This is a genomic window from Streptomyces seoulensis, assembly GCF_022846655.1.
GTDB lineage: Bacteria > Actinomycetota > Actinomycetes > Streptomycetales > Streptomycetaceae > Streptomyces.
In genome coordinates this window covers 113,618-225,651 of record NZ_AP025667.1, presented here as the reverse complement: position 1 = coordinate 225,651, position 112,034 = coordinate 113,618, and the positions used below count along the sequence as shown (strand labels likewise).

General features: G+C 71.9%; 106 protein-coding genes, 5 tRNA genes and 1 other RNA gene (2 of these 112 running past the window's edge). 57 read left to right on the top strand and 55 right to left on the bottom strand.

Going from position 1 to position 112,034, the window contains the following annotated elements:
• On the bottom strand, positions 1-1,429 hold the 5' portion of the coding sequence (locus tag HEK131_RS01065) for a DNA polymerase III subunit gamma and tau (protein ID WP_244333288.1). Its footprint begins 872 nt before the window's first position; the window shows 1,429 of its 2,301 coding nt (coding positions 1-1,429); the start codon lies at positions 1,427-1,429; the stop codon falls past the left edge of the window.
• A gap of 103 nt (positions 1,430-1,532) precedes the next feature.
• Positions 1,533-1,629: signal recognition particle sRNA small type (gene ffs / locus HEK131_RS01060), an RNA gene on the bottom strand.
• 119 nt (positions 1,630-1,748) lie between these two features.
• On the opposite strand from ffs, the gene HEK131_RS01055 reads away from it, so the two are divergent.
• Both HEK131_RS01055 and HEK131_RS01050 read left to right on the top strand, forming a co-directional pair.
• Positions 1,749-1,836: transfer RNA gene (locus tag HEK131_RS01055), tRNA-Ser, on the top strand.
• Positions 1,837-2,132: 296 nt separating this feature from the next.
• Complete coding sequence (locus HEK131_RS01050; RefSeq protein WP_244333286.1) at positions 2,133-2,489, top strand: hypothetical protein; 357 nt, start codon at positions 2,133-2,135, stop codon at positions 2,487-2,489.
• 56 nt (positions 2,490-2,545) lie between these two features.
• Here the strand turns inward: HEK131_RS01050 and HEK131_RS01045 are convergent, their stop codons facing one another.
• From HEK131_RS01045 to HEK131_RS01030, 4 genes are all read right to left on the bottom strand, one after another.
• Positions 2,546-3,133: a poly-gamma-glutamate hydrolase family protein gene (locus HEK131_RS01045; RefSeq protein ID WP_244333284.1), complete on the bottom strand. Its 588-nt coding sequence runs from the start codon at positions 3,131-3,133 to the stop codon at positions 2,546-2,548.
• Between the two features lie 5 nt (positions 3,134-3,138).
• On the bottom strand, positions 3,139-4,809 hold the full coding sequence (locus tag HEK131_RS01040; RefSeq protein ID WP_244451921.1) for a copper resistance CopC family protein: 1,671 nt from the start codon (positions 4,807-4,809) through the stop codon (positions 3,139-3,141).
• 117 nt (positions 4,810-4,926) lie between these two features.
• Entirely contained in the window at positions 4,927-5,547 is a 621-nt protein-coding gene (locus HEK131_RS01035) for a GNAT family N-acetyltransferase (protein WP_244333281.1), read from the bottom strand.
• Positions 5,540-7,717, bottom strand: a complete 2,178-nt coding sequence (locus HEK131_RS01030) for a penicillin acylase family protein (protein WP_244333280.1) — start codon at positions 7,715-7,717, stop codon at positions 5,540-5,542. The genes HEK131_RS01035 and HEK131_RS01030 overlap by 8 nt, the downstream gene beginning before the upstream one ends.
• A gap of 82 nt (positions 7,718-7,799) precedes the next feature.
• Here HEK131_RS01030 and HEK131_RS01025 point away from each other — a divergent pair, with 82 nt between their 5' ends.
• The 5 genes from HEK131_RS01025 to HEK131_RS30090 all read left to right on the top strand — a co-directional run bounded on the left by HEK131_RS01025 (position 7,800) and on the right by HEK131_RS30090 (position 10,566).
• On the top strand, positions 7,800-8,516 hold the full coding sequence (locus HEK131_RS01025; protein ID WP_244451920.1) for a siderophore-interacting protein: 717 nt from the start codon (positions 7,800-7,802) through the stop codon (positions 8,514-8,516).
• Between the two features lie 24 nt (positions 8,517-8,540).
• A complete protein-coding gene (locus tag HEK131_RS01020; protein WP_217462379.1) occupies positions 8,541-9,143 on the top strand; it encodes an HhH-GPD-type base excision DNA repair protein in 603 nt (200 codons plus the stop codon).
• A 177-nt stretch (positions 9,144-9,320) separates the two neighbouring features.
• Positions 9,321-9,938 carry an HdeD family acid-resistance protein gene (locus tag HEK131_RS01015; RefSeq protein ID WP_374201444.1) on the top strand — a complete coding sequence of 206 codons (618 nt, stop codon included), beginning with the start codon at positions 9,321-9,323 and terminating at the stop codon, positions 9,936-9,938.
• 118 nt (positions 9,939-10,056) lie between these two features.
• Positions 10,057-10,380, top strand: coding sequence for a hypothetical protein (locus tag HEK131_RS01010; RefSeq protein WP_244333278.1), 324 nt, complete (start codon positions 10,057-10,059; stop codon positions 10,378-10,380).
• Positions 10,381-10,434: 54 nt separating this feature from the next.
• Entirely contained in the window at positions 10,435-10,566 is a 132-nt protein-coding gene (locus tag HEK131_RS30090; RefSeq protein ID WP_279614237.1) for a hypothetical protein, read from the top strand.
• An 18-nt stretch (positions 10,567-10,584) separates the two neighbouring features.
• Here HEK131_RS30090 and HEK131_RS01005 read toward each other — a convergent pair whose 3' ends face one another.
• The gene (locus HEK131_RS01005; RefSeq protein WP_244333276.1) at positions 10,585-12,156 is read right to left on the bottom strand and encodes a helicase HerA-like domain-containing protein; all 1,572 of its coding nucleotides are present in this window, start codon (positions 12,154-12,156) and stop codon (positions 10,585-10,587) included.
• Between the two features lie 130 nt (positions 12,157-12,286).
• On the opposite strand from HEK131_RS01005, the gene HEK131_RS01000 reads away from it, so the two are divergent.
• Together HEK131_RS01000 and HEK131_RS00995 are read left to right on the top strand one after the other, a co-directional pair.
• Positions 12,287-12,583 (top strand): type II toxin-antitoxin system VapB family antitoxin, encoded by a 297-nt coding sequence (locus tag HEK131_RS01000; RefSeq protein WP_003986294.1) that lies wholly within the window; start codon positions 12,287-12,289, stop codon positions 12,581-12,583.
• 119 nt (positions 12,584-12,702) lie between these two features.
• Positions 12,703-13,344: a LytR C-terminal domain-containing protein gene (locus tag HEK131_RS00995; RefSeq protein WP_244333275.1), complete on the top strand. Its 642-nt coding sequence runs from the start codon at positions 12,703-12,705 to the stop codon at positions 13,342-13,344.
• Positions 13,345-13,380: 36 nt separating this feature from the next.
• Here the strand turns inward: HEK131_RS00995 and upp are convergent, their stop codons facing one another.
• Positions 13,381-14,016 (bottom strand): uracil phosphoribosyltransferase, encoded by a 636-nt coding sequence (upp, locus tag HEK131_RS00990; RefSeq protein WP_161146440.1) that lies wholly within the window; start codon positions 14,014-14,016, stop codon positions 13,381-13,383.
• A 105-nt stretch (positions 14,017-14,121) separates the two neighbouring features.
• On the opposite strand from upp, the gene HEK131_RS00985 reads away from it, so the two are divergent.
• The 8 genes from HEK131_RS00985 (at position 14,122) to HEK131_RS00950 (ending at position 18,868) form a co-directional block, all read left to right on the top strand.
• Positions 14,122-14,337, top strand: coding sequence for a hypothetical protein (locus HEK131_RS00985; protein ID WP_432215687.1), 216 nt, complete (start codon positions 14,122-14,124; stop codon positions 14,335-14,337).
• A gap of 354 nt (positions 14,338-14,691) precedes the next feature.
• Positions 14,692-15,225, top strand: a complete 534-nt coding sequence (locus HEK131_RS00980) for a hypothetical protein (protein ID WP_244451918.1) — start codon at positions 14,692-14,694, stop codon at positions 15,223-15,225.
• A 59-nt stretch (positions 15,226-15,284) separates the two neighbouring features.
• A complete protein-coding gene (tadA, locus tag HEK131_RS00975) occupies positions 15,285-15,716 on the top strand; it encodes a tRNA adenosine(34) deaminase TadA (RefSeq protein ID WP_244451917.1) in 432 nt (143 codons plus the stop codon).
• A gap of 92 nt (positions 15,717-15,808) precedes the next feature.
• A tRNA-Ser gene (locus HEK131_RS00970) sits at positions 15,809-15,893 on the top strand.
• Positions 15,894-16,055: 162 nt separating this feature from the next.
• Entirely contained in the window at positions 16,056-16,235 is a 180-nt protein-coding gene (locus HEK131_RS00965; RefSeq protein ID WP_161146439.1) for a hypothetical protein, read from the top strand.
• A gap of 29 nt (positions 16,236-16,264) precedes the next feature.
• Positions 16,265-16,558 carry a Dabb family protein gene (locus HEK131_RS00960; RefSeq protein ID WP_217462375.1) on the top strand — a complete coding sequence of 98 codons (294 nt, stop codon included), beginning with the start codon at positions 16,265-16,267 and terminating at the stop codon, positions 16,556-16,558.
• A 185-nt stretch (positions 16,559-16,743) separates the two neighbouring features.
• Positions 16,744-17,595 (top strand): RNA polymerase sigma factor SigF, encoded by an 852-nt coding sequence (locus HEK131_RS00955; RefSeq protein ID WP_202494712.1) that lies wholly within the window; start codon positions 16,744-16,746, stop codon positions 17,593-17,595.
• Between the two features lie 313 nt (positions 17,596-17,908).
• Positions 17,909-18,868: an RNA polymerase sigma factor SigF gene (locus tag HEK131_RS00950; RefSeq protein ID WP_217462374.1), complete on the top strand. Its 960-nt coding sequence runs from the start codon at positions 17,909-17,911 to the stop codon at positions 18,866-18,868.
• A 143-nt stretch (positions 18,869-19,011) separates the two neighbouring features.
• Here the strand turns inward: HEK131_RS00950 and HEK131_RS00945 are convergent, their stop codons facing one another.
• Complete coding sequence (locus HEK131_RS00945; protein WP_161150299.1) at positions 19,012-19,206, bottom strand: hypothetical protein; 195 nt, start codon at positions 19,204-19,206, stop codon at positions 19,012-19,014.
• Between the two features lie 205 nt (positions 19,207-19,411).
• On the opposite strand from HEK131_RS00945, the gene HEK131_RS00940 reads away from it, so the two are divergent.
• From HEK131_RS00940 to HEK131_RS00925, 4 genes are all read left to right on the top strand, one after another.
• On the top strand, positions 19,412-19,903 hold the full coding sequence (locus HEK131_RS00940) for a MarR family winged helix-turn-helix transcriptional regulator (protein WP_217462373.1): 492 nt from the start codon (positions 19,412-19,414) through the stop codon (positions 19,901-19,903).
• A 13-nt stretch (positions 19,904-19,916) separates the two neighbouring features.
• Positions 19,917-22,439 carry an MFS transporter gene (locus tag HEK131_RS00935; RefSeq protein WP_244333273.1) on the top strand — a complete coding sequence of 841 codons (2,523 nt, stop codon included), beginning with the start codon at positions 19,917-19,919 and terminating at the stop codon, positions 22,437-22,439.
• 91 nt (positions 22,440-22,530) lie between these two features.
• Entirely contained in the window at positions 22,531-23,352 is an 822-nt protein-coding gene (locus HEK131_RS00930) for a YceI family protein (protein WP_244333271.1), read from the top strand.
• A gap of 25 nt (positions 23,353-23,377) precedes the next feature.
• The gene (locus HEK131_RS00925; RefSeq protein ID WP_161189571.1) at positions 23,378-23,848 is read left to right on the top strand and encodes a PPOX class F420-dependent oxidoreductase; all 471 of its coding nucleotides are present in this window, start codon (positions 23,378-23,380) and stop codon (positions 23,846-23,848) included.
• A 40-nt stretch (positions 23,849-23,888) separates the two neighbouring features.
• On the opposite strand, the gene HEK131_RS00920 is transcribed toward HEK131_RS00925, so the two are convergent.
• From HEK131_RS00920 to HEK131_RS00880, 9 genes are all read right to left on the bottom strand, one after another.
• Positions 23,889-24,665 carry a TetR/AcrR family transcriptional regulator gene (locus HEK131_RS00920; RefSeq protein ID WP_244333270.1) on the bottom strand — a complete coding sequence of 259 codons (777 nt, stop codon included), beginning with the start codon at positions 24,663-24,665 and terminating at the stop codon, positions 23,889-23,891.
• A 69-nt stretch (positions 24,666-24,734) separates the two neighbouring features.
• Positions 24,735-26,174: an MFS transporter gene (locus tag HEK131_RS00915; protein WP_244333268.1), complete on the bottom strand. Its 1,440-nt coding sequence runs from the start codon at positions 26,172-26,174 to the stop codon at positions 24,735-24,737.
• Between the two features lie 64 nt (positions 26,175-26,238).
• The gene (locus HEK131_RS00910; protein ID WP_244333266.1) at positions 26,239-28,473 is read right to left on the bottom strand and encodes an ArnT family glycosyltransferase; all 2,235 of its coding nucleotides are present in this window, start codon (positions 28,471-28,473) and stop codon (positions 26,239-26,241) included.
• Positions 28,470-29,783 (bottom strand): bifunctional glycosyltransferase family 2/GtrA family protein, encoded by a 1,314-nt coding sequence (locus HEK131_RS00905; protein WP_244333264.1) that lies wholly within the window; start codon positions 29,781-29,783, stop codon positions 28,470-28,472. Before HEK131_RS00905 ends, HEK131_RS00910 begins: the two co-directional genes overlap by 4 nt.
• A 14-nt stretch (positions 29,784-29,797) precedes the next feature.
• Positions 29,798-31,384, bottom strand: a complete 1,587-nt coding sequence (locus tag HEK131_RS00900) for an ATP-binding protein (RefSeq protein ID WP_432215605.1) — start codon at positions 31,382-31,384, stop codon at positions 29,798-29,800.
• A 5-nt stretch (positions 31,385-31,389) separates the two neighbouring features.
• Entirely contained in the window at positions 31,390-32,130 is a 741-nt protein-coding gene (locus tag HEK131_RS00895; RefSeq protein ID WP_217462365.1) for a response regulator transcription factor, read from the bottom strand.
• Between the two features lie 84 nt (positions 32,131-32,214).
• Positions 32,215-33,087, bottom strand: a complete 873-nt coding sequence (locus HEK131_RS00890) for a DUF2797 domain-containing protein (protein WP_244333262.1) — start codon at positions 33,085-33,087, stop codon at positions 32,215-32,217.
• A 109-nt stretch (positions 33,088-33,196) separates the two neighbouring features.
• The gene (locus HEK131_RS00885) at positions 33,197-34,195 is read right to left on the bottom strand and encodes a BRO-N domain-containing protein (RefSeq protein ID WP_244333261.1); all 999 of its coding nucleotides are present in this window, start codon (positions 34,193-34,195) and stop codon (positions 33,197-33,199) included.
• Between the two features lie 66 nt (positions 34,196-34,261).
• On the bottom strand, positions 34,262-34,612 hold the full coding sequence (locus HEK131_RS00880; RefSeq protein ID WP_244333260.1) for an HGxxPAAW family protein: 351 nt from the start codon (positions 34,610-34,612) through the stop codon (positions 34,262-34,264).
• Between the two features lie 78 nt (positions 34,613-34,690).
• On the opposite strand from HEK131_RS00880, the gene HEK131_RS00875 reads away from it, so the two are divergent.
• Positions 34,691-35,173, top strand: coding sequence for a MarR family transcriptional regulator (locus HEK131_RS00875; protein ID WP_217462361.1), 483 nt, complete (start codon positions 34,691-34,693; stop codon positions 35,171-35,173).
• Positions 35,174-35,262: 89 nt separating this feature from the next.
• On the opposite strand, the gene HEK131_RS00870 is transcribed toward HEK131_RS00875, so the two are convergent.
• The 6 genes from HEK131_RS00870 to HEK131_RS00845 form a co-directional block, all read right to left on the bottom strand.
• Complete coding sequence (locus HEK131_RS00870; RefSeq protein WP_217462360.1) at positions 35,263-36,009, bottom strand: ATP-binding cassette domain-containing protein; 747 nt, start codon at positions 36,007-36,009, stop codon at positions 35,263-35,265.
• Positions 36,006-36,605: a hypothetical protein gene (locus tag HEK131_RS00865; RefSeq protein WP_244333259.1), complete on the bottom strand. Its 600-nt coding sequence runs from the start codon at positions 36,603-36,605 to the stop codon at positions 36,006-36,008. Before HEK131_RS00865 ends, HEK131_RS00870 begins: the two co-directional genes overlap by 4 nt.
• On the bottom strand, positions 36,602-37,882 hold the full coding sequence (locus HEK131_RS00860; protein ID WP_244333258.1) for a hypothetical protein: 1,281 nt from the start codon (positions 37,880-37,882) through the stop codon (positions 36,602-36,604). The genes HEK131_RS00865 and HEK131_RS00860 overlap by 4 nt, the downstream gene beginning before the upstream one ends.
• Before the next feature lie 63 nt (positions 37,883-37,945).
• Complete coding sequence (locus HEK131_RS00855) at positions 37,946-38,362, bottom strand: hypothetical protein (RefSeq protein WP_244333257.1); 417 nt, start codon at positions 38,360-38,362, stop codon at positions 37,946-37,948.
• 319 nt (positions 38,363-38,681) lie between these two features.
• Positions 38,682-38,754: transfer RNA gene (locus HEK131_RS00850), tRNA-Arg, on the bottom strand.
• Between the two features lie 215 nt (positions 38,755-38,969).
• Positions 38,970-39,060, bottom strand: a tRNA-Ser gene (locus HEK131_RS00845).
• Between the two features lie 200 nt (positions 39,061-39,260).
• Here HEK131_RS00845 and HEK131_RS00840 point away from each other — a divergent pair.
• Positions 39,261-39,764 (top strand): SSI family serine proteinase inhibitor, encoded by a 504-nt coding sequence (locus HEK131_RS00840; RefSeq protein WP_244333256.1) that lies wholly within the window; start codon positions 39,261-39,263, stop codon positions 39,762-39,764.
• A 328-nt stretch (positions 39,765-40,092) separates the two neighbouring features.
• Complete coding sequence (locus HEK131_RS00835; protein ID WP_244333255.1) at positions 40,093-44,331, top strand: hybrid sensor histidine kinase/response regulator; 4,239 nt, start codon at positions 40,093-40,095, stop codon at positions 44,329-44,331.
• A gap of 42 nt (positions 44,332-44,373) precedes the next feature.
• On the opposite strand, the gene HEK131_RS00830 is transcribed toward HEK131_RS00835, so the two are convergent.
• Both HEK131_RS00830 and HEK131_RS00825 read right to left on the bottom strand, forming a co-directional pair.
• Positions 44,374-46,029 (bottom strand): long-chain fatty acid--CoA ligase, encoded by a 1,656-nt coding sequence (locus HEK131_RS00830; RefSeq protein ID WP_244333254.1) that lies wholly within the window; start codon positions 46,027-46,029, stop codon positions 44,374-44,376.
• 118 nt (positions 46,030-46,147) lie between these two features.
• Positions 46,148-46,738: a SigE family RNA polymerase sigma factor gene (locus HEK131_RS00825; protein ID WP_217463462.1), complete on the bottom strand. Its 591-nt coding sequence runs from the start codon at positions 46,736-46,738 to the stop codon at positions 46,148-46,150.
• Between the two features lie 549 nt (positions 46,739-47,287).
• Between HEK131_RS00825 and HEK131_RS00820 the strand changes: the two genes are divergently transcribed.
• Positions 47,288-48,148, top strand: coding sequence for a bifunctional DNA primase/polymerase (locus HEK131_RS00820; RefSeq protein ID WP_244333253.1), 861 nt, complete (start codon positions 47,288-47,290; stop codon positions 48,146-48,148).
• Here HEK131_RS00820 and HEK131_RS00815 read toward each other — a convergent pair.
• Positions 48,145-49,035: a LysR family transcriptional regulator gene (locus tag HEK131_RS00815; protein ID WP_244333252.1), complete on the bottom strand. Its 891-nt coding sequence runs from the start codon at positions 49,033-49,035 to the stop codon at positions 48,145-48,147. The two genes, HEK131_RS00820 and HEK131_RS00815, sit on opposite strands and share 4 nt — an antisense overlap.
• Positions 49,036-49,159: 124 nt before the next feature.
• Here HEK131_RS00815 and HEK131_RS00810 point away from each other — a divergent pair, with 124 nt between their 5' ends.
• The gene (locus HEK131_RS00810; RefSeq protein ID WP_244451916.1) at positions 49,160-49,546 is read left to right on the top strand and encodes a VOC family protein; all 387 of its coding nucleotides are present in this window, start codon (positions 49,160-49,162) and stop codon (positions 49,544-49,546) included.
• A gap of 53 nt (positions 49,547-49,599) precedes the next feature.
• On the opposite strand, the gene HEK131_RS00805 is transcribed toward HEK131_RS00810, so the two are convergent.
• Both HEK131_RS00805 and HEK131_RS00800 read right to left on the bottom strand, forming a co-directional pair.
• Positions 49,600-49,686 (bottom strand) — tRNA-Ser (locus tag HEK131_RS00805).
• A gap of 73 nt (positions 49,687-49,759) precedes the next feature.
• Positions 49,760-51,202 (bottom strand): S1C family serine protease, encoded by a 1,443-nt coding sequence (locus HEK131_RS00800; protein WP_244333251.1) that lies wholly within the window; start codon positions 51,200-51,202, stop codon positions 49,760-49,762.
• Between the two features lie 404 nt (positions 51,203-51,606).
• Between HEK131_RS00800 and HEK131_RS00795 the strand changes: the two genes are divergently transcribed.
• From HEK131_RS00795 to HEK131_RS00785, 3 genes are all read left to right on the top strand, one after another.
• Positions 51,607-52,425 carry a glycerophosphodiester phosphodiesterase gene (locus tag HEK131_RS00795; protein ID WP_244333250.1) on the top strand — a complete coding sequence of 273 codons (819 nt, stop codon included), beginning with the start codon at positions 51,607-51,609 and terminating at the stop codon, positions 52,423-52,425.
• Between the two features lie 57 nt (positions 52,426-52,482).
• On the top strand, positions 52,483-53,124 hold the full coding sequence (locus HEK131_RS00790; RefSeq protein ID WP_244333249.1) for an ATP-binding protein: 642 nt from the start codon (positions 52,483-52,485) through the stop codon (positions 53,122-53,124).
• Between the two features lie 138 nt (positions 53,125-53,262).
• On the top strand, positions 53,263-54,234 hold the full coding sequence (locus HEK131_RS00785; protein WP_217463469.1) for a DUF5926 family protein: 972 nt from the start codon (positions 53,263-53,265) through the stop codon (positions 54,232-54,234).
• A 206-nt stretch (positions 54,235-54,440) separates the two neighbouring features.
• On the opposite strand, the gene HEK131_RS00780 is transcribed toward HEK131_RS00785, so the two are convergent.
• Both HEK131_RS00780 and HEK131_RS00775 read right to left on the bottom strand, forming a co-directional pair.
• Positions 54,441-54,992 (bottom strand): hypothetical protein, encoded by a 552-nt coding sequence (locus tag HEK131_RS00780; RefSeq protein WP_244333248.1) that lies wholly within the window; start codon positions 54,990-54,992, stop codon positions 54,441-54,443.
• 55 nt (positions 54,993-55,047) lie between these two features.
• Complete coding sequence (locus tag HEK131_RS00775) at positions 55,048-55,713, bottom strand: bifunctional DNA primase/polymerase (protein WP_217463470.1); 666 nt, start codon at positions 55,711-55,713, stop codon at positions 55,048-55,050.
• Between the two features lie 603 nt (positions 55,714-56,316).
• On the opposite strand from HEK131_RS00775, the gene HEK131_RS00770 reads away from it, so the two are divergent.
• Together HEK131_RS00770 and HEK131_RS00765 are read left to right on the top strand one after the other, a co-directional pair.
• Entirely contained in the window at positions 56,317-57,714 is a 1,398-nt protein-coding gene (locus tag HEK131_RS00770; protein ID WP_244333247.1) for a PP2C family protein-serine/threonine phosphatase, read from the top strand.
• A 132-nt stretch (positions 57,715-57,846) separates the two neighbouring features.
• On the top strand, positions 57,847-59,313 hold the full coding sequence (locus HEK131_RS00765; protein WP_217463472.1) for an aminopeptidase P family protein: 1,467 nt from the start codon (positions 57,847-57,849) through the stop codon (positions 59,311-59,313).
• 58 nt (positions 59,314-59,371) lie between these two features.
• Here the strand turns inward: HEK131_RS00765 and HEK131_RS00760 are convergent, their stop codons facing one another.
• Positions 59,372-59,824 (bottom strand): ATP-binding protein, encoded by a 453-nt coding sequence (locus HEK131_RS00760; RefSeq protein ID WP_217463473.1) that lies wholly within the window; start codon positions 59,822-59,824, stop codon positions 59,372-59,374.
• A gap of 222 nt (positions 59,825-60,046) precedes the next feature.
• Between HEK131_RS00760 and HEK131_RS00755 the strand changes: the two genes are divergently transcribed.
• The 9 genes from HEK131_RS00755 (at position 60,047) to HEK131_RS00715 (ending at position 69,997) form a co-directional block, all read left to right on the top strand.
• Complete coding sequence (locus tag HEK131_RS00755; protein ID WP_244333246.1) at positions 60,047-60,922, top strand: hypothetical protein; 876 nt, start codon at positions 60,047-60,049, stop codon at positions 60,920-60,922.
• Between the two features lie 143 nt (positions 60,923-61,065).
• Positions 61,066-61,815, top strand: a complete 750-nt coding sequence (locus HEK131_RS00750) for a YcnI family copper-binding membrane protein (RefSeq protein ID WP_217463475.1) — start codon at positions 61,066-61,068, stop codon at positions 61,813-61,815.
• Between the two features lie 90 nt (positions 61,816-61,905).
• Entirely contained in the window at positions 61,906-62,568 is a 663-nt protein-coding gene (locus tag HEK131_RS00745) for an SCO family protein (RefSeq protein WP_217463476.1), read from the top strand.
• Positions 62,565-63,017, top strand: a complete 453-nt coding sequence (locus tag HEK131_RS00740; protein ID WP_244333245.1) for a copper chaperone PCu(A)C — start codon at positions 62,565-62,567, stop codon at positions 63,015-63,017. The genes HEK131_RS00745 and HEK131_RS00740 overlap by 4 nt, the downstream gene beginning before the upstream one ends.
• A 13-nt stretch (positions 63,018-63,030) precedes the next feature.
• Positions 63,031-65,106 (top strand): copper resistance CopC/CopD family protein, encoded by a 2,076-nt coding sequence (locus HEK131_RS00735; RefSeq protein ID WP_244333244.1) that lies wholly within the window; start codon positions 63,031-63,033, stop codon positions 65,104-65,106.
• A gap of 8 nt (positions 65,107-65,114) precedes the next feature.
• Positions 65,115-66,398, top strand: a complete 1,284-nt coding sequence (efeB, locus tag HEK131_RS00730) for an iron uptake transporter deferrochelatase/peroxidase subunit (RefSeq protein WP_244333243.1) — start codon at positions 65,115-65,117, stop codon at positions 66,396-66,398.
• A gap of 117 nt (positions 66,399-66,515) precedes the next feature.
• Positions 66,516-67,448 carry a prephenate dehydratase gene (gene pheA, locus HEK131_RS00725; protein WP_161150824.1) on the top strand — a complete coding sequence of 311 codons (933 nt, stop codon included), beginning with the start codon at positions 66,516-66,518 and terminating at the stop codon, positions 67,446-67,448.
• Positions 67,449-67,919: 471 nt separating this feature from the next.
• Positions 67,920-69,197, top strand: a complete 1,278-nt coding sequence (gene serS / locus HEK131_RS00720) for a serine--tRNA ligase (RefSeq protein ID WP_217463480.1) — start codon at positions 67,920-67,922, stop codon at positions 69,195-69,197.
• Positions 69,194-69,997, top strand: coding sequence for an HAD family hydrolase (locus HEK131_RS00715; protein ID WP_244333242.1), 804 nt, complete (start codon positions 69,194-69,196; stop codon positions 69,995-69,997). Before serS ends, HEK131_RS00715 begins: the two co-directional genes overlap by 4 nt.
• Before the next feature lie 325 nt (positions 69,998-70,322).
• On the opposite strand, the gene HEK131_RS00710 is transcribed toward HEK131_RS00715, so the two are convergent.
• Genes HEK131_RS00710 through HEK131_RS00695 form a run of 4 tightly spaced genes read right to left on the bottom strand, consistent with a single transcriptional unit; the run spans position 70,323 to position 73,830 of the window.
• Entirely contained in the window at positions 70,323-71,042 is a 720-nt protein-coding gene (locus HEK131_RS00710) for an ABC transporter permease (protein ID WP_161150821.1), read from the bottom strand.
• Positions 71,043-71,052: 10 nt separating this feature from the next.
• Positions 71,053-71,964: an ABC transporter ATP-binding protein gene (locus HEK131_RS00705; protein WP_161150820.1), complete on the bottom strand. Its 912-nt coding sequence runs from the start codon at positions 71,962-71,964 to the stop codon at positions 71,053-71,055.
• Entirely contained in the window at positions 71,961-72,878 is a 918-nt protein-coding gene (locus tag HEK131_RS00700; protein ID WP_161150819.1) for an ABC transporter permease subunit, read from the bottom strand. Before HEK131_RS00700 ends, HEK131_RS00705 begins: the two co-directional genes overlap by 4 nt.
• Complete coding sequence (locus HEK131_RS00695; protein WP_217463613.1) at positions 72,868-73,830, bottom strand: ABC transporter ATP-binding protein; 963 nt, start codon at positions 73,828-73,830, stop codon at positions 72,868-72,870. Before HEK131_RS00695 ends, HEK131_RS00700 begins: the two co-directional genes overlap by 11 nt.
• A gap of 220 nt (positions 73,831-74,050) precedes the next feature.
• Here HEK131_RS00695 and HEK131_RS00690 point away from each other — a divergent pair, with 220 nt between their 5' ends.
• Together HEK131_RS00690 and HEK131_RS00685 are read left to right on the top strand one after the other, a co-directional pair.
• Positions 74,051-75,805 (top strand): SDR family oxidoreductase, encoded by a 1,755-nt coding sequence (locus HEK131_RS00690; protein WP_244333241.1) that lies wholly within the window; start codon positions 74,051-74,053, stop codon positions 75,803-75,805.
• Positions 75,806-76,070: 265 nt separating this feature from the next.
• Positions 76,071-76,619, top strand: a complete 549-nt coding sequence (locus HEK131_RS00685; RefSeq protein ID WP_161150818.1) for an RNA 2'-phosphotransferase — start codon at positions 76,071-76,073, stop codon at positions 76,617-76,619.
• Positions 76,620-76,634: 15 nt separating this feature from the next.
• Here the strand turns inward: HEK131_RS00685 and HEK131_RS00680 are convergent, their stop codons facing one another.
• Positions 76,635-77,537, bottom strand: a complete 903-nt coding sequence (locus HEK131_RS00680) for an LLM class flavin-dependent oxidoreductase (RefSeq protein WP_244333240.1) — start codon at positions 77,535-77,537, stop codon at positions 76,635-76,637.
• Positions 77,538-77,644: 107 nt separating this feature from the next.
• Between HEK131_RS00680 and HEK131_RS00675 the strand changes: the two genes are divergently transcribed.
• A complete protein-coding gene (locus HEK131_RS00675) occupies positions 77,645-78,571 on the top strand; it encodes an HAD-IIB family hydrolase (protein ID WP_244333239.1) in 927 nt (308 codons plus the stop codon).
• Between the two features lie 12 nt (positions 78,572-78,583).
• Here the strand turns inward: HEK131_RS00675 and cydD are convergent, their stop codons facing one another.
• The 4 genes from cydD to hisC all read right to left on the bottom strand — a co-directional run bounded on the left by cydD (position 78,584) and on the right by hisC (position 86,043).
• On the bottom strand, positions 78,584-82,138 hold the full coding sequence (gene cydD, locus HEK131_RS00670) for a thiol reductant ABC exporter subunit CydD (protein WP_244333238.1): 3,555 nt from the start codon (positions 82,136-82,138) through the stop codon (positions 78,584-78,586).
• Between the two features lie 59 nt (positions 82,139-82,197).
• On the bottom strand, positions 82,198-83,202 hold the full coding sequence (cydB, locus tag HEK131_RS00665) for a cytochrome d ubiquinol oxidase subunit II (protein WP_217463488.1): 1,005 nt from the start codon (positions 83,200-83,202) through the stop codon (positions 82,198-82,200).
• Between the two features lie 16 nt (positions 83,203-83,218).
• Positions 83,219-84,727 (bottom strand): cytochrome ubiquinol oxidase subunit I, encoded by a 1,509-nt coding sequence (locus tag HEK131_RS00660; RefSeq protein WP_244333237.1) that lies wholly within the window; start codon positions 84,725-84,727, stop codon positions 83,219-83,221.
• Between the two features lie 227 nt (positions 84,728-84,954).
• Positions 84,955-86,043, bottom strand: a complete 1,089-nt coding sequence (hisC, locus tag HEK131_RS00655) for a histidinol-phosphate transaminase (protein WP_217463490.1) — start codon at positions 86,041-86,043, stop codon at positions 84,955-84,957.
• A gap of 429 nt (positions 86,044-86,472) precedes the next feature.
• Here hisC and HEK131_RS00650 point away from each other — a divergent pair, with 429 nt between their 5' ends.
• The 3 genes from HEK131_RS00650 (at position 86,473) to HEK131_RS00640 (ending at position 90,027) form a co-directional block, all read left to right on the top strand.
• Positions 86,473-87,585, top strand: coding sequence for a LacI family DNA-binding transcriptional regulator (locus tag HEK131_RS00650; RefSeq protein ID WP_161147332.1), 1,113 nt, complete (start codon positions 86,473-86,475; stop codon positions 87,583-87,585).
• Between the two features lie 310 nt (positions 87,586-87,895).
• The gene (locus tag HEK131_RS00645; RefSeq protein WP_244333236.1) at positions 87,896-88,972 is read left to right on the top strand and encodes a metallophosphoesterase; all 1,077 of its coding nucleotides are present in this window, start codon (positions 87,896-87,898) and stop codon (positions 88,970-88,972) included.
• Between the two features lie 194 nt (positions 88,973-89,166).
• Positions 89,167-90,027, top strand: coding sequence for a hypothetical protein (locus HEK131_RS00640; RefSeq protein WP_244333235.1), 861 nt, complete (start codon positions 89,167-89,169; stop codon positions 90,025-90,027).
• Here the strand turns inward: HEK131_RS00640 and thiC are convergent.
• Positions 90,024-91,829 (bottom strand): phosphomethylpyrimidine synthase ThiC, encoded by a 1,806-nt coding sequence (gene thiC, locus HEK131_RS00635; protein ID WP_217463493.1) that lies wholly within the window; start codon positions 91,827-91,829, stop codon positions 90,024-90,026. The two genes, HEK131_RS00640 and thiC, sit on opposite strands and share 4 nt — an antisense overlap.
• Positions 91,830-92,065: 236 nt before the next feature.
• Here thiC and HEK131_RS00630 point away from each other — a divergent pair, with 236 nt between their 5' ends.
• Complete coding sequence (locus tag HEK131_RS00630; RefSeq protein ID WP_244333234.1) at positions 92,066-93,526, top strand: YibE/F family protein; 1,461 nt, start codon at positions 92,066-92,068, stop codon at positions 93,524-93,526.
• A 109-nt stretch (positions 93,527-93,635) separates the two neighbouring features.
• Here the strand turns inward: HEK131_RS00630 and HEK131_RS00625 are convergent, their stop codons facing one another.
• The 4 genes from HEK131_RS00625 to HEK131_RS00610 all read right to left on the bottom strand — a co-directional run bounded on the left by HEK131_RS00625 (position 93,636) and on the right by HEK131_RS00610 (position 95,891).
• Positions 93,636-94,073 (bottom strand): SsgA family sporulation/cell division regulator, encoded by a 438-nt coding sequence (locus tag HEK131_RS00625; RefSeq protein ID WP_161147327.1) that lies wholly within the window; start codon positions 94,071-94,073, stop codon positions 93,636-93,638.
• A gap of 97 nt (positions 94,074-94,170) precedes the next feature.
• Positions 94,171-95,028 (bottom strand): IclR family transcriptional regulator, encoded by an 858-nt coding sequence (locus HEK131_RS00620; protein WP_244333233.1) that lies wholly within the window; start codon positions 95,026-95,028, stop codon positions 94,171-94,173.
• A 203-nt stretch (positions 95,029-95,231) separates the two neighbouring features.
• The gene (locus HEK131_RS00615; RefSeq protein ID WP_217463496.1) at positions 95,232-95,444 is read right to left on the bottom strand and encodes a DUF5326 family protein; all 213 of its coding nucleotides are present in this window, start codon (positions 95,442-95,444) and stop codon (positions 95,232-95,234) included.
• 129 nt (positions 95,445-95,573) lie between these two features.
• Entirely contained in the window at positions 95,574-95,891 is a 318-nt protein-coding gene (locus HEK131_RS00610) for a cupin domain-containing protein (protein WP_161147325.1), read from the bottom strand.
• Between the two features lie 60 nt (positions 95,892-95,951).
• Between HEK131_RS00610 and HEK131_RS00605 the strand changes: the two genes are divergently transcribed.
• The 5 genes from HEK131_RS00605 to HEK131_RS00585 all read left to right on the top strand — a co-directional run bounded on the left by HEK131_RS00605 (position 95,952) and on the right by HEK131_RS00585 (position 99,653).
• Positions 95,952-96,329, top strand: a complete 378-nt coding sequence (locus HEK131_RS00605; RefSeq protein WP_161147324.1) for a phage holin family protein — start codon at positions 95,952-95,954, stop codon at positions 96,327-96,329.
• A 7-nt stretch (positions 96,330-96,336) separates the two neighbouring features.
• Entirely contained in the window at positions 96,337-96,828 is a 492-nt protein-coding gene (locus HEK131_RS00600) for a low molecular weight protein-tyrosine-phosphatase (RefSeq protein ID WP_244333232.1), read from the top strand.
• Positions 96,825-97,982: a cystathionine gamma-lyase gene (locus HEK131_RS00595; protein ID WP_244333231.1), complete on the top strand. Its 1,158-nt coding sequence runs from the start codon at positions 96,825-96,827 to the stop codon at positions 97,980-97,982. Before HEK131_RS00600 ends, HEK131_RS00595 begins: the two co-directional genes overlap by 4 nt.
• A 193-nt stretch (positions 97,983-98,175) precedes the next feature.
• Positions 98,176-99,081, top strand: a complete 906-nt coding sequence (locus HEK131_RS00590; RefSeq protein WP_244333230.1) for a LysR family transcriptional regulator — start codon at positions 98,176-98,178, stop codon at positions 99,079-99,081.
• Between the two features lie 89 nt (positions 99,082-99,170).
• Positions 99,171-99,653, top strand: coding sequence for an NUDIX domain-containing protein (locus HEK131_RS00585; RefSeq protein WP_161147320.1), 483 nt, complete (start codon positions 99,171-99,173; stop codon positions 99,651-99,653).
• A gap of 15 nt (positions 99,654-99,668) precedes the next feature.
• On the opposite strand, the gene HEK131_RS00580 is transcribed toward HEK131_RS00585, so the two are convergent.
• A complete protein-coding gene (locus HEK131_RS00580) occupies positions 99,669-100,901 on the bottom strand; it encodes a globin domain-containing protein (RefSeq protein WP_244333229.1) in 1,233 nt (410 codons plus the stop codon).
• 328 nt (positions 100,902-101,229) lie between these two features.
• Here HEK131_RS00580 and HEK131_RS00575 point away from each other — a divergent pair, with 328 nt between their 5' ends.
• Positions 101,230-102,096, top strand: a complete 867-nt coding sequence (locus HEK131_RS00575; RefSeq protein ID WP_217463501.1) for a GNAT family N-acetyltransferase — start codon at positions 101,230-101,232, stop codon at positions 102,094-102,096.
• Between the two features lie 64 nt (positions 102,097-102,160).
• Here HEK131_RS00575 and HEK131_RS00570 read toward each other — a convergent pair whose 3' ends face one another.
• Both HEK131_RS00570 and HEK131_RS00565 read right to left on the bottom strand, forming a co-directional pair.
• Complete coding sequence (locus HEK131_RS00570; protein ID WP_244333228.1) at positions 102,161-102,580, bottom strand: GlcG/HbpS family heme-binding protein; 420 nt, start codon at positions 102,578-102,580, stop codon at positions 102,161-102,163.
• A gap of 88 nt (positions 102,581-102,668) precedes the next feature.
• Complete coding sequence (locus HEK131_RS00565; protein ID WP_217463503.1) at positions 102,669-103,877, bottom strand: MFS transporter; 1,209 nt, start codon at positions 103,875-103,877, stop codon at positions 102,669-102,671.
• 144 nt (positions 103,878-104,021) lie between these two features.
• On the opposite strand from HEK131_RS00565, the gene HEK131_RS00560 reads away from it, so the two are divergent.
• Together HEK131_RS00560 and HEK131_RS00555 are read left to right on the top strand one after the other, a co-directional pair.
• Positions 104,022-104,480: a MarR family winged helix-turn-helix transcriptional regulator gene (locus tag HEK131_RS00560; RefSeq protein WP_217463504.1), complete on the top strand. Its 459-nt coding sequence runs from the start codon at positions 104,022-104,024 to the stop codon at positions 104,478-104,480.
• 10 nt (positions 104,481-104,490) lie between these two features.
• Positions 104,491-104,943, top strand: coding sequence for a GNAT family N-acetyltransferase (locus tag HEK131_RS00555; protein WP_244333227.1), 453 nt, complete (start codon positions 104,491-104,493; stop codon positions 104,941-104,943).
• A 69-nt stretch (positions 104,944-105,012) separates the two neighbouring features.
• Here the strand turns inward: HEK131_RS00555 and HEK131_RS00550 are convergent, their stop codons facing one another.
• A complete protein-coding gene (locus HEK131_RS00550) occupies positions 105,013-106,404 on the bottom strand; it encodes a serine hydrolase domain-containing protein (protein WP_244333226.1) in 1,392 nt (463 codons plus the stop codon).
• Between the two features lie 61 nt (positions 106,405-106,465).
• The gene (gene dnaB, locus HEK131_RS00545) at positions 106,466-107,944 is read right to left on the bottom strand and encodes a replicative DNA helicase (protein ID WP_244333225.1); all 1,479 of its coding nucleotides are present in this window, start codon (positions 107,942-107,944) and stop codon (positions 106,466-106,468) included.
• A 460-nt stretch (positions 107,945-108,404) separates the two neighbouring features.
• Here dnaB and HEK131_RS00540 point away from each other — a divergent pair, with 460 nt between their 5' ends.
• Positions 108,405-109,742, top strand: coding sequence for an MATE family efflux transporter (locus tag HEK131_RS00540; protein ID WP_244333224.1), 1,338 nt, complete (start codon positions 108,405-108,407; stop codon positions 109,740-109,742).
• Positions 109,743-109,868: 126 nt separating this feature from the next.
• On the opposite strand, the gene rplI is transcribed toward HEK131_RS00540, so the two are convergent.
• The 4 genes from rplI to rpsF all read right to left on the bottom strand — a co-directional run bounded on the left by rplI (position 109,869) and on the right by rpsF (position 111,572).
• Positions 109,869-110,315, bottom strand: coding sequence for a 50S ribosomal protein L9 (gene rplI / locus HEK131_RS00535; RefSeq protein WP_130337814.1), 447 nt, complete (start codon positions 110,313-110,315; stop codon positions 109,869-109,871).
• A 17-nt stretch (positions 110,316-110,332) separates the two neighbouring features.
• Positions 110,333-110,569 (bottom strand): 30S ribosomal protein S18, encoded by a 237-nt coding sequence (rpsR, locus tag HEK131_RS00530; RefSeq protein WP_003949403.1) that lies wholly within the window; start codon positions 110,567-110,569, stop codon positions 110,333-110,335.
• 40 nt (positions 110,570-110,609) lie between these two features.
• Complete coding sequence (locus HEK131_RS00525) at positions 110,610-111,203, bottom strand: single-stranded DNA-binding protein (RefSeq protein ID WP_217463508.1); 594 nt, start codon at positions 111,201-111,203, stop codon at positions 110,610-110,612.
• A 78-nt stretch (positions 111,204-111,281) separates the two neighbouring features.
• On the bottom strand, positions 111,282-111,572 hold the full coding sequence (rpsF, locus tag HEK131_RS00520) for a 30S ribosomal protein S6 (protein WP_003975025.1): 291 nt from the start codon (positions 111,570-111,572) through the stop codon (positions 111,282-111,284).
• A gap of 275 nt (positions 111,573-111,847) precedes the next feature.
• Here rpsF and HEK131_RS00515 point away from each other — a divergent pair, with 275 nt between their 5' ends.
• Positions 111,848-112,034, top strand: partial view of a hypothetical protein gene (locus HEK131_RS00515; protein ID WP_217463509.1) — the 5' portion only. Its footprint extends 131 nt past the window's final position; the window shows 187 of its 318 coding nt (coding positions 1-187); its start codon is at positions 111,848-111,850; its stop codon lies off the right edge, out of view.

Sequence of the window (112,034 nt, the reverse complement as noted above, 5' to 3'; positions counted from 1 at the left end):
CGGGGGCCGGAGTCGGTGCCGGGGGCTGCGGGGCGACGGGCCCCGGACCCGCGTTGGCCGTACCCGCGTTGCCCGTACCCGCGTGGGACGGACCCGCGTTGGCCGGCCCGCCGGGATTCCGTACGGCCGCGCGAGCGGCGGCGGGGCCGCCGCCGGGCGGTACGGCGGGCCCGTCCCCCATGGCGGGTGCGGCGGCCGGAGCGGCGCCGGGGTGGGCCTCGGGAGCGGGGACGTACTGCATGGCGGGAGCGGCGGCGCCCGCGGAGAAGTTCACCCCGCGCTCGATGCGGTCGAGGCGGGCCATGACGGAGCGCTCGTCGCCGTACGCGGCGGGCAGCATCACGCGCGCGCAGATGAGTTCGAGCTGGAGGCGGGGCGAGTTGGCGCCGCGCATCTCGGTGAGGCCCTGGTTGACGAGGTCGGCGGCGCGGCTCAGCTCGGCGGCGCCGAAGATCTCGGCCTGGGCCTGCATGCGCTCGATGACGTCGGCGGGGGCGTCGATGAGGCCCTTCTCGGCGGCGTCGGGCACGGCGGCGAGGATCACCAGGTCACGCAGCCGCTCCAGCAGGTCGGCGACGAAGCGGCGGGGGTCGTTGCCGCCCTCGATGACATGGTCCACGACCTCGAAGGCGGCGGCGCCGTCACCGGTGGCGAAGGCCTCGACGACGGAGTCGAGGAGGGAGCCGTCGGTGTAGCCGAGGAGGGAGGTGGCCATGGGGTACGTCACACCGTCCGCACCGGCACCGGCGAGGAGCTGGTCCATGACGGACATGGAGTCACGCACGGAACCCTGGCCCGCGCGCACGACCAGCGGCAGCACGCCCTCCGCGACCGGGATGTCCTCCTTCTGGCACACCTCGCCCAGGTACTCCCTGAGGGTGCCGGGCGGGACGAGCCGGAAGGGGTAGTGGTGCGTACGCGACCGGATGGTCCCGATGACCTTCTCGGGCTCGGTGGTGGCGAAGATGAACTTGAGGTGCTCCGGGGGCTCCTCGACGACCTTCAGCAGCGCGTTGAAGCCGGCCGACGTGACCATGTGGGCCTCGTCGATGATGTAGATCTTGTACCGGCTGCCCGCGGGCCCGAAGAACGCCTTCTCGCGCAGCTCACGGGCGTCGTCCACACCACCGTGGGAGGCGGCGTCGATCTCGATGACGTCGATCGAGCCCGGCCCGTTGCGCGCGAGGTCCTGGCACGACTGGCACTCGCCGCAGGGGGTGGGGGTGGGACCCTGCTCACAGTTCAGACAGCGGGCCAGGATGCGGGCGCTGGTCGTCTTGCCGCAGCCGCGAGGACCACTGAACAGGTACGCGTGATTGACCCGGTTGTTCCGCAGCGCCTGCTGCAGCGGGTCGGTTACGTGCTCCTGCCCGATGACCTCGGCGAAGGTCTCGGGGCGGTAGCGGCGGTACAAGGCGAGAGACGACACGCATACGAGGTTATAGGGGAGCACGGACAACAGGCCGCGCGGCGGAAGCGGGCCCGAGCCCGGTGCAGGTCACAGGCGGGTCCCCGGCCCCCGCCCCCGGAAAAACAAGGGCCCCCCACGCACCTGCCAGAGCCGACCTACCCTTGCTGCCTTCCGGCCCTGGGGGAGTTCAGTCAGATAGCACCGCGTGGGGGGCTGCGGAAAGAGTACCCGATCCGGACCTCCGCGAGATACCTCGCTCGAACCGGTGAGGAGCACCCGTCCGAGCTCGGGGAACGAGGTTCGCGAGCACTCCCCGCGGTCATGTAATGTTTGCCCCGGAGGATTCGCCTAGTGGCCTAGGGCGCACGCTTGGAAAGCGTGTTGGGGGCAACCCCTCACGAGTTCGAATCTCGTATCCTCCGCCAGTGCCTCACCGGGCACTAACGTCGAAGGGCCCCGCTGCTTGCAGCGGGGCCCTTCGACGTTCTGGGGGGCCGGGCGGGAGATCCGTGAAGTCTCGGATCAGCCTGAACGACGGTGGCAGCGTCGGCTGTTGGAGCGCACGCTCCCTCCACGGCCGGCCGCGTGGGCCGTGGCCCGAAAAGTGTTGGCACGGTCGGCGGCTCCGGCTGTAGCTTGCCCGCCATGACAGACGAGCAAAGGGGCAATGCCGCGTAGGCGCCCGTCAGCCCTGCGGGGCGAGCAACGAGGTCGTCGGGATGTGCGGCGGCGGTTTCCGCTCATCGATCGGCTTTCCGGCTCCTGCACGGCCGATCTGCGGCGGCTGGAGCGGGAGCGGGGCTGGACCGAGGCCACGGAAGCGGCGTTCTGGCACTGGACGGTACTGGCCCACGGGCCGCTCCGGCAGCTCGCGGACGCGCTGGAGAAGTCTGACTGCGGCATCCGCGAATGCGGTTGCTACGACGTCGGCTTCCGTGAGCATCTGGATGCCGTACTCCACGCTCTCCCGAAACGGAGCGCTCGGGAGCTACGGGCCGTCGTGCGGCCTCTCGACGAGAAGATGATCGCCAGGGCCGCCGTCCAGTTCTCCGGGAGCGGGCTGATGCCCGGTTCGTAGCGGGTGTCTCGTCAGGTACTCCTCCGCCTCCGCCCGCGTCAGGGCGCCCCGGCAGATCACCAAGCGCCGCCCCTCTCCAGCAACACCCCCACCCCCTCCACGATCCCCTCCACGACCTCCTCCGGCGGGATCTCCGGGTCGGTCGGAGCAGGGTGGGTCGTGCGGGCCAGGACCGGGAGTTCCAGTTGGACTCCGCCGAGTCGGGTCTGGTTGACCGGGTTCTCGGGGTGCAGGCCGCGCAGCGGCGGGGGGATGTCGGCGAGAGAGGTGACCGGGGTGAAGGCCGAGTCGGCCAGGGCGGCTGCCAGGACGCGGGCCGCCGGGCGGTTCGAGCCGCCTACGTAGATGGTGCGGGGGGTCGTCCGGCGGTTGTGGCCGTGGAGGGAGATCGTCAGGGTCGCGTGGGACAGGAAGGTCCGCAGCGGGGCGCAGGCCGACATGCGGATGGACGGGATGTGGGCCGGGGGGCCCGTCGGCTGGGTGAAGGTGAGGAGGGTGGCTCCTGTGCGGGCCGCCACCTCCGTCGCCAGTTCCGCCGTGCCGCCCTCCACGCCGCCGTGCAGGGCCAGGAGGCCGACGGGGGCGCCCAGGGTCAGCGTGGTCAGGAAGTCCGTGCCCTCGATCCGCACGACGTCGGTCCGCATACGGCTCAGCGTGCCACCCGTACCGTGCGCGAGACCGTCACCTGGTCCAGGTCCGACACCCGTACCGTCACCTTCATCGTCCACGTGCCGGGGATCGGCAGGTCGAAGGAGTTCGTGGCCCAGTAGCCGCCGCGGTCGGTGAGCCCGGTGTCCAGGGGGCCCAGGCGCTGGGCCGGGAGCGTCATGGTGATGCGGAGTTCGGGGACGGCCGCCAGGGCGCCGTTCGCGCCGTAGACCACCGCCTGGACGGAGTTCGGGCCCACGCGGCCGGGGTCGAAGGTGATCTGGACCTTGCCGTGGCCGCTGTCGCCCACCGCGAACGGGACCGTCGTGACCGAGGCGGCCGGGATGCCCGTCTCCGCAGTCGCCGCCTCTTCTGCCGCCCGGCCCGGCAGGGTGCTGGTCAGCAGGGTCGTCAGGACCAGGACCACCACACCGACCGCCGCCTCCGCCAGGACCGAGCGGCGCAGGTGGCGGAAGGGGAGTGGTGCGTCGGCCACCGCGGGTGCGGGGAGCGCCGGGCCGCCCGCCGGCTCCAGGATCTTCGCCGCCGGCACCGCCAGCCGCGCCGTCCACCGGCGGGACCACGCCGCCGCCGCCAGCAGCAGCCCCACCGCCGCCAGCTTCGCCAGCAGCACGCGGCCGTACGTCGTCTCCGTGAGCGCCTGCCAGGTGCCCAGGCCACGCCAGGACTGGTAGACGCCGGTCACCACCAGGACGATCACCGAGGTGAGGGCGAGGCGGGAGAAGCGGGTGATCACCTGCGGGGGCACCGTGGAGCGCAGGGTCAGCAGCAGGGCCGCGAGACCGCCCAGCCAGGCAGCCGTCGCCAGCAGGTGGAGGGTGGTGGAGGCGATGGCCAGCGGGACCTGGATGCCGGCGGAGGCGTGTTCGGCTGCCGACCAGGTCAGGGCGAGGGCCAGGGCCAGGGTCGCGCCGGCGGTCAGGGCGGCCGGGCGCGGCACGGCCCCGCCCCAGCGGCGCAGGCACACCGCGCAGACCGCCGCCACCAGCAGCAACGCCAGCCGTGCGAGCAGGAGTTCACCGGGCCGGGTGGTCAGGGTGCGGCCCAGGGACGCGAACGTCGGTGCGGTGCCCTCCTCGTACGGGCCGCGCAGCAGGAGCAGGGCGAGCGTCGAGCCGAGCAGGGTGGCGCCGCCCGCGAGGAACAGCGGGCGCAGGGGCGCGCGGCGGGGCGGCCGGCAGTACGCGAGGAACGCGGCCGCGCCCAGCAGCACGGTCGCGGCGAGGTACGCGAGGTAGCGGGCGATGTTGTAGAGGCTGGTGGTGGTCCGGTTCTCCGTCTGGCCGGGCGCGGTGGCCGTCGTGACCGTGCGCTCGCCCACCGAGAAGGTGAGCGCGCCGGAGACGGGGTGGCTGTCGGCGGACACCACGCGCCACGCCACCACGTACGTGCCCTTCGCCAGCCGCGCCGGAAGCGGCACACGGACCGTGTCCGACCGGCCGGGGGCGTGGTCGGCCTGGCCGGTGCTCAGGCGGTGGTTCTCGGGGTCGTAGACGCGGAACGAGTCGGTGAGCAGGCCCACCGACTCGGTGTACGTCAGGGTCAGCGTGCGCGGGGCCCGCTGGAGGATCGTTCCGTCTTCCGGGTCGGTCGTGCGCAGGGCCGCGTGCGCGGAGGCGGGGGACGCGCTGCCGAGGACGAGCAGGACCATGCTCACGGTGGCCAACAGCACGCGCCTGAGCACTCGTTCACGGTCGCGCACGTCGCCCAGCCTCCGTCTTCGGAACACACTCGTCCCCCGCAGTTACGGATGTTCGCGGCCGCGCGCTCAAACCGTACCGGTGGCCTCCGGGAAGGCGGTCTCGCGGGTGAGGAAGGCGAGCCGGGCGTGCTTCTCGGGCAGGTACACGTCCGGCAGGTCGATCTCGGGGAGGACGACCTCGGGGCCGGGGGCGAAACCCTGGCGCTCGAAGCGGGCGACGGCCTTGGTGTTGCGCACGTCCGGGTCGACCACGATCCGGCTGTTGCCCAGCACCAGCAGGACGTACTGGGCCATCGCGGTCAGCAGGGCGGAGGTCCAGCCGGGGCGGTGTCCGCCGGGGGCGGCGGGGGCGAGCAGGAGGTGGACGCCCATGTCGCCGGGGCGGACCTCGTAGCACTCGCCGACGCGGTCGGCCGCGGGGTCGTACGTCTGGAGGAGGGCGGCCGGTTCGCCGTCCTTGGTGACGAGGAGGGCGTGGTGGGTGTCGAGGGTGGCCATGTGGGTGTAGATCTCGCCGACCTGGGCTTCCGTGAGGCCGGTCATGCCCCAGAAGACGGCTCGTTCCTCGCTGACCCAGGCGTGGACCACCGGGGTGTCCGTCTCCGGGTCCAAGGGGCGGATGCGGACGGTGCCGTAGTCGGGGATGTGCTGTTCGTGGGCGGGGAGTCGGGTCATGGCGTCAGACATGTGTTTCCTCGGAGATCTCGGAGTGTTCGAGCGTGAGCCGGGTCCAGTCGGTGACCACCGGGGCGAGTTCTCCCGCGAGCCACAGGGGGAGTTGGTCGCGATGGTGGCGGCTGCCGGGTACGCCGTCCGCGCCGAAGGGGACGATCCAGCGGCTGTCGGCGCGGTCGGCGAGGTCCCAGACGTAGCGGGCGGCGGGGCCTCGGGCGGCCAGGTCGGTGATGCCGGGGACCGCGGTCGTGCAGTTCACGCAGTCGTGGTCGCCGGCCAAGCCCGGTTCCGCGTACGGGCCTTCGGGGAGCGCCCGCCAGGGGGCCACTCGGTGGGAGTCGGACCAGGGGCCGGCGGGGGGCGCGGCCGCGGTCTCCTCCAGGGCCGCGCGTACGGTCTCGCGGCGGTCGATCCCGTACAACTCCTGTGCCTTGAGCAGGTGTTCGAGGGCGAAGCCGATGCGGGCCGTGAGGGACATCCAGGGGAGGAGGACCTCGGGATAGGCGGGGGGTTCGGTGAGGGCGGCGAAGGCGGGGTGGGCGGCGAGGCGGCGTACGACCGCCGTGCGCAGGGCCGCGTACGTCGCCGCCCCGGTGCTGTCGGCGTCCATGTGGCGGTCCCAGGAGAGCAGGCTCTCGCGGAGGCGGGTCGCTTCGGGGGTGAGGGCGTCGAGTCCGGCGAGGTGGTCCAGGAGGGGGGCGGCGGAGGCCAGGTGGGTGTCGGTGTGGATGGCGGGGAGGTCGGCGGCGGACCAGGTGGGGCGCTGTCCGAGGAGGGTGCGGATGCGCTCGGCCCGGTGCGGTGGGGCGAACTCGACGCCCAGGGGGGTGGCGGGACCGCGCTGGTTCGCCATCACGGCCACGCCGTTCTCCAGGGTGGCGTACGGGGGTGTGTGCCAGCCCTGCCATTCGTGGCCCGCCTCCCAGGCGGGGGCCAGGCGGAGGCTGTTGGTGCGGGAGCGGAGGGGGACGCGGCCGGCGATCCGGTGGAGGACGGCGCCCTCGGTGTCGGCGGCCTGCACGACGTTGACCGGCTCGGCCCACGCGTCCAGGGCCCGGTCCACGTCGGCGACGGTGCGGGCTCTCAGGAGGGGGAGCAGGGCGCTGAAGCCGAGGTCTTCCGTGACGCGGGGCGGGTAGCGCAGGGCGACGGCTGTGGCGGGTTCGCCGTACGGCTCCGGAAACGATGCGTCGCCAGGATCGGCCCCCGGCCCACGCACCCCCGCGGAAGACGTCTCCGCGCCCTCCAGGCCCCCAAGACCCTCCGGGCCGCCCGCTATCACCGGCCCCCGTTCCGTCTCGATCACCTCGATCTCCACGGCCGCCTCCCCCGCGACCTCCACCACCTCCACATGGCGGGCGGCCCGGTGCCAGCCGCCGTCCGGGGACAGGGCCTCGACCCCCGCGCCCGTCCGCCGGAGGCGTTCGCGGTAGAGGTCCTGGTAGTCGGCCATGGCGTTGGTGATGGCCCAGGCGACCGTGCCCGTGTGGGCGAAGTGGGCGATGCCCGGGACGCCGGGGACGGCGAGGCCGGTGACGTCGAACTCGGGGCAGGAGAGGCGGATCTGCTGGTAGACGCCGGGCTCCTCCAGGAAGCGGTGCGGGTCGCCGGCGATCAGGGGCAGGCCGGTGGTGGTGCGGGCGCCGGAGAGGAGCCAGCCGTTGCTGCCCGCGGTGCCGGGGCCGTCCGTGGCGAACAGCCCGACCGCCTCCGGACCCAGGTGCCGTATCGCCTCCTCGCGCCACAGCTTGGCCGGGAACCCGGCGAACAGGATGTGCGTGCCGAGCCAGACACCGAGCGGGGTCCACGGCTCCCAGCGGCCGGGGGCGAGCCCCACCCGCGCGAACTCCGGTGTACGCGCGGCCCCTTCGGGCAGGCCCGCGTTGACGCCGTCGGCGTAGGCGCGGACCCAGTCCGCCGTCTCCGGGTCCCGCCTCTCCAGCGCGGCGAAGCAGCGCCTCGCGGTGTCGTCCAGGCGGGCGCGGCGGACGAGCACGTCCCAGGACAGGGCGGAGGCACCGAGGAAGGACGCCGAGGTGCCCCGGGCGCGATGCCGTTCGACCTCCACCTGCCAGGCGCGGTCGATCGCGGTCACCCGCCCCTGCGCACGGGCGAGTTCACGGGCACTGGTGGCGCGCAGATGGGGGATGCCCCAGGCGTCGCGGTAGGTCTCGGTGGTCACCCTGGAGCACCCTTTCCTTTTAGGTTAGCCTTGCCTAACTTCATAACAGGTGAGGGAATCGTACGCGAGGGGCGGAGAGACGATGGGCCGGGGCTGGGAAGGCGCGGTGCTCAAGCTGCTGCGGGCGAAGGACTTCACGTTCACGGTGACCGGCACCGAGGACGTCACCCCGGACTACCGGCGGCTATGGATGACCGACGGCGGGCTGCTCGCGGCGACCGGGGTGCACCCCACGATGTGGGTCCGCCTGTGGTTCTCCGACGACGGCCGCCCCCACCAGCGCGCGTACACCGTCGTCGACCCCGATCCCGCGACCGGCACCTTCGCCCTGGAGTTCGCCCTGCACGAGGGGTGCGCCTCGGACTGGGCCCGCGCGGCCGGGAAGGGCGACACCGTCGAGGCGACCGTGCAGGGCACCGGCTTCCAGCGCCCCGAACCCGACCCCTCGCACGTCCTCGTGGTCGGTGACACCGCCTCACTGCCCGCGATCAACTCCCTTCTCACGGAACTGGGTTCGGCCCCCGCGACCGTCTGGTTCGAGGGCACCCTCGACGGACTCCCCTCGGGCGCCGACCCGGAGCGGCACGAGATCCGCGAGGTACCGCGCCGGGAGGCGGGCCGGCACCTCGTCGAGCGGGTCCGGGCCGAGCTGCCCGGCGTCCTGTCCGGCACCGAGCACCCGTACGTGTGGATCGCCTGCGACACGGCGACGACCCGCGCCCTCGGCTCGTACGTCCGCAAGGAGCTGAACGTGCCCAAGGCGCGTGTGCACGCGCTGGGGTACTGGCGGGCGGACTGAGTCCCCGCACGGGATCATGGACGCATGGACGTCACCCTGCACCTCGCCCAGGACCCCGACGCGGACGCACTGCTCGGCCGCAGCCCGCTCGCCGCGCTCACCGGGATGCTGCTGGACCAGCAGATCCCGATGGAGTGGGCGTTCAAGGGCCCGGAGACGATCGCGCGCCGCATGGGCACCGACGACCTGGACGCGCACGACATCGCCGCCCGCGACCCGGAGGAGTTCGCGGCCCTGCTCTCCGAGAAGCCGGCCGTGCACCGCTATCCGGGGTCGATGGCCAAGCGGGTGCAGACCATGTGCCAGTACCTGGTCGAGCACTACGACGGTGACGCCGAGGCGGTCTGGCGGGACGCCGGCAGCGGGCCCGAGCTGCTGAAGCGGCTGGAGGCGCTGCCGGGGTTCGGCAAGCAGAAGGCGCAGATCTTCCTCGCCCTGCTCGGCAAGCAGCTCGGCGTGGCACCCGAAGGGTGGCGGGAGGCCGCCGGGGCGTACGGCGAGGCGAAGTCGTACCGCTCCGTCGCCGACATCACCGGCCCGGAGTCGCTGGCCAAGGTGCGGGCGCACAAGCAGGAGATGAAGGCGGCCGCGAAGGCCGCGAAGGCCGCCCCGCCGAAGAAGGGGTAACCGCCGGCCGGGTGCCCCCGAGTGGCGGAATGTCCTCTTTCGGTCCAAGCATGGAACATGACCGAGCCACCCACCGGCGGCCCCACGCAGGGCCACCCGTACGACCCGAACGCCGGCGCGGGCCAGGCCCAGCCCGGCGCACCCGAGGCAGGCCGGGGCGGCCCCGAGCCGCTCCGCATGGAGAAGGACCGCGAGCGCGCCGCAGGCGAGCACCACGAGCCGGACTCGCAGCTCGAGGGCCCCCTGCACGCACTCTCCAAGGCGGCCTGGCAGGTCGTCCTGCTCACCGGCATCGCCTCACTCATCCTGGGCATCCTGGTGCTGATCTGGCCGGGGGTCACGCTGCTCGCGGTAGGCGTGCTGTTCGGCCTCTACCTCCTGGTCAGCGGTGTCTTCCAGTTGGTCTCCGCCTTCGGCACGCACAAGAAGACCTCGCTGCGGGTGCTGGCCTTCCTCAGCGGCGGTCTGTCGATCCTGCTGGGCCTGCTCTGCTTCCGGGGGCCGATGCAGTCGATCCTGCTGCTCGCCCTGTGGATCGGCATCGGCTGGCTGATCCGGGGTGTCACCCAGACCATGGCCGCCATCTCCGACAAGGACATGCCCGCCCGCGGCTGGCACATCTTCCTCGGCATCGTCACCTTCATCGCCGGCATCGTCCTGATCGACTCCCCCTTCGAGTCGGTGGCCGTGCTGACACTGGTCGGCGGCTGGTGGCTGATCGTCGTCGGCATCGTCGAGATCATCACCGCCATCCGGATCAAGAGCCGGGCCAAGGAGATCCCGCAGACGGTCTGACTCCCCACCCGCCCCTCGCTCCCCCTGGTCGTCAACCTCCCGCCGCTCCCGTACGCCGAGCGGGCGGATCTGGGCGGCCAAAGGCGGAGCGGGGGCTTCCGGTGGGGAGATGACCTGCGTGAGCACCGCACGTCCTCGCGTCTCGCGCGTCCGGCTCTGGTACCGGGCGCTCGTGCTGCTGCTCGCCCTGTCGGTGCCCGGCGGTCATGTGGCGGTGGCCCAGGCGGGACCGGTGTCGGTCTCGGTCCAGGAGTGCGAGCACGACGTGCCGGCCACCCCGGCCCGCTCCGGGGCACGCGCCCCGCACCGCGCCGAGGTCCCCGACCGCACCGCTCCCTTCCCCGGCCCGGCCCCCGCCCCACCCGGCGCGAAGGCGGGCCCGGAGCGGACGCGGCCCCCGTCCACCGCACCCCTGCTGCGCACGGTCGTCCTGCGCTGCTGACGGAGCCGAGCAGTCGGCACAGCTCTGTCAGTTCCGAGCAGGAGGACCACACTCATGCCCATCGACCCTTACGCGGTCCTGCGCGCGCTGCTGCGCGCGGAGGCCAGGCGCAACGCGCCGCACCGGCCCGACGGTGAAGCAGCCCAGCGGCAGCGGCAGCGGCCGCCGAAGGAGGAGCGCCGCTGACGCGATGGCGGGGGCGGGTCACCGCCTCCGCCGGGCCGTACCGAAGAGGGAACGGGTGATCTCCCGGCCGAGCTGACTGCCGATCGAGCGGGCCAGCGACCTGAACATGCCGCTGCCGACGACCTGTTCCACCAGCGAGGGGTCTTCGGCCGGGGCCTTCTCCCGCTTCCGGGCGGGTTCGGCGGGGGGCTGCGGGGCCGCCGCTGCCGCCGCCAGCCTCTCGTACGCCGACTCTCGGTCCACAGCCTGTGCATAACGTCCGTGGAGCGGCGAATCCCGTACCGCCCCGTCCAGCTCGCCCGCGTCCACCGGACCCATCAGGGACTCCGGCGCTCGCAGCCGGGTGGCGGCGACGGGGGTCGGGGCGCCGTCCTCGCTGAGCACGGTGATCACCGCCTCGCCGGTACCGAGGCCGGTGAGGAGTTCCTCCAGGTCGTACGGGGAGTCGGGGAAGGTCTTCACGGTCGCCTTCAGCGCCTTCTGGTCGTCCGGGGTGAAGGCGCGCAGGGCGTGCTGGACGCGGTTGCCGAGCTGGCCGAGGACGTCGGAGGGCACGTCCTTCGGGGTCTGGGTCACGAAGAAGACGCCGACCCCCTTGGACCGGATCAGCCGCACGGTCTGGGTGATGGCGTCCAGGAACGCGTCGGAGGCGTCGTGGAAGAGCAGATGCGCCTCGTCGAAGAAGAACACCAGCCTCGGCTTGTCCACGTCGCCCACCTCGGGCAGGTCGTGGAAGAGGTCGGCCAGCAGCCACATCAGGAACGTGGAGAACAGTCGCGGCTTGTCCTGCACCGCGGGCAGCTCCAGCACGGACACCACGCCCCGCCCGTCCGGCGCGAGGCGCAGCAGGTCGGCGGTGTCGAACTCGGGCTCGCCGAAGAAGTCCGCCATGCCCTGCGCCTCGAACGCGGTCAGCGAACGGAGGATCACCCCGGCGGTGGCGGTGGACAGCCCGCCGATGCCCTTCAGTTCGGGCTTGCCCTCGTCGGAGGTGAGGAAGGCGACGACCGCGCGCAGGTCCTTGAGGTCGATCAGCTCCAGGCCCTTGGTGTCGGCGTAGTGGAAGACCAGTCCGAGGGACTGCTCCTGAGTGCGGTTCAGCCCCAGCACCTTGGACAGCAGCACCGGCCCGAAGCTGGTGACCGTGGCCCGCACCGGGATGCCGTGGCCGATCCCGCCGAGCGCCAGGAACTCCACCGGGAACCCCCGCGCCGACCAGCTCTGCCCGGTCTCGGCGGCCCGGGTGCTCACCCGCTCCCCGCCCTGGCCCGGCCGCGCGATGCCGGACAGGTCGCCCTTGACGTCCGCGAGGAACACCGGGACGCCCTGGGCGGAGAGCTGTTCGGCGATCAGTTGGAGCGTCTTGGTCTTCCCGGTGCCGGTGGCGCCCGCGACCAGCCCGTGCCGGTTGAGCATCGGCAGCGGCACCCGCACCTGCGCGTCCGGGCGGCACACCCCGTCCCACAGCAGCGCGCCGAGGTCGAGCGCGGGGCCGGTGAAGGCGTACCCGGCGGCGATCTCGCGGGCCGGGGCGGGCAGTTGCGGCGGGCCGGAGCCGTCGGCGGCGGGCGTGGTCGCGCTGTCGGTCATCTCAAGGCCCCTGTCCCGGTGACCACCACTGCCGGTAGTCCCCGTAATGCCCGCTTTGCCGTGTCATTTTCAGCGTCGCACTCCGCCGCCATGGCTGCGCCCGGAACGTCTGGCCCGGTAGGCTTTCCGTGTGATCTTCAAGCGCATCGGAAACGGCCGGCCGTACCCCGACCACGGCCGGGAGAGCACCCGGCAGTGGGCGGACGTCGCGCCGCGCCCGGTCCGCCTCGATCAGCTCGTGACCACCAAGCAGCAGCTCGACCTGGAGACGCTGCTCGCCGAGGACTCCACGTTCTACGGCGACCTCTTCGCCCATGTCGTGAAGTGGCAGGGCGACCTCTATCTGGAGGACGGACTGCACCGCGCGGTCCGCGCCGCACTCCAGCAGCGCCAGGTGCTGCACGCGCGCGTCCTCGAACTGGGCTGAGCCGTTCCGCGCGCCCGACTGACCCGTACGGCCCGCCGGTTACCCCTTTCGGGTTCCGCTAGGCCGGATGGACTGATCATCTAATAGGCATCGCGGCCCCGGCGCACTACGCTGCGCTCATGAGCATGCTGACTCCCCCCGGCATGGGCGGCAAATACCGGATCACAGGGGACACCTACCCTCGGATGCGCCCGCCCCGGCGACGCGGCAGGCTCGTCGCCGCCGTCGTGGCCTCCGTGGCCGCGCTGGGCGTCGCCGGCTGGGGCACGCTGCAGCTCATCGACGTCTTCACCGGCGGCGACGGCTCGGTGTCCGGCCACGCGGCGGACTGCCGCACCAAGGTCGCCAAGGCGGCTCCGGTCAAGGCCCTGCCCAAGCCCGGCACCATCACCGTGAACGTCTACAACGCCACCACGCGCTCCGGGCTCGCCAAGCAGACGGCGGACGAGCTGAAGAAGCGCGGCTTCAAGATCGGCGACGTGGGCAACGCCGACAAGCAGTTCGACAAGAAGGTCAAGGGCACCGGGATGCTCATCGGTCCCGCGTCCGCGCTCGACAGCACGCTGCCGGTGCTGAGCACCCAGCTCACCGACGCCGAGCGCCGCACCGACGCCGCCCGCAAGGGCGCCGCCCTGGACCTGGTCATCGGGGACGGGTTCAAGACCCTCACCCAGCGGCCGGCGGCCGACAGCGCGGTGACCAAGCTGACCGCGCCCGAGCAGGTCGCGGCGGTCACGACCGCCAAGAAGAAGACCTGCTGAACCGGGGCCGCCCGTCGGGCGGCCCCGTCCACGTCACTACTCGGCGGCGCCGTACAGGCGGTCGCCAGCGTCGCCCAGGCCGGGGACGATGTAGCCCTGCTCGTTCAGGCGCTCGTCCACCGCGGCCGTGACCACGGTGACCGGGGTGCCCGCGAGATCGCGCTCCAGGACCTCGACGCCCTCCGGGGAGGCCAGCAGCACCACGGCGGTCACGTCGTCGGCGCCGCGGGCGATCAGCTCGCGGATGGCCGCGACCAGGGTGCCGCCCGTGGCCAGCATCGGGTCCAGGACGTACACCTGGCGGCCGGAGAGGTCGTCCGGCATACGGGAGGCGTAGGTCTCCGCCTGGAGCGTCTCCTCGTTGCGGATCATGCCCAGGAAGCCCACCTCGGCGGTCGGCAGCAGGCGGACCATGCCGTCCAGCATGCCGAGACCGGCGCGCAGGATCGGCACCACCAGCGGGCGCGGGCGGGCGAGCTTGACGCCGGTCGTCCGCGCGACCGGAGTCTGGACGTCGACGGCCTCGGTGCGCACGTCACGCGTGGCCTCGTAGGCGAGCAGGGTGACCAGCTCGTCGGCGAGACGGCGGAAGGTCGCGGAGTCGGTGCGCTGGTCGCGCAGCGTGGTGAGCTTGTGAGCGACCAGAGGGTGGTCGACGACGTGGAGACGCATGTCTTCAACAGTAACCGTGCCCGCCCCGTGCCTCGTGTCGGCATCAAACCGCCCGTCCGGGGGAATGCGGTGGAGACCGACCTGGGTGGTGAGACCGTGACTGACCTGCCAGACCTGCCGGAGAACGGCCGGGCGACGATCGGGGAGCTCGGGCCCTTCAGGCTCCCGCGACCCGAGACGGACGCCGAACGCAGGCGCAGGCGGGCCCAGTTCCTCCGCGACCTGGCCGAGGCCCGGCAACTGCGCGACCGGGTCCAGCCGCGCCGCGCCAAGGCGGCCCGGCTGCGCCACGCCATGCGCATGCGAACGTTCCGCTGGTAGCCCCCGCCGTCGTACGGTCCTGTCAGCAAGCACCGGGGAAAGCTCCCGGCGAGGATGATCGGCGCCCGTCCCGCGGCCGCGGAGACGGGCGTGCGTGGGCGCCCGCGTCGCCGCGTACGATCCGCAGGTGGCGGCGGCGGGTGTGCTGGTGAGCCCTTCACGGACCCACGGTCGGCCGTTTGACGGCGGACGACCGAAACAGCCGGACACAGGGAGCCGAAGACGTCCCCTGAGCGACTTGTTTCTGCCACGATTCCCAGTGGGCGGACCCCGGAGCGCATCAGCTCCCTCCCGCCCGGACCTCCGCCGGGGGGACCCCCAACCGGCACGCCTATGACCAGTGGGAGAGTCACGGTGTACTTCGCCGCACTGCTCGCGCGCACCGAAGACGGGTGGAAAGCGAGCGACACGGAGCTCGACGATGTGGAGACCCTGTCCGATCTGGCCGACCTCGCCCGCGAGGCGTCGCCGGAGGAGGACACGGTGCTCGTCCTGATCGAGCAGGAGGACTCCTGGTTCGGGGTCGTCCGCGTGGACGGGGAGGAGGACCCCCGTATCTACGTCTCCGACGCGGCCGCGGCCGCCCGGAGCGCCTACGGGGAGCTGCTGCTCACCGATGAGCTGCTGGGCCGCGAGCCCGGCGCCGACGACGGGCCGGACCTGGACTCCCTGGACCTCGACGGCACGGAGGACGGCGAGTCCGACGAGGACGACGGCGAGGAGTCCTCGGACGCCGACGCCGTCCCGCACAGCCCGGTCGGCGACCGCCTGATCCTCGGCGATCTCGGCATCGGCGAGAGGGCGCTGCGTGCCCTGGACGCCGATGACGCCCTGGGCACGATCGCCGAGGCGCTGGGCGCCTCGGAGGTACTGGAGACCGTCCGCTGACCGCTCCGCACGAGACCCGAGGAACCGTGGACCCGGTGCGTGACCCCTGGCGTCCCGCGATGCGGCTCGCCCTGGCCGAGGCCGGGCGGGCCGCGCTCGGCGGCGACGTACCCGTGGGCGCCGTCGTGCTCGGCCCGGACGGCACCACGGTGCTGGGCACCGGGCACAACGAGCGCGAGGCCACCGGCGATCCGACCGCGCACGCCGAGGTGCTGGCGCTGCGCCGGGCCGCATCCGCGCTCGGCGAGTGGCGGCTGACCGGCTGCACGCTCGTGGTGACGCTGGAGCCGTGCACGATGTGCGCGGGCGCGCTGGTCCAGTCCCGCGTCGAGCGGGTGGTCTACGGCGCCCGCGACGACAAGGCGGGCGCGGCCGGCTCGCTCTGGGACGTCGTACGCGACCGGCGGCTCAACCACCGGCCTGAGGTCGTCGAGGGCGTGCTCGCCGAGGAGTGCGCCCGGCCGCTGACCGAGTTCTTCCGGGGCCGCTGAGAAGGCCCCCCGAAGGCCCCTGTCAGGGTCACCGGAAGGGCCGTCGGCCATCGATTTCTGCCGATGGGGCACCTTGCTGTAAGGTCTCCCTCGGTAGCGTGTCCGAGCGGCCGAAGGAGCTCGCCTCGAAAGCGAGTGTGGCGCAAGTCACCGAGGGTTCAAATCCCTCCGCTACCGCTTCAGAAGGGCCCCGTCCACGGACGGGGCCCTTCGTGCGTCCCGACCCCGGCCGCCCCAAGTACCGATCACACGCGCCCTGTTGGGTGCACCGAGGCCCGTGACGGCTACACTCACCGCCGCAGGCAGGTCCGTGGGGCACAGGAGACAGGGGAGGCCGCGGTGGCGGTGAACGCCAAGAAGATCGTCGTGTTCGCGCTCGTCGGCTTCGCCATGTATGTGATCATCACGGACCCGGCCAAGGCCGCCGACTACGTCCAGATAGCCTTCGAGGGCATATCGGACGCCGCCGGGGCCATCGGGGACTTCATGACCTGGGTCGTCGACGGCGGGAAGAGCTGACCCGGCCGAAAGAGCAAGAGGTACGTCGCATGATCCGGCACCTGGTCCTGTTCAAGCTCGACGAGGGTGTCGAGCGCGACGACCCGCGCGTCCAAGCGGGCGTCGAGGCGTTCCGCGCCCTCGGCGGGCAGATCGAGGAGCTGCGCTCCTGGGAGTGCGGCTGGAACGTCACCGACCGCCCCATCGCCTACGACTTCGCCATCAACTCCTCCGTCGAGGACGCCGGCGCCCTCCAGCGCTATCTGGACCACCCCGCCCATCAGGCGGGCGTCGCCCTGTGGCGCCAGTTCGCCACGTGGGTGATCGCGGACTACGAGTTCTGAGCCCGGACCACGGTCCGGACCGCGAGCCCTCCGCCTCCACGGCGGGGGGCTTTTCGCATGCCTCGATCCATCCATTGGCGTCGTTTGAGGCCCAACACGGCGTTATGCGGTGCTTGCACACAGTGCACATGTCTTGTGATGCTATGACCGCTTTTGACGGATGATTGACCGATGAAGAGGTGGCGTTGACCGTGTCGGCCAGTACTGCGCCGCCCCAGGCGGAGGCGCCCGCGACCCTCCCAGAACCCTCCGCCACACCCCCTCCCGAGAAGCGCCGGGGCGCCGACACCCGCGCCCTGACCCAGGTGCTCTTCGGCGAGCTGAAGAACCTGACGCCGGGCACGCCGGAGCACAACCGCGTACGCGGAGCGCTCATCGAGGCCAACCTCCCGCTGGTGCGCTACGCCGCCGCCCGCTTCCGCTCCCGCAACGAGCCGATGGAGGACGTGGTCCAGGTCGGCACCATCGGGCTGATCAACGCCATCGACCGCTTCGACCCCGACCGGGGCGTGCAGTTCCCGACCTTCGCCATGCCGACCGTGGTCGGCGAGATCAAGCGGTACTTCCGGGACAACGTCCGCACCGTGCACGTACCGCGCCGGCTGCACGAGCTGTGGGTGCAGGTGAACGGGGCCACCGAGGACCTCACCACCGCGCTCGGCAGATCCCCGTCCACCGCCGAGATCGCCGAGCGCCTGAGGATCAGCGAGGAGGAGGTGCTGTCCTGCATCGAGGCCGGACGCTCGTACCACGCCACCTCCCTGGAGGCCGCCCAGGAGGGCGACGGGCTGCCCGGACTGCTGGACCGGATCGGGTACGAGGACCCGGCGCTGGACGGCGTGGAACACCGCGACCTGGTCCGGCACCTGCTCGTCCAGCTCCCCGAGCGCGAGCAGCGCATCCTCCTGCTCCGCTACTACAGCAACCTGACCCAGTCGCAGATCAGCGCCGAACTCGGTGTCTCCCAGATGCATGTGTCCCGGCTGCTCGCCCGGAGCTTCCAGAGGCTCCGGTCCGCCAACCGGATCGAGGCATGACCGGCGCACGGGAGCACGGAACGGAAAAGAGCAGGTAGCGCCCGTTCGCATGCGGGATCGAATGATCACCGCCAGGAGCGAATCACGCCGCGCGGTCGGTGTCGGCAATTGTGCGCCGAAAGCCCGTCAGACCCCGTTCTGCCAGGGCTTCTTGGCGTCTCACGTGTCGACATGTCACTACAGCGCGTTGCCGACATGTGACATTCTGCGGGAAGCGCGTTTGCCGAGGCTTCGGCTCCGGTATTCAGGTGAAGGCCGCGCTGTCCGATCAGGGCAGTGCGCCGCGACCGTCCCGCGACCCAAAGGGGGTGGCATGTCCGCAGAACAGGGCAGCTCGAAGGTGCTCACGAAGACCGTGGCAGCGCCGCAGAAGCTCGACGCTCTCGACGTCATCGACGGCTTCGAGGGCGCTCAGGCCCTCGACGCCACGCCCGCCCCCGCCGCCCCGGCACCGGCGCCCGACACGGCTCCGGCCGCCGAGGACACCGCGCAACTGCCGGTGCTCTCCGGGGAGATCGACACCCGCACACTCTCCCGCTCCCTGTTCCTGCGGCTCGCCGCGCTCGGCGAGGACAGCCCCGAGCGGGGCTACGTCCGGGACACCCTGATCGAGCTGAACCTCCCGCTCGTGCGGTACGCGGCGGCCCGGTTCCGCTCGCGCAACGAGCCGATGGAGGACATCGTCCAGGTCGGCACGATCGGCCTGATCAAGGCGATCGACCGCTTCGACTGCGAACGGGGCGTGGAGTTCCCGACCTTCGCCATGCCGACGGTCGTGGGCGAGATCAAGCGCTTCTTCCGCGACACCTCGTGGTCGGTGCGGGTGCCGCGCCGGCTCCAGGAGCTGCGGCTGGCGCTGACCAAGGCCAGCGACGAGCTGTCCCAGCGCCTGGACCGCTCCCCGACCGTGCCGGAGCTCGCGGCCGCGCTCGGGGTCTCCGAGGAGGACGTGGTCGACGGTCTGGCGGTGGGCAACGCCTACACCGCCTCCTCGCTGGACTCCCCGGCCCCCGAGGACGACGGCGGCGAGGGCTCGCTGGCCGACCGCCTCGGCTACGAGGACACGGCGCTCGAGGGCGTGGAGTACCGGGAGTCGCTCAAGCCACTGCTGGCCAAGCTGCCGCCGCGGGAGCGCCGGATCATCATGCTGCGCTTCTTCGCCAACATGACCCAGTCGCAGATCGGCGAGGAGGTCGGCATCTCGCAGATGCACGTCTCCCGGCTGCTGACCCGCACGCTGTCCCAGCTCCGGGAAGGTCTCGTCTCGGACTGACCGGCGGCAGGCCCGCCCGGCCCGTGTCGCGCGCTTCGGCGCGGACGCGGGCCGCGGGCATGCGGGGAGCCGTACGGCTCCCGTGAGCGGCGGGCGTGTTCAGGTACCGCCCGCCGGATGGGGCTCCGGGACGGAGCCGGGGGTCACTTCAGCGCGAGCCAGGCGACAGCGGCGACGACCGCCACGGCCACGATGACGCCGATGATCAGGCCGACTCGGGGACCGGAGGAAGCGGCCTCCTGCTGGCGAACCGGGGGAGTCTCGTCGACGAACGCGCGGAACATCTGGGTGCTGCCTGCGGGGTCGTAATTGCCCTGTGGGCCCTGGGTGTTAGCCATGAGCCGAGACACTAGCGAATCCGGGTGCCGGCCCCAAGTGCGGGGCCATGGGGACAGAGCCGGGCAGGCCGCCCGTGCCCACCTGCGCGTTTACGATCGCAATACTTGCCTTTGCCAAGTTTTTGCGCCGTCGGCCACTGATCTATTTGCCTACAGCAACCAAGTATCTCTATGGTTGCCCGAAGCAACGAATACGGGAGGTGTGATGGCCGAGCGGGCGCAGTTCGAGGAGCTGGCACGTCAGCTCAGTGCCGTCGGCGCCGTGAAGCGCGACATCGGGCGGATCCTCCCGCCCGACTGCCCGGCCGGTTCGGCCGCCGTGCTGACCCTGCTCGGCCGCCACGAGGAGATGCGCATGAGCAAGCTCGCCGAGCTGCTCGCCGTCGACATGTCGGTCACCAGCAGGCACGTCGCCCACGTCGCCGCACGCGGCTGGATCGAGCGCTCGCCTGATCCGGCGGACAAGCGCTCGCGCATCCTGCGCCTGACGCCCGCCGGCCACGACCAGCTCGTGGAGCTGTCGCTGCGCACCAGCCGGCTGATGGCCGAGCGGCTGAGCGACTGGACCGACGACGAGGTCGCCCAGCTCATCCAGCTCATGACCCGGCTGCGCGCGTCGTTCGGCGACTGCCGCTCCGGAGTGCCGAGACCGGCCGCCCCCGTGTCCGAGGAAACCCGTACACCCGCGATCACGTAAGTAAAGGAAGCCCATGGCAACGACCACACCATCCGGTGTGCGGGCTCACGCCAAGCACGGGGGCGGGGCCGACGAGGCCCCGATGACCCACCGGCAGATCATGGAGGCGCTCTCCGGGCTGCTGCTCGGCATGTTCGTGGCGATCCTGTCGTCCACGATCGTCTCCAACGCCCTCCCGCACATCATCGGCGACCTCGGCGGCGGCCAGTCCGCCTACACCTGGGTCGTCACCGCCGCCCTGCTGTCGATGACGGCCGCGACCCCCCTGTGGGGCAAGCTCGCCGACCTGTACAGCAAGAAGGCGCTCGTCCAGATAGCCCTGGTCATCTACGTCGTCGGTTCGATGGCGGCCGGTCTGTCGCAGAACCCCGGCATGCTGATCGCCTGCCGTGTCGTCCAGGGCATCGGCGTCGGCGGTCTGTCCGCCCTGGCGCAGATCGTCATGGCCGCGATGATCTCCCCGCGTGAGCGTGGCCGTTACTCCGGCTACCTCGGCGCGACCTTCGCCGTCGCCACCGTCGGCGGCCCGCTGCTCGGCGGTGTCATCACCGACACCTCGTGGCTGGGCTGGCGCTGGTGCTTCTACGTCGGTGTGCCCTTCGCGGTCATCGCGCTGATCGTGCTGCAGAAGACCCTGCACCTGCCCGTGGTCAAGCGCGAGGTCAAGGTCGACTGGGGCGGTGCCGCCCTGATCTCGGCCGCCGTCTCGCTGCTGCTGGTCTGGGTCACCTTCGCCGGTGACAAGTACGACTGGGTGTCCTGGCAGACCTACGCGATGGTCGCCGGTTCGATCGTCCTCGGCGCGCTGTTCGTGCTCGTCGAGGCCAAGGCCAGCGAGCCGATCATCCCGCTGCGCCTGTTCAAGAACCGCACCATCACGCTCGCGTCGCTCGCCTCGCTGTTCGTCGGTGTGGCCATGTTCAGCGGCACCGTGTTCTTCAGCCAGTACTTCCAGCTCGCCCGCGACAAGTCCCCGACGATGTCCGGCATCCTGACCATCCCGATGATCGGTGGTCTGTTCATCTCCTCGACCGTCTCGGGTCAGTTCATCACCCGTACCGGCCGCTGGAAGGCGTGGCTGGTCAGCGGTGGCGTCCTGGTCACCGCCGGACTGCTCCTGCTGGGCGGCATCCGGTACGACACGGACTACTGGAAGATGGCCATCTTCATGGCCCTGCTGGGTCTCGGCATCGGCATGATGATGCAGAACCTGGTGCTCGCCACGCAGAACCAGGTGGCGCCCTCCGACCTCGGCTCGGCCAGCTCCACGGTCACCTTCTTCCGCTCCCTCGGCGGCGCGGTGGGCGTCTCGGCGCTCGGCGCGGTGATGGCCCACCGGATCACGCACTACGTCACGGACGGCATCGGCGCCCTCAGCCCGAAGTACCAGGCCGCGATGGCCAAGTCCGGCTCGACCGACACCATCCCGGATATGGACAGCCTCCCGGGTCCGATCCGGAACCTGTTGGAGAGCGCGTACGGCCACGGCATCGCCGACGTCTTCATGATCGCGGGTGCGCTCGCCGCCATCGCGTTCCTGATCACCCTGTTCATCAAGGAGGTCCCGCTGAAGACCAAGGGCGCGCTGGCGCAGTCCTCCGAGGCCCAGGCCCCCGTCACCGACCCGGCCGCCGCCCCCGCGGTGGCCGAGGCCCAGCAGGTCCCGGCCATGGCCGTCGCCGCCACCGAGGGCGCTCCCTCGGCCGACGGCACGGCCACCGCGGCCGCCCCGCAGGTGACGGCCGTCGCCATGGCCGGCGAGGCCGGCGCCTCGGGCGGCACCCCGGTGCACGGTTTCGTGCGCGGCGCCGAGAGCGCCCCGGTCCCGCGGGCCGCGGTCACGCTGATCTCGCTGGCCGGCCGCCAGCTCGGCCGCGCGGTCGCCCAGGCCGACGGCTCCTACACGCTGGCCGCCCCCGGCACCGGCTCGTACGTGCTGATCGCCTCCGCCGACGGCTTCCAGCCGCAGGCGTCCACCGTGGTGGTGGGCGAGGAGCCGCTGTCGTACGACATCCTGCTCAGCGGCACCAGCGGGCTGACCGGCGTGGTCCGGGCGGCCGGGAGCGCGCTGCCGGTGAAGGACGCGATGGTCGTCGTCACCGACGTGCGCGGTGATCTGCTGGCCGCCGCGCAGACCGGCGAGCAGGGCGAGTTCGGGTTCACCGAGCTGGTGCCCGGCACCGTGACGATCGCGGTCAACGCGGGCGGCTACCGGCCGCGTGCGCTGCCCGTGGAGGTCGCCACCACCGGGGTCACCCGCGTGGAGGTCGACCTGGAGACCGGCGCGCTGCTCAGCGGTGTCGTCCGGGCCCCGCACGGCCCGCTGGCCGACGCCCGCGTCACCCTGGTCGACCAGGCGGGCAACGTGGTCGGCACCGCCACCACCGGTGCGGACGGCGCGTACGCCTTCACCGACCTGGACGGCGGCGAGTACACCGTGATCGCCACGGGTTACCCGCCGGTGGCCACCGCGCTGACCGTCGCCGGTCCCGGCACGGACGGTCACGACATCGAACTCGCCCACCCCGGCGAGTAGTTCATCCGACCGGCCCGTGGCCCGCCGATGGTGCGGGCCACGGGCCGGTCCCCTGACAGACACGCGCTCACCGCGCAGGGAGAAGAACGCCATGGCACTGACCGCGAGAATCCGCACCCGTGACGGCTGGGCCGTCTCGCACGCGGTGGTCACGGTGGCCGACATGACCGGTTCGCAGGTGCTGCGGGCCGAGGCCGACGCCGAGGGCGCGGTGCGCGACGACACCGCGCTGGCTCCGGGGGCGTACACGGTGATCGTGACCGCCGTCGGATACGCGCCCGTCGCCTCCAGCGCCCTGGTCACCGCGAGCGGCCGGGCCGAGGTCGGCGCGGTCACCCTGGCCCGGCAGGGCGGCAGCGAGCTGCCCCCGCCCGGCCCGTGGACCATCGACCCCGTGCACTCCTCGGTCGGCGCGGTCGCCCAGCACCTGGGCATCTCCAGCGTGCGGGGCCGGTTCACCGACTTCGGCGGGCGCATCGAGATCGCGCCCGACGACATCACGAACTCCCGCGTGGAGGCGGTCATCCGGGCGGAGTCCATCGACACGGGCAACGGGATGCGTGACACCCACCTGCGTTCGGCCGACTTCCTCGACGTGGAGAAGTACCCGGAGCTGACCTACCGCTCGTCCGGGCTGAGCCAGGCCGGGCCGGACCGCTGGACCGTGCACGGCGAGCTGTCGATGCACGGGATCGCCCGGCAGGTCGACCTGGACCTCGCCTACCTCGGCACCGGCGCCGACCCCTGGGGCGGCACGCGGGCCGCGTTCCGCGCGACGGCCGAGCTGCACCGGGACGACTTCGCCATGAACTACAACCAGGTCCTCCAGGCGGGCATCGCCGCCATCGGCACCACCCTGCGGATCGAGCTGGACATCCAGGCGGTCCAGGGCGACGCGCTGCCCGCCCTCTGACCCGGTCACGTCCTACGCTCGGCGCATGGCTCCCAACATCGCTACGAACACCAAAGTGACCCTGCCGGAACTGCTGGACTTCGTACGCCCCCGCCATCGCGCCATCCTGCTGACCCGGCGCTCCGACGGCTCGCCGCAGGGCTCCCCGCTGACCTGCGGGGTGGACGACTCCGGGCGGATCGTGGCCTCCACGTATCCGGAGCGGGCCAAGACCCGGAACGCCAAGAGGGACGAGCGGGTCAGCCTGATCGTGCTGAGCGACGAGTGGAACGGGCCCTGGGTCCAGATCGACGGCACGGCCGAGGTGCTGGACACCCCGGACTCCGTCGAGCCGCTGGTCGAGTACTACCGGAACATCGCCGGTGAGCACCCGGACTGGGACGAGTACCGCACGGCCATGGCCGAGCAGGGCAAGTCCATCATCCGGGTCACGCCCGAGCGGTGGGGGCCGGTGGCGACGGGCGGGTTCCCGGCCCGGCTCGCCTCCGACTCGTAGGGCGACACCCTGGTGGCCCGTGGCCGACCCCCGCGAAGGGTCAGCCGCGGGCCACCATCGCTTCGATGCCCGCGATCAGCAGGTCCAGGGCGAAGGCGAAGTCCCGGTCGAGCATCTCCTGGACCGTGTCCCCGCCGCGCGCGGCCATCAGGGCGTAGGACTCCTTCATCACGTCGGAGGTCCCGGCCACCTCGGTGGCCACGGTCAGCGACTGCTGGAAGTACTCCTCCGCGCTCAGCCCGGTGTCCGCGATCCGGGCGTGGAAGTGGCCCTCGATCGTGCCGTAGCCGTACACGAACTGGAAGACGGCCGAGATAGCGCCCGTGACCCCGTGCGCGGGCAGCCCGGCCCGGCCCACCACCTGCTGCACCACCCTTGAGAAGGCCAGGGAGTTGGGGCCGATGTTGAGGAAGCGGCCCGCGATCGGGGACAGCCAGGGGTGGCGCACCATCATCGCCCGGTAGTCGACCGCCAGGGTGCGCAACTGCTCGCGCCAGTCGGCCGCGCCGTCCTCGGGGTCGGGCAGCGGCAGCTCGCCGAAAGCCGTGTCCAGGGCGAGTTCGAGCAGGTCGTCCTTGGTGTCGACGTACCAGTACAGGGACATCGCGGTCACGTTCAGCGCGGCCGCCAGGCGGCGCATGGAGAAGCGGTCCAGGCCCTCCGCGTCCAGCAGGGCGACCGAGGTCGCGGTGATCCGGTCCCGGTCCAGGCCGGAGGGCTGGCCGCCCCGGGCGCGCCGCTCCTTGCCGGTCAGCCAGACGCTGCCGCGCCGCCCGGCCTTGGGGCCCTCCTCTTGGGGGCCGACTTCCTTCACCACCGGGCTTCCCTCCGTTGGCCGTCGCTCACCGCACACCTTGCCAGGTCCGGGCGGCTCAGCCACCCCGGCTCAGACGGCATCGCGCTGGGCCCGCTTGAGCAGGGCCGCCGCGACCAGGCCACCGGCCAGCACGGCGACGGAGCCGACCAGTTGCCCGGCGCTCAGCCCGGCCGACAGGGTGCGGCCGGAGGCCAGGAAGGAGCTGAGCACCGCGCCGAGCACGGCCACCCCGAGACCGTTGCCGAACTCGGCCAGCGTGCCGTTGATCCCGGCGCCGACCCCGGCCTTCTCCGGCGGGATGGCGCTCATGATGGCGTGCGCCATGGCCGGGTTGGCCAGCGCGCACCCGGCGCCGATCAGCACCAGCCCGAGCAGTGTCCCGGCGTACCCGGTCGAGGCCAGTTCGGCGATGGAGACCAGGCCGCCCGCCATCAGCGCCATGCCCAGCGCGATCGCCACCGGGGTGCCCAGCCGGGCCGCCCACTTGGCGGAGACCCCGCTGAAGTTGAGCAGGACCACGGTGAGCGCCAGCGGTGCGGTGCGCGCTCCCGCCTCCAGCGGGCCGTAGCCGAGGACGAGTTGGAGGTGCTGGGTGAGCAGGAACAGCGCGCCGCCCATCCCGAAGGTGATCAGCACCGCGCCGGCGACCGCGCCGGTGAACCTGCGGTCCCGGAAGAACTGGACGTCGAGCATCGGCTCCTCGGTGCGGCTCTCCCAGTACGCGAAGACGGCCAGCACGACCGCCGCCACGGCCGCGGAGCCGAGCACGCGGGCCGAGGTCCAGCCATGGTGTGGGCCGGAGATGACCGCGAAGACCAGGGCGGTCATACCGATCGTGGACAGCAGCGCGCCCAGCAGGTCGGGGCGGGCGGGCAGGCCGGAGGCGCCGACGGCGCGCGTGGCCTTGGACTCCGGGACGAGGGCCACCACGGCGACCAGACCGAGGGCGGCCACGGGCAGGTTGATCAGGAAGATCGCGCCCCACCAGAAGTGGTCGAGCACGAAACCGCCGATCAGCGGGCCCGCCGCGAAGCCGAGGGAGTTGACCGCGGCCCAGATGCCGATCGCCTTCGGCTGCTCCTCGGGCGCGAAGATCTGCATGGCCACGGCGAGCGTGGTGGTCAGCAGCAGGGCGCCACCGATGCCCATGCCGGCACGGGCGGCGATCAACTGGCCCGTGGAGGTGGAGAGTCCGGCCGCCAGCGAACCCACGCCGAACACGGCGAGGCCCGCGATCAGCATCTTCTTGCGGCCGTACCGGTCGGCGGCGCTGCCCGCGGTGAGCAGCAGGCCGGACTGGACCAGGGAGTACGCGTTGATCATCCACTGGATGTCGGAGGTGGCCGCGTGCAGCCGGTCGGTCAGGGAGGGGATCGCCACGTTCAGCACGGTGTTGTCGAGCAGCACGGTGAGCTGGGCTAGGCAGATCACGCCGAGGATCAGCCAGCGGCGGGGATGGCCCTGGGGAGCCTGCTGGAGCGGCGGGGCCGAGAGGTCGGGAGCGGACATGCTGTACACCGTATAGCGGTTTCACTATACGGTGTACAGCATTATCGGCCGAAGGTGCTCGCGGTCAGCCGGCCTTCTTCTGCGCGAGGTCGTAGAAGGTGGCCGAACCGACCGTCACCTTCTTGAAGTTGGCCTCCACCCAGGTGCTGATGCCGGAGGCCGTGCCGCTCTCGCCGCCCATGCCGCCGCGGGCCTCACCGGCTCGGCCCATGCCGCCGCCCATACCGCCGCCGGCGATGAAGTAGTGGATCTCGCCCTTGGCGACGTACCGCTTGAACTGGGCGAGGGTCGGGGAGGGGTCGGTGCCGTTGAAGCCGCCGATCGCCATGACGGCCTTGTTCGTCGCCAGTTGGTAGCTCGCCGCGTTCTGGGAGCCGATGGAGGCGGCGACCCAGGTGTAGGAGTCGGCGTCGGCCTTCAGCAGCTTCTCGGCCTCGGCGGAGACTTTCGCCCCGTCGAGCAGGCCGCCCGCGCCTCCGGCGCCCATGCGGCCGCCTTCGCCGGTGCGGGTGTTGCCGGGGAGGTTGCCGCCGGGGAAGCCCTGACCGTTCTGCCGGCCCTGGCCGTTGCCCTGGCCCTGGCCGTTCCCCTGGCCCTGGCCGTTCTGGCCGCCCTGGCCGGGGAAACCACCGCCGGGAAAGCCCTGGCCGCCCGCCCCGCCCGGCGGCATCTGGCCCTTACCCTGGCCCTGGCCCTGCGCGTTCTGCCCGCCCGGCATCCCGCCGGGGAAGCCGCCGCGCATGCCCTCGCCACGGCCGCCCGGACGGCCGCCGAAGCCCATCATGCTCGCGCCCGCCGGGCCCGCCGTCGGGATCGAGCCGGTGTGCGCGGAGTTCACCGTGCTCAGGGTGTACGCCGTCGGCCCGGCCAGCGCCGCGGCCAGGCCCACCGAGGCCGCGCCCAGCGCCAGGTTCCTCGGTGCGCGGCCGAGGAACAGCAGCCCGAGCGCCGCCACGAGCCCGCCGACCAGCACCAGCCACCTCAGCCAGGGCAGATGGTCCGGCGTGCGGTTGAGCAGCACGTACCCCCAGGCGCCCGACGCCACCGAGGCGGCCGCGAGCGCGACCCCCGCCCACGTCTCGGTACGCCGCTCCCAGAGCAGCCCGGTGCCCATGCCGACGACGGCGGCGAGGTAGGGGGCGAGGGCGACCGTGTAGTACTGGTGGAAGATGCCGGCCATGTAGCTGAACACCGCCATGGTGATCAGCAGCGAGCCTCCCCAGACGAGGAACGACGCGCGGGTCGCGGAGGCGCGGCCCAGTTTCCGGGTGGCCCACAGGCCCGCGATCAGCAGGATCAGCGCGGCCGGGAGCAGCCAGGAGACCTGACCCCCGACCTCGGCGCCGAACATCCGGTCCCAGCCCGTCGTACCCCAGCGGCCCCCGCCGCCCATGCCGCCGCCTCCGCCGCCGACGCTTCCGGTCTCGTCGCCGTTGATCCGGCCGAGGCCGTTGTAGCCGAAGGTCAGCTCCAGGAAGCTGTTGTGCTGCGAGCCGCCGATGTACGGGCGGGAGGAGGCCGGCCACAGCTCGACCACCGCGACCCACCAGCCGCCGGACACCACCAGCGCGAGCGTGGCCAGGCCCAGTTGGACCAGCCGCCTGCGAAGCCGGACCGGCCCGCAGACCGCGTACACGAGGGCCAGCGGAGGCAGGATCAGGAACGCCTGGAGGGTCTTGGCGAGGAAGGCGAAGCCGATGGCGACGCCCGCCCACACGAGCCAGCGGGTCCGCCCGTCCTCGACCGCCCGGACGGTGAAGTAGCAGGCCAGCGCCATCAGCAGGGCCAGCATCGCGTCCGGGTTGTTGAACCGGAACATCAGCGCCGCCACCGGGGTCAGCGCCAGCACCGCGCCCGCGACCAGACCGGCCACCGCGCTGGACCGGCGCCGTACCGCCGCGTACACGACCGCCACCGAGCCGACGCCCATGAGGACCTCGGGGACCAGGACCGCCCAGGAGCCGAGGCCGAAGATCCGCACCGACAGCGCCATGGGCCACAGGAACGCCGAGGGCTTGTCGACCGTGATGGCGTTGCCGCCGTCCAGCGAGCCGAAGAAGAACGCCTTCCAGGAGGTGCTGCCCGCCTGGACGGCCGCCGAGTAGAAGGAGTTGGCGAATCCGGAGGCGCTCAGGTCGTACAGGTACAGCACGAGGGTGGCGGCGAGCAGGGCCCAGAAGGCCGGGCGGGCCCAGCTCGGGTCCTCGGGCCGGCCGCGCCACACACGGTGGGCGAAGGAGGCGCGCGGCGCGGGTGGCGTCTCGGCAGCCTGCGGGGGCTGGTCGTACTGGGTGGTCATCGGGGGTCCCCCGTGGAGATGGTGGTGGGCTCGTCGTAGAGAGCCGTCGGGATGGGGTCCGGCGCGGGGTCCCGGCGGTCCGGGAAGACCCAGGCGCGGAAGAGGAGGAAGCGCAGGACGGTCGCCGCGAGGTTGGCGACGACGAGGACCGCGAGTTCGGTGGTGTGCGCGGGGCCGGTGGTGGCCGCGTCGAGGGCGGCGAGGGAACCGCTGGTCAGGGCGAGGCCGATGGCGAAGACCACCAGGCCCTGTGCCTGGTGCCGTACCGCGCCGCCGCGGCCGCGCACCCCGAAGGTCAGGCGCCGGTTGGCGGCCGTGTTGGCGAGCGCGGAGAGCAGCAGGGCGAGAGCGTTGGCGGCCTGCGAGCCGCCGAACTGCCGGAAGCCGCTGTAGAGCAGCAGGTAGAACAGCGTCGACAGCCCGCCGACCACGCAGAACCCGACGAGCTGACGGGCCAGCCCCTTCGGGACGTCGGTGATCTCACGGTCGCGCGGGTCGTCGCCGAAGGGCCGGGCGAGCCGGTCCAGCGGCAGCGAACCGGTGGTCAGCGCCCGCCCCACCCGCCACACGCCCCTGAGGTCGTCGGTCGCGGTGCGCACGATGCGCACGGTGGAGTCCGGGTCGTCGACCCAGTCGACCGGCACCTCGTGGATGCGCAGCCCCGCCCGCTCGGCCAGCACCAGCATCTCGGTGTCGAAGAACCAGCCGGTGTCCTCCACCAGCGGCAGCAGCACCTGGGCCACCTCGCGCCGGATCGCCTTGAAGCCGCACTGGGCGTCGGAGAAGCGGGCCTGGAGCGAGCCGCGCAGGATCAGGTTGTAGGCCCGGCTGATGAACTCCCGCTTCGGACCGCGCACCACGCGGGAGGTCCGGCTGAGCCGGGAGCCGATCGCCAGGTCGGAGTGGCCGGAGATCAGCGGGGCGACCAGCGGGAGCAGGGCGTTGAGGTCGGTGGAGAGGTCGACGTCCATGTAGGCGAGGACCGGCGCGTTCGAGGCGGACCACACCGTGCGCAGGGCGTGCCCCCGGCCCTTGCGCTCCAGCCGGAAGGCGGCCACCTCCACGAACTCGTCCGCCAGACCGGCCGCGATCCTCCGGGTGGCGTCCGTGGAGGCGTTGTCGGCGATCGTGATGCGGAAGGCGTACGGGAAGGTGCGCGCCAGGTGCTCGCGGAGCCTGAGCACGCAGGGGCGCAGGTCCTTCTCCTCGTTGTGGACGGGGATCACCACGTCCAGCACGGGGGTGCCGGCGGCGGTGGCCGGGAGGTGCTCCCGTGCCGGGAGGGTGCCGGGAGAAGAGTCGGTTCGCATGGGACCGACTCTTCTCAACTCCCCTGTCGCGCCCGTGTGGTGACGCTGTGGCCCGACTGTGAGTGCGGCGCCGTCTCCGGCCCGGCCGCGGGCAGCCCCACGGTGAACACCGTCCGGCCCGGCGCGCTCTCCACCTCCACGGTGCCGCCGTGCGCGGTGACGACGGCCCGCACGATGGCGAGACCGAGGCCGGTGGACCCGGTGGCACGGGTGCGGGCGGAGTCGCCGCGCGCGAACCGCTCGAAGACGTGCGGCAGCAGCCCGGCCGGGACGCCCGGACCGTCGTCCTCGACCTGTACGCGCATCCGCTCGCCCTGCCGCCGGACCCGTGCGGTGACCGTGGTGCCCGGCGGGGTGTGCCGGCGCGCGTTGCCCAGCAGGTTGACCAGCACCTGCTGGAGCCGGGCCGCGTCGGCGGTCACCAGCGCCGGTTCGTCGGGCAGGTCGAGTCGCCAGGTGTGGTCCAGGCCGGCCGCGCGGGCGTCGCTGACGGTGTCCACGACCAGCGGGGCCAGGTCGGTGCGGTCGAACTGGAGCGGGCGGCCCGCGTCCAGCCGGGCCAGCAGCAGCAGGTCCTCCACCAGCAGCGTCATCCGGGCCGCCTCGGACTCGATCCGGCCCAGCGCGTGCCGGGTGTCCGGGCCTACCGTCTCCCGCCCGCGCCGGGTCAGTTCGGCGTAGCCGCGTATCGAGGCGAGCGGGGTGCGCAGCTCGTGACTGGCGTCGGCGACGAAGCGCCGGACCCGCGTCTCGCTCTCCTGGCGGGCGTGCAGGGCGCCGTTGACGTGGTCGAGCATCCGGTTGAGCGCGGCGCCGACCCGGCCGACCTCGGTGTGCGGGTCGCACTCGGCATCGGGGACACGCTCGCTGAGGTTCACCTCGCCCGAGTGCAGGGGGAGTTCGGAGACACGGGTGGCGGTGCGGGCGACCCGGCGCAGGGGGCGGGTGGCGACGCCGACGATGACGGTCCCGGCCAGCGAGGCCGCGACGAGCCCGGCGACGGTGACGCAGACCTCGACCAGCACCAGGGTGTCGACGACACCGTCCATCTCGGCGGTGGGCAGGGCGACGTAGTACCGGTCGGCGCTGTCGCGGCTGACCGCGTACCGGACCAGGTAGTCGCCCAGGCCGGGCAGGTGGACGGTGTGGGCGCTGCCGTCCTTCGGCACGGTGGCGAGCGCGGCGGTCTGCTCGCCGGTGAGCCGCTCGGCGCGCATCCGTTTGAAGACGCCGCTGCCGTCCTTCTGCTCGTCGGACACGGCCCCGGACACGATCGCGCCGTCGCGCACGTACGCGGCGACGGTCCGCGTCTGGTTGGGGCCCCTGGTGAGCAGGGTGGTCACCCGTTCGGCGGGGCTCTCGGTGGCCACCGCCGAGGCGAGCGCGGTGGCGGCCGGGTCCAGCGGGACGGGCGACGGGTGCGGGCGGCCGACCGCGCGTACGGCGATATCCCGGACCTTGCCGTCGAGTTGCTGGTACAGGTGCTCGTGCAGGGCGAGCGTGGTCACCGTACCGATCACCGCGCAGACCACGGCGATCAGCACGACGGACGCGACGACCAGCCGCGTCCGCAGGGTGCGCGGGGTACGCGCGCGGCGCACGATCCTCACGACACGGCGGGCTTGATCAGATAGCCGGCCCCGCGCCGGGTGTGGATCATCGGCTCGCGGCCGGCGTCGATCTTCCGGCGCAGATAGGAGATGTACAGCTCCACGACGTTCGCCTGCCCGCCGAAGTCGTACGACCAGACCCGGTCCAGTATCTGCGCCTTGCTCAGCACCCGGCGCGGGTTGCGCATGAGGAAGCGGAGCAGCTCGAACTCGGTGGCGGTCAGGTGGATGGAGTCCCCGGCCCGCCAGACCTCGTGGCTGTCTTCGTCCAGGCTGAGGTCGCCCACGACGAGCACGGAGTCGGGGCGCTTGTCGGTGGCCCCGGAGCGCCGGATCAGCCCGCGCAGCCGGGCCACGACCTCCTCCAGGCTGAACGGCTTGGTGACGTAGTCGTCCCCGCCCGCGGTGAGTCCGGCGATCCGGTCCTCCACCGCGTCCTTGGCGGTCAGGAACAGCACGGGTACGTCGGGCAGTTCACGGCGGAGCCGGCTGAGCACGGTCAGCCCGTCCATGTCCGGCAGCATCATGTCCAGCACCACGGCGTCCGGCCGGAACTCGCGGGCCGAGCGCAGCGCGCCCTGCCCGTCCCCCGCGCTCCTTATCCGCCAGCCCTCGTACCGGAGCGCCATGCTCAGCAGTTCGGTGATCGACAGCTCGTCGTCCACCACCAGGACGCGGACGGGGCTACCGTCCGGCCTCAGCAGTTCGGTACGCCCCTGGGGCGAGGTCGTGGTCATGGTGAGACCTTGTCCCCAGCCACTGAGAGGAGACTTTCGGCAGTCTGTGATTTCGCTGAGAAACAGGTGGGAGCCGGGCGGGGGTCAGAAAAGGCCGTCCTGACGGGCGCCGAAGTCCTTTACTGGCAAGGTGATTTCGCTGCCCTCCTGAGCTGGGGTCAGCTCCCAGCCGGGCAGCAGCCGGGTGTCCAGCACGAGCACCCCGCGCCCCTCGACGGCCAGGTGCAGATCGGGCCCGGCGGCCGCGACGAGTTCCCCGCCGACCCGGCCCCCGGCCACCAGCTCGATGACGGCGCCCGCGGCGGGTCCGGCCCGCTGAAGTCCGAACTCGTCCATGTGATCGACGACTTGGCAGGGCGCCGGGACGAGGGACTCGGGCCAGTTCCCGAGGGAGACGGCCCGCGCGTGCAGGGCCACCACCTCCGCCGCCCGCTCCTCGGCACCGCCCGGCAGGGACGCTCTCACGGTGCGCTTCACGGCGTACGGGATCCGGTCCGGGACGCCGAGCGCGGCCCGCAGCAGTTCCTCGGTGCGCCGGGCGGCCATCAGGGGGCCGGTGCCGAGCCAACTGAAGCAGACGGCGCCCTGCTCCAGCAGCCGGGCGGACCCGCGCTCGGCCGCGGTGATGCCGACCTTGACCAGACCGGGCCCGAACCAGGCCAGATAGACGCGGTACGGCCGGGGGTCGTCGGCGATCGTGTCGGCGGCCACGGAGTGCGCGCGGTCCAGCCGGGCGCAGTCCTCGCAGCGGGCGCCCGTACTCCGCCCGGGCACGGCCGTTCTCGTCGGGCACAGGTGCCCCCGCGCCCCCACGCATCGCCGCGCCGTGCCGTCGAGCACGCCGAAGGCGACCCGCTTCCCCCAGGTCAGCGCGCTGCGGCGCCCGCCGGACCAGACCAGCGCGGGGCCCTCCAGGGACCAGCGCAGTCCCGTACACGTCCACTTCTGTGCTGCCATCACTCGTGAGGGTAGGAGATGCCGCCGACATCGTCCGTCCGGCGAGGGGGCCCGGTACGGTACGGGAAGAGCCCGAAGCCGCATCCTCTGAGTGCGACTTCGGGCTCTTTCACGCGAGCGTGTAGACGGGAACCCCGTCCGCCGCGCTGCCGGTCTGCCGTACGCAGCCGCGCTTGATCAGCATGCGTACGCAGTCGTGGACACGGTCGAGGGTGAGGCCGGTCCGGGTGGCGACGTCCTCCAGCCGACAGGCGGCCGGGCCGCGCACCAGCGCGGGGGCCAGGTAGGCGGCGACGGCGTGCACGTCGTCGGTGACGACGAGGTTGCGCTCGCGCCAGGTGGCGAGGAGGCGCTGAGGGGTGATCGTCGCCTGCTGCGGCTCGGGGGGCTGGGCGGGACGCACGCGGTCGACGATCTGGTCGAGGGCGTCGGCGATGCGGGTGAGGACGTCCTGGACGCCGCCTACCCGGTGGGCGAGGGTGCCCAACTGCTCGGTCTGGCGTGCCAGGTGCTCGCTGACGCGGGCACGCTCCTCGTTGGCCTCCCGCATCTGCGCGAGATGCTCGGCCTGCGCGGCGGCGAGCGCCTCGTCGGCCCGCAGGTTGCGCTCCTCCAGGCGGACGATGGCGTCGGCTACCTGTCGGGGCATGACGTAGGAGGTGCCTGGAGTGGTCTGGAGCGGGGCGGGGTCGAGGCTGTAGGTGCCGTCGCGCTGGATGGTGACGATGACTTCGGCGACCCAGGTTTTGAAGGGGGCGCTCTCGGGCTTGGTGCACCCGTTCACGAGGAGGATCAGGGACCGCAGATTCACCATCCGCATGGACTTCTTGAGCCCGTGACCTGCGATTCTGCGCGAAGTGGTCTCTCCATAGACGCTTCGTGCCAAGTCTTCGAGACTCTGGTGGCCATCCGTCGGAACATGGTGCAGCAGTGCCTGCCGCGTGTTCACGTACCCGAGCCTCGTCGCCACGTCCACGGCCGGGAACCAGTGCTCGCCGTCGGGGGTGGTCAGCCTTCGTACGCGGGCTCCGGTGGCCGCGAACACGAAGTCGTCGATGTCGATCGCGCCCCGCTCGGGCAGCCTGGTCGTGTCGTCGTGCTCGTGCATCGAGCATCACCTCCACCCCGGAAGCTAGGGACGCCGATCAGCAACTTCGGCCGGTGGAGGGCACGTTCACTCGATCGGAGACAGAGGTATCGATTCGGCACGGACCCCCACGGGCGCGGAGTCCGGACGCCGGCCCGCCAGCGCGCAGCCCACGCACCCCGGATGCCCGCCGCGGGCCTGCGTGTCGCGCACCCGCAGACCCCACTCCGGACGCGGCCGCACACCCGGCGGCTTGCCCCACCCGCTGAGGTGCAGCACCCAGGTGACCAGCACGCTCGCCGCCACGATCACCGTTCCGCCCACGAGAGCCGGAACGGACCCCGTGCACACCCCCGCACCCACGACACCACTGCCGAGGGTGGCGATGGCACACCCGGTCCACCCGGCGATCGTGTGACCCTCGTCGTACAGACTCATGGAACGGCCTCCTACAGGTCTCTCACAGTCTAAGAGATTTACCTCTCGAATATCTCACAAGCTAAGGAATCAAGGAAGATGGACGGCACGCCCCGCCCGCCCGCGAGTCCGGCCGAGGCGCTGACCGCGATGGACCACCTCATCGCCGCGCACCTGATCGGCCAGCAGGAGATGGCCCGGCGGCTGGGCCTGACCGTCACCGACCTGACCTGCTTCGGCTTCGTCCTCCAGGCCGGCCCCGACCTCCTCACGGCAGGCGACCTCGCGGCCCTCGCCCAGGTCACCACCGGCGCGGTGACCGGCATCCTCAACCGCCTGGAGCGCGCCGGCTACGTCACCCGCCGCCCGGACCCCACCGACCGCCGCCGGGTCCGCGTAGCGGCGGTCCCGGCGGCGGTGTCCCGCGTGGAAGCCGCGTACGGCGGCCACTACACCCGCCTGATGACCCTCTTCGCGGACTACACCCCGGCCGAACTGGCCGTCATCACCGACTGGTTCACCCGGGCGACGGCCCTGGCCCACGAGTCCCGGGCGGAACTGTCGACGGAGGAGTCCGGCTGAGGGCGCGGGCGGTGGACCCCCGCACACGACGAAGCGGAGAGGCCCCGGGTGTCCGGGGCCTCTCCGCGTTCGGGCGTGTTTCACAGGTACTAGATGAGGGAGCCCGGCGAACCGTCGAGCACCGCGCTGTAGGCGCCCTCGGCCATCCGGCCGTCGGGCACGCCGGGCGGGCAGTGAGCGAGGAACGAGGCCGTCGTGCCGGAGTGGAGCAGCCGGCCGGACTCCAGCACAGCCACCTGGTCCGCCTCCTCGGCGAGGTCGGCGACGTCGTGCGTGGAGAGCAGCACCGCGACGTCCCCGGACAGGCCGCGCAGCAGGTCCCGGAAGACGCGTCGCTGGCGGGGGTCCATACCGGCCGTGGGCTCGTCGAGCAGCAGCACCCGCGCACCGTGCACCAGGGCACCGGCCACGCCGATGCGGCGGAGCTGTCCGCCGGATACGTCACTGGTCCGCTCGTCCTCCTTGTCGGCCAGCTCCACCTGACGCAGGGCGCCCCGGGCCGCGTCCCACGCCTCGCTGCGGTTCATGCCCTTGAGCCAGCCGACGTACGCGACGTACTCGCGGGCGGTCAGCGACGGCACGGCGGCGATGTTCTGCGGCATCCAGGCGACGGCCCGGCGGTACTCGCGGCTGCCGGCCTTCAGCCTTCCCAGGTTCACGCTGCCGGACCGGGGGGTGGTGACGGAGGCGCCCAGCCGCAGCAGGGTGGACTTGCCGGCGCCGTTGGGGCCGAGCAGAACCGTGAGCCCCGGCTGCACCTCGTAGGTGAACCCGTCCAGCACCGGCCGCTTCCTGCGCCCGTAGGTGTAGGTACAGGTGTCGTAGCGAAGGCTCACAGTTCCTCCTTCTGGGCGGCGAGAACGTGGGTGATGACACCCGCCGCCGCGATCACGGCGCACGCGACTGCCGCGAGCGGAGAAGTGGCGGGCTCCAGGATGAAGCCCCAGGGGTAGGGGTCGGTGGGCATCCGGTAGCCGAAGAGCACCACGCCGAAGACCATGGCCACGGGGACCATGACCGACGCCCGGCCCAGCCACGGGCGGACCAGGAGCAGCAGGCCGGCCGCGCACGCGGTGTTGCGGCCCAGGGTCCACATCGGATGCGTGAACGGTTCGTCGAGGACGACCGAGGTCACGGCGCCCGCCAGTTCCAGGAGAGCGATCACCCCGAGGACGAGCACCGCGTCCAGGCGCCGGACCTTCCGGATGCCGCTGGCCTCAGCCGCCGGGACCCGGGTGTCCAGGCAGAGCGCGATCACCCCCGTCAGGAGGATCGGCACGAACTGGCTGAGCTGGACGGTGGCCGAGCCGCCGAGCGTCAGGGCGGGCAGCGGCACGGCCGACCCCCCGAGCAGCAGGGCCAGCACGAATGCGGCCGCGCATCCCGCCGGGAGCGTGGTCGTCGCCCTGCGGCAGCGGACCCAGAGCGTCATGCGGTCTTCCCCTTGGTACAGGCGGCGTCGAGGCCGTGGGCGAACCAGGCGCGCTGTCGGGACTCGGGCAGTTCGAGGACAGCGTCGATCTGCTTCCGGTCCTTCTGCCAGACCAGGTCGTTGAAGAAGGGGTCCGCTCGCAGCGCCTTCTCGTACGGGGTCGTCTGCCCGGTGCGCTCGGCCGCCCAGGCGAGGACGGCACGGGCCCAGTCCGCCCGCGGCGCCCGGCAGGGGAAGCGGACGGCGTCGCGCATCACCTGGTAACCGAGCTCACCCTTGCGGGCGGACGTGGTCAGCGGGACGTACCAGGTCTTCGCTGTGGAGGGCCTCGGGTACCTGCCCTCCGTCGACGTGTCGACCACCTTCGCGGGCGGTTCGGAGACACCGGCGGTGCTAAGCCGCTCGACGGTCCGGGCGACCTCCGCCCGGAGGGTCCCGGGACCCGTCTTGCTCGACGCCGCCACACAGATCTGGGGCGCCCGGCCGGCACAGCTCATCGGCACCGCCTGCGTGCGCATGCCGCCGAAGTAGCCCCAGCCGTCCGCGATCCGGCTCGCGCCCAGCGTCACGACGGCCACGAGGGCGACGGCCGCCACGACACGCACGGTCCGCGGCGCCGCCAGGACCCAGAGGAGTACGGCAGCACCCGCCAGACCGGCGGTGAACAGGACCGGCACCGCGGCCGCGGCCAGGCTGTAGGTCTCCCCCGCGACCGGGGGCTCGGAGATCATGCCCGCGATGTGCCGCCACCACACGGGACCGACGGCGACGGATGTGGAGACGAGCAGGAACGACAGGACACCGAGGGCCGGCGCCGCGATCATCGGGTTCACCTTGCTGCCGGCGACGAATCCCACCACCGCCCACAAGGCCAGGTCGACGAGGACCGTGACCAGCGGGAGCAGGCTCCAGCCGTCGGGGACCGTCCGGTTCTGGAACAACGAGACGGTCACCGGAGCGACGGCGGCGAGCCACGCCAGGGTCACCCCAGGCCAGAGCTGCCGTGCGACCACATGGGCCCGGGTACGCGCCGGGGCCAGCTCCCAGAAGCCGCCCCGGGTGAGCCGCCCCGCCTCCCAGGCGGCCATCACAGCCACGAAGGCCGTGCTGTAGGCGGTGGTGCCCAGCGCGATGGCCACCATTCCGGGGGCCCATCCGATGCCGTGCGGATCGCTCCACTTGGCGGCCACGTCCAGGTAATAGAGGACGGTGAAGCACACCATGAGAAGGCCCAGCCAGAGCGGGCTGCCGATCCGAAGGTGACTGCGAAGTGTCACGTCTCTCCAGTCGCGGCGGGGCCGCGCGGCACACGGCCGCGCGGCCCGCTCAGTGATGGAACGTCAGTCGGCCTGGGTGGTGTCGACGTACACCTTGTCGACGAAGAGCAGACCGCCGCCGCCGACGTCCGTGGCCTTGAAGTAGTAGTCACCGGACGGCAGACCGGTCCACTCTCCGTTGCTGGTACCGCCGTTGAAGCACGCGGTGAACGTCTTCGAGTCGTACTTGGGGTCGGTCTGGAGCGGAACGTCGCGGTAGTACGCGACGGTCACGTCCTGGGACCCGTTCTGCACGAAGCAGCCGGTGAACTGGAGCTGCGAGTACGACTCGTCGGCCCAGCGGCGGGACTCGTCGCCCTGGCCCCAGCTCGAGATGTACGACGTCCAGTTGGCCGAGGCGTTCGGCGCCACGATCAGCCCGAGGGCCGAGGTGGTCGCCAGTACTACGGCGGCGCGTCTTATGCTGTTCGAGATGGGCATGCGTATCTCCTTGTGCCATCAGGGATTCGGCGTGCTGCTCATTGCGCGAGGCGTCGCGGGATGCAGCCTGCGGCGCCTCGGTGATCATGCCCTCGCCGTTCGGTGATGACAACCCGGATACTTGCAGAATCTCCATCGGGCCTGCGCCAACTTGCACAGTTTGTGAGCCAGTTGTTCGACACGGGCGAAGCCCCGCCTCACGGGCGCACGAAGCGCCCCCTGGCCCCTCTCTCCCCCATGCGGAAGATCGCCCCCGCTTCTCTTCCGCATGCCCCGAAACGCAAGAGGCCCCGCATCTCTGCGGGGCCTCTTGCCTGTGTGCACTCGGCAGGATTCGAACCTGCAACCTTCTGATCCGTAGTCAGATGCTCTATCCGTTAAGCTACGAGTGCTTGTTCTTTTGTTTTCGTCTCCGTTTCCCTGGCCTTTCGGCCTGTCCCGGCGACAGGAAGAACATTACATGACTGCCGCCGCCATGTGAAATCCGTTCCCCGCACCCCCTCTGACCTGCGGAAACGTCGAAACGTAGATCGGGCGGGCGGGGCCCGGAGCCACCCCGGTAACGCCGAAGCCCCGGTCCATGTGGACCGGGGCTTCGGATCAGGGGCGGAGGCGGAGGGATTTGAACCCTCGATGGGCTTTAAGACCCAAACCGCATTAGCAGTGCGGCGCCATAGACCGGACTAGGCGACGCCTCCAGCACAACCACTCACGCGAGCGCGCGATTGGTGCGTGCAGATGATGACACAGGCAAGCGCGGTGTCACCAATCGGTCCCCACGGTACTAGGCGCGAGGCCCGCAGGGCAAAGGGCTTCTCCCGGCGAGGCGCGCGGAAGATCCACGGAGGGTCTCGGCAGGTGGGCGCAACGTCCGCGGGGGGTGCGCGTTGGGCTGGGTATGAGTCCTCTCCTGTCCCGCCGGGCGACCCGGTCCGGCCCGCCGCGGCGCGGTCTCGCGCCCCTCGCGGCTTCCCTCACCTCCCTCACCTCCCTCCTCTGCGGCCTCGCCGCCGCCCCGGCCGGTGCCGTCCCCGCCATGCCCTCACCCCCGCTCCCGGAGGACCGCGTCGGCGATCACCTCACCCTCGTCGTGCAGGGCGCCGGGACCGGGCGGGACGGAGTGAGGGAACTGTTCTGCCATCCCGCCGCCGGTGATCATCCGGAGCCCGCCGAAGCCTGCCGCGTGCTCGACGAGAACACCCGCTGGGGTCGGGACACCTTCGCGCCGGTCCCCCCGGACAGCATCTGCACCATGATCGACGGCGGCCCCGCCACCGCCCACGTCACCGGGTACTGGGCCGGCCGCCCCGTGGACGCCACCTTCCGGCGGGGCGGCGGCTGCGAGATCGCCCGCTGGGACCGCCTCGTGCCCTTCCTCCCGGACATGGGGCCGGACGCCTGAGCCGGCCCGTACCCCGGAGAACCCCGTAAAGGTCCCGCGAAGGTCTCACGGAGTCGTTGCGCAGCCGGGTGGTGCCGGACCGGTGGGCCGGGCAGGCGGGCCTGGGCGCACGTCAGAGGGCGGCGAGGCGGCAACTCGCGTGCCCGGAAGGCGACCCGTGGTGGGATGCGGGCATATGTTCGGCGTCACTTCGTCGTGGTACCTCCCTCCCATCCGGCGCCGTGCGCGCGGGCGGAGCCCTTAGACTCCCTCGCGTGACACCCCGCGGGCCGCTTGGCAAGATGGCCCGAGCGGTCGGCAAGGTGCGGTGACAGGGAGGAAGCGTCTCGTGAGCAGCAGGCCATCCCGAGGCGCTGCTCGCCTCGCAGCCATACTCGACGCCCTGCCCGACGCGTTGCTCCTGGTCAACGCCAACGGCACGGTCGTCAATGCCAACACCATCGCCCTGGAGGCGTTCGAGGCACCCGGTACGGCGCTCGTGGGGCGGGGCCTCCTCGATCTGCTCCCGCAGTTCGACTCCAAGCTGATCCCCGGCTCGATGCGCCGCCCGGACCACATGGACCCGCACGGCCGGACCAAGCCGACCCGGATGGTCGCCCGGCGCACGGACGGCACCGACTTCCCGGTCGAGGTCACCAGCGCGAACCTGGAGAACCCGCAGCAGGCGTACGACGGTTCGGCCTACACCGGCGACGAACTGCTGATGCTCGTCGTGCGGGACCTGTCCGGGACCGTGGACACCGAGGCCGAACTCGCCCGCTCCCAGCGGCAGACCGAGATGATCCTGCGCGCCGCCTCCGAGGGCGTCGTCGGCACGGACACCGACGGCCGGATCGTGCTCGTGAACCCCGCCGCCGCGCAGATCCTCGGCTACCGCGCCGGTGAGCTGGGCGGCAGGGAACTGCACACCCTCGTCCTGCACTCCCGCGCCGACGGCTCCCCGTTCCAGTACGACGAGTCCCCGCTCGCCGACACCCTGCGCTCCGGGCGCAAGCACCGGGTGCGCGGGCAGGTGCTGTGGTCCAAGAGCGGTGACGAGGTCTCCGTCGACCTGACCACCGCCCCGGTGCGCGACGGCGACCAGCTCGTCGGCGCCGTCATGACCTTCACCGACCGGCGCCCGTACCAGTCCCTCGCCGACGAGAAGGAGGCGGTGGAGAAGGCGCACGCCGAGGAGCTGGAGCGGCTCGCCGAGGAACACGCCTCCGAACTGGCCGCGCTGCGCGAGAAGCACGCCACCGAGGTGGAGGAGCTGACCGAGCAGGGTGCCGCCGAGCTGGCGGAGCTGCGCGAAAAGCTCCAGGAGGAACTGGCCGCGGGCGAGGAGCGCTACGCCGCCCTCGGCGAGCGCGAGAAGGACCGCTACGAGGCCCTCGCCGGCCGCCACGAGCAGTTGCTCACCCTCCTCGCCACCTCGCTGCGCGGCCCGCTGGACGAGCTGCGCCGCGAACTGGCCGCCCTCGCCGCCGACGACGCGGGCCAGTTGTGGCCCGAGGCCAACCAGGTGCTGCACCACCTCTCGGCCGGGTACGCCCGCATCACCGCCCTCATCGACAACGTCCTCGGCTTCCAGCGCCTCGACTCCGGCACGGAGGACATCACCCGGACCAAAGTGATGCTGGACGCGGTCGTCGCGGCCGGCGTCGACGGTGCCGTGGAGCTGATCGGGCCGGGCCGCGTGCAGTTCGCCGTGCACGCGCCGCCCATCGAGGCCGAGGTCGACCCGCAGCGGCTCGCCATCGCGCTCGCCCACCTCGTGGCGGACGTGGCGGGCGTGGACGCCACCGGCAACGCCCCGGTGTCGGCCGCCGGTTACCTGGACAACACCGTCGTGGTCGCGGCCGCGCAGCGCGGCGAGGTCGCGCGGATCGAGGTGCGCGGGCCGTACACCGGCGGCGACCCGGTGCACGAGCCGATCGTGCGCGGGATCGTCCGGGCGCACGGAGGTGTGCTCCAGACACATGAGGTACCGGGCATGAGTGGGCGTGCCTACGTCCTCGAAGTGCCGTTGGGCGGTGGCGCCGGGACGGTCGCCGCGCGCGTCCCGGACCCGCGCGAGGCCGTGTCGTCCGGCGCCGAGATCGCCCTCGTGGGCGATCAGGGCGGACGGCGGCGGGCGCGGCGGTCCTCCACCGACGCGTTCCTGGAGAGCGAGGTGGCGGGCGCGGACGCGGCCGACGCACCGGGTGCTGCCGCGCCCACCGGGCGGCGCCGCAGGCGTGGTGCCCCGGCGGCCGAGGAGCCGGGTCCGGCCGCGATCGAGAGCGCGGAGCCGGGGTCCGGCGGCACCGGACGGCGGCGCGGACGCCCCGCCGAGATCGCCCCCGTCGGCGACGGGGTGGCCGCCGAGGGCGCCGTGATGACGGCGGCCGAGCACGCGGCCGGGACCGCCGCTTCCAACACGGGACTTGGCGGCGCGGTGCCGCCGCAGGGCGTACCGGTGCCCGCGGGCCAGGTCGCCCGTCAGGGCTCGGGCGAGGCCCAGGCGGCCCTGCCGCCCGCGCTGCCCGCCGCCGGGGGCCCGACGGCTCCGGGCGCGGAGGTCGCGACCTCCGACGACGCGGCGCCGACCGGCCGTCGCCGCCGCGCGCTGGCGGCCGCCGCCGAGCGTGCCGCCGCGCAGGACACCGGCGCGCGTACGGTCTTCGCCCTGCCGCCGGCCGAGGCGGACCGCACGCCGGAGCCGGAGGCCGCGGCGCAGGGTGTGCACGTCGGGCCGATCCCGGGGGCTCCGCTGCCGGGTGCGGGTACGGCCGCGGGTACGGGGGCCGCTCCGGGTATGGCCGTGGGTGCCGTTCCGGTGCCGGGACAGGGCGTGGGCCCGGCTCAGGCCGTCGCTCAGGCCCCGGTCCAGGGTGCCGCTCAGGCCCCGGCTCCGGACATGGCTCCCGCCGCGGGCCCCGCTCCCGCGGCACCGGCCCCCGGCCCCGCTCCCGCCGTGCCCCCCGTCCAGGCCGCCCCCGTACCCCCGCAGCAGTCCCCCGCCGACGGCGACCCGGGCGACGACGGGCGGCACGACGCGGTGCCCGTGGACCAGTCCGAGGACCACACGCCTCCGCAGCCGCATCCCACCACCGCGCCCACCGGCAGGCGCCGCCGGGCCGTGGCCCAGCCCGCGCAGGCGGAGCCGGGCATCCCGGCGCAGGGCGCGCCCGGTGCGGGCATCCCGGCGCAGGCCACCTCCGGCCAGCCCCTCCCGGTGCCCGCGCAGGCGCCCGCTCCCGAGGCTGCCGTACCCGCGCAGCCGCTGCCCGCCGAGGCCGCGCCGGCTCAGGCGGCGCCCGCTGCGGCCGTTGCGCCCGTTCCCGCTCAGGCGGCGCCGGTTCCGCAGCCCTGGCCCGACGACGAGGACGACGACACCGCGGGCGCGGGCCTGCCCGGTGCCGCGCTGCCGCCGCAGTTCACGCCGCAGCAGCAGCCGCGTGCCGCGCAGCCGTTGCCCGCCGAGGCGCCCGGAGGCGGCGAACCCGACTCCACCCAGGGCCGCGCGATCAGTGTGCGCACGCTGGGGCAGGGCGTGCCGTTCGTCCGGCAGGCCGCCCAGGTGCAGCAGCCGACCGCGACCCCGCCCCCGCACGCGACCAACGGCGGCGGACGCCGCCGCAAGCTGGGCACCCCCGCCCCGCGTCCGGAGGCGCAGCCCGAGCCGGGCGCGCGCCCGCACCCCGAGGCCGTGGCGGCCCCCGCGCAGCCGCGCCGGGCGCCCGGCACCGAGGGTGTCGGACGGTCGTACGCCATAGGAGCTCCGGACGCGAACGCGGCCGAGGGGCCCGAGCCGCTGGACGGGCCGGGCGGCGCCGTGGAGGTCGCGGACACCCCGCGCCCGCAGCCGATGGACGACGAACTGCCCCCGGAGCCGCTGGACAACCCGCGCCGGCTGCTGGTGTGGCCCGCGCCGGACGTGACGACCTCGGACGCGCTCAGCAGCCGCGGCTACCGGCCGGTGGTCGTGCACTCGCGCGAGGAGGTCGACGCGCAGATCGCGGCGTTCCCCGCCGCGCTGTTCGTGGACCCGCTGACCGGCCCGATCACCCGGACCGCGCTCCAGTCGCTGCGCCAGGCGGCCGTGGCCGCCGAGGTGCCGGTGCTGGTGACGGCCGGACTCGGCCAGGCGAGCCGGGAGGCGGCGTACGGCGCCGACCCCGCCGTGCTGCTGAAGGCGCTGGCGCCGCGCGACAGCGAGCAGCATCCGCCGCGGGTGCTGCTGATCGAGGAGCACGCGGAGATCGCGCTGGCGCTCACCGCCACGCTGGAGCGGCGCGGCATGCAGGTGGCGCGGGCCGCGAGCGACGGCGACGCGGTGACGCTGGCGGGACAGTTCCGGCCGAACCTCGTGGTGATGGACCTGATGCAGACCAAGCCCCGCCAGGCCGGGATCGTGGACTGGCTGCGCGCCAACGGGCAGCTCGACCGGACCCCGCTGGTCGTCTACACCGCCGCGGTCGACCAGGCCGACCTGCCGAAGCTGGCGTCGGGCGAGACGGTGCTGTTCCTCGCGGAGCGTTCCACCAGCGACGAGGTGCAGGGCCGGATCGTGGACCTGCTGGCGCGGATCGGCACCAACTGAACGGTGGCCGGGGTCCCGTGGGACCCCGGCCACCGGTGGCGCTCAGAGCCGGGTGACGTCCAGCTCGCCGTCCGCGTACCGCCTGCGCAGCACCTTCTTGTCGAACTTGCCGACGCTGGTCTTCGGGACGGTCTCGACGATCGTCCAGCGCTCGGGGAGCTGCCAGCGGGCGATCCCGCACTCCTCGGCGAGGAAGACGCGCAGCGCCTCGAATCCGATCTCCGCACCCTCCTTCAGGACCACGGTGGCGAGCGGGCGCTCGTCCCACTTCTCGTCCGGCACGGCGACCACGGCGGCCTCCGCGACGTCCGGGTGGGCCATCAGGGCGTTCTCCAGCGCCACCGAGGAGATCCACTCGCCGCCGGACTTGATGACGTCCTTGGCGCGGTCGGTGAGGGTGAGGTAGCCGTCGGGGGAGATGGTGCCGACGTCGCCGGTCTTCAGCCAGCCGTCCTCGCTGAACTTGTCGTCCGGGCGCAGGGGTTCGGCGTCGGGGCCGTTGTAGTAGGCGCCCGCGATCCAGGGACCGCGCACCTCCAGCTCGCCGGCCGACTCGCCGTCCCAGGGGAGGCGTTCGCCGCCGGGGCCGGTGAGGCGGGCCTCGACGGAGGTGGGGAAGCGGCCCTGGGTGAGCCGGTAGGCGAACTCCTCCTCGGTGCCGATCACGTGGGCGGGCGGCCGGGCCACCGTGCCGAGCGGGGAGGTCTCGGTCATGCCCCAGGCGTGGCAGACCCGCATGCCGAGCGCGTCGAACGCCTCCATCAGGGAGGGCGGACAGGCCGCGCCGCCGATGGTGACCTGGGTGAGGGAGGTGACGTCCCTGGGGCGGGCGCCGAGTTCGGCGAGCAGACCCTGCCAGATGGTGGGGACGGCGGCCGCGTGTGTCGGACGCTCGGTCTCGATCATCTCGGCGAGCGGGGCGGGCTGGAGGAACCGGTCCGGCATGAGCAGGTTGACGCCGGTCATGAAGGCCGCGTCCGGCAGGCCCCAGGCGTTGACGTGGAACTGCGGGACGACCACCAGCGAGGTGTCCTGGTCGGTCAGGCCCATCGACTGGGTCATGTTGACCTGCATGGAGTGCAGATAGACCGAACGGTGGCTGTACACCACGCCCTTGGGGTCGCCGGTGGTGCCGGAGGTGTAGCACATGGCGGCGGCCCGGCGTTCGTCCAGCTCGGGCCAGTCGTAGTGCTCCGCGCGGCCGGCGAGCAGCTCCTCGTACTCGTGGACGCGCGCGGTGGCGGCCGCGAGCGGCGCGCGGTCGCCGGGGCCGGCCACCACGATGTGCTCGACCGTGGGCAGCTTCGCCAGCAGGGGAGCGAGCATCGGGATCAGCGAGCCGTTGACGATGATCACGCGGTCCGCGGCGTGGTCGACGATCCACGCGAGCTGCTCGGCGGGCAGCCGCAGGTTGAGGGTGTGCAGTACGGCGCCCATGGAGGGGATGGCGAAGTACGCCTCGACGTGCTCGGCGTTGTTCCACATCAGGGTGGCGACCCGGTCGTCGTCCCGCACCCCCAGTTCGTCGTGCAGGGCGTGTGCGAGCTGGGCCGAGCGGGTGCCGATCTCGGCGAAGGTCCGCCGGTGCGGCTCGGCCTCGCCGGTCCAGGTGGTGATCCGCGACGATCCGTGGATGGTGGACCCGTGGTTCAGGATCCTCGAGATCAGCAGCGGTACGTCCTGCATGGTGCTCAGCACGGCGGGCGTCCTCCCCGGCAGCGTTGCCTGTACGGAAGTAGAGTCGCGCTGATTCTGCGCACATACCGCGCGGTATGTCACTAGGGGGACCGAAAGTCGGCGGCGTATCCCGCGTCTCTCAGCGGGCCAGGCCCAGCTCGGGGTCCTCGCGGAGCTTGCCCAGGGCGCGGGAGACGGCGGACTTCACGGTGCCGACGGAGACACCGAGCAGCTCGGCGGTCTGGACCTCGCTGAGGTCCTCGTAGTAGCGCAGGACGACCATGGCCCGCTGGCGCGCGGGCAGGCGCAGGATCGCCCGCCACATCGCGTCGCGCAGCGCCTGCCGCTCGGCCGGGTCCTCGGCGCCGGGACGCGGCTCGGGCTCGGGCAGCTCGTCGCAGACGTACTCGTCCACCCGGCGCCTGCGCCACTGCGAGGTACGGGTGTTGAGCAGGGCGCGGCGCACATAGCCGTCGAGCGCCCGGTGGTCCTCTATGCGCTCCCAGGCGACGTAGGTCTTGGCCAGCGCGGTCTGCAGCAGGTCCTCGGCGTCGCTCGGGTTGGCGGTCAGCGAGCGGGCGGTGCGCAGCAGGGCGGGGTGGCGGGCGCGGACGTAGGACGCGAAGGAGGGGTAGAGCGAGGTCGCGGCCGAGGCGAGCCGGGGGTGGGGGAGAGTCTGCCGCGCTGGTGCGGCGGCGGCCGAGGCGCTGGTGCAGACGGGTGCGGTCATGACTCCACGCTAGGAGCGGGTACGGCTCCGGGGATCGGCCGGAGGTCCCGAAGCCGGGTCCGCCTCAGGTTGTAGGGGTGGGGTTCGCCGGACCTCCTGAAGGTGGAGTGGACCTCCACCCGGCCTGGGGGTTCTCCCGGAGGGGTTCCCGGACCGGGCCCCGGCACACGCACGACATCGGCGCGGCGGCACCGAAGTGCCGGCCGCGCCGATGTCATGACCCCGAAGCACACCCCGGCGGAGCCCCTCCCCAGGGACCCCGCCCCGGGCTCACCGGATAGGTCCGCGGTGACTGCTTGCCATCTCTTCCTCCAGTACCGAACTACGGCTTGAGCCAGGGCGGTTGGCCGACCATCCCGGCTCGCTGTACGACGTCGCACCCGAGTACTGCCCGCCACATCCGGCCCCAATCTCCCCAGGGGCCCCGATTACCACGCAAGCGTGATGACAAGTCGATAAACCCCCATCGCCACTTTTCTCCACCCTCACCGTCGAACCGGACATCCCCGCCCTCTTCCCATGCTCGAACGCACGTACGACCATGGAGGCATGGCCACTTCCGCCCGCCGGGCCGGGACACCGGTCCTCGCCCACGCGCTGTCGGCCGCCGAGCGCGGCCTGGCCGTCATCCCCCTGTCCCGGAGGAAGCTCCCCGCGCTGCGCTCCCCGCACCGGGCCGACCCCGCGCACCCGCCCTGCCACGGCGAGTGCGGCCGCTTCGGGCACGGGGTGCACGACGCCTCCGCCGACCCCGCCCGCGTGCGCGCGCTCTTCGCCGCGGCGCCCTGGGCCACCGGGTACGGCATCGCCTGCGGCCTGCCCCCGCACCATCTGATCGGCGTCGACCTGGACACCAAGCCCGGCACGGACTCCCCGGCGGCGCTGCTGGCCCTGGCGGCGCGGCACGGGTTCACGGTCCCGGAGACGGTCGTCGTCCTCACTCCGAGCGGCGGCCGTCATCTGTGGCTCACCGGGCCACCGGACGTGGCGGTCCCCAACTCGGCGAGCCGGCTGGCCCCCGGCATCGACATCAGGGGAGCCGGGGGCTACCTGGTCGGCCCCGGTTCGCGGGGCACCCACGGCACGTACACGACGGCGCCGGGCACCGCCCGCCTGCGCCCGGCGCCCTGCCCGCCGGCCCTGCTGGACCTCCTCCTGCCCCCGCCGCCCCGCCCGGCACGGGCACCCTCCGCCGACGGGGGCACCGCCCTGGTCCACTTCGTCCGCACCGCGCACGAGGGCGAGCGCAACGCCCGCCTCTTCTGGGCGGCCTGCCGCGCCCACGAACAGGGCACGGGCCCCTCCCTGACCCCGCACCTGCTCGACGCGGCCCTCGACGCAGGCCTGCCGGAACCGGAGGCCCGCGCCACCCTCACCTCGGCGGCGCGGAGAGCGGGGTACGGGGGCTAGGGAGTGTCTCGCGCCACGTCCGCCGCGGCTCGCACGAACTCCCGCACGCGCGCCGTCGTGTTCCCCGCCCGCCACACCGGCCCGCGCCGGATGGGCGGAGCGTCGTGCAGGGGTACGTAGGCGATGTCGGGCCGGGGGTAGTAGCGGCGCGAGTGCTCGCCCACCGGGAGGACTCCGAGGCCCAGGGCGACCAGGGTCAGCATCTCGGAGAACGAGGCTCCGGCGGGGCCCTTCGGTATCGGGCGGCCCGAGGGGGTGCGGTCGGGGGTGCGGTCCCGTTTGAAGGCGGCGGAGGTGACCGCCGGGTACTGCACGACGGGGTGGTCCGCGAGCACCTCGAGCGACACGGACTCCTCGCCCGCGAGCGGATGCCCGGCCGGGACGGCGAGCACCCGCCCCTCCACCAGCAGGTCGGCCCCGCAGGCCATGCCGTCGAACGGGAACGAGGCGATCAGCACGTCCACCGAGCCGTCGAGCAGACTCGCGCGGGAGTCGGCCAAGCGCGCCTCCCGTACGACGACCCGGCACTCGGGGTGCCGCTCGCGGAACAGCCCGACCGCCTTCAGCAGCGCGGGCGCCGTCCACTCGCCCAGGAAGGCCACGCGCAGCTCTCCGGTGACCCCGCGGCTGGCGTCAGCGGCCCGGCGGAGGGCGTCCGCCATGCCGTCGACCAGGGGCGCGAGATCGTCGGCGAGGCGCTGCCCCACGGGTGTGATCCGGACACTCCTGCTGTTCCGCTCGAACAGCGGGCCCCCGACCCGCCGCTCCAGCTTCCGGATCACCTGGCTGACCCGCCCGGTCGTGACACCCAGCCGCTCGGCGGTGCGCCCGAAGTGCAGCTCCCGCGCGAGCGTCAGGAAGCACTCGATCTCGATCCGCTCCAGCATGCGTCCCCCAGCGTTGAATCGGGCTCAACGACCGTAAGCCGATCGGCGCTTGATGGGACCCCGGCACCGGCGGATCGTAGAAGCGTCTCCACTCCCACCCCTTCCGGAGGAAAAAGTGCCCGAGCTGCGCGTCAAGGCCTTCGACCACCTGGTCCTCAACGTCGCCGACGTCGAACGCTCCCTCGGCTTCTACACCGCCCTCCTCGGCCTGGAGCCGGAGGGCGTGGACGAGTGGCGGGCCGGCAAGGCGCCGTTCCCCTCCGTCCGCATCTCCCCGGACACGATCATCGACATCGTCGCGGGCCCGCGGCACGAGTCCAACGTCGACCACTTCTGCCTGGTCGTGGACCCCCTCGACTGGACCGAGGTCATCGGATCGGGCCGCTTCACCGTCCTGGAAGGCCCGGTACAGCGCTCGGGCGCGCGGGGCGAGGCCACGTCGGTCTACGTCCAGGACCCGGACGGCAACACGATCGAGCTGCGCTGGTACCCGCAGGACGCGGGGTCCTAGGACCCGGCACGCGGAAGGGGTGCCCCTCGTGCGGGGCACCCCTTGCCGTACTGCGGAGGCGGTGGGATTTGAACCCACGGTGACATCGCTGCCACGACGGTTTTCAAGACCGTTCCCTTAGGCCGCTCGGGCACACCTCCCCGCTTCGCCCACCTGGGGCGGAGCGGGGTACAGCGTACCGGGAGCGGGCGCCGGGCGGGCGACGGACCTGCCCTAGCTGTCGCCGACCCGGGAGCCGAGGGTGAGGTCGACGGTGCGGGTGTCGCCGCCCCGCTGGTAGGTGACCTTGACCTTGTCGCCGGGCTTGTGGGTCCAGATCTCGCCGATCAGGGTGGGACCGCTGTCGATCACGGAGTCGTCCAGCTTGGTGATGACGTCGCCCGGCTTGAGGCCCGCCTTCGCGGCGGGGCCGCTCGGCTCCACCGCGGCCGCGCCGCCCGTGCCCTGGTCGGTGATCTTCGCGCCGTTGCTGGACTCCTCCAGGGAGACCGAGGCGCCGATCTTGGCGTAGACCGGCTTGCCGTTCTTGATGAGCTGCTGGGCCACGTACTTGGCCTGGTTGATCGGGATGGCGAAGCCGAGGCCGATCGAGCCGGACTGGCCGGAGCCGAAGCTGCCGCCGCTGGTGGACTGGATGGCGGAGTTGATGCCGATCACCGCACCGGAGGCGTTGAGCAGCGGTCCGCCGGAGTTGCCCGGGTTGATCGACGCGTCGGTCTGCAGGGCGCTCATGTAGGACGCCTTGCTGCCGGAGCTGCCGTCGCTGGAGGCCACCGGGCGGTTCTTGGCGCTGATGATGCCCGTGGTCACCGTGTTGGACAGCCCGAAGGGGGCGCCGATGGCGATCGTCTCGTCGCCCACCGCCACCTGGTCGGAGTTGCCCAGCGAGAGCGGCTTGAGGTCGGAGGGGGCGTTCTTCAGCTTGATGACGGCCACGTCGTAGCCCTGGGCGTGCCCCACGACCTCGGCGTCGTACTTACGGCCGTCCGGGAAGGTGGCGGACAGCTTGCCGCCGTCGACCGCCTCGGCCACCACGTGGTTGTTGGTGACGATGTGGCCCTGGGTGTCGAAGACGAACCCGGTGCCGGTGCCGCCCTCGCCGCTGGTGCTCTCCGCCTCGATGGTCACCGTGCTGGGCAGCGCCTTGGACGCCACGCCCGCGATGGTGCCCGGCGCCCGCTTGACCTGCGAGGCGCCGTTGTCGGCGGCGGTGACGGTGGTGGAGCCCTGGCCGTCGTTGTCCTTGGCGAGGGTGTAGCCGAGGCCGCCGCCCAGACCGCCCGCGACCAGCGCGGCCACCAGCACCGCGGCGATCAGCCCGCCGCGCCCGCCGCCGGCCGGCTTCGGCGCCGGCTGCTGGTAGGAGGCACCCCAGCCACCGCCCGCGCCGCCCGCGCCCGCCTCGCCGTAGCCAGGCGTGCCGGGCGGCGGCGGGGGCGGCCAGGAGCCCTCGGGGGCGCCGTAGGACTGGGTGGCGCCGGGTCCGTACGGATGCTGCTCCGGCGCTCCGGGCGGGCCGGGGGGCACCGGCGGAAGCTGAGCCGTCGCGCCCGCGTCGGGCACGCTGCCCTGCGGGGAAGCAGCGGGAGATGCCACCGGCACAGGAGGTGCGGACGGGGCCGGGGGTACCGCGTTGCCCTCGTTCTCGGTGCTCACAGCTCTTCTCTCCTCGATCCACGGCTGTTGTCGTCGGTCGCGCTCGGTCGCACTCGATCATGCTCGGTCGCCACCGGTCGCGTCGCGTCGTATACGGGTCGCGTCGGTCCATGGTCGGTCATGCCCGTGGCCGCGTGCACGCCCGTCCGCCCGAGACGCGCGGACCGGCACGGCAGGGCCGCGCGTGGTCCCGTGTCTGTTCCTGTTGTACGCACTCAGCTTTTCCCACGGGCCGTCAGGGCACCGTAAGCGGTCCCTGTGGGACCGTGGGGACCCTTTATATAAGACTTCTCGGGCAAAAGTGAGATAAGTATGCGTGGATGCCCGCCCGGTGGCGTGCTCCCCCTCAGCACCTGCCCGCTCACGCCGCCCGCACGACCCCGCGTCGGTGGCACCATGACGCGGTGACCCACGCACCACACCACACCATCCAGGTCGTCGCCCACCGTGGAGCCTCCGAGGACGCGCCCGAACACACCCTGGCCGCCTACCGCAAGGCGATCGAGGACGGCGCGGACGCCCTGGAGTGCGACGTACGGCTCACCGCCGACGGACATCTGGTCTGCGTCCACGACCGCCGCGTGAACCGCACCTCCAACGGCCGCGGAGCCGTCTCCGCGCTGGAGCTGTCCGACCTCTCGGCCCTCGACTTCGGCTCCTGGAAGAGCCGCGGCGGCCGGGACGAGGAGCCCGACTGGGAGCACCGGCCCGAGGACCGCGAGGAGACGTCGGTACTCACCCTGGAACGCCTGCTGGGACTCGTGGCCGACGCCGGGCGCCGCGTGGAACTGGCCATCGAGACCAAGCACCCCACCCGCTGGGCCGGCCAGGTCGAGGAACGGCTGCTCACCCTGCTGCGACGCTACGGGCTGCACGCCCCCGCCTCCCCCGAAGCCTCCCCGGTCCGCGTGATGAGCTTCTCCGCCCGCTCCCTGCACCGGGTGCACGCCGCCGCCCCGACCCTGCCCCTGGTACTCCTCGCCCAGTTCGTCACCCCCCGCCTGCGCGACGGACGCCTGCCCGAGGGCGTCACGATCGCGGGCCCCTCGATCCGGATCGCCCGCAGCCACCCGGCGTACGTACGGCGGCTCAAGGAGGCCGGTCACCAGGTGCACGTGTGGACCGTGAACGAGCCCGCGGACGTGGACCTCTGTGTCGGCCTGGGCGTCGACGCCATCATCACCAACCGCCCGCGCGCGGTGCTGGACCGCCTCGGCCGCTGACCTCTTCCGCCCCCGAGGAGTGCTCCGGCGCGTTCGCTTCCCGCAAGGACGTTGCGAATGCGTCGCCGGAACGAGACTGGCCGGTTTCCGGTACAGGCCATTGGGGCATCCACACCGTGGCGTGGGGCGAAGGAGGTCTCGGGGGTGGCGTTGGTGGTGGCACAGGAGGTGCCCGCGTCGTCGAGCATGGCCGTACCTCATGGCCCTGCGGGCGTGGGGAAGGCGAGACACCGGATGCGGGCGCAACTGCTCGGCGGCGGGGTCCCGGAGACGGTCGTGGACGACGCCGCACTGATTCTGTCGGAACTGCTGAGCAACGCGTGCACACACGGGCGCCCGCTGGGCGGGGCCCGGGCCGGGGACGGCGCGGTGCGCGCGGCCTGGCGGATCGACCCGCGCGGACGGCTCATCGTGGAGGTGACGGACGGCGGCGGCCCGACCCGCCCGGCTCCGGCCACCCCCTCGGTCACCGCGCACGGCGGCCGGGGCCTGAGCATCATCGACGCGCTCGCCGACGACTGGGGTGTACGGGACGACGTACCGGGCGAGGTCACGGTCTGGGTCGTGGTCCACGCCGACGTGCACGATCCCGATGCCGGCGGCCCGCGCGAATCTTTCGCTACGCGCGTCACCACCGCCCCGCCGGTCGCCGCGCTGGCCGAACTGGGCTTCACGGACACCTTTGAGGCCCTGGACTGAACGGGCGGCGCGGAAAAGGCGGTTGTCCACAGGCGCCGCCGGATCGCGCCCCCGTCGTCCACAGGTTCCCGTGGCCCGCGGCCCGAACGACTAGGCTCCCGCCCGTACGAGACCAGCCGTAACCGGGAGACAGCCACGATGGCCAAGAAGCGACCCCAGACCAAGGGCAAGCGCCCGCAGCCGCACGGGGCCGAGGGCGAGGTTCCGGTCGTCGGCGCCCGCGAGGCGTGCCCCTGCGGCAGCGGCCGCCGCTACAAGGCGTGCCACGGCCGCGCGGCCGCGCACGCGGTGACCGAGCTGGTGCAGCGCCCGTTCGAGGGCCTGGCGAGCGAGTGCGACTGGGTGGCGCTGCGCGAGCTGGTCCCGGCCGCCACCGTCGAACTGACCCTGAAGGACGGCCTGCCCGAGGGCGTCCCCTCGGTCACGCTGGCCACCGTGCTGCCGATGGCGTGGCCCGCGCTGCGCCGCGACGACGGCTCGGTGCTGCTCGGCCTGCAGAACGACACCGCCTCCGGCGACATCAGCCGCGACCTCGCCGACACGCTCCAGCGTGCCCTGGTGGCCGAGCCCGGCACCCCGGTCGAGGGCCGCCGCGCCCCCTCCGGCACCCCCCGGCTCCAGGACCTGCTGGACGACGGCGCCGCGTTCGAGCCGGTCGTGCACAGCGGCTTCGAGTTCTGGGTGCCGGACGCGGAGAACGCCACCCCGGAGGTGTCCGCCTCCCTGGAGCGGGCCAACTCCGCCGCGATCCCCACGGTGAAGCTGTCCGGCGTGGACGCCGCGTACTGGTGCGAGACCCCGGAGAAGAACCACCTGCGCTGGGTGATGCCGCACGAGGAGGAGCACCTGCTCGACGCGCTGGCCCGGCTGCACACGGCGGGCACCTCCAGCCTGGGCGAGGGCACCCGGCTGGTCGGCTCGTTCCGCGCGCACGGCCTGACCGTGCCGGTGTGGGACCTGCCGAGCGGGGTCGGTGCCGAGGAGATCGAGAAGCCGGCCGCCGAGTTCGCCGAGCGGCTCGCCGCGGCCCTCGCGGTCACCGAGCCGCTCACCCCCGAGGAGCGCCGGGCGCGCGGCGGTCTCACCAACCGCCAGGTCACCCTGAGCTGACCCGGGCCGAGGCCGCGCGGAACGGGTGACTCCTGTCACAACTCCCCGGTGTGTCAAGCGAATCGGTGTCCGAATGGGCCGGTCCGAATTTGCGAACCGCCGATCTCTTGTTACCGTTCCAGTAGCCCGGTTGCTGGTGCATCCCCCGTCGCCAGCAACCGGGCCTTTCCATGCCCGCGCCCGGCCGGATCAGCCGTAACTGATCCTCAACTCCCGTTTGTGTCAACGGAGTTGCTGCCCGCGCGGAGCAGCAGCGGACCTTCGGTGCCGCGCGCGAACTCGGAGACCGCCGTGTAGGCGGCCGCCACACCCCGCGCGCGTTCGCGGGGCGTCTCACAGGTGGCCGGAGCGTCGTCCGCGCCGGTGGCGCAGGTCGTGCGTACGGCGCGGCCGTCCGGCCCCAGCAGGCTCAGCACGGCGTCCACGGCATCGCCGGTGGTGTTGCGGTAGTAGACCCGCGCCCAGGTGTCGCCGCCCCGCGTCAGCACACAGGTCTGCGCCTCCAGCCCGTCCGGCGAGGCGATTTCGGGTCCGCAGCGCGCGGAGGTGACCCGGTCCGGGGAGGGGCTCGCGGAAGAAGCGGGCGAGCCCCCGGCCCGCGCGGGTGCACGCCCCACCGTGTCGGCCCCGCCCACCTGCCCGGCCGAGGCCACGGTCAGCGGCAGCAGCAACGCGGCCGCCACGAGGGCCGCCAGGGCGGAGGTACGGAGCGGTCCGGCTCCCGGCCCGTCCACGCGGGGCCGGTGATTTCGCAGCATGGCCGGAAGATAACGAGCGCACCCGGCCGTCCGGCCCCGTGCGCCCACGACACCCCTACAACTCGGGCGCGCTCACACCCGTACGAGTGAGGGCGTCGACCACCGTGTCCACCACGGCCTCCACGTCGGGCACCCAGGGGGAAGCGGAGCCGGGCAGCGGGGCGCGCTCCCAGCGGACCTCGCCCTGGCCGGTCGCGGAGGGCGGAAGGGCGAGATAACCGCCCTCGCCGTGGAAGCGGAGCGAGCCGGGGACGAAGTCCTTGGCGTACAGCAGTTCGCCCAACTGCTCCATCGAGTAGGGCTTCACGAGGATCGCCCAGCGGTGCGGGGCGGCGACGACCGGGCCGAGCCGCATGCCGCGCCGGTCGAGCAGCGCGAGCGCACGGGCGCCGGCCTCGGCGGGCAGGCTGACCGCGCAGGGCGCCTGGCCGCCGGTGGCGAGGACGACCGGCGCGTCCGGCCGGCTCGTCCACCACCAGCGCACCATGCGGGCGTCGGTCGTGGCCGCGAGGAGGCCGGGGTCACCGGGGTGGGCGCCGGGCACCGTGCATCCGGGGTCGGAGCAGGAGCAGCCCGTCGGGCCCTGCGGGTCGGGGGCCGCGCCCGGCACCACGGGCCACCGCCACGTCGCCGCGAAGGTCGAGGCCGCGTCGATCGGCTCCGGGCCGTCGTCGTCCCGCCGGGACGGGAGTCCGTGCCGCCTTCCGAGGATCTCGCGCATGAGCGCTCGTTCCTTTCCGTTGCACCGCTGGCAACACCGTGGACATCACAACATGTGTGGATCACTTCACTGTGCGTACCTGTTGGCGCATCACGCCCTCGCGTACGGCGAGGGGAACCCCCAGGGATGGAGCATCTGTCGCGTCCGACGTGCGGTTCTTCAGGAGCACGGACACGGCACGGGGGTGGCGAAGTCTGGCGTTTTGCCGTCGCGCGTGTTTCTCTCCGCCTCCGCCACGGGAGGATGGGGCTCGGTCGTCGGTGGTTATGACGTCCGGGTCCTTCGCCAGGTTCCGGGCGGCCTCGGCCGCCCCTGGCCTTCTCTCGATTACGTACCCATCACGACCGTGGTGACGCTCCGTCGAGCAGGGCCAGTCGACCGCAATGAAGCTCCACCCGAGGCAGTTTCCAGCCAACTTGCCAGTAGTACAAGGGGTTCCGGGCAATCCCTTCCGGCCCCGCCAACACCAGGAATCCCCGCAGGACAATGCTGGACATCCCCTCACGAGTGCGTGTACATGTGGAGACACTGCTAGCGGCGCAGAATCACATGGGGGTTTGCGATGCTTTTCAGTAAGACGCACCGGTCCGAGAGCCGGACGCCATGAATGCCCCTCACCCTCCGAAAGTGGCCGGAATCGATCCCACGGTTCCCACTCCAGCCCACACTGTCGCGCCCGCACCGCCCGCCCCGGAAGCCGGTCCCGCACCGGACGTCCCGGCAGGTACCCCGCCCCCCGTCGCCGCCCCGGACGCCCCCGGCAGCCTGCTCCAGGACCAACTGGCCGGCTGGGTCTCCGACCTCACCACCCTTCATGAGCTGACCGAGCGGATGTGCAGAACGTCCGCACTGCAGGACGCACTTGAGGAACTGCTGCGCGCCGGTGCCGCCCTCGTGGGCGCCCGGCGCGGTCTGGTCGCGCTGGAACCCGGCGACGGACTCGGCCCCCGCACCTCCCTCGGCCTCGGCCTCGGCCGCGCCGACCTCGGTCACATCGAGACCGTCCCGCGTGACGCCCTGCTGACCGACGGCACCGGCGGCCCGGCCGTCCACGCCGACCTGTTCGCCGAGCCCGGACTCGACCCCCGTCACCGAGAGGTCGCCGCCCGCCTCGGCTACGCCGCCAGCTACGCCCTGCCGCTGACCACCGACAGCGCCCACCTCGGCGCCGCCGTCTGGCTCTACGACGAACCGGCCGCCCCCGACGAACACCACCGACATCTGGTCGGCCGCTACCTCCGCCAGGCCGCCCAACACCTCGCCCTGCTGCTGGAGGTGGAGCGCACGCGCGCGTGCGCGGCGACCCTCACCGAGGAACTGCTGCCCTCCCGGCTGCCCCGTCTCCCCGGCGTCCAGCTCGCCGTGCGGCACCGCACCGGCCCGCGCGGCGGCGGCGACTGGTACGACGCGCTGCCGCTGCCCGACGCCGCCCTCGGCCTCTCCGTGGGCTCGGCCACCGGCAGCGGTCCGGGTGCCGTCGCCGCGATGGGCCGGCTCCGCGCCTCCCTGCGGGCCTACGCCGTGATGGAGGGCGAGGACCCGGTGGCCGTCCTGTCCGACCTGGAGCTGCTGCTGCGGCTGACCGAGCCCGCCCGCTCGGCCACCGCCCTGTTCGCCTACTGCGAGCCCGCCGCACGCCGGATCACCCTGGCCGGCGCCGGGCACAGTCCGCCGCTGCTGACCGGGGAGCGGCGCACCGAGTACGTCGAGACCTCCCTGTCCGCCCCGCTCGGCATGCTCGCCTGCTGGGAGGCGCCCAGCGTGGAGTTCCGCGTCGAGCCCGGGGAGACGGTGCTGCTCTACACCGACGGGCTGCTGCAGCGTACCGGCGAGGCGATGGACCGGGCCTTCGCGCGGCTGCACTCGGCCGCGGCGGGCGTGCCGCGCGCCCTGCGCGGCGACCCCGGAGCCGTCGCCGACCACGTCCTGCGCACCCTCCTGCCGGACGACGGCACCGGCGATGACGAGGACGTGGTCCTGCTGGCGGCCCGCTTCGACTGAGCGAGACCGACATGAGCACGACCGGTCCGGTTTCGGTACGAACGTACGATGATGGAGGCACCCCTGCTCGGGCATGGACGCGAGCGCCGCGTGCCCCCTGGGGGAGACCACACGCCGTACCGAGGAGGATCAGTGTCCGACGAGCTCAACCCGGCCGTTCCCGACGAGGCCACCGAGGCCGAGGAGCCCATCAAGCAGCGAAAGAACGGCCTCTACCCCGGTGTCTCCGACGAGCTGGCGGAGAACATGCGCTCCGGCTGGGCCGACACCGAGCTGCGTGACCTGGCGCCCGTCCCGCAGGCCGCCGAGACCGCCCGCCGCCGCGCCGCGCTGTCCGCCCGCTTCCCCGGCGAGCGCCTGGTGATCCCCGCGGGCAACCTGAAGACCCGCTCGAACGACACCGAGTACGCCTTCCGCGCCTCCACCGAGTACGCCTACCTCACCGGCAACCAGAGCGAGGACGGCGTCCTGGTCCTGGAGCCGGCCGCCGGGGGCCACCGCGCGACCATCTACCTGCTGCCCCGCTCCGACCGCGAGAACGGCGAGTTCTGGCTCTCCGGCCAGGGCGAGCTGTGGGTCGGCCGCCGCCACTCCCTCACCGAGTCCGAGGCGCTGTACGGCATCCCCGCCGCCGACGTCCGCGAGCTGGCCGGCGAACTGCGCGAGGCCACCGGCCCGGTCCGCGTGGTGCGCGGCCACGACGCCGGGATCGAGTCGGCCCTGACCGACAAGGTCACCGCCGAGCGCGACGAGGAACTGCGCGTCTTCCTCTCCGAGGCCCGCCTGGTCAAGGACGACTTCGAGGTCGGCGAGCTGCAGAAGGCCGTCGACTCCACCGTGCGCGGCTTCGAGGACGTGGTGAAGGTCCTCGACAAGGCCGAGGCCACGTCCGAGCGCTACATCGAGGGCACCTTCTTCCTCCGCGCGCGCGTGGAGGGCAACGACATCGGCTACGGCTCGATCTGCGCCTCCGGCGCGCACGCCTGCACCCTGCACTGGGTGCGCAACGACGGCCCGGTCCGCTCCGGCGACCTGCTGCTGCTCGACGCGGGCGTGGAGACCCACACCCTCTACACCGCCGACGTCACCCGCACCCTCCCGGTCGACGGCACCTACACCGACCTCCAGCGCAAGATCTACGACGCGGTGTACGAGGCCCAGGAGGCCGGCATCGCGGCGGTGAAGCCCGGCGCCAAGTTCCGCGACTTCCACGACGCCTCCCAGCGCGTGCTCGCCGAGAAGCTCGTGGAGTGGGGCCTGGTCGAGGGCCCGGTCGAGCGTGTCCTGGAGCTGGGCCTCCAGCGCCGCTGGACCCTGCACGGCACCGGCCACATGCTCGGCATGGACGTCCACGACTGCGCGGTCGCCCGTACCGAGACCTACGTCGACGGCACGCTGGAGCCCGGCATGGTCCTCACCGTCGAGCCCGGCCTGTACTTCCAGGCCGACGACCTGACCGTGCCCGCGGAGTACCGGGGCATCGGCGTCCGGATCGAGGACGACATCCTCGTCACCACCGACGGCAACCGGAACCTCTCGGCGGGCCTGCCGCGCCGCTCCGACGAGGTCGAGGCGTGGATGGCGTCGCTCAAGGGCTGACGACCACACCGATGGCCGGGCATCCCCAGCGGGTGCCCGGCCGTTCGTCTTCCGCCGCTCAGGCCGTGAGCAGGGAAGGGTCCTTCTTCCACTTCAGGGTCTTGTCGAAGCTGACCACGGTCCCCGTGCGGCCCGGCCGGGCACCGATGTGGACGTGGTCGGTCAGCTCCCGGATCAGACACAGGCCCCGCCCGTCCTCGGCGTCCACGCGGGCCATCCGGATGCCCAGGGTCTGCGGGGCGGACGCGACGCCGGGACCGGAGTCGGCCACCTCGATACGGCACTTCTCGCCGTCCAGATAGGCGGTCACCCGGTACGCCTCCGAGCGCTCCCCGCGCGATGCCCCGCCATGCTCGACGGCGTTGGCGCACGCCTCGGTCAGGGCCACGGAGATGTCGTAGGAGACGTCCGGGTCGACACCGGCGGTCTCCATGGTGCCGATCAGCAGCCGCCGGGCGAGCGGGACACTCGCGGCATCGCGGCGCAGATGGAGTGACCACCAGATGCTCATGCTCCAGCCTCCTGGCCGCGGCTCGACATACCGTTACCTATTGCCGCGCGTGAGCGCCGGTAAGCCCGCCGATGACGTGATGCCGCCCATATGGTCGATGTGCACCGGGACGAATCGGGGTATGACGTACGGACGCCGCGGGAGCGCGCGTCCCGGCCGTGGCGCGATCCGGCGGCCCTGCCTCGGGGGTGCGGCGGGCGCAGTGCGATGATGAGCCCCGCCATGAGTGCCCCTCACCCGCGCACGGCGCGACCCGGACCCCGCGTCCGGCTTCTGCGGGCCGCGGTCTTCGCCGCGGTCTGTGTCGTGCTGGCCGCCGCGGGACACACCGTGGCCTCCTGCGCGAACGTCCCGCTGTGGACGCTCGGCGCCGGGTTCCTGGGCTCCCTGCTGGTCATGGCGCCGCTCGCCGGACGGGCCCGCTCGGTGCCCGCCATCGCCGCGCTCCTCGCCCTCGGCCAACTGGCCCTGCACACGCTGTTCGGCCTCGGCCAGCACACGGCGGCGACGGGCGGGGCGCCGATGGGCGCCATGGGTTCCATGGGGTCGATGGGCTCCATGGGTTCGATGGGCGCCGCGCACTCCGGCGCGGCGAGCGACGAGATGGTCCAGCGGGCCGCGCAGTTGCTGTGCGGGTCCGGCCCGGCCACCCTCACCCCCGGCCACGCCTACCGCCTGCTGCTCGACGCGCGCCTGATCGACGCCTCGGGCCGCTTCACGGACCAGGCACCGGCCGGCGGGCACGCCTACGACCTGGCCGGTTCCCCGGCCACCGGGCTGCCCTCGGTACCGATGCTTCTCGGTCACCTCCTCGCGGCCCTCGCCGTGAGCTGGCTGCTGCGCCGGGGCGACCTCGCCGTGCTGCGGCTGATCGAGCTGTCGACGCACGGTGTCGCGGAGGGCGCGCTCGTCCGCTCCCTGCGCGCTGCCCTCGCGCTGACCCGCGCCCTGTACGCCGGGCTGCTGCCCGCGACCGGGCCGGTCCCGCGCGTGCGCCGCACCGGCCGGGACGAGGCGCCCGCCCCGCGGGGCGCGGCACTCCAGCACTCGGTGATCCGGCGCGGACCACCCGCCGACGCGTTCCGTCTCGCCGCCTGACGCGACCACCGCTCCCGTACGTACGAGGAGGGGAGAGGCCGCTGTCATGCGGCACGCGCGCGTGCGCCTGAAGGAGACGCGCGCACCCCTCACCGTCACCGGGCTCAGCACCGGATCTCGCTCAAGAGCGGAGTTTCCCCAGCATGCAGATCTCCCGTACCGCCTCCCGTGTCACCGCCGCCGTCGCCGTCGCGGGCGCGACCGTCCTCGCCGTCTCGGTCCCCGCCTTCGCGCACGTCAGCGTGCAGCCGGAGGGTGTCGCGGCCAAGGGCGGCTACGCCACCGTGGACTTCAAGGTGCCCAACGAGCGCGACAACGCCTCCACCACCAAGCTCGAGGTCAACCTGCCCGCCGACCACCCGCTGGCCTCCGTCATGCCGCAGCCGGTGCCGGGCTGGAGCGTGAAGGTGACCAAGTCCAAGCTGGACAAGCCGCTCACCATGCACGGCGAGAAGATCGGCGAGGCCGTCACCAAGGTCACCTGGACCGCCGACGGCAAGGGCATCCAGCCCGGCTACTTCCAGAAGTTCCCGCTCTCGCTCGGTGCCCTGCCCGAGGACGCCGACCAGCTCGTCTTCAAGGCGATCCAGACGTACTCCAACAAGGAGGTCGTCCGCTGGATCGAGGTGCCGCAGGAGGGCCAGGAGGAGCCGGAGAACCCGGCCCCGACGCTGGAGCTGTCCGCCGCGACCGACGACCACCACGGCACCGCGGCCGCCGCCGGTGACGACGACGCCAAGGCCGGCGACAAGGACGACGCCCATGAGGCGACGGCCGCCGCCGACTCCGACGGCACCGACACCACCGCCCGCGTGCTGGGCATCGTCGGCATCGTGATCGGCGTCGCGGGCGTGGCCTACGGCGTCCTCGCGGGCCGCCGCCGCACCGCCTGACCCTCCTCTGATCCGTGTGCGCCGGGGCCGTGCCCGCCCGGTACGGCCCCGGCGCACACGGCAGTTCTCGACCCCCTGGGACATCTCTCCATGCTTTCTCCGCGCAAGAAGACCCTGGCCGCGGCCGCGCTGCTGGCCGCCGCCGCCTTCACCCTGTCCGCGTGCGGCGGCGGTGACGACGCCTCCTCGCCCGTCTCCGTGGTCTCCGAGGAGTCCGGCTCCGACAAGGCCGCCACCGTCCTCGACCAGCCCTTCACCAAGCCCGACCTGGTCCTCACCGACACCCACGGCAAGAAGTACGACCTGCGTGCCGCGACCAAGGGCCACCCGACCCTCGTCTACTTCGGCTACACCCACTGCCCCGACGTGTGCCCCACGACGATGAGCAACATCGCCGTCGCCATGAAGGCGCTGCCCAAGGCCGAGCAGGACGACCTGCGCGTCGTCTTCGTCACCACCGACCCCGGCCGCGACACCCCGGCCGAGCTGGGCAAGTGGCTCAAGAGCATCGACGCGCGCTTCACCGGCCTGACCGGCGACTTCTCCACCATCCAGGCGGGCGCCCGCTCCGTCGGCATCTCCGTCGAGCCGACCTCCAAGGACAAGAACGGCAAGACCGTCTCCGTCCACGGCACCCAGGTCATCGCCTTCTCCCCGAAGACGGACGGCGGCTACGTCCTCTACGGCGAGGACGCCACCGTCGACGACTGGACCAAGGACCTGCCCCGGCTCGTGCGCGGGGCGAAGCCGTGAGGCGGGCCGCGCTACCCGTCGCCGCCCTCGCCGCCGCCCTGGCCCTCGCCGGATGCGGTTCCGACCGGGATTCCGGCGAGCCGGAGCTGTCCGTGAGCGCCGCCTACATGCCGCAGCCGGTCGCCGCCGACATGGCCGCCGGCTTCCTCACCGTCACCAACAAGGGCGGCGAGCAGGACGAGCTGACCTCGGTCAGCAGCACCATCGGCAAGGTCACCATGCACAGCACCAGCGGGGGGACCATGGTCGAGCGCACGTCCTTCGAGGTGCCCGCCCACGGCCGGCTCGTCTTCCGGAGCGGCGCCAACCACCTGATGTTCGAGAAGCTCGAGCGGAAGCCCCTGCAGGGCCAGACCGTCACCCTGAAGCTGGGCTTCGCCAAGTCCGGTCCGCTCACCGTCGAGATGCCGGTGCGGTCCGCCACGTACAACCCGTCGACCGGACACTGAGGGAGGGACCACCTTGACGCGGACCATCACCCCCCGGCTGCGCACCCTGGTACTGCTGCTTCTCGCCGTCACCGGTGCGCTGTTCGCGGGCGCCGCGCCCGCCTCCGCGCACGCCGCGCTGACCGGCAGCGACCCCGCGCAGGGAGTGGTGGTCGACCGGGCGCCCACCCAGATCTCGCTCACCTTCTCCGAGCAGGTGGCGTTGGGCGACGGCTCCCTGCGCGTCCTGGACCCCAAGGGCAAGCCGGTCCAGTCCGGCAAGCCCGCGAACGTCAGCGGCACCACGTACTCGGTGCGGCTGCGCGCGGGGCTGGCCGACGGCACGTACACGGTGGCCTACCAGGTCGTCTCCGCCGACAGCCACCCCGTCGCCGGGGCCTACACCTTCTCCATCGGCGCGCCCTCGCGCACCGTCGTCTCCGACACCGGGGCGGGAGCGGGCGGCGGAGCCGTGGGCGGGCTGTACTCCTTCGGCCGGTACCTCTCCTACGCGGGCTTCATCGTGCTGGTCGGCGGCGCCGCCTTCGTGCTGGCCTGCTGGCGGGAGGGCGCGGGCGTCCGGGCGCTGCAGCGGCTCGTGGTCGGCGGCTGGCTGACGCTCACCGCGGCCACCCTGGGGCTGCTGCTCCTGCGTGGCTCGTACACCTCCTCCGGCAAGCTCGGGGACGTCTTCGACCTGGACCTGCTCGGCCAGGTGCTCCAGACCAAGACGGGTGCCGCGCTGGTCTCCCGGCTGCTGCTGCTCGCCGCCGCCGCGCTGTTCGTCGCCGTCCTCTTCGGCGCCTACGCGCGGCGGGAGGAAGAGGAGGGCGCTGAGGACGCTGAGGGCACCGCGGAGGAAGCGGCCGCGGAACGGCGTGACCTGGGCTTCGGGCTCGCCATCGGCGGGATCGTCGTCGCGGCCGGGCTCGCGGCGAGCTGGGCCATGGCCGAGCACGCCTCCACCGGGCTCCAGCCCGGCATCGCCATGCCCGTCGACATCGTCCATCTGCTCGCCGTCGCCTGCTGGTTCGGCGGGCTGACCGCCCTGCTCGTCGCCCTGTACCGGGCGCCCGCCGACACCCCCCTCGGGACGGATGCCGTGCGGCGCTTCTCGCGGCTCGCCTTCGCCTCCGTTCTGGCCTTGGTCGCGACGGGCGTCTACCAGTCCTGGCGCCAGCTCGGCTCCTGGTCGGCCTTCACGGACACCCGGTACGGGCAACTGCTGCTGGTCAAGCTGGGGCTCGTGGCGGTCATGGTGGGGCTGGCGTGGATCTCGCGGCGGTGGACGGGGAGGCTGGCGGAGCAGGGTACGGCCGAAGCCGAGGCGGGGTCCGAGGCGACCACGGATGCCCCGCAGGCCGAGGCGCGGGAGCGGACGCCCCTCGCCACCACCCCCGGCGCCGAGCGGGCCGACGTCCCTGAGCAGGCGTCCCTCTCCGTCCCCGTGCCGGCCGGCACCGCTACCGCCGGGCAGGCGGGGAAGGGCAAGGCTTCTGCCGGAGCCGCCCCTTCGGCGGACGCCGACGCCGGCCGGGCCGCCCAGCTCGCCCGGCAGCGGGACGCGATCGACACCGCCCGGCGCAAGCGGCTGCGCGACGCCGACCCGAACCGCTCCGGACTGCGCCGCTCGGTGCTCGCCGAGGCGTCCGTCGCCGTCGTCCTGCTCGCCGTCACCACCGCGCTCACCCAGACCGAGCCGGGCCGCACCGAGCAGGAGGCCAGGGCGGCGTCCGCGCCCGCCGCCAGTTCCCCGGCCGACACCTCCGGCGCCCTGACCCTCGACATGCCCTTCGACACCGGCGGCAAGAACGGCAAGGGCCTGGTCCGGATCGACCTCGACCCCGCCCGCGTCGGCGCCAACGAGATGCACCTCTACGTCCAGCGGCCCGACGGCCGCCCGTACGACATCCCCGAGGTCAAGGTCGCCCTCACCCTGAAGGCGAAGAAGGTCGGGCCGCTCCCCGTGGCCCCGGAACACATCACCACCGGCCACTGGGCGTCGAGCGGTGTGCAGGTCCCCATGGCGGGGGACTGGGAGGTCGCCGTCACCGTACGGACCTCCGACATCGACCAGGTGACCGTCTCCAAGAACGCGCAGATCGGCTGAACCGCACCATGCCCGACCCGTCCGTCCCCCAGGCCCGCACCCCGGAAGCCACGGCACCCCCGGCCCCGCCCGAGCAGGGCCGGGGTGTCTCCCGGCGCACACTGCTCGGCACCGCCGGGGCCACCGGCCTCGTGCTCGGTGCGGCGGGCGGCGCCGTGGGATACGCGGCCGCGCCCGCACCGGCCACGCCGCTCACCTCGATCGGCTCCGACCGCGCGATGTTTCACGGGAAACATCAGCCCGGCATCACCGACGCGCTCCAGGCCCACGGTCATCTCGTCGCCTTCGATCTGAAGCCTGGCGCGGGCCGCAAGGAGGCGGCGGCCCTGCTGCGCCGCTGGTCGGCGGCGGCCGAGCGGCTGATGGCGGGCGAGAGTGCCCCGCACGACGACACCGATGTGGCCCGCGACGCCGGGCCCTCCTCGCTGACCGTCACCTTCGGCTTCGGGCACAGCTTCTTCGCCCGCGCCGGTCTGGAGAGGCAGCGGCCGGCCGCGCTGGACCCGCTGCCCGACTTCTCCGCCGACCATCTCGACAAGAAGCGCGGCGAGGGCGACCTCTGGGTGCAGATCGGCGCCAATGACGCCCTGGTCGCCTTCCACGCCCTGCGCACGCTCCAGAAGGAGGCGGGCGACGCGGCCCGCGTCCGCTGGCAGATGAACGGCTTCAACCGCTCCCCCGGCACCACCGAACGCCCCATGACCACGCGCAACCTCATGGGCCAGATCGACGGCACCCGCAATCCCGAGCCCGCCGAGCCCGACTTCGACCGGCGGATCTTCGTGCCGGCCTCGGGCGAGCCCGGCTGGATGGCGAACGGCTCCTACGCGGTCGTCCGCCGCATCCGCATGCTCCTGGACGACTGGGAGAAGCTCGCGCGCCCGGCCCAGGAGGCGGTGATCGGCCGCCGCAAGTCGGACGGCGGCCCGCTGTCCGGCGGCGGGGAGAGAACGCCGATGGACCTGGAGAAGGCGGACGCGCAGGGCGAGTACGTCGTCCCGCTCAACGCGCACGCCCGGATCACCCGGCCCGACCAGAACGGCGGGGCGGCGATGCTGCGGCGCCCGTTCTCCTTCCACGACGGCTTCGACGCCGACGGCACGCCCGACGCCGGGCTGCTGTTCATCTGCTGGCAGGCCGATCCGCTGCGCGGCTTCGTGCCGGTGCAGCGCAAGCTCGACCGGGGCGACGCGCTGTCGCGGTATCTGCGGCACGAGGCCAGCGGGCTCTTCGCGGTGCCGGGCGGCGCGGCGAAGGGCGAGTACGTGGGGCAGCGGCTGCTGGAGGGCTGACGCCGGCCGAGCACCGTGGACGCCGTCTTCGCAGGCGTCCGGGATCGAAACCACCCGGAAGGGTGGCCGTGGTGAGACGGTCGAGCCGGGTTCCGGCACGGCCATTAGGGTGAGGGCATGCCAGCGAGCTACGCGTATCTCGGTCCCGAAGGCACCTTCACCGAAGTCGCCCTCCGCACTCTTCCGGAGGCGGCCACCCGCGAGCTGATCCCGTACGTCTCGGTGCAGTCCGCGCTGGACGCGGTGCGCACCGGGGACGCGGAGGCCGCGTTCGTGCCGATCGAGAACTCGGTCGAGGGCGGGATCACCACCACCCTGGACGAACTCGTCGCGGGGGAGCCGCTCACGATCTACCGCGAGGTGCTGCTGTCGATCACCTTCGCGCTGTTGGTCCGGCCGGGCACGAAGCTCGCCGACATCAAGACGGTCACCGCGCATCCCGCCGCCCAGCCCCAGGTCCGCAACTGGATGCGGGCCCACCTCCCGGACGCCTTGTGGGAGTCGGCCGCCTCGAACGCGGACGGCGCCCGCCTGGTCCAGGAGGGCCGGTACGACGCGGCCTTCGCGGGCGAGTTCGCGGCGGCGCGGTACGGCCTGGTGCCGCTGGAGACCGGCATCCACGACGCGGAGAACGCGCAGACCCGGTTCGTGCTGGTCGGCCGGCCCGCCCGGCCCGCCGCGCCGACCGGTGCCGACAAGACCTCGGTGGTGCTGTGGCAGCGGGACGACCACCCCGGCGCGCTGCGTGATCTCCTGGGTGAGTTCGCCACCCGTGGCATCAACCTGATGCTGCTCCAGTCCCGGCCGACCGGCGCGGGTATCGGCAACTACTGCTTCTGCGTGGACGCCGAGGGGCACATCTCCGACCGGCGGATGGCGGAGGCGCTGATGGGGCTGAAGCGAATCTGTCTCCAGGTGCGTTTCCTGGGTTCCTATCCGCGCGCCGACATCGCGCCGGGCGGGGCTCGGCCGATGCTGCCGGGCACCTCGGATCAGGAGTTCCTCGCGGCGTCCGACTGGGTGACGCGCTGCCAGGACGGCCGTTTCTAGCAGGGGTCTCGTTATCCACAGAAGTTATCCACAGGTCCGCTTCTCGACCTGGGGACAAGTCGACAACAACACCCATGCGGTCGACAAATCGGCTCACAGCGCTCAGGTGCATTCAGCCCAGCCCGGATCACTCTTCGTCCACCCGTTTCCTTTGATTCATCTTTTGGGGCGACCACTTTCCACCCGAAAGTGTCTGTACCAGGAGTTTGAACCGGGAATTCTTCGGGGATGCCAACGGGCTCGGAATGATCAATTCCAAAATCCACAGACAGTTCGCACAGCCTGTGGATAACTCTTCCCGCGGTGTGGATCTCTGTGGACAAGTGCCGTGCGCCGCAAGGGAGTCCGGCTCTCCGGCCGACCGGACGGGAAAAAGGGAACCGTAATCGACCTCTCGGGCCACTCCGCTCACTCTGCGTCATTGGGGACACGGGTCCCGGCCGGCCGGCGGGCACCGGTAGCCTTGCCCCTGTGATTGACCTTCGCCTGCTTCGTGAGGACCCTGACCGTGTGCGCGCTTCCCAGCGTGCTCGTGGAGAGGATGTCGCGCTCGTCGACGCCCTCCTGTCTGCCGACGAGCGGCGCAGGTCCTCAGGCGTCCGCTTCGACGAGCTGCGCGCCGAGCAGAAGCAGCTCGGCAAGCTGATCCCCAAGGCCACTCCCGAGGAGCGGGCCGAGCTGCTCAGCCGCGCCGAGCAGCTCAAGGCCGACGTCAAGGCGGCCGACGCCGAGCGCGACGAGGCCGACGCGGAGACCCAGCGCCTGCTGCTCGGTCTCGGCAACCTCGTCCACCCCGGTGTCCCCGTCGGCGGCGAGGAGGACTTCGTCACCCTCGAGACCCACGGCACGATCCGCGACTTCGGCGCCGAGGGCTTCGAGCCCAAGGACCACCTGGAGCTCGGCCAGATCCTCGGCGCGATCGACACCGAGCGCGGCGCCAAGGTCTCCGGCTCCCGCTTCTACTTCCTCACCGGCGTCGGCGCCCTGCTGGAGCTGGCCCTGGTCAACGCGGCCATCGCGCAGGCCACCGCGGCCGGCTTCACCCCGATGCTGACCCCGGCGCTGGTGCGCCCCCAGTCCATGGCGGGCACCGGCTTCCTCGGCCAGGCCGCGCAGGACGTGTACCACCTGGACAAGGACGACCTCTACCTGGTCGGCACCTCCGAGGTGGCGCTCGCCGCGTACCACATGGACGAGATCATCGACGCGGACCGGCTGCCGCTGCGCTACGCCGGCTTCTCCCCCTGCTTCCGCCGCGAGGCCGGTTCGCACGGCAAGGACACCCGCGGCATCTTCCGGGTCCACCAGTTCGACAAGGTGGAGATGTTCTCCTACGTCGCCCCCGAGGACTCCGAGGCCGAGCACCAGCGCCTGCTGGAGTGGGAGAAGCAGTGGCTGACCTCGCTGGAGCTGCCGTTCCGCGTGATCGACGTGGCCACCGCTGACCTGGGCTCCTCCGCCGCCCGCAAGTTCGACTGCGAGGCGTGGATCCCGACCCAGGGCAAGTACCGCGAGCTGACGTCCACCTCGGACTGCACCGAGTACCAGTCCCGCCGGCTGCAGATCCGGATGCGCGACGGCAAGCAGGTCCGACCGCTGGCCACGCTCAACGGCACCCTGTGCGCCGTACCGCGCACCATCGTGGCGATCCTGGAGAACCACCAGCAGCCCGACGGCTCGGTCCGTGTCCCCGAGGTCCTGCGCCCCTACCTGGGCGGACGGGAAGTCCTGGAGCCGGTCGCCAAGTGAGCAACCCCTTCCCCTACGGCCTGGTCGCCACCGACCTGGACGGCACGCTGCTGCGCGGCGACGAGACGATCTCGCCGCGCACCCGTGAGGCGCTCGCCGCCGCCACGGCCGCGGGCGCCGCGCACATCGTCGTCACCGGCCGGGCCGTGCCCTGGACCCGGCACATACTGGACGACCTCGGCTACGAGGGCCTCGCCGTCTGCGGCCAGGGCGCCCAGGTCTACGACGCCGGACAGCACCGGCTGCTGACCTCGGTGACGCTGGACCGGCAGTTGGCGGGCGTGGCGCTGGCCAAGATCGAGGCCGAGGTGGGTCCGCTGTACCTGGCGGCGAGCCGGGACGGCCTGGACGGCGAGGTCATGGTCGGCCCCGGCTACGCGGTCACCGGCCGGCTGCCGGGGAAGCCGTTCACGGACGCTGCCGACCTGTGGGAAGCGCCGCTGAACAAGATCTACATCCAGCATCCGACGCTGTCCACGGACGAGCTGGCGGACGCGGCCTCACGCGCCGCAGGCGGTTTCGTCACCGTCGTCATGGCGGGCGAGGGCATCGTGGAGCTGCTGCCGCTCGGGCTGTCCAAGGCCACGGGGCTGTCGCTGGCGGCCCGGCGGCTGAAGCTGAAGGCGGCCGACACGATCGCCTTCGGCGACATGCCGAACGACGTGCCGATGTTCGGCTGGGCCGCGCACAGCGTGGCCATGGCCAACGCCCACGAGGAGCTGAAGGCCGTGGCCGACGAGGTGACCGCCTCCAACGAGGAGGACGGCATCGCGCTGGTGCTGGAGCGACTGCTCGGCTGAACCACGACGAAGAGGCAAGGCGCGGCTGAAGCCGGTGCCTTGCCTCTTTGCCGATCCTCCGGGTGGGCGGCCCACGCGAGAGCGACATCGCGTGCTCGAAGCGGCCGCCCCGGACGGACCCTGTGCGGGAGCGGGCTCGACGGTGGAGTGACTACACCGGAGCCGGCTCGGGGCCGTCCTGACGGAAGCTGGACGAGGTGTCGTCCAGCTCCTCTCCCGGTTCGGGAGCGGCCCGGGCTCGGTGACCCGGCGTCCGCTCCCCCACTGTGCCCCGGCCCGGAAGACCGGCGCCAGCGAATTACGCCGGCGCCGGACGACAGGGCCCCTACTCCTCGCCCGCCAGGGTCAGCGCGCGCAGCCGCTGGCCGGCGTACCAGGTGGCCGCGACGGTGACCACGACCAGCAGGGCGGTGGCGGTGGGCAGGCCGACGTCGGAGGTGATCAGGTCGCTGCCGACCACCTTGTGCGCGACCGCGAGCGACCACTGCTGGACGCTCAGGGTGCGGGCGCCGGACACCAGGGAGCCGAACAGCGCCTCCCAGACCAGGGCGTAGACCAGCCCGAAGACCACCGCGTGCCGCGAGACCGTGCCGAGCAGCAGGAACAGCGCGGAGTAGGCGATGGACGCGACGAGCGCGGCGACCGTGTAGGCGACGGCGACCTGCTGGCCGTTGCCGTTGAGGATCAGCCCGGCGATCAGGGTGGGCAGGGCGGAGAACACCATGGTCACCGCGATGGCGACGATCAGCTTGGTGAAGATGATCGTCGGCCGCTTCAGCGGCTTGGACAGCAGATAGACCACGGAGCCGTCGTCGATCTCCGGTCCGATGGCGCCCGTGCCCGCGATGACGCCGATGATCGGCACCATCGTGGCGAGGGCGAACCCGCCGAGCACGTCGGCGGCGACCTGGTCATCGGCGCCGGTCAGGGCGCGTACGGCCACCGAGATCACGATGAGCAGCAGGGGCAGGGCGCCGAGGACGAGAGCCCGGCGGCGGCCGAGCAGGGCCCGGTAGGTGAGCCGGGCGACTGTGGGGTCGTACATCTTCGGCCTCCTACGCCGCGACGAGATACGAGAAGACGGACTCCAGGGACTCGTCCGAGGGCGAGACCGTGAGGAGCCGGATGCCCTGGTCGCTGGCGACCTTGGGCAGCAGCGTGGTGAAGCGGCCGAAGTCGACGGCCTGGACGATCAGGCCGCCCTCGACGGCGTCGACCTCGATGCCCGCGGTCGACGGGTCGGCGATCAGGGCGGCCGCGAGGGCGCGGTCGTCGCTGGAACGCACCAGGTAGCGGTGCGGACGGTCGGTCATCAGGCGGCGGATCTTGCGGAAGTCGCCGCTGGCCGCGTGCCGTCCGGCGACGACGACCTCGATGTGCCGGGCGAGCTGTTCGACCTCCTCCAGGATGTGCGAGGAGAACAGCACGGTGCGGCCCTCGTCGCCCATGGCGCGCAGCAGCTCCATCAACTGCAGGCGCTGGCGCGGGTCCATGCCGTTGAACGGCTCGTCGAGCAGCAGCAGCGAGGGGTCGTGGACGAGCGCGGAGGCCATCTTCACGCGCTGCCGCATGCCCTTGGAGTAGGTGGAGATCTTCCGGTCCTGGGCGTGCTCCATCTCGACGGTGGCGAGCGCGCGCTGGGCGGCCTTGGCGCCGAGACCGTGCAACTCGGCGTTGGCGAGAACGAATTCGTGCCCGGTGAGGAAGTCGTACATCGCCTCCCGCTCGGGGACGATGCCGATGTGCTTGTACACCGACTCGTTGCGCCAGACCTGCTGTCCGTCGAGGGTGACGGTGCCGGTCGAGGGGGCGAGGAAGCCGCCCATCATGTTGATGAGGGTGGACTTGCCCGCACCGTTGGGGCCGAGCAGGCCCGTCACGCCGGGGCCGATGGTCATGGTGATGTCGTTGACGGCCACCACGTTGCCGAACCAGCGGGAGACGTGGTCGATCTGGAGCGTGGTCACAGGCCCACCTTCTTGTAGCGGCGCAGCATGAGGCCGTAGCTCGCGGCGATCAGGCCGAGGACGACGATCAGATAGACGAAGCCCTCGCCCGTGGACGGGCCGACGCCGCCGGGGAACGACGACTTGCCGCCGAGCAGCGCGGACTGGACGCCGTCGATCAGGGTGACCGGGGAGAACAGGCCGATCCACGGCACCGAACCGCTGTTGCCCTGGGAGTCGGCGATGGCCTGGAGGGTGGAGACGGCGCCGTAGGAGATGGTCATGACGGCGATGACGGCGGCGATGCCGAAGCCACGGCGCGGCGTGACGGCGGCGATGACCAGGCCGATCCCGGCGAACAGCAGGGAGAGCAGGACCACCGCGACCACGCCCTGGCCGAACTTCTCGCTCTGATGGGCCACGTCCATCTTGGCGAGCAGCGCGCCCACGAACAGCACGAGCAGCGGGCCCCCGGTGAGGATGAACAGGGCCGAGGCGAGCGCCGCGAACTTGGCGAGCACGTAGTCGGCGGTCTCGATGGGCCGCGAGAAGTACAGCGGGACCGTCTTGAAGCGCAGGTCGCGGGAGACGGACTGCGGGGCCTGGGAGGCGACGAACAGGCTGATCACGGCCTGCATGATGATCGCGTACCGGGTGTAGGGAACCGGCAGGTCGTGCGCCTTGGTGGTGACGGCGACCGCGACCATGATGGCGGCGGGCACGCACATCACCGCGAACAGCAGCATCGGCAGGACCTTGGACTTCGCCGAGCGGCCGAGGCCGTAGGCGCCGCGCAGGGACTGCGAGTACAGCGAGCGGCGGGCGTAGGCGCGGCCGAGCCGGGGGCCGTCGTAGCCGCGGTAGCCGATGTCGTGGATGCGGGACTGGTCGCCCGAGGGCGCCGGTGCCGTGGGGACGGGCTGGTCAACCGCCATGGCCGACTGCCTCCTTCCGCTGCTCGTCGCGGGTGAACACCTCGGAGATGTGGTGCCGCCGCTGTTCCATCCGGACCAGGCCAAGCCCGAGTCCGGCGACGGTGTCGCGCACCAGGTCGTACGTCTCCTCGCCCTGGGCGGTGAGCAGCAGGATGTGGCCGGCGCCGGGCAGGCCGCCGCCGTCGTCGTGGGTGTCGATGCCACGCGCGTGCAGCGCCTCGCGCAGGGCGCGGGTGCCGTCGGGGTGGGTGTCGCTGTCGGTGACCTCGACGGCGAGCGTCGTGGTGGACTGGGTGAAGTCGGTGGTGGAGCTGGACCGCAGCAGCTTGCCGCCGTCGACGACCACGACGTGGTCGCAGGTGCGCTCCAGCTCGCCCAGCAGGTGGGAGGTGACCAGGACCGAGATGCCGAAGTCGGTGTGGACGCGGCGGATCAGCCCGAGCATCTCGTCCCGGCCGACCGGGTCGAGGCCGTTGGTCGGCTCGTCCAGGAAGACCAGCCGGGGGTCGTGCACCAGCGCCTGGGCGAGTTTGACCCGCTGCTTCATGCCGGTCGAGTAGCCGCCGATGGGGCGGTAGCGCTCCTCGTACAGCCCGACGTGGCGCAGGGTGTCGGCGGTGCGCTCACGGGCGGCGGTGGGCGGCAGGCCGGACATGCGCGCCATGTGCACGACGAACTCGGTGGCCGAGACGTCGGGCGGCAGGCAGTCGTGCTCCGGCATGTAGCCGACGCGCTCGCGGATGGCGGCGCCTTCGGTCGCCACGTCGAGGCCGAGCACGGCGGCGCGGCCCTCGGTGGCGGGGGACAGACCCAGCAGGATCTTGATCAGGGTGGACTTGCCGGCGCCGTTGGCACCGACGAGTCCCGTCACACCGGGTCCGATGTCCACGGACAGCCGGTCGAGCGCGGTCACCCGTGGGAACCGCTTGCTCAGGCTCTCGGTCACGATCACAGTCACGTACTCGACCGTAGTGACGCGGAGCACGCGGGTCGTCAGACCTCAGAGCCGTCTTGGGGTCCGTCTCGGGTAGTACGGGGCCCTAGGGGTCGGTGGACCCGGGGGATGTCGGGGTGTGCCCCTGGGGGATGCCCCCTATTGACGCCACCTCTAACAACTGCCACATTCGCAGGGATCACATGGGTGGCGCTGGACGGAGTCGGGCGGAGGACAAGTGACGCTGAAGGACGCGCGTGAGCGGCGGGTGCGCACCGGCGGGATCGAGCTGTGCGTGGCCGAACTGGGCGATCCGGGGCAACCCACCGTGGTGCTGGTGCACGGTTACCCGGACAGCAAGGAGGTCTGGTCCGAGGTGGCCGCCCTCCTGGCGGACCGCTTCCACGTGGTGCTCTACGACGTGCGGGGCCACGGCCGCTCCACCGCGCCGAAGCCGCTGCGCGGCGGATTCACCCTGGCCAAGCTGACGGACGACTTCCTCGCGGTGATCGACGCGGTGAGCCCGGACCGGCCGGTGCATCTGGTCGGGCACGACTGGGGTTCGGTGCAGTCCTGGGAGTTCGTGACGGTCGCCCGCACCCGTGGCCGCATCGCCTCCTTCACCTCCATGTCGGGCCCGTCGCTGGACCACTTCGGCCACTGGATCGGCGCGCGGATGAAGCGTCCGACCCCGCGCCGGGTGGGTCAACTCCTGGGCCAGGGAGCCAAGTCCTGGTACGTCTACCTGCTGCACACACCCGTACTGCCGGAGCTGGCCTGGCGCGGGCCGCTGGGCAAGCGGTGGCCGAAGCTCCTGGAGCGGGCCGAGAAGGTCCCGGCCGGCGACTACCCGACGGCCTCGCTGCCCTCGGACGCGGCCCACGGGGCATGGCTCTACCGGGACAACGTCCGGCCCCGGCTGCGCCACCCGCGCCCGGACGCCGTCGCGCACGTGCCGGTGCAGCTCATCACGCCCCAGGGCGACGCCTTCCTGTCGGAGCGGCTCTACGACGACCTGGAGCGGTGGGCGCCGAGCCTGACCCGGCGCACGCTCCCGGCCAAGCACTGGGTGCCGCGTACGCGGCCGGACCGACTGGCGCTGTGGATCTCGGAGTTCGTCACCTCTGTCGAGCAGGGCGCTCCGGAGCCTGGGAGCGGCGGACGCCACGCCGACCGTTTCGGCGGCCAGTTGGCCCTGGTGACAGGGGCGGGCAGCGGTATCGGCCGTGCCACGGCGCTCGCTCTGGCGGAGGCCGGGGCGCGGGTGGTGGCCGTGGACCGGGATGCGCAGACGGCCGCCCGTACGGTCGAACTCGCCCTGGCCGCAGGCGCTCCGGCCGCGTGGGCGGAGACGGTGGACGTCTCCGACGAGCACGCCATGGAGAAGCTGGCCGAGCACGTGCACCACGAGTACGGGGTGCTGGACCTGCTGGTCAACAACGCGGGCATCGGCCTCTCGGGCTCCTTCTTCACCACGACCACGGACGACTGGCGCAAGGTGCTGGACGTCAACTTGTGGGGAGTGATCCACGGTTGCCGTCTCTTCGGCGCCCGGATGGCCGAGCGGGGGCAGGGCGGCCACATCGTCAACATCGCCTCGGCGGCGGCCTTCCAGCCCTCTCGCGCGCTTCCCGCGTACAGCACGTCGAAGGCGGCGGTGCTGATGCTCTCGGAGTGCCTGCGCGCCGAACTGGCCTCGCGGGACATCGGAGTCACCGCCATCTGCCCCGGCATCGTCAACACCAACATCACGTCGACGGCACGCTTCACCGGGGTGGACGAGGCCGAGGCGCGGCGGCGTCAGGAACGGTCGTCCCGGCTCTACGGGAAGCGCAACTACCCGCCGGAGAAGGCCGCCAGGGCGATCCTGGACGCGGTGGCGGAGAACCGGGCCGTGGTGCCGGTGACCCCCGAGGCACGAGGGGCGTATCTGCTGGGGCGATTCCTGCCGGGGGCGCTGCGCAAACTGGCGCGGGTGGAACCGAAGTTGTGAGGTGGGCATCGGCGTGGGGAGTCTCATCCGAGGCGAACCGAGCCGAAGTTGATCAACAGACCTGAAACGGGCGCTGGTTGTCCACAGAATCGTCAAAATGCCTGTGGATAAAGCGCGTTGGCTGTGGATCAAACCTCCCGGCGAAAAATCATATGCGTGATCCGCGTCTCCCCGGCAGGCTGGGGAGGGGCGGAAAACGCGGAGCGGGCGGACGAGAGGGACATACGAAAAGCATCACATGACAGAAGTGGGTACATCAGAAGTGATGGATGACAGACGCACCGTGAAGGTGTCCAAGTACCTCTCCAAGCACCTGCGGCACCAGCCCGAGCGCATCGGGCTCACCCTCGACCCGGCGGGCTGGGTCGGGATCGACACGCTGCTCGCCGCGGCGGCGGCCCATGGCTTTCCCGTCACGCGTGCGGAGCTGGACCATGTGGTGGCCGTCAACGACAAGCGGCGCTTCGCCGTCGAGGACGGCCGCATCCGCGCCAGTCAGGGCCACAGCGTCGAGGTGGCGCTCGGCCTGCCCCCGGCCACCCCGCCGCCGTACCTGTACCACGGCACCGTCGCCCGCAGCCTGGACGCGATCCGCGCCGAGGGGCTGCGCCCCATGGACCGGCACGACGTCCACCTCTCGGCCGACCGCGAGACCGCCACCCGGGTCGGCGCCCGCCGTGGCCGGCCCGTGGTCCTCGCCGTGGACGCGGCCGCCATGCACCGCGACGGCCACGTCTTCCACGTCAGCGCCAACGGCGTCTGGCTGACCAGCGCCGTCCCGCCCCGCTACCTGCGCTTCTCCGAGCCCCGCTGAGAGCCGGGCCCTCGGTCAGCCGAGCTGGGCGACGGCCTCGGTGGCGATCTTCTCGAAGACGGCCTGGTCGGCCGCGAAGTCCGAGTCCGGGATCGGCCAGTGGATCACCAGCTCGGTGACGCCCAGCGCCGCGTACCGGCCGGCGAAATCCACGAACGCGTCGACGGACTCCAGCGGACGGCTCCGGTCCGGGGTGAACCCGGTCAGCATGATCTTGTCCAGCTCGGTGACGTCCCGGCCGACCTCCGCACATGCCTCCGTGAGCCGGCCGAGCTGCCCCTCGACCGCCAGCACCGACTGCTCCGGCGTGCCCGCCTCGAACAGCTTCGGGTCGCCCGTGGTCACCCACGCCTGCCCGTACCGGGCGGCCAGCCGCAGCCCGCGCGGACCCGTCGCCGCCACCGCGAACGGCAGCCGGGGCCGCTGCGCACAGCCCGGAATGTTGCGGGCCTCGTGCGCCGAGTAGTGGTCGCCCGCGTACGACACGGCGTCCTCGGTCAGCAGCCGGTCCAGCAGCGTCACGAACTCCGCGAACCGGTCGGCACGCTCACGCGGGGACCACGCCTCCTGCCCGAGCGCGGTCGCGTCGAACCCGGAGCCGCCCGCCCCGATGCCCAGCGTGACGCGGCCACCGGAGATGTCGTCGAGGGAGATCAGTTCCTTGGCCAGGGTCACCGGGTGCCGGAAGTTCGGCGAGGTCACCAGCGTCCCCAGCCGCAGCCGCTCGGTCACCCCGGCGGCGGCCGTCAGCGTCGGCAGCGCGCCGAACCACGGCCCGTCCCGGAACGACCGCCAGGACAGGTGGTCGTAGGTGTACGCCGCGTGGAACCCCAGTTCCTCGGCCCGCTGCCATTTCGCCCGTCCCCCCTCGTTCCAGCGGTCGACGGGAAGAATCACGGTACTGAGACGAAGGGCCATGCGGACGAGCCTACGACGCCCGGATGGCCGATCGGGACGCGATCTGGACCTCATCCGACGCAACCCTGAACTCATCCGTGCCCAGCGGCGCACGGTCGTGCGCGCATATGCGCGAGAATGGCCGGGTGACCTCAGCGACCAGACAGCCGGGGACCCCGGCATCCGCCCAGCCGTCGGCCCTGTCCGGACGCGGAGGGGCCTCCCTCCCGCCGCCCCGCCTGATCGCCACCGACCTCGACGGCACCCTGCTGCGCGACGACCAGACCGTCTCCGCGCGCACCGTCGCCGCGCTCGCCGCGGCCGAGGAGGCGGGCGTGGAGGTCTTCTTCGTCACCGGCCGGCCCGCCCGCTGGATGGACGTCGTCAGCGAGCACGTGCACGGCCACGGCCTGGCGATCTGCGGCAACGGCGCCGCCGTGGTCGACCTGCACGGCGGACCCGGCGCCCACCGCTTCGTGAAGGTGCGCGAGCTGGCCAGGGAGAACGCCCTGAAGTCCGTGCGCATGCTGCGCGAAGCGGCCCCCGGCACGCTGTTCGCGGTCGAGCAGACCTACGGCTTCCACCAGGAGCCCGCCTATCCCAAGCTGCACATGGAGATCCCGGACACCCTCCGGCCCGCCGAGGAACTCCTCGCGCCGGACGGCGTCGCGGCGAGCCAGCCGGTGCTGAAGATCCTGGCCCACCACCCCGAGCTCGACCCGGACGCCTTCCTCACCCTCGCCCGGATCGCCGTCGGCGGCCACGCCAACGTCACCCGCTCCAGCCCCAGCGCCCTGCTGGAGCTGAGCGGACCCGGCGTCTCCAAGGCCAGCACCCTGGCGCTGTGCTGCGCCGAGCGCGGCATCTCGCACGAGGAGGTCGTCGCCTTCGGCGACATGCCCAACGACATCGAGATGCTGACCTGGGCCGGCCGCTCCTACGCCATGGGCAACGCCCACCCCGACACCCTGGCCGCGGCCACCGACCGCACCCGCGCCAACAACGAGGACGGTGTGGCCCGCGTGATCGAGGACATCCTCGCCGGCCGGGTCTGACCACCTCGCCGACTACAGCACCACCAGGGACTCCGCCTCGGCCTCGCGGCGGGCCATCGCGGCCAGCGGGCCGTCCACGGTGACCAGCTCGGCGTAGGGGCCGCGCTGCACCACGCGGCCCGCGTCGAGGACGAGCACCTCGTCGACGGCGGCGAGACCGGCGAGCCGGTGCGTGATCAGCAGGGTGGTGCGGCCCTCGGTCGCGGCCAGCAGGTCCTCGGTGAGGGCATCGGCCGTGGGCAGGTCGAGGTGCTCGGCGGGCTCGTCCAGCACCAGCACCGGGAAGTCCGCGAGCAGCGCGCGGGCCAGCGCGAGCCGCTGCCGCTGGCCGCCGGAGAGACGGGCCCCGTGCTCGCCCACGTGCGTGTCCAGGCCCTCGGGGAGCCCGTCCACCCAGTCCAGCAGCCGGGCCCGCAGCAGCACGTCCCGCAGCTCGTCCTCGGTCGCGTCCTTCCGGGCGAGCAGCAGGTTCTCCCGGACGGTGCTGTCGAAGAGGTGGGCGTCCTGGGCGCACAGCCCGACCAGCCGCCGTACGTCGTCGCCGTCCATCTCGTCCGCCAGCACCCCGGCGAGCGTGTACGTGCCCGAGCCCGGGTCCAGGAAGCGGAGCAGCACCTGGGCGAGGGTGGTCTTGCCGGAGCCCGAGGGACCGACCACGGCGATCCGGCGGCCCCGGTCCAGCGTGAGGTCGAGCCCGTCGAGCGCGTCGCGGTGCTGGTCCTCGTAGCGGGCGGTCAGGTCCTTCACCACGAGCGGGAAGGGCGAGGCCGGTGCCTCGCGCGGGTGCTCGGGCTCGTGGACCGGCTCCGGGGCGTCCAGTACCTCGTACACGCGCTCGGCGCTGCGGGCGACGCGCTGCCGGTAGCGCACGGCCAGCGGGAGGCCGAGCACGGCCTCGAAGGCGGCCAGCGGGGTGAGGACGACCACGGCCACCACGACACCCTGGATCCGGCCCCCGGCCGCCGCCTGCGCGCCGAGCAGCGCGGCGACGGTGACGGTCAGACCGGAGATCAGCGCGGTGAGGCCGTCGCCGAGCGCGGTCGCCCCGGCCGCGCGGGACGCGATCCGGGTGAGGACGCCGTCGGCCTGCCGGGTGGCCGCCGTCCGCGAGGGCAGCGCCCCGGCGACGGTCAGCTCGGCGGTGCCGGTGAGCAGGTCGGTCACGCGGGTGGCCAGCACGCTGCGGGCGGGCGCCAGCCGTCGTTCGGTGCGCCGGGCGACGGCCGCGGTGACCAGCGGGACGCCGACGCCGGCGAGCAGCAGACCCGCGGCGAGCGCGAGTCCGGCCTCGGGCAGCAGCCAGGCCGTGAACCCGACCGAGGCGGCGGAGACGACGACGGCCACACCCGTGGGCAGCAGCCAGCGCAGCCAGTAGTCCTGGAAGGCGTCCACGTCGGCGACGAGCCGGCTGAGCAGATCGCCGCGCCGGGTGCCCCGCAGCCCGGCCGGGGCCAGGCGCTCCAGCCGCTTGTAGACGGCGACGCGGGTGTCGGCGAGCATGCGCAGCACGGCGTCGTGCGACACCAGCCGCTCGCTGTAGCGGAAGACGGCGCGGCCGATGCCGAAGAACCGCGTGGCCGTCACGGCCACCAGCAGGTACAGCACCGGGGGCTGCTGCGAGGCGCGGGAGATCAGCCAGCCCGAGGTCGCCATGAGTCCGACGGCGCAGCCGAGGGCCAGGCTGCCGAGCAGCAGCGCGAAGAGCAGGCGGCCGCGCCGGGCGGCGGCCACGGAACGGACGCGCGTCAGGATGCCCCGGTCGCGGGCCGTCGCCGTCCCGGGCGCGGATCCGTCCCGGTCGTCGTCGGCCTCGTCCTGCTCGGGGAAGAAGGGTTCGCCGGGCGCGGCGGCGACGGGCTCGGGCGCGTCGAGCGCGGCGACGGCCGAGTCGGGGGCGGGCGCCTCGGCCATGACCGGCTCGGGCACCGGCGGCGCCTCGGACAGCTCCAGCCGAACCACCCGGTCGGCGACCTCCAGCAGCGCGGGCCGGTGCACGACGAGCAGCACCGTACGGCCCACCGCTAGCCGTCGCACCGCAGCGACGACATCCGCCTCGGTGGCGCCGTCCAGCGCGGCGGTGGGTTCGTCCAGGAGCAGTACCGGCCGGTCGGCGAGGAAGGCGCGGGCCAGGGCGAGCCGCTGCCGCTGCCCTGCGGAGAGCCCTGCCCCGTCCTCACCGAGCACGGTGTCGGCGCCCGCGGGGAGCGCGTCCACGAACTCCAGCGCCCCCGCGTCCGCCAGCGCCCGGTGAACGGCGGTGTCGTCCGCGTCGGGACGGGCCAGCCGTACGTTCTCTGCGATGGTCCCGGCGTACAGGTGCGGCCGCTGCGGCACCCAGGCGATCCGGGAGCGCCACTCCTCGAGGTCGAGGTCGGCGAGGTCGGCGCCGCCGATGCGCACCCGGCCCTCGGTGGGCCGCACGAAGCCGAGGAGCACGCTCAGCAGGGTGGACTTGCCCGCACCGCTCGGCCCGATCAGCGCCACGGTCTCGCCGGGCTCCACGGAGAAGGACGCGTCGGTGACGGCATCCGCCGACCGGCCGGGGTAGCGGACCGTCACGGAGTCGAAGGCCACCGAGCCGGAGGGGACAGGCGCGGTGCCGGTGGCCGGGACCGGAGTCTCCAGCACGGCGAAGATCTCTTCCGCGGCCGCGAGGCCCTCCGCCGCCGCGTGGTACTGCGCGCCCACCTGGCGCAGCGGGAGGTACGCCTCCGGGGCCAGGATCAGGATGACCAGGCCGATGTACAGATCCATGCCGCCGTGCACCAGCCGCATGCCGATCGTCACGGCGACCAGCGCGACGGAGAGCGTGGCCAGCAGCTCCAGCGCGAAGGAGGAGAGGAAGGCGATCCGCAGGGTCCGCATGGTGGCGCGGCGGTACTCGCCGGTGATCCGGCGGATGGACTCGGCCTGCGCCTTGGCCCGGCCGAACACCTTCAGCGTGGGCAGTCCGGCGACCACGTCCAGGAAGTGACCGGACAGCCGGGACAGCAGCGACCACTGCCGGTCCATCCGGGACTGGGTGGCCCAGCCGATGAGCATCATGAAGATCGGGATGAGGGGCAGGGTGGCGACGATGATCGCCGCCGACACCCAGTCCTCGGTGACGATCCGGGCCAGCACCGCCACCGGGACGACCAGGGCGAGGCCCATCTGCGGGAGGTACCGCGAGAAGTAGTCGTCCAGGGCGTCGACCCCACGCGTGGCCAGGGTGACCAGCGAGCCGGTGCGCTGTCCGCTCAGCCAACCGGGACCGAGCACGGCGGCCCGCTCGACGAGCCGCTCCCGCAGCTCCGACTTCACGGCCGCGCTGGCCCGGTGTGCCGCCAGCTCGGTGAGCCAGGAGACCAGCGCCCGGCCGCAGGCCACGACGGCCAGCAACGCCAGCGGGGTGACCAGGTCACCTGCGGACTTGCCCTGCTGGAAGGCTCCGACCACCACTTCGGCGATCAGCATCGCCTGGGCGATGACCAGGCCGGCGCCGAGCCCGCCGAGGATGACGACCGCCACGAGGAAGAAGCGCGTGGCACGGGCGTAGCGCATAAGGCGGGGATCGATCGGTTTCACGTGAAACGTGTCCTTCAGTCCCGAGAGTGTGTTTCACGTGAAACATACCCTTGGGACGGTCAGTGTGCGGCTTCGGCGATGTGGTGGGTGCCGATGCGCTTACGGAACACCCAGTACGTCCACCCCTGGTAGAGCATGACGAGCGGGGTCGCGATCGCGGCACACCAGGTCATGATCCTCAGGGTGTACGGGCTCGACGAGGCGTTGGTGACCGTCAGGCTCCAGTCCGCGTCGAGGGTGGACGGCATCACGTTCGGGAAGAGCGACAGGAACAGCATCGCCACGGTGGCCACGATGGTCACCCCGGACAGCGCGAACGCCCATCCCTCCCGCACCCGCCAGATGGCTCCCAGCGCTCCGACCAGGGCGACGGCCGCCACGGCCAGGGCGACCAGGCTCGCACCGTCCCCGCTGTGGAGCTGCGTCCAGACCAGGAAGGCGAGCGCCAGGACTACGGTCACCGGTCCGGTGCGCAGCGCCAGCCTGCGGGCCCGCGCCCGGATGTCACCGACGGTCTTGAGCGCCGTGAAGACCGTCCCGTGGAAGGTGAACAGGGTGAGGGTCACCGCGCCGCCGAGCAGGGCGTAGGGATGGAAGAGGTCACCGAGGCCGCCGACGTACTCGAAGTTCCGGTCGATCTTCACGCCCCACGTGATGTTCCCGAAGGCCACGCCCCACAGGAACGCCGGGATCAGCGAGGTCCAGAAGATCGCCCACTCCCAGTTGCGCTGCCAGCTCTCCTCGGGCCGCTTGACCCGGTACTCGAAGGCGACGCCCCGCACGATCAGGCAGACCAGGACGAGGAGGAAGGGCAGGTAGAAGCCGGAGAACAGGGTGGCGTACCACTCCGGGAAGGCGGCGAAGGTGGCACCGCCCGCCGTGAGCAACCACACCTCGTTGCCGTCCCACACCGGGCCGATGGTGTTGATCAGCACCCGCCGCTCGGGCCGGTCCCGCGCGAGCAGCCGGGTGAGGACACCGACCCCGAAGTCGAACCCCTCCAGGAAGAAGTAGCCGGTCCACAGCACGGCTATCAGTACGAACCAGACGTCATGCAGTTCCATGGCTGTTCCCTCAGCGCTAGTACGAGAAGGCCATCGGCCGGTCGGCGTCGCGGTGGTCGCCGCCGATCTTCGTGGGCGGGTTGAGGTCGGCCTCGGTCAGCTCCGGCGGCCCGGCCTTGGCGTACTTGACCAGCAGCCGGACCTCGATGACCGCGAGGACCGCGTACAGCGCGGTGAAGACGGCCATCGAGATGACGACCTCGGCCTGGGAGACACCGGGGGAGACCGCTTGCCGGGTCTGGAGCACGCCGTAGACGGCCCAGGGCTGACGGGCGGTCTCGGTGAAGATCCAGCCCCAGGCGTTGGCGATCAGCGGGAAGGCCATCGTCCAGGTGGCCACGCGCCAGAACCAGGGGGTGAGCTTCGGGCCCAGCGTCCGCTTCCCGAACAGCACCAGATGCGGTATCTCGTCGTCGCCGGTGCGCAGATGCCGGGGCAGCAGGAACTTCTTACGGGTCAGCCAGAGCCCCAGCGCCCCGAGGGCGAAGGACGTCATGCCGAACCCGATCATCCAGCGGAAGCCCCAGTAGGCGACCGGGATGTTGGGCCGGTAGTCGCCGGGCCCGAACTTCTCCTGCTCGGCCTTGTCGATGTCGTTGATGCCGGGAACGTACGAGGAGAAGTCGTCGTTGGCGAGGAAGGACAGCAGTCCGGGCACCTCGACGGCGACGGTGTTGTGGCCCTTGTCCACGTCGCCGTAGGCGAAGACCGAGAAGGGCGCGGGCTTCTGACCGTCCCACAGGGCCTCGGCGGCGGCCATCTTCATCGGCTGTTGCTTGAACATGACCTTGCCGAGCAGGTCTCCGCTGACCGCGGTGAGCAGGCCGGCGATGACCACGGTGACCAGGCCGAGCCGGAGCGAGGTCCGCATCACCCTGATGTGCCGGCGACGGGCGAGGTGGTAGGCGGATATGCCCACCACGAAGGCGCCACCGGTCAGGAAGGCCGCGGCGAAGGTGTGGAACGCCTGGTTGAGCGCGGTGTTCTGGGTCAGCACGGCCCAGAAGTCGGTCAGTTCGGCGCGGCCCTTGGCCTTGTTGATCCGGTAGCCGACCGGATGCTGCATCCAGGAGTTGGCCGCCAGGATGAAGTAGGCCGACAGGACCGTGCCGAGCGAGACCATCCAGATGCAGGCCAGGTGGATCTTCTTCGGCAGCTTGTCCCAGCCGAAGATCCACAGCCCGATGAAGGTCGACTCGAAGAAGAACGCGATGAGCGCCTCGAACGCCAGCGGGGCGCCGAAGACGTCCCCGACGAAGCGCGAGTAGTCCGACCAGTTCATGCCGAACTGGAACTCCTGCACGATGCCGGTGACCACGCCCATCGCGATGTTGATCAGGAAGAGCTTGCCCCAGAACTTGGTGGCCCTGAGGTAGACCTCCTTCTCCGTGCGCACCCAGGCCGTCTGCAGCCCGGCCGTGAGAGCGGCCAGGGAGATCGTCAGGGGGACGAACAGAAAGTGATAGACGGTGGTGATGCCGAACTGCCAGCGCGCCAGGGTCTCCGGCGCCAGCGCCAGTTCCACGTCGTCACCCCTCCTAACTTCGCCGTCCGAACGCGGTGTTACGGCACTTTTGCCTCACACGTGTGGAGCAGTCCGAACGGAGCTTGTGAAAGCGTTCACATTCACAAGCCATTATTGCGCACACGTTCTGTCACCCGGAAGAGGGGGTCCCCCGGGCTCCGCGACAGAGCCCGGATACGACGAAAGGCCCCGCCGAACGGCGGGGCCCATGTCGTCGCGGCGAGCGCTCAGCCCTGCGCCGCCTCCCGGCGGAACGCCTCCGCCGCCTTGAGGAACAGGTCGTTCGCCTCGGTCTCCCCGACCGTCACCCGCACACCCTCACCGGGGAACGGCCGCACCACGACACCGTGGTCCTCGCACGCCGCCGCGAACTCCATGGTCCGCTCCCCCAGCCGAAGCCACACGAAGTTGGCCTGCGTCTCCGGCACCGTCCAGCCCTGCGCACGCAGCGCGTCGACGACACGGGCGCGCTCGCACACCAGCGAACCGACCCGGCCCAGCAGCGCGTCCTCGGCCTGGAGCGAGGCGATCGCCGCCTCCTGCGCGACATGGCTGACACCGAACGGCACCGCCGTCTTGCGCAGCGCGGCGGCCACCGGCTCGTGCGCGATGGCGAAACCGACCCGCAGCCCGGCCAGCCCGTACGCCTTGGAGAACGTGCGCAGCACGCAGACGTTCGGCCGCTCCCGGTACAGCTCGACGCCGTCGGGCACCTCGGGGTCCCGGATGAACTCCCGGTACGCCTCGTCGAGCACCACCAGCACGTCACGCGGCACCCGGTCGAGGAACCGTTCCAGCTCGGCCCGCCTCACCACGGTGCCGGTCGGGTTGTTGGGGTTGCACACGAAGATCAGCCGGGTCCGGTCGGTGATCGCGTCCGCCATCGCGTCCAGGTCGTGCACATCGTCCGGCGTGAGCGGCACCTGCACCGGCGTCGCGCCGCTGATCCGCGTGATGATCGGGTACGCCTCGAAGGAGCGCCAGGCGTAGATCACCTCGTCGCCCGGTCCGCTGGTCGCCTGCACCAACTGCTGGGCCACGCCGACCGAGCCGGTGCCCGTGGCCAGGTGGGAGACCGGGACGCCGAACCGCTCCGCCAGCTCGGCCATCAGGCCGCCGCACGCCATGTCGGGGTAGCGGTTGAACTCGGCGACGGCAGCGGCGACGCGCTCCATCACACCCGGCAGCGGGGGATAGGGGTTCTCGTTGGAGGACAGCTTGTAGGCGGCCGGACCATCGGCCGAGGCGGGCCTGCCCGGCTTGTAGGTGGGGATCCCCTCCAGCTCGGCGCGCAGCTTGGGGCTCGTCTCGCTCACCGCAGTCCTCCTCGTGACCACCGGCGGACCGTCGACGCCGCCGGCATCCAATGCTTCTCACCTTATGAGGATTCGGCGCGCTTGCGTACCGGCGCGACCCGGCCTGCGGTCCGCCGCCGCCGTCCCGGGGGCACCACGGGCCGCACCGGGCAACTGCCTGCGCAATAGGGGGCGCATCGCGCATTTGCTCATGCGCCGGTGGCTCGCGCCGTGGCGCGCATCCCCCGTGAAGGTGAGTTGAGACCTCTTCGAGACATCGGGCACTTGGCAGGCCCACACCCGCCGACAAGTCACGTCCTGCCATCGGACCGGCCAACTGACATGCTTTCTAAGGCTGTTGTGGCCTGACGACCATGCAGAAACGTGCCTGTCAACGCATGCATATGCGTCCGCCCTACCCCACCACAAGAGCCCTACTATCGGCTCGCCATGACAGCAGCAGGGAAGCACCAGGTGAGCCGCGCGGAAACCTCCCGGCGGGGCACCCGGCCAGGCCGGGCGGGCATCAGAGACGTGGCCGCCGCCGCCGGGGTCTCCATCACGACCGTCTCCGACGCCCTCAACGGCAAGGGGCGGCTCCCGGACGCCACCCGCCGCCATGTCCGCGAGGTCGCGGACCGACTGGGCTACCGGCCCTCGGCCGCCGCCCGCACCCTCCGTACCGGCAAGTCCGGCCTGATCGGCCTGACCGTGACCACGTACGGGGATGAACCTTTCACCTTCACCGAGTTCGCCTACTTCGCCGAGATGGCGCGTGCCGCCACCTCCGCCGCGCTCGCCCGCGGCTACGCCCTGGTCATCCTGCCCGCGACCTCCCGCCACGACGTGTGGTCCAACGTCGCGCTGGACGGCACCGTCGTCATCGACCCCTCCGACCAGGACCCGGTCGTCAGCGAGCTGGTCCGGCAGGGCTTACCGGTCGTCTCCGACGGCCGCCCGGCCGGCTCCCTCCCGGTGACCGCCTGGGTCGACAACGACCACGAGGCCGCCGTCCTCGGCATCCTCGACCACCTGGCCGCCGCCGGGGCCCGCCGCATCGGACTCCTCACCGGCACCACGACGGACACGTACACCCATCTGTCCACCACCGCCTATCTGCGCTGGTGCGAGCGGGTCGGCCAGGACCCGGTCTACGAGGCGTACCCGGCGCACGACCCGTGCGCGGGCGCCATCGCCGCCGACCGGCTGCTCGCCCGCCCCGACCGCCCGGACGCCGTCTACGGTCTCTTCGACCCCAACGGCACCGACCTGCTCGCCGCCGCCCGGCGCTACGGGCTGCGCGTCCCGGAGGACCTGCTGCTGGTGTGCTGCAGCGAGTCCACGGTGTACGCCACCACCGAGCCGCCCATCACCACGCTCTCGCTGAAGCCCCGCCGCATCGGCACCGCGGTCGTGCAGCTCCTCATCGACGCCATCGAGGGGGTCGAGTCGGACCAGCCGGTCGAGCAGGTGATACCGACGGAACTGATCGTGCGCACCTCGTCCCAGCGCCGTCCGCCGCGCACCACTGTCAGCCCGCCCCGGACACCGGAGCGGGGCTGACGGGACCGGCCCGAGGGGGCGCCGCCGGGCGGGGACGGACGGTTCCATGAGGCGCGGCCGGACCGGTCGCGCCTCGCCGAACCGGGGCGGACGACCCTCCGGCGGGCGATCGATCATGGCCGGGCAACTGGTCGAACCCCTGCCCAAACGGGACGAAAGCCTCGGTGATCGGGAGCCTCGCTCCGATTCACCACCCCTGGGTCATCACATGGCGCGACGCGCATTCCTATGATGGGCCCACGACACCGCGGGCCGCTGCGACCAGGCAGTCCGAGGCGGTGCAGCTTCGGCGCGATGGTGGAGGGGTCTGATGACTCAGGGGGCCGGTCAGGGACCCGAGACGGAGCGAACGGCGACGTTGCGCGACTTCCGGGTACCCGCTTACGTCCACGAGACCGGTCCGTACGCCGACGTGCACCCCGGTGACGTCGTCCCTGCGCACGAGGCGGAGCATCCCGAGGGGTACACCCCGACCGAGCGGGACCTGCCGGTCATCCAGCGCGGCGACACGCTCCAGCCGCCGGCCGACCCGGCTCCGGCCGCCCCGGCGCCGCAGCCCGGCGAGGGACCCGGCCCGCTGTTCGTCGTGGGCGACGTCCACGGCTACATCGAGGAGCTGCTGACCGCCCTGCGCGCCAAGGGCCTGATCGACGAAGCCGGCCAGTGGTGCGCGGGCACCTCCAGGCTGTGGTTCCTCGGTGACTTCACCGACCGGGGCCCGGACGGCATCGGCGTCATCGACCTCGTGATGCGGCTGTCCGCCGAGGCCGCCGCCGCCGGCGGCTACTGCAAGGCCCTCATGGGCAACCACGAGCTGCTGCTGCTGGGCGCCAAGCGGTTCGGCGACACGCCGGTCAACTCCGGCGCGGGAACCGCCACCTTCCAGGCGGCCTGGCTGCTCAACGGCGGCCAGAAGACCGACATGGACCGCCTCCAGGACCACCACCTCCAGTGGATGGCCCGGCTCGACGCGGTCGAGGAGGTCGACGGCTACCTGCTGCTCCACTCCGACACCACCGCCTACCTCGACTACGGCGACTCGATCGAGGCCGTCAACGACACCGTCCGCGAGGCGCTAACCCGCAACGACGCGGACGAGGTGTGGGACCTGTTCCGCAAGTTCACCAAGCGCTTCTCCTTCCGCGACGAGGGCGGCGCCGACGCCGTGCGCTCCCTTCTCGATACGTACGGCGGCGGCCGTGTCGTTCACGGCCACAGCCCGATTCCCTACCTGCTGGGCCAGGTCGGCTCCGAGGAGGGCGAGGACAGCGGCGGCCCCCGCGTCGAGGGACCGCACGTGTACGCCGACGGCCTCGCCATCGCCATGGACGGCGGCGTGACGATGGCCGGAAAGCTGCTGGTCCAGCAACTCCCTCTGGAATCCTGACCGTTCTCCGCACCACCCGGCCCCGGGCCGCGGTGGCGCGGAACCGGCACGGAGCCTCGCCCCAATTTCCCGCAACCCCCTGTCACCGTGCGGTGTGACAGCTCTACCATCGGCTTATCCGTAGCAGGCTCCCCTCCGTTTCTGCCCGACGGCTCGCCGCCATGCGAGCCACAAGCCCTACGGAGCATCGGGGGATGCACATGAACAGCGTTCCGCAGCACCTGCTGAGCGAGGACCGCCGGGAATTCGAGCGGTTCCTCGATGAGGCGCTGCGCTCCGCACCCGACCACCCGGAGCTGTCCGCCCTCGGACAGCGGCTCAACCCGGAACAACTGCGCACGATGGCACTCAACGCCACGGCGCTCATCAGTGCGGCCGCCGCCACCGAGTACCAGCACTACGTCAAGGCCCGCGAGGAACTGCGCCGTCCGGTGCCCACCGCCGAGGCGTCCGGCACCGAATCCGGTGCGGCGGAACCGGGGCCGGGCGCCCTGGGGCTCGCCGCCACGCTCGGCGAGACCGCCGAGGGCGCCGGGGCGGGAGCCAGCGCGATGGTCGCGGTACTGGCCCCCGTGCTCGCCGGGACCGCCGCGGTGATCTTCCTGCTGGTCGGCTACATCCTCAAGATGGTCGCCCCCGGCCAGCAGTTCGGCCGGACCATGATCACTGTCGGCTGGGTCTTCGGTGTCGTGACGGCGGCGGCGATCGTGGCCGCCGGTGTGGCGCTGCTGCTCACCGCGCTGCGCAACAGCTCCTCCGCCGAGGCCGCCGCCCAGGAGGAGGCACGCGAGGCGGTGGCGAAGGCGCGCGAGGAGTGGCGGGACGCCCTGTTCGAACGCGGCATCCTGCCCTTCCTGCGCGACGCCCTCGCCCAGCCCGGCGCCCCCGCCTCACAGCCCCTGCCGGCGCCCGGCCCGAGCCGGATGCCGCGCCTGGGCTACGGCCGCCCCGGCTTCAGCAGCCCCGACGACGGAGCGGCCACCGACCGCCCCCGCTTCAGCAGCCCCGACTACACGAGCCCGGACTTCGGCGGCCCGGAACACCAGCCGGACTAGTCCCGCTGCTCCGCGATCGGCAGATAGACCCGGTTGCCCGTGGCCGCGAACTCCAGGGACTTCCTCGCCATGCCCTCCTCGATCTCGGCCCGGTCACTCCCGTGTTCGCGCCTGATGTCCTGCGAGATCTTCATGCTGCAGAACTTCGGGCCGCACATGGAGCAGAAGTGAGCCGTCTTGGCGGGCTCGGCGGGCAGGGTCTCGTCGTGGAACTCCCGTGCCGTGTCCGGGTCCAGGGCGAGGTTGAACTGGTCCTCCCACCGGAACTCGAAGCGGGCGTCCGAGAGCGCGTCGTCCCATTCCTGGGCGCCGGGGTGCCCCTTGGCCAGGTCGGCCGCGTGGGCGGCGATCTTGTAGGTGATGACGCCGGTCTTCACGTCGTCCCGGTTCGGCAGGCCCAGGTGCTCCTTGGGCGTGACGTAGCAGAGCATCGCCGTGCCCCACCAGGCGATCATCGCGGCGCCGATGCCCGAGGTGATGTGGTCGTACGCGGGCGCGACGTCGGTGGTCAGCGGGCCGAGCGTATAGAACGGAGCTTCATCGCAGATCTCCTGCTGGAGGTCGATGTTCTCCTTGATCTTGTGCATCGGGACGTGCCCGGGGCCCTCGATCATCGTCTGTACATCGAAACGCCGGGCGATCCGGTTGAGCTCCCCGAGCGTGCGCAACTCCGCGAACTGCGCCTCGTCGTTGGCGTCTGCGATCGAGCCGGGCCGCAGACCGTCACCGAGCGAGTAGGTGACGTCGTACGCGGCGAGGATCTCGCAGAGCTCCTCGAAGTTCTCGTACAGGAACGACTCCTTGTGGTGCGCCAGGCACCACGCGGCCATGATCGAGCCGCCGCGCGAGACGATGCCCGTCTTCCGGTTCGCCGTCAGGGGTACGTACGGCAGACGCACACCGGCGTGCACCGTCATGTAGTCCACGCCCTGTTCGGCCTGCTCGATCACCGTGTCCTTGTAGATCTCCCAGGTCAGCTCCTCGGCCTTGCCGTCGACCTTCTCCAGCGCCTGGTAGAGCGGCACCGTGCCGATGGGGACAGGGGAGTTGCGCAGTACCCACTCGCGGGTGGTGTGGATGTTGCGGCCGGTGGAGAGGTCCATGACCGTGTCGGCGCCCCAGCGGGTGGCCCAGGTCATCTTCTCCACCTCCTCCTCGATCGAGGAAGTGACCGCGCTGTTGCCGATGTTGGCGTTGACCTTCACCAGGAAGCGCTTGCCGATGATCATCGGCTCGATCTCCGGGTGGTTCACATTGGCGGGCAGCACGGCGCGACCCGCCGCGATCTCCTCGCGGACCACCTCGGGAGAGACGTTCTCCCGAAGTGCCACGAACTCCATCTCGGGCGTGATCTCCCCCTGGCGGGCGTACGCGAGCTGGGTGACCGCCCGGCCCGCGCGCCCGCGCCGGGGCTGGCGGGGACGTCCGGGGAAGACGGCATCCAGGTTGCGCAGCCCGCCGCGCGGCGAGGTGTGCTTGATCCCGTCGTCCTCGGGACGGGCGGGGCGGCCCGCGTACTCCTCGGTGTCGCCACGGGCGACGATCCAGTGCTCCCGCAAGGGGGCCAGCCCCCGGCGGACGTCGGTGTCGGCTTCCGGATCGGTGTACGGGCCGGAGGTGTCGTACAGCGTGACCGACGACCCGTTGGTGAGATGCACCTGACGGACCGGCACGCGCAGGTCGGGGCGCGAACCCTCGACATACGCCTTGTGCCAGCCGACGGACTTCCCGGCCTCCTCGTGCGGCGAACTGTTCGTCGCGTTCTGCGTGGAGGCAGGCGTGCGTGCGTCCTTGTTGGTCATGAGACCTACTCCCTACGCCGGCATTACCCGGTAACAGGTTCGGCGGTCGACGCAGCGATTTCCGTCCGCAGATGCTCTCGGGGAACCACGTTCCACGTGAAACATCGCAACGACGGAGGTCAGCGCCCTCTCAGCCCGGTGCTCCGAGCTCCCGCGTGTGCAAAGGTGCCTCCACGCTAGCGCCCCATGTGACGGGATGAACAGTGGGCCTCCCCCGTTCTTGCAATGATCGGGCGGTGACCACGACGCAGCAGCCTCCCTACCCACCCCCCGGCCCACCCCACCGGCCCGGCTCCGGACCAGGCCCCGGCGACGGGGGTGGACACGGACACGGCTCCGGAGACGGGCATGGCGGCCACGGCCAGGGGCACGGCTCCGGGGGCGGGCACGGTCACTCCCACAGTCACAGCCACGGTCCCGCCGCCCCGGTGTCCAAGCACCTGCGCAAGGTCATCGCGGCGATCCTGATCCCGTTCAGCGCGGCGGTGGTCGTGGGTCTGGTGGTGCTCTGGCCCGGAGGCGCTCCGCCGCACCAGCGCACCGGGGTCGGCTTCGACCGCCAGACGCAGCAGGCAACGGTCACCCAGGTCACCTCGGTGAGCTGCCAGGTGGGCGGCGCCGGCGGGGGAGCCCCGGCCGGTGATCCCTCCGCCACGGGCGCGGGTGCGGCCGCCCAGAAGGACGAGAAGGGCCCCTGCAAGAAGGCGACGGTCCGGGTCGACACCGGCAAGGACCGGGGCCGTACCTTCACCGAGCTGGTGCAGCCGGACCAGACCCGGCAGTTGCACCAGGGCGACAAGGTCGTGGTCGCCTACGAGCCCACGGCGCCGAGGGAACTCCAGTACGCGGTCACCGATCTGGACCGGAAGTTCCCCATGGCGCTGCTCGCCGGGATCTTCGCGGTCGCCGTCGTGGTGGTGGGCCGGCTGCGCGGCGTGATGGCGCTGGTGGCCCTGGCCGTCAGCTTCATGGTGCTGACCCTGTTCATCCTGCCCGCGGTGCTGCAGGGCTCGAACCCGCTGCTCGTGGCCGTGGTAGGGGCGAGCGCGATCATGCTCATCGCGCTGTACATGTGCCATGGCCTGTCGGCGCGGACCTCCGTCGCGGTGGTCGGCACCCTGGTCTCACTGCTGCTGATCGGTTTCCTCGGCTCGCAGTTCATCGGCTGGGCGGCGCTCACCGGCAACACGGACGACAACACCGGCCTGATCCACGGGCTCTACCCGTCGATCGACATGAGCGGCCTGCTGCTCGCGGGCGTCATCATCGGCTCGCTGGGCGTGCTGGACGATGTGACGGTCACCCAGACCTCGGCGGTGTGGGAACTGCACGAGGCCAACCCGTCGATGGGCTGGCGCGGGCTGTACCGCGCGGGCATCCGCATCGGCCGCGACCACATCGCCTCCGTCGTCAACACCCTCGTCCTCGCCTACGCGGGCGCCGCGCTGCCCCTGCTGCTGCTGTTCTCCATCGCGCAGAGCGGTGTGGGAACGGTGGCCACCAGTGAGCTGGTCGCCGAGGAGATCGTGCGCACGCTCGTCGGCTCGATCGGCCTGGTCGCCTCGGTCCCGGTCACCACCGCGCTCGCCGCCTTGGTCGTCTCGGCCGACCGCCCCGCTCCCGGTGCGGCGGCGGCTCCCGCGGGCGCCCCACCCGTCGCGGCCCCGGGCGGCAGGGGACGACGCCGGAAGCGCTGAGCGGCGCCGCCGCCGCGCTCCCGTCGGCCCGTGAACCTTTGAAGAAGCGTTTCTTCAAAGGTTCACGAAGTCCGGCGGGGGCGCTCGGCGCCCTCTTGGCCCTGCCGCTTCAGCCCGCGCTCTGCTCCTCGGCCAGGATGCGGCCCAGTGCCTCGTCGAGGTGGGTGTCGAAGTCGGCCAGCGCACCCTCCTGCCCGAGCGGCACCAGCTTGTCGGTGCGGTCGAGGAACGCCACCAGCGGGGGTGTGGAGGAGCGGAAGAGCGCCTGGTCACCGCCTACCTGAAGGCGGATCAGCACCTCGCCCAGCACCTCGCAGTCGACGGGGGCGATGTGCACATCACCCTCGCCGCACGGCCGGCCGACCCCGTCGATCATCAACTCCCGGCCGAAGACCCAGGTCACCGGGGCGTCACCGGGCAGGTGGAAGGTGAGCCGCACCGCGTAGGGATCACTCGTCTCGTAGCGCAACTCCACCGGAATACGGAAGGAAAGCTCCTCCGAGACGAGAAAGCTCATCATGACTTCTGCCTGTACGGACTCGCGCATCGCCTACCCCGTCGTATGACATCGACTGGCCGGGTTTAATCCCTGACTGGGGTCAAATCTAGCTGAACGTACATGGCAGATCACAAGGAGTGAGTTTTCAGATGCTGATAGAGAGCGCCAGCGCCCCCATGTGACGTCCCATCTCCGACTGCAATCTCCTTGTGGCGCCCGGAAGTTGATCAGCCTGATGCGCCGGGAGCGAGATCGCCATCGTCGCGGCGGTTGTACCGACAGTGATCGGCACCGCCGCGCAGACCGCTCCAAGGGCGTATTCCTGCCGCTCCACCACCGGTTCCATGCGACGGGTCCCGGCCAGCCGCCGGAGCAGGGCGTCGTTGTCACGCACGGTGTACGGCGTCAGGGAGCGCACCGGGTAGCGCGAGAGGTGGTCGCGGCGGGCCTCCTCGTCCAACTGGGAGAGCAGGCATTTCCCGATGGCGTGGGCGTGTCCCGTCTCGCGGAAGTCGGCCCACTCCGCGACCGCCGGGCTCTCCCGCGAGTCGGCCACGCACATGACCTCGATCTCGCCGTCCCGGTACATCGCGTAGTACACCGGGACGCCGATCGAATCGCGCCAGTGCGCGAGGGTGTCGGCCACCGTGCTGCGACGTTTCTGCTGCGCTCCGCTGCTGCTCAGCTTGTCCGCCGCGTCACCGAGGAAGAACCGCCCCTTGTCCCGGCGCAGATAGCCCTCGTGCACCAGGGTGCGCAGCAGGTGGTACGCCGTGGGGAGCGCGAGGCCGGTCTCGCGGGCCAGTTGCTTGGCGGGAGCGCCGTACTCGTGCCCGGCGACCGTCTCCAGCAGGCGCATCGCGCGCTGGACGGAACCGATGAGGGTCGCGGAGTGCTTGTCGGGCGCGGTGGCGGCGGGCGGCCGCTGCATCGGGGGCGCGCAGGACCGCGCCGGGGCCGGGGGTGCGTGGGGTCCTGCCGGGGCGGTGTCGACCGTGGCCAAGGATTTACTCCCGAAGCGCGGAGGTGGGGGCGGCCCGTGCGGGGTGGACACGGGTGGGGTGCGTGCCGCCCGTGGGGTTCGGGGCCCCACGGGAGTTCCGGACTCTAACCGTCCACCACCGCGCGCGGACGGCCTGCCGGGGAAACTTCCCTCCCCCGAGGGAACGGACGCCCCGTGTTACCGCTGCCCGGCTCCCGCCCGCGTCACCAGTCTCCGCGCGAGGACGAGCCCGCGGTGAACTTCCGCACCACGTAGATGAGTCCGCCGACCAGGGCGACGAAGAGCAGGGCCTTGAAGAGCAGGCCGATCAGGAAGCCGACCACGGTCGCTATCAGGCCGCCGAACACGACCAGCGCGATGACCGGCACCGCGACCCACTTAACCCACCACGGCAACCCCGTGAAGATCTCTCGCATCGCCTCGTCCTTTGCGCTAGCAGTTCTCGATGTCCCGCTTCGATGCTAGGGCCGACGAGGGGCTCGTAGGGGGCCTCGCACCCCTTGTCCTCCCCTGAACCATCCCCTAGGGAACCCTGAGAGCGACCCTCACGCCTCAGGGGGAGAGAACACCACCAGGACCCTCAGGTCCTCGCTGATGTGGTGGAACTTGTGGGCCACGCCCGCGGGGACGTACACCACGCTGCCCCGCGCGACCTCCGTGGTCTCCAGCCCGATCGTGATCGACGCCCGGCCGCTGACCACGAAGTACACCTCGTCCTGCGGGTGGGGCTTCTGCGGGTCGTGGGAGCCCGCGTCGAGGGCGTACAGGCCGACCGACATGTTCCGCTCCCGCAGGAACTGGAGGTAGGCCCCCTCGTTGGCGGCACGCTCCGCCTCCAGTTCGTCCAGCCGGAATGCCTTCATCGCCGTCGTCCGCCCTTGCCGCGCCGCCCACTCTGATTCTGGTCTGCAACGATCAGACACATGAAGAATCTCGTAGTCAAGACGATCGCCAACGCCGGCGCCCTCGCGGTCGCCGTGTGGCTCCTCGACAAGATCACCCTCACCGGTGACAGCACGGGCAAGAAGATCGGCACGCTGATCGTGGTCGCGCTGATCTTCGGACTGGTGAACCTTCTGGTCAAGCCGGTCGTGAAGCTGCTGACCTTCCCGCTGTTCATCCTGACCCTCGGCCTGATCACCCTGGTCGTCAACGCGCTGATGCTGCTGCTGACCTCCTGGGTGTGCGACCAGCTCGACCTGAGCTTCCACGTCGAGGGGTTCTGGACAGCCGTGCTCGGCGGCCTGATCATCGCCGTCGTCTCCTGGGCACTGAACCTCGTTCTGCCCGACGAGGACTGATCCGGTCATGGCCTACCGCGTCTGTTTCGTGTGCACCGGCAACATCTGCCGCTCCCCGATGGCCGAGTCGGTCTTCCGGGCACGCGTCGCCGAGGCCGGGCTCGACGGCCTGGTCGAGGTCGACAGCGCCGGCACCGGTGGCTGGCACGAGGGCGACGGCGCCGACCCGCGCACCGCGTCGGTCCTCGACGAGCACGGCTACGGCACCGGACACACCGCGCGGCAGTTCCAGCAGTCCTGGTTCGGCCGGCTGGACCTCGTGATCGCCCTGGACACCGGCCACCTCAAGGCCCTGCGCCGCCTCGCCCCGACCGAGGAGGACGCGCGCAAGGTACGCCTGCTGCGCTCCTACGACCCGGCGGCCGACGCCGACCTCGATGTGCCGGACCCCTACTACGGGGGCCGCGACGGCTTCGAGGAGTGCCTTGAGATGGTGGAGGCGGCGAGCGCCGGACTGCTCGACTCCGTACGCGAACACCTGGAGGGACAGCCCGTATGAACGACACAGCCGAGCACCCGGACTCCACCGGCGACGGCACGCGCGCCGTCCGGGCCGGCCTCCCCGAGCCGGTGAAGCACGAGCCGACCCTGCCGGGGCCGGTGTTCGCCGCGCACTTCCACCTGCCCGGCGACGTGAGCGGCCCGTACTCGTACGGCCGCGACGGCAACCCCACGTGGACGTTGCTGGAACGCGCCATCGGCGAGCTGGAGGCGCCCGGCGACGACGCCGCCGAGACGCTGGTGTTCGCCTCCGGCATGGCGGCGATCTCCGCGGTGCTCTTCTCCCAGTTGCGCTCCGGCGACACGGTGGTGCTGCCCTCCGACGGTTACCAGGCCCTCCCCCTGGCCCGGGCCCAACTGGAGGCGTTCGGCATCGAGGTGCGCACCGCGCCCACCGGCGGCGACGCCCAGCTCGACGCGCTCGACGGCGCGCGGCTGCTGTGGATCGAGTCGCCGTCCAACCCCGGGCTGGACGTGTGCGACATCCGGCGGCTGGTGAAGGAGGCCCACGCGCGTGGCGCGCTGGTGGCCGTCGACAACACCCTCGCCACGCCGCTCGGGCAGCGGCCGTTGGAGCTGGGTGCCGACTTCGCCGTGGCGAGCGGCACCAAGCAGTTGACCGGTCACGGCGATGTCCTGCTGGGCTACGTCGTCGGTCGCGCCGGTGAGGCGATGGACGCGGTGCGCCGCTGGCGGAAGATCGTCGGTGCCATCCCCGGCCCGATGGAGGCGTGGCTCGCCCACCGCTCGATCGCCACGCTCCCGCTCCGTGTCGACCGGCAGAACGCCACGGCGCTCGCGGTGGCCGAGGCGCTGCGCGGGCGGCCCGAGGTCTCCGGCCTGCGGTATCCGGGACTGCCCGACGACCCGTCGCACGCGGTCGCGTCGCGGCAGATGCGCCGCTTCGGCTGCGTGGTCTCCTTCACGCTGGCCACGCGTGAGCGGGCCGAGCGGTTCCTGGAGGCACTGCGGCTGGTCGAGGACGCGACGAGCTTCGGCGGGGTGCGCTCCACTGCCGAGCGGCGCGGCCGCTGGGGCGGGGACGCGGTGCCGGAGGGCTTCATCCGCATGTCGGTCGGGGCCGAGGACGCCGAGGACCTGGTGGCGGACGTGCTGCGCGCCCTCGACGAGTCCGCCGAGACCACGGACTGAGGAAGGTGTGGACGGTCCGAGCCTCCCCCCTCGTGGCTCGGACCGTCACCGGTTCCGCGTACCAAGAACCTCGCGCACAAGGCTAGTTGACTCTGGGTCAGTGTCCAATCACGGTAACGACAGAGACCTATCGACTTATTTATAGTTGGGGCCTGCCCGGCGCCGGAGAAGGCAGGGAAAGGGGACCCCCGCCATGGACCTGGCCCTGCTGCGGACCTTCGTCACCGTGCACCGGGCCGGTTCCTTCACCCGCGCCGCCGCGCTGCTGGGCCTGTCCCAGCCCGCCGTGACCTCCCAGATCCGCACGCTGGAGCGCCAGCTAGGCCGCCCTCTGTTCCTGCGGCAACCCCGCGGGGTGACGCCCACGACCATCGGCGACGAGCTGGCCCACAAGGCCGCACCGCATCTCGACGCCCTGGTGGAGATCACCGAGAGCGGCCTGGACGACGAGTCGTCGCTGCGCACGCTGCATCTGGCCGGTCCCCCGGAGTTCACCGCCGAGCGCGCCCTGCCCGCGCTGACGGAGCTGACCGGTGCCGACGGCCAGGGCCTCGCCCTCCGCGCCTCGTTCGGCACCGCGGAGGAGGTCCTGGAGGGGCTGGCGGCGGGCCATCACGAGCTGGCCATCAGCACGGTCCGGCCGCGCGGCGCCCTGCTGACCGCGAGCCCGCTCTGCGACGAGGAACATGTGCTGGTCGCAGCCCCGCGCTGGGCCGAGCGGATCGGGCCGGAAGCGCTGTGGCAGAAAGGGGCGGCCGCGCTGAAGAACCTGCCCGTGGTCGAGGTCCACGAGTCGCTGCCCTTCGTCTCGCGCTACTGGGCCTCCGTCTTCGACACGCGTCCAGGGGGATCCGGCACGGTCATCGTCCCCGACCTGCGCGCGGTGCTGGCCTGTGCCGGGGCGGGTGCCGGGCTGGCGGTGCTGCCCCGCTATCTCTGCGCGTCCGCACTCCAGCGTGCCGAGGTCGTCCTGCTGCACGACCCGGCCGTGCCGCCGCTGCGGACCTACTTCCTGGTGGTGCGCACCGGCTCGCTGGCTCTGCCACATGTCGCGCGGGCGCACGAGTGGCTTCAGCGAGCGGCCTCGCGGTGGGGCTGAGCGGTCTTTCCTCCGGGAAAGTTCCCCCGTCGTCCGGCCGAGACCGCCTGCGATGTTTCACGTGGAACCGACCGGGCCACATTTCTCCCATGACCGTCCGACCCGTGGTCAAGCGCACCGCACGCGCCGTTCTCCTGGACGGTGACGACCTGATCCTGATCAAGCGCACCAAGCCGGGTGTCGATCCCTACTGGGTCACCCCCGGTGGCGGGGTCGAGCCAGAGGACCCGACCGTCGTGGACGCCCTGCACCGCGAGGTGTACGAGGAACTCGGCGCCAAGATCACCGATGTCGTGCCCTGCTTCGTGGACACCGTGGAGCACATCGGTGAAGACGGCGGCGCGACCGGCGTGAAGGTGCAGCACTTCTTCGTCTGCCGGCTGGAGTCCATGGACCCCTCGCTCCGCCACGGCCCCGAGGTGGAGGAGCCGGCCGGGGAGTACGAGATCGTCCGTATCCCGTTCAACCGGGTCGGCATCGCCTCCGTCCACCTCGTCCCGCTGTCGCTGCGGCACTATCTGGACGGCAACATCGAGGGCGTCCGCGCCATGCACGCCCCCGACCTCGGCTGACCGGAGCCGGCGCCGTCAGGAACCGACGACCACGAGATCCTCGACCGGGTCGTGCCGTATGCGAGGCGCGGGAACGCCGAGCGCCCGCAACGCGGAGACACCGCTGCGGATCATGCCGGGCGGGCCGGAGAGGTACGCGTCGTAGTCCCGCCAAGGGCCGCTCGCCCGCACGGCGTCGTGGAGGTGGCGGTCCTCCCGGTCGACGACCGACCGGACGGATATCCAGGGATGGGCCTGCCGCAGCCGGAGCAGGGTGTCGATGTCGTACAGGTCGTGGTCGCTGCGGGCGCCGTAGAACACCTCGACCGGGCGGCGCGCGCCGCGCTCGGCGACCTCCTCCACCATGGCCTTGATCGGGGCTATGCCGGTGCCGCCGCCCAGGCAGAGCAGGCCGCTGTCGGTGCCGTGGTCGACGCTCATCGAGCCGACCGGTGGTCCGAGGCGCACCACGTCTCCGGGGTGGGCGCGGTGGACCAGGGAGTTGGAGACCCAGCCGGCCGGGACCGCCCGCACATGGAAGGTGAGCAGCCCGTCGGCGCGGGGTGCGGAGGCGAAGGAGTAGTGCCGCCACACGCGCGGCCACCAGGGTGTCTCGACGCTCGCGTACTGCCCGGCCAGGAAGGGGTACGGCTGATCGGGGCGCAGCGTGAGGACGGCGACGTCGGGTGTCCTCAGGTCGTGGGTGACGACCTCGGCGTGCCACCAGGGCGGGGCGTCCCGGCCATCCGCCGCGGCGGCGTCGATCATCACCTCGGAGATGATCGCGTAGACCCGGCCCCAGGCCGCCTCTGCCTGGGGGTTCCAGGTGTGGGTGGCGTAGGTGCTCAGGGCGCCGATCAGGCAGGCGCCCACGGCCGGGTAGTGCTCGGGGCGGGTGCCGTACTTGCGATGGCCCCGGCCGAGGTTCCGCAGATAGTCGACGAGCACGGGCGTGTTGTCGATGTGCTCCGCCGCGGTGAGCAGTGCCCGCAGCAGCCGGTCCCGCTGGGTGTCCATCGCGGGCGGGAACAGGGGCCTCAGCTCGGGGTGGCGCACGAAGAGAAGGGCGTAGAAGTAGGAGGTCACCTTGTCGGCCACGGGAGCGATCTCCGCCATCGTGCGGCGGATGAGCAGCGCGTCCCAGGAAGCCTGCGCATGGGCCCGTGCCGGACGTGTCGCGACGGGCTCCGTCTCCGTACCTCGCCCTGGCCGTTGGCCGCCGGGGTCCGGCATGCCGTCGTCCCCCGATGTGGTGACCGGAGCTTCCATGTGTGCCCTCGCTCGCACTCCTGCGGCGGTCTGCGCTCTCCCCCTCGGAAGCGCGTGATCCCCGGCGGGGCGGAGGACCGCAGCACTCGCTCCGCAGCGTGGCACCGTGGACCGGCGCCCCGTCCCGTTACCCGGAAACACGGCTCTCGACGCGCTTCGTCCGATTACTCTGTCGGCCGCCGAACCGGCTGGTTGATCACCCGATGCCGTTTCACGTGAAACACCGCTGGCTGTCGGCCGTTCGCCGGGTGAGGAACGTGGCCTGAAGCAGTAAGAGGTCTTTGAATCCGGTGGACGTGGAGGGGGCGCTTCGGACAGCCTGATCGGCGTGCCGATCTCTTCACTCGCCGCGCTGCCCATCCGTCGTCTGACTCCGCGCGATCTGACCGCCTGCGCCGACCTGTCCGAGGACCGGGGGTGGTCGCGCGAGGAACATAAGTGGGGGCTGCTGCTGACGGCGGGCAACGGCTTCGGCATCGACGACCCCGACGGTGGCCTCGTCGCCGCCTGCGTCGTCACGGAGTACGGCTCCGGTCAGCGGCTGGAGCTCGGCGCCATCGGCATGGTCCTGGTCGCGGAACGCCACTCCCGCAAGGGCGTGGGGCGCCGCCTGATGCGGCATGTCGTGGCGGCCATGGAGGGCACCCCGCTGACCCTGCACGCCACGCCCCTGGGCCGTCCGCTCTACGAGGAGATCGGCTTCAAGACCGTGGGCCGGGCGGAGATGCTCATGGGGCACTTCGTACCGGACGGATCGGAGCCGACGGTGCCGACGCGGGCCGCGACCGCCGACGATCTTCCCTCGATCCTCCGCCTCGACGCGGAGGTCTTCGGCGCCGACCGCACCTCGATCCTCGTCAGGCTCCCCGCCTTCGCCGACCAGGTGCGCGTGGCGGAGCAGGGCGGCCGGATCACCGGCTACGCCGCCGCCTGGCCCAACATGCAGACGCATGTCGTGGGCCCGCTGATCGCCCGCGACACGGAGACGGCCAAGGCCCTCATCGGCTCGCTGGCGGCCCGCACCGACCGGCCGCTGCGCACCGACGTGGACGCGCGCCACGAGGAGCTGCTGGCCTGGGTGAAGGAACGGGGACTCGCGCCGGTGATGTCGAACGCCGTCATGGTGCTCGGCGCGGCCGACCTGCCGGGGGACTGGACCCGTCGCTTCGCACCGCTGACGGTGGCCGCGGGCTGAGCCCGGCGGCATGACGAAGGCCCCCGCGGCTCGGCGGGGGCCTTCGTGTCGGTGCGGGGCCTGCTCAGACGAGGGCGCGCACGGCCTCGGTGGCGAAGCCGTGGTCCTGCTCGGGCGCGCCGCCGCCGACGCCGATGGCGCCGATCAGCCGGCCGTCGCGGTGGACGGGGATGCCACCGGCGATGAAGAGCAGCGGGCGGTCGAGCGCGGTGGGCAGCGTGTGGAAGAGGCCGCCGGGCTGCACGGCGTCGACCAGGTCGGCGGTCGGCGCGTCGAGCTGGAGCGCGGTGTACGCCTTGCGGGTGCTGGTCTCGCCGGAGATCAGCACGGCCCGGTCGTCCCGGCGGAAGGCGAGCAGGTGGCCACCGGCGTCCAGGACGGTGACGCTGACGGTCACACCGGCGTCCTCGGCGGCGCGCCGGGCGGTGGCAATGAGCAGCTCGGCGTCCTCGGTGGTGAGCGGGGTGAAGGTGGTGGTGCTCATGGTGGTTCTCCTTGGATGTTCCTGAGGTGGGTCCGTCCGGGCCGGGGTGTCCGTCACCGGCGCGGACGGGGGTCTGTGGGGCGCGGCGTCAGCGGCCGGCGGGCTCCGGCTGCGCGGCGAGCGCGTCGGAAGCGGTCGGCGAGCCGGTCTTGGCGTCGCGGCGTTCCAGAGCGGCCGACAGGACGGCGAGCAGCAGGGCGGCAGCGGCGAGGACGGCGCCGACCCAGTTGGGCGCGGTGTAGCCGAACCCGGCCGCGATGACGATGCCGCCGAGCCAGGCGGACAGGGCGTTGCCCAGGTTGAAGGCGCCGATGTTCACGGCCGAGGCGAGCGTCGGTGCGCCGTGTGCCTGGTCGAGGACGCGCTTCTGGAGCGGCGGGACGGTGGCGAAGCCGAGGGCGCCGATCAGGGCGATGGTCACGGCGGCCGCGATCTTGTTGTGCGCGGTGAGCGTGAACAGCGCCAGGACGACGGCCAGGGCGCCCAGTGAGACGTACAGCATGGGCATCAGGGCGCGGTCGGCGAACTTGCCGCCGATCAGGTTGCCGCCGACCATGCCGAGGCCGAACAGGACCAGCAGCCAGGTGACCGAGCCGTCGGCGAAACCGGCGACGTGGGTCATCATCGGCGCGATGTAGGTGATGGCGGCGAAGACTCCGCCGAAGCCGAGCACGGTCATCGCCATGGCGAGCAGGACCTGGGCGTTCTTGAACGCGGCCAGCTCATGACGCAGATGCACGCCTTCGGGCTTGGGCACCTCGGGCACGAGCTTCGCGATGCCCGCGAGGCCGATCAGGCCCAGGACGGCGACGATTCCGAAGGTCACCCGCCAGCCGATCTGCTGACCGATGAGCGTGCCCAGCGGGACGCCGACGACGTTGGCGACGGTCAGGCCGGTGAACATCATCGCGATGGCGCCGGCCTTCTTCTGGGGTGCCACCAGTTCGGCCGCCACGACGGAGCCGATGCCGAAGAAGGCGCCGTGGGCGAGGGAGGCGATCACTCGTCCGATCAGCATGACCGCGAAGACGGGCGCGACGGCGGAGACCAGGTTCCCGACGATGAACAGGCCCATCAGCACCATCAGCATCCGCTTGCGCGAGACCTTGGTGCCGAGCACGGTCATCAGCGGGGCGCCGATCACCACGCCGAGGGCGTAGCCGGTGACGAGCAGGCCGGCGGTGGGGATCGAGACCCCGAATTCGCCCGCGACCTGGGGCAGCAGACCCATGATCACGAACTCGGTCGTGCCGATTCCGAAGGCCCCGATCGCCAGGGCCAGAAGCGCGAGAGGCATGAGGGGGTAGACCTTCCCAAAAGATTGCAGGAGCGCTTTGCGTGCCTTCACAATAGTTGCAGACGCGGGTTAAATGCAATCGCTGGATATTGCGGCCGTGCTCTACTCTGGAGTACAGCCGCTCCGGGACGGAGGAACACCCCAATGACAGCGACGGACCCCGCGCTCACCGCCCTCGCGCAGGGCTGGTGCGCCCTGTCTCTGCTCCACGGGAGGATCGAGGCGCACACCGAGCGCGCCCTGCAGGCACAGCACGAGCTGAGCGTGCGCGAGTACTCCCTGCTCGACGTGCTCAGCAGGCAGCACGACGGAGAGGGCGGCCATCTCCAGATGAAGCAGGTCGCCGACGCCGTCGTCCTCAGCCAGAGCGCCACCACTCGACTGGTGACCCGCCTGGAGGACCGCGGCCTGCTGGAGCGATATCTGTGCCCCACCGACCGCCGGGGCATCTACACCAACGTCACCGAGGCCGGCCTGCGCCTGCTGGAGGAGGCACGCCCGACCAACGACGCCGCGCTGCGCGAGGCGCTGGACGCGGCGGCCTTGAATCCCGGACTCGCCCCGCTGGTCAAGGCCGTGGAGTCACTGCACGTCCCCACATAGGCTGCGAGCCATGACCGACCTCGACATACGGCCCGCGACCGCGGAAGACATCCCGGCGATCGTGGCCATGCTCGCCGACGATCCCCTGGGCGCCCAGCGGGAGTCGCCCGACGACCTGACCCCGTACCTGCCTGCCTTCGAGCGTCTGGACGCCGACCCGAACCAACACCTCGTCGTGGCGGTCCGCGACGGCCGGGTGATCGGGACGCTCCAGCTCACGATCATCCCCGGGCTCTCCCGCAAGGGTGCGACCCGTTCCCTCATCGAGGCCGTGCGGGTCCACGCGGACGAGCGCGGCAGCGGCCTGGGCAGCGAGCTGATCCAGTGGGCCGTCGACACCTCGCGCCGCCTCGGCTGCCACCTGGTGCAACTCACCTCGGACAAGACGCGCACCGACGCCCACCGCTTCTACGAGCGGCTGGGCTTCGCCGCCTCCCACGAGGGCTTCAAGCTGAGCCTCTGACCGGGCATCTGACGCGGCGAAGGGCCCTGTTTCACGTGAAACAGGGCCCTTCGTGCCGTCTGCGGCCTGCTACGGCTGAGCGATACCCCGCCAGCCCTCCGCGTCCACCCCACCGGGCACGGGCGCGTCCTCTTCGTACGGCTGACGCGTGAACACGAACGAGCCGAGGTCGAGATGGCTCACCGTTCCGTCCGGGCGCCGCACGGCTTCCAGCAACTCCCCGGCGTAGTAGCCCTCCAGGCCGGTCCAGGTGCCGTCGCCGTTCGGCCGGAACCGGGCACGGCGGCCGCCCCCGGTCAGCGGTCCCAGCGTGATCAGGCCGTCGGCCATCACCCGCAGCGCGAAGGGATGCGTGCCCCAGTACCAAGGCCCGGCCAACTCCAGCACCGCCGGATCGACTTCACGCAGCGGGCGCCACGGCTCGGGGATGCGGGGTTCGGCCTCGGCGACGATGCGGACGAGATCGGCCCCCACCGCGCCGAGCAGCGGGCCACTGGTGCAGTTGGCCAGGACCACCGCTGCCACGTCGTCCGCCACGCTGAACGTGAGGTTCGCCAGGAAGCCCGGCAGCGAACCGGAGTGCCCGGCGAGCAGCCGGCCGTCCCGGTGCTGGATCTGCAGACCGAGACCGTACGTGGCCCCGTCGACCACGTCGGCCTGCTCGGCGGGTGCCGCGGGCGTGCGCATGTCCCGCACGGACTCGGCGCTCAGGACGCGGTCGTCTCCCCCGGCCAGGAAGGCGGCGAAGCGGGCGAGGTCGCCCGTGGTGGACCACAGTTGCCCGGCCGGGGCCATCCGGCCGAGATCCTCGACCGGCTCGGGCAGCAGCGCGTCGGCCCACGGGTGTACCGCCCAGCCACCCGCGTGCGGTGCCTCGGGCTGGGCGGTGGTGCGGTGGAGGCCGAGAGGTTCGAGCACCTCCTCGCGCAGCACCTGCTCCCAGGGAGCACCCCGGAGTTCCTCCACCAGCGCGCCGAGGAGGGTGTAGCCGGGGTTGGAGTAGTGGTGGCGCCGTCCGGCCGGGTGCAGCAGGGGCTTCTCGCCGAGTACGTCGCCCAGTCGGGGACGCAGCGACCCCGGTGTCCGCTCCCACCAGGGCGCGGGTGACTCGGCGGCCAGCCCGGCCGTGTGCGCGAGCAGTTCGGCGATGGTCGCCTCGCCGGCGCCGGTGCCCGGCAGATGCTTCTCCAGCGGGTCTCCGAGGTCGAGCACTCCCTCGTCCCGCAGCCGCAGCACCAGGACAGCGGTGAAGGTCTTGGTGATGGACCCGATCCGGTACTGCACGTTCTCGTCCGGCCCGTGGCCGTCCACCGAGGTCCGCGCGCCGTGCCAGACCGCCCGGCCCCCGCGCACGACCGCGGCCACGAGCGACGGCGCCCGCCCCTCGGACTGCGCGACGGCGATCCGGTGGGTCAACGCCCTGCGGGTCGCGGGAAGCAGCTCTTCGTCCATTGTCGTCATGCCCACAGTCCACCTGCTGGAACGGGACACGTCGAGCTCATCAGGCCCCGACGGCGCCCGGTCAGGTCTGGGCCATGTCCACGAAGCGGGAGTAATGGCCCTGGAAGGCGACCGTGATCGTGGCCGTGGGGCCGTTTCGGTGCTTGGCGACGATCAGGTCGGCCTCGCCCGCGCGGGGGGACTCCTTCTCGTAGGCGTCCTCGCGGTGCAGCAGGATGACCATGTCGGCGTCCTGCTCGATGGAGCCGGACTCACGCAGGTCGGAGACCATGGGCTTCTTGTCGGTGCGCTGCTCGGGACCACGGTTCAACTGCGAGAGCGCGATGACCGGGATCTCCAGCTCCTTGGCGAGGAGCTTGAGGTTACGGGACATGTCCGAGACCTCCTGCTGACGGCTCTCGGCCCGCTTGGAGCCGCCGGACTGCATGAGCTGGAGGTAGTCGATGACGACCAGCTTCAGGTCGTTGCGCTGCTTCAGCCGGCGGCACTTGGCGCGGATCTCCATCATCGACAGGTTCGGGGAGTCGTCGATGTAGAGCGGCGCGGCCGACACGTCCGGCATCCGGCGGGCCAGGCGCGTCCAGTCCTCGTCGGTCATCGTGCCGGAACGCATGTGGTGCAGGGCGACCCGGGCCTCGGCGGACAGCAGACGCATGGCGATCTCGTTGCGGCCCATTTCGAGCGAGAAGACCACGCTCGGCAGGTTGTGCTTGATCGACGCGGCCCGCGCGAAGTCCAGCGCGAGCGTCGACTTACCCATGGCGGGACGTGCCGCGATGACGATCATCTGACCGGGGTGCAGGCCGTTGGTCAGCGAGTCGAAGTCGGTGAACCCGGTGGGCACACCGGTCATCTCGCCGCTGCGCGAGCCGATCGCCTCGATCTCGTCGAGGGCGCCCTCCATGATGTCGCCGAGCGGCAGATAGTCCTCGCTGGTGCGCTGCTCGGTGACCGCGTAGATCTCGGCCTGGGCGCTGTTGACGATCTCGTCGACGTCGCCGTCGGCCGCGTATCCCATCTGCGTGATGCGGGTTCCGGCCTCCACCAGGCGGCGCAGGACGGCCTGCTCGTGGACGATCTCCGCGTAGTACTCGGCGTTCGCCGCGGTCGGCACCGTCTGGACGAGGGTGTGCAGATAGGCGGCGCCGCCCACCTTGTTGATCTCGCCGCGCTTGGTGAGTTCGGCCGCGATGGTGATGGGGTCGGCCGGCTCGCCCTTGGCGTAGATGTCGAGGATCGCCGTGTAGATCGTCTCGTGCGCCGGCTTGTAGAAGTCGTGACCCTTGAGGATCTCGACCACGTCGGCGATGGCGTCCTTGGACAGCAGCATGCCGCCCAGCACGGACTGCTCGGCGTCCAGGTCCTGCGGCGGCACCCGCTCGAAGGTGGAGCCTCCGCCTTCCCAGTCGCCGCTCTCGCGGCCGCGCTCGTGCTGTTCGTCACGGCCGCGACCCGTGTCACCGCGACGCCGGGAGGCGGGGAGACGATCGCTGGGACCGCTGTCGGCCCACGGATCGTCCAAGGGCTCGGAAATGCTCACCGAGCCACCTCCTCCCGTCCGCCGGAGCGGACCTCGCCATGCCCTCTGTTGTACGGCACGGCACTGACAAAATAAGAAGCCCAACTCCGGTTCCGGCGCGTCGGATATGTGACGTTTCCCCGGCCGGAAGAGGGAGCGGGCGCCGGACCACGGTAGGCCCCCCGGCACCTTCAGCCAATCTGGTTATCCACAGGCCATGTGGACGACGGCCCAGATGCTGTGGAGAACTCGCCGAAACCTGTGCACGACCCGGTGGACAGCCCTGTGAACAAGACCTCCCCCCGACCAACAAGACTGCACTGACCTGCACCTTTGCCGTCCACCGGCTGTGCAGAAGAAAAACTTTCCCAGTCGGACCAAGATCACCTCGAACGCCGCGCGAAACCTTGCCCCCAGGAAACAAAGGTAAGGGTCAGATCGTAGTTGTATCTCTTACCTGTGGACGATTAGATTGATGCGCATGACACAGGCTCCCGCGATCCCCAAGGCCACCAGGCGGCGCCACGACCGGGAGATCGTGGCCCTCGCCCTCCCGGCCTTCGGCGCGCTCGTCGCCGAGCCCCTCTTCGTGATGGCGGACAGCGCGATCGTCGGCCATCTCGGCACCGCTCAGCTCGCCGGACTCGGCGTGGCCTCGGCGCTCCTCACCACCGCCGTGAGCATCTTCGTCTTCCTCGCCTACGCCACCACGGCGGCGGTCGCCCGCCGGGTCGGGGCGGGCGACATACGGGCCGCGATCCGCCAGGGCATGGACGGAATCTGGCTCGCCCTGCTGATCGGCGCCCTCGTCATCGCCGTCGTCGTACCGCTCGCACCCGGCATCGTGGACCTCTTCGGCGCCTCCGCCACCGCGGCCCCCTACGCCACCACCTATCTGCGCATCTCCGCCCTCGGCATCCCGGCCATGCTGGCCGTCCTGGCCGCCACCGGTGTGCTGCGCGGACTCCAGAACACCAGGACCCCTCTGTACGTCGCCGTCGGGGGCTTCATCGCCAACGCCGCCCTCAACGCCGTACTCGTCTACGGCGCCGGACTCGGCATCGCGGGCTCCGCCTGGGGCACGGTGATCGCGCAGTGCGGCATGGCCGCCGTCTATCTCTGGGTGGTCGTCCGGGGTGCGCGACGGCACGAAGCCTCTCTGCGACCGGACCTGGCCGGGATCCGGGCCTCGGCGCAGGCGGGTGTACCGCTGCTCGTCCGCACCCTGTCCCTGCGGGCCATCCTCATGATCGCCACCGCCATGGCGGCCCGGCTCGGCGACGCCGACATCGCCGCCCACCAGATCGTGCTGTCCCTGTGGAGCCTGCTGGCCTTCGCCCTGGACGCGATCGCCATCGCCGGGCAGGCGATCATCGGCCGCTACCTCGGCGCCGACGACGCACCCGGCGCCCGTGCCGCCTGTCGGCGCATGGTGCAGTGGGGCCTCGCCACCGGTGTCGTGCTCGGTCTGCTCGTGGTGGCCGCGCGGCCGCTCTTCCTGCCGCTGTTCACCAGTGATGCCGGGGTCAAGGACGTGGCACTGCCGGCACTTCTGGTGGTCGCCCTCTCCCAGCCCATCTGCGGGGTCGTCTTCGTGCTGGACGGGGTGCTGATGGGAGCGGGCGACGGGCCTTACCTGGCCTGGGCCATGGTGGTCACCCTGGCGGTCTTCACCCCGGTCGCGCTGCTCGTGCCCGCGCTGGGCGGCGGCCTCACCGCGATCTGGGCGGCGATGACGCTGATGATGACGGTCCGGATGGTGACCCTCTGGCTGCGCACCCGGTCCGGGCGATGGATCGTGACGGGCGCGACCCGCTGACCGTTTCACGTGAAACGTGCTCGTAGCCCGTACTCCGATCCGGAGCCTGAGCGCATGCGAAAGGGGCCGCATCCTCGAAAGGATGCGGCCCCTCACCAGCTCAAACGAGCCGAGCGGTCACGGCGATCAGGCCGCGACGACCTCGAGGGTCACCTTGGCGGCAACCTCGGGGTGCAGACGCACGGACGTCTCGTAGGCACCGAGGGTCTTGATCGGACCCGTCAGCTCGATGCGGCGCTTGTCGACCTCGGGGCCACCGGAAGCCTTGATCGCGGAAGCGATGTCGGCCGGGGTGACGGAACCGAAGAGACGACCGGCGTCGCCGGAGCGAACGGCCAGACGGACCTTGACACCCTCGAGCTGGCCCTTGATCTGGTTGGCCTGCTCGATGGTCTGGATCTCGTGGATCTTGCGGGCGCGACGGATCTGCGCCACGTCCTGCTCGCCACCCTTGGTCCAGCGGATAGCGAACTTCCGCGGGATCAGGTAGTTGCGGGCGTACCCGTCCTTGACGTCGACGACGTCGCCGGCGGCACCGAGGCCGGAGACCTCGTGGGTGAGGATGATCTTCATGTGTAAGTCACCCTTCCTTAGCGCGCGGTGGACGTGTAGGGCAGCAGCGCCATCTCACGGCTGTTCTTGACGGCCGTGGCGACGTCACGCTGGTGCTGCGTGCAGTTGCCGGTCACGCGGCGGGCACGGATCTTGCCGCGGTCGGAAATGAACTTCCGCAGCATGTTCGTGTCCTTGTAGTCCACGTACGTGACCTTGTCCTTGCAGAAAGCGCAGACCTTCTTCTTAGGCTTGCGCACAGGCGGCTTCGCCATGGTGTTTCTCCTGTGTGATCAAGAAGTGGGATGCGAGCCCTTAGAAGGGGGGCTCGTCCGAGTAGCCGCCACCGCCGCCGGAGCCGGAGCCGGAACCGCCGCCCCAGCCGCCGCCACCCTGGTTGCCACCGGCGGGAGCGCCGGAAGCCCACGGGTCGTCGGCCTGGGAGCCGCCCTGGTTGGCGCCGCCGGAGCCACCGCCCCAGCCGCCACCACCCTGGCCCTGGTTGCCACCGCCGCCGAACCCGCCCTGGCCGCCGCGGGCGCCGCCGGAGGTCTTGGTGACCTTCGCCGTCGCGTTGCGCAGGCTGGGGCCGACTTCCTCGACGTCCAGCTCGTAGACCGTGCGCTTGACACCCTCGCGGTCCTCGTACGACCGCTGCTTCAGCCGGCCCTGCACGATGACGCGCATGCCTCGCTGGAGCGACTCCGCGACGTTCTCCGCCGCCTGACGCCAGACCGAGCAGGTCAGGAACAGGCTCTCGCCGTCCTTCCACTCATTGGTCTGACGGTCGAAGGTGCGGGGAGTGGACGCGACGCGGAACTTTGCGACCGCCGCACCGGAAGGGGTGAAGCGCAGCTCGGGGTCGTCGACAAGATTGCCGATGACCGTGATGACGGTCTCGCCTGCCATGGGGGAACCTCTCGGCGGGATTGCTCTGGCTGCTTGGTTGCTGCTACTCGAATCCCGAGATCAGCTGAGCGGGAGAGCTCAGTGCATCTCGGGGCGGAGGACCTTGGTCCGGAGGACCGACTCGTTCAGGTTCATCTGGCGGTCGAGCTCCTTGACGACCGCAGGCTCGGCCTGCAGGTCGATGACCGAGTAGATGCCCTCAGGCTTCTTCTTGATCTCGTACGAGAGACGACGACGGCCCCAGGTGTCGACCTTTTCCACCTTGCCGCCGCCATCGCGGACGACAGAGAGGAAGTTCTCGATCAGCGGGGAGACAGAACGCTCCTCGAGATCGGGGTCGAGGATGACCATCACCTCGTAGTGACGCATGTGGAACCCACCTCCTTTGGACTCAGCGGCCACGGTCGTTCCGTGGCAGGAGGGTCGTGATGCGTACGCAACGGTATCGGCCGCCACTGACAATCGGAGGCTCCGCGAGGAACCGTCCACAGTGGGCCGCTACGGGCCAGGGCAGACACCGGTGCAGACGTTACAGACTACCCGCCCACCCGCTTCCGGTTGAAATCCGGCCCCGGGAGCCCGCAATCTGTACACATCGGGTGTGTAGGGCGCTACAGTGCGCCGCGATCCGCAGGAGGTGCCTCATGACACAGGCATTGCGACCGACCACCGCCGGCTCCCTCTTCGCCAGTGACGGCAAGCCCCATCCGCTCCAGGACACCCTGACGGTGGTGACGCTCGTCCTCGGGCTGCTCGCCTTCGTCACCTGCTTCATCGGCGGCCTCCACCTGGTGGCCTCCTGGGCGGGCCTGATCGGCCTGCTCACCGGCG

What these genes read in the sequence shown, in the direction of transcription:
- HEK131_RS01045 (WP_244333284.1), bottom strand. Translation starts at nt 3,133, where the DNA reads ATGCGGACCGACGTCGTGCGGATCGAGGGCACGGACTTCCTGACCACG.
- HEK131_RS01040 (WP_244451921.1), bottom strand. Translation starts at nt 4,809, where the DNA reads ATGGTCCTGCTCGTCCTCGGCAGCGCGTCCCCCGCCTCCGCGCACGCG.
- HEK131_RS01035 (WP_244333281.1), bottom strand. Translation starts at nt 5,547, where the DNA reads ATGTCTGACGCCATGACCCGACTCCCCGCCCACGAACAGCACATCCCC.
- HEK131_RS01025 (WP_244451920.1), top strand. Translation starts at nt 7,800, where the DNA reads ATGGGCCGGGGCTGGGAAGGCGCGGTGCTCAAGCTGCTGCGGGCGAAG.
- HEK131_RS01020 (WP_217462379.1), top strand. Translation starts at nt 8,541, where the DNA reads ATGGACGTCACCCTGCACCTCGCCCAGGACCCCGACGCGGACGCACTG.
- HEK131_RS01015 (WP_374201444.1), top strand. Translation starts at nt 9,321, where the DNA reads ATGGAGAAGGACCGCGAGCGCGCCGCAGGCGAGCACCACGAGCCGGAC.
- HEK131_RS30090 (WP_279614237.1), top strand. Translation starts at nt 10,435, where the DNA reads ATGCCCATCGACCCTTACGCGGTCCTGCGCGCGCTGCTGCGCGCGGAG.
- HEK131_RS01005 (WP_244333276.1), bottom strand. Translation starts at nt 12,156, where the DNA reads ATGACCGACAGCGCGACCACGCCCGCCGCCGACGGCTCCGGCCCGCCG.
- HEK131_RS00995 (WP_244333275.1), top strand. Translation starts at nt 12,703, where the DNA reads ATGAGCATGCTGACTCCCCCCGGCATGGGCGGCAAATACCGGATCACA.
- upp (WP_161146440.1), bottom strand. Translation starts at nt 14,016, where the DNA reads ATGCGTCTCCACGTCGTCGACCACCCTCTGGTCGCTCACAAGCTCACC.
- tadA (WP_244451917.1), top strand. Translation starts at nt 15,285, where the DNA reads ATGCGGCTCGCCCTGGCCGAGGCCGGGCGGGCCGCGCTCGGCGGCGAC.
- HEK131_RS00960 (WP_217462375.1), top strand. Translation starts at nt 16,265, where the DNA reads ATGATCCGGCACCTGGTCCTGTTCAAGCTCGACGAGGGTGTCGAGCGC.
- HEK131_RS00950 (WP_217462374.1), top strand. Translation starts at nt 17,909, where the DNA reads ATGTCCGCAGAACAGGGCAGCTCGAAGGTGCTCACGAAGACCGTGGCA.
- HEK131_RS00945 (WP_161150299.1), bottom strand. Translation starts at nt 19,206, where the DNA reads ATGGCTAACACCCAGGGCCCACAGGGCAATTACGACCCCGCAGGCAGC.
- HEK131_RS00940 (WP_217462373.1), top strand. Translation starts at nt 19,412, where the DNA reads ATGGCCGAGCGGGCGCAGTTCGAGGAGCTGGCACGTCAGCTCAGTGCC.
- HEK131_RS00935 (WP_244333273.1), top strand. Translation starts at nt 19,917, where the DNA reads ATGGCAACGACCACACCATCCGGTGTGCGGGCTCACGCCAAGCACGGG.
- HEK131_RS00930 (WP_244333271.1), top strand. Translation starts at nt 22,531, where the DNA reads ATGGCACTGACCGCGAGAATCCGCACCCGTGACGGCTGGGCCGTCTCG.
- HEK131_RS00925 (WP_161189571.1), top strand. Translation starts at nt 23,378, where the DNA reads ATGGCTCCCAACATCGCTACGAACACCAAAGTGACCCTGCCGGAACTG.
- HEK131_RS00915 (WP_244333268.1), bottom strand. Translation starts at nt 26,174, where the DNA reads ATGTCCGCTCCCGACCTCTCGGCCCCGCCGCTCCAGCAGGCTCCCCAG.
- HEK131_RS00910 (WP_244333266.1), bottom strand. Translation starts at nt 28,473, where the DNA reads ATGACCACCCAGTACGACCAGCCCCCGCAGGCTGCCGAGACGCCACCC.
- HEK131_RS00905 (WP_244333264.1), bottom strand. Translation starts at nt 29,783, where the DNA reads ATGCGAACCGACTCTTCTCCCGGCACCCTCCCGGCACGGGAGCACCTC.
- HEK131_RS00895 (WP_217462365.1), bottom strand. Translation starts at nt 32,130, where the DNA reads ATGACCACGACCTCGCCCCAGGGGCGTACCGAACTGCTGAGGCCGGAC.
- HEK131_RS00890 (WP_244333262.1), bottom strand. Translation starts at nt 33,087, where the DNA reads ATGGCAGCACAGAAGTGGACGTGTACGGGACTGCGCTGGTCCCTGGAG.
- HEK131_RS00885 (WP_244333261.1), bottom strand. Translation starts at nt 34,195, where the DNA reads ATGCACGAGCACGACGACACGACCAGGCTGCCCGAGCGGGGCGCGATC.
- HEK131_RS00880 (WP_244333260.1), bottom strand. Translation starts at nt 34,612, where the DNA reads ATGAGTCTGTACGACGAGGGTCACACGATCGCCGGGTGGACCGGGTGT.
- HEK131_RS00875 (WP_217462361.1), top strand. Translation starts at nt 34,691, where the DNA reads ATGGACGGCACGCCCCGCCCGCCCGCGAGTCCGGCCGAGGCGCTGACC.
- HEK131_RS00865 (WP_244333259.1), bottom strand. Translation starts at nt 36,605, where the DNA reads ATGACGCTCTGGGTCCGCTGCCGCAGGGCGACGACCACGCTCCCGGCG.
- HEK131_RS00855 (WP_244333257.1), bottom strand. Translation starts at nt 38,362, where the DNA reads ATGCCCATCTCGAACAGCATAAGACGCGCCGCCGTAGTACTGGCGACC.
- HEK131_RS00840 (WP_244333256.1), top strand. Translation starts at nt 39,261, where the DNA reads ATGAGTCCTCTCCTGTCCCGCCGGGCGACCCGGTCCGGCCCGCCGCGG.
- HEK131_RS00825 (WP_217463462.1), bottom strand. Translation starts at nt 46,738, where the DNA reads ATGACCGCACCCGTCTGCACCAGCGCCTCGGCCGCCGCCGCACCAGCG.
- HEK131_RS00820 (WP_244333253.1), top strand. Translation starts at nt 47,288, where the DNA reads ATGGCCACTTCCGCCCGCCGGGCCGGGACACCGGTCCTCGCCCACGCG.
- HEK131_RS00815 (WP_244333252.1), bottom strand. Translation starts at nt 49,035, where the DNA reads ATGCTGGAGCGGATCGAGATCGAGTGCTTCCTGACGCTCGCGCGGGAG.
- HEK131_RS00790 (WP_244333249.1), top strand. Translation starts at nt 52,483, where the DNA reads ATGCGTCGCCGGAACGAGACTGGCCGGTTTCCGGTACAGGCCATTGGG.
- HEK131_RS00785 (WP_217463469.1), top strand. Translation starts at nt 53,263, where the DNA reads ATGGCCAAGAAGCGACCCCAGACCAAGGGCAAGCGCCCGCAGCCGCAC.
- HEK131_RS00780 (WP_244333248.1), bottom strand. Translation starts at nt 54,992, where the DNA reads ATGCTGCGAAATCACCGGCCCCGCGTGGACGGGCCGGGAGCCGGACCG.
- HEK131_RS00775 (WP_217463470.1), bottom strand. Translation starts at nt 55,713, where the DNA reads ATGCGCGAGATCCTCGGAAGGCGGCACGGACTCCCGTCCCGGCGGGAC.
- HEK131_RS00770 (WP_244333247.1), top strand. Translation starts at nt 56,317, where the DNA reads ATGAATGCCCCTCACCCTCCGAAAGTGGCCGGAATCGATCCCACGGTT.
- HEK131_RS00760 (WP_217463473.1), bottom strand. Translation starts at nt 59,824, where the DNA reads ATGAGCATCTGGTGGTCACTCCATCTGCGCCGCGATGCCGCGAGTGTC.
- HEK131_RS00755 (WP_244333246.1), top strand. Translation starts at nt 60,047, where the DNA reads ATGAGTGCCCCTCACCCGCGCACGGCGCGACCCGGACCCCGCGTCCGG.
- HEK131_RS00750 (WP_217463475.1), top strand. Translation starts at nt 61,066, where the DNA reads ATGCAGATCTCCCGTACCGCCTCCCGTGTCACCGCCGCCGTCGCCGTC.
- HEK131_RS00745 (WP_217463476.1), top strand. Translation starts at nt 61,906, where the DNA reads ATGCTTTCTCCGCGCAAGAAGACCCTGGCCGCGGCCGCGCTGCTGGCC.
- efeB (WP_244333243.1), top strand. Translation starts at nt 65,115, where the DNA reads ATGCCCGACCCGTCCGTCCCCCAGGCCCGCACCCCGGAAGCCACGGCA.
- pheA (WP_161150824.1), top strand. Translation starts at nt 66,516, where the DNA reads ATGCCAGCGAGCTACGCGTATCTCGGTCCCGAAGGCACCTTCACCGAA.
- HEK131_RS00710 (WP_161150821.1), bottom strand. Translation starts at nt 71,042, where the DNA reads ATGTACGACCCCACAGTCGCCCGGCTCACCTACCGGGCCCTGCTCGGC.
- HEK131_RS00700 (WP_161150819.1), bottom strand. Translation starts at nt 72,878, where the DNA reads ATGGCGGTTGACCAGCCCGTCCCCACGGCACCGGCGCCCTCGGGCGAC.
- HEK131_RS00685 (WP_161150818.1), top strand. Translation starts at nt 76,071, where the DNA reads ATGGATGACAGACGCACCGTGAAGGTGTCCAAGTACCTCTCCAAGCAC.
- HEK131_RS00680 (WP_244333240.1), bottom strand. Translation starts at nt 77,537, where the DNA reads ATGGCCCTTCGTCTCAGTACCGTGATTCTTCCCGTCGACCGCTGGAAC.
- HEK131_RS00675 (WP_244333239.1), top strand. Translation starts at nt 77,645, where the DNA reads ATGCGCGAGAATGGCCGGGTGACCTCAGCGACCAGACAGCCGGGGACC.
- cydB (WP_217463488.1), bottom strand. Translation starts at nt 83,202, where the DNA reads ATGGAACTGCATGACGTCTGGTTCGTACTGATAGCCGTGCTGTGGACC.
- HEK131_RS00650 (WP_161147332.1), top strand. Translation starts at nt 86,473, where the DNA reads ATGACAGCAGCAGGGAAGCACCAGGTGAGCCGCGCGGAAACCTCCCGG.
- HEK131_RS00645 (WP_244333236.1), top strand. Translation starts at nt 87,896, where the DNA reads ATGACTCAGGGGGCCGGTCAGGGACCCGAGACGGAGCGAACGGCGACG.
- HEK131_RS00640 (WP_244333235.1), top strand. Translation starts at nt 89,167, where the DNA reads ATGCACATGAACAGCGTTCCGCAGCACCTGCTGAGCGAGGACCGCCGG.
- thiC (WP_217463493.1), bottom strand. Translation starts at nt 91,829, where the DNA reads ATGACCAACAAGGACGCACGCACGCCTGCCTCCACGCAGAACGCGACG.
- HEK131_RS00625 (WP_161147327.1), bottom strand. Translation starts at nt 94,073, where the DNA reads ATGCGCGAGTCCGTACAGGCAGAAGTCATGATGAGCTTTCTCGTCTCG.
- HEK131_RS00615 (WP_217463496.1), bottom strand. Translation starts at nt 95,444, where the DNA reads ATGCGAGAGATCTTCACGGGGTTGCCGTGGTGGGTTAAGTGGGTCGCG.
- HEK131_RS00610 (WP_161147325.1), bottom strand. Translation starts at nt 95,891, where the DNA reads ATGAAGGCATTCCGGCTGGACGAACTGGAGGCGGAGCGTGCCGCCAAC.
- HEK131_RS00605 (WP_161147324.1), top strand. Translation starts at nt 95,952, where the DNA reads ATGAAGAATCTCGTAGTCAAGACGATCGCCAACGCCGGCGCCCTCGCG.
- HEK131_RS00600 (WP_244333232.1), top strand. Translation starts at nt 96,337, where the DNA reads ATGGCCTACCGCGTCTGTTTCGTGTGCACCGGCAACATCTGCCGCTCC.
- HEK131_RS00595 (WP_244333231.1), top strand. Translation starts at nt 96,825, where the DNA reads ATGAACGACACAGCCGAGCACCCGGACTCCACCGGCGACGGCACGCGC.
- HEK131_RS00590 (WP_244333230.1), top strand. Translation starts at nt 98,176, where the DNA reads ATGGACCTGGCCCTGCTGCGGACCTTCGTCACCGTGCACCGGGCCGGT.
- HEK131_RS00585 (WP_161147320.1), top strand. Translation starts at nt 99,171, where the DNA reads ATGACCGTCCGACCCGTGGTCAAGCGCACCGCACGCGCCGTTCTCCTG.
- HEK131_RS00580 (WP_244333229.1), bottom strand. Translation starts at nt 100,901, where the DNA reads ATGGAAGCTCCGGTCACCACATCGGGGGACGACGGCATGCCGGACCCC.
- HEK131_RS00570 (WP_244333228.1), bottom strand. Translation starts at nt 102,580, where the DNA reads ATGAGCACCACCACCTTCACCCCGCTCACCACCGAGGACGCCGAGCTG.
- HEK131_RS00565 (WP_217463503.1), bottom strand. Translation starts at nt 103,877, where the DNA reads ATGCCTCTCGCGCTTCTGGCCCTGGCGATCGGGGCCTTCGGAATCGGC.
- HEK131_RS00560 (WP_217463504.1), top strand. Translation starts at nt 104,022, where the DNA reads ATGACAGCGACGGACCCCGCGCTCACCGCCCTCGCGCAGGGCTGGTGC.
- HEK131_RS00555 (WP_244333227.1), top strand. Translation starts at nt 104,491, where the DNA reads ATGACCGACCTCGACATACGGCCCGCGACCGCGGAAGACATCCCGGCG.
- HEK131_RS00550 (WP_244333226.1), bottom strand. Translation starts at nt 106,404, where the DNA reads ATGACGACAATGGACGAAGAGCTGCTTCCCGCGACCCGCAGGGCGTTG.
- HEK131_RS00540 (WP_244333224.1), top strand. Translation starts at nt 108,405, where the DNA reads ATGACACAGGCTCCCGCGATCCCCAAGGCCACCAGGCGGCGCCACGAC.
- rplI (WP_130337814.1), bottom strand. Translation starts at nt 110,315, where the DNA reads ATGAAGATCATCCTCACCCACGAGGTCTCCGGCCTCGGTGCCGCCGGC.
- rpsR (WP_003949403.1), bottom strand. Translation starts at nt 110,569, where the DNA reads ATGGCGAAGCCGCCTGTGCGCAAGCCTAAGAAGAAGGTCTGCGCTTTC.
- HEK131_RS00525 (WP_217463508.1), bottom strand. Translation starts at nt 111,203, where the DNA reads ATGGCAGGCGAGACCGTCATCACGGTCATCGGCAATCTTGTCGACGAC.
- rpsF (WP_003975025.1), bottom strand. Translation starts at nt 111,572, where the DNA reads ATGCGTCACTACGAGGTGATGGTCATCCTCGACCCCGATCTCGAGGAG.